Below are 115,343 nucleotides of genomic sequence, written 5' to 3' on the forward strand. Positions count from 1 at the left end.
TTCCCGCCGTTACACTTCCAGTACTTGCACCAAAGCAAATTACATCCGTTTTAGAAGAAGCTGCCAGAGCTAAAGCTGCACTAGGCTGTGTAATCGTAACCGAATTGGATTGTGAAGAACAGTTATCAGAAACCGTTAAAGTATAAGTTCCCGCTGGAAGATTCGAAACAGAAGCCGTAGTTCCAACTGTAGTATTTGAAGCGTTTTTCCAAGTATAAGTTACAGTTCCGAGGGAATTGGTTACAACACCCGCCGTTACACTTCCGGTACTTGCTCCAAAACAAGTTACATCAGTTTTAGAAGAAGCTGCCAAAGCTAAAGCTGCACTCGGCTGTGTAATCGTAACCGAATTAGATTGTGAAGAACAGTTATCAGTAACAGTCAAAGTATAAGTTCCCGCTGGAAGATTCGAAACTGAAGCTGTAGTTCCTACAGTCACATTTGAAGCGTTTTTCCAAGTATAAGTTACTGTTCCAACGGAATTGGTTATCGTTCCCGCAGTTACTGTTCCAGTACTTGCTCCAAAACAAATTACATCAGTTTTAGAAGAAGCTGCTAATGCTAAAGCTGCACTAGGCTGCGTGATCGTAACCGAATTCGTTTGAGAAGAACAGCTGTCAGTAACAGTCAAAGTATAAGTTCCCGCTGGAAGATTCGATACCGAAGCCGTAGTTCCAACAGTCACATTTGAAGCGTTTTTCCAAGTATAAGTTACTGTTCCCACAGAATTGGTTACAATACCCGCTGTTACTGTCCCAGTACTTTTTCCAAAACAAGAAACATCAGTTTTAGAAGAAGCAGCAAGAATCAACGCCGCACTTGGCTGTGTTATTTCAACGGTCAAAATCCCAGTAGCACATCCATTACTATCTGTAGCTGTTACTCTGTAAGTTCCAAAACTTAAATTCGTTAAATCTTTTGTAGTGGCAAAATCGACATTGTTTTTTGTCCATTTATAAGTGTATGGAGCTTGTCCGCCAGTAGGAGTATTTAAAGTAATAGCCCCGTTGTTTCCTCCAAAACAAGTGACATTTGTTTGTGATGCCAGTGTTATAATTGGACAAGGCACATTAGTAGTAGGCGAAGTTATATTTTGAAATGTGGTGACACAGGCAGCATTTTGAAAATCTAGTCTTGATGTACTTACTAATTGATTTCCGCAAGTATTTGGTTTTGGAGTCAATCGGTATTTTAAAGTGATCGTTTCAACATTCAAAAAATCGATATTCCAGTTGATTTGCTGTCCCACAATTGTTACCGTACCTTTTGATGGTGTTACCGTTCCAATTATAAAATTACTGTCAACGGTCTCTTTTTCAAAAGCTGTTGAAGGTATTTGTTTAGCAACCCAGGATAATTGAGTGAAAATCTGGCCATAAATTCCAGTTAAGTCAGCTGCATTTTCTGTAAAAAAAGAACCTCCAGACTGAATCTGATTTAAAGCATATTGTGCATTAGTTTGTTCAGTGCCGGAAATAGCACCGAATAATCCAACAGAAAAAATTTGATTATTATAGCTCGTACCAGAAACAGTTACCGTTTTTACAGCCGTGGCTGCCGTTATAGCACTTTGAATACAAGTTCCCTGCTGGCCATCAGAGCAGCTTGAACCATTCGTTCCTGTCGCGTTGGCAACTCCGTCAGTTAATAAAACAATACTTCTGGCAGTAGCGCAGTCATAAGTAGCGCCGTCTAAAACTGTTTTTGCTTTTACAAGACCATCCTGAATATTGGTGCTTCCATTTGCAGAAAGCCCATTTATAACAGATATTAAATCTGCCTGTCCAGAAGCCAGCGTTAAATTTCTTCGTATTGACGCTGTAGTACTATAAGTTACAATAGCTACTCTGTTTTTGTTGGTTGTATTATTTGCAGGCAAAAACATTTTGTTGATAAAATCAATAGCAGCATCTTGCGCCCGGGACAATGGTTTAGGATTGTTTCCATCTCCCATACTTCCTGATACGTCAATTACTAAAACAACTTCTAAAGGTCTTGCCACCGGGTTTGATCCCTGAATTTTTAGTTCGACATCTAATGCACCGCAGACTCCCGGAGCTACAGTAACAATTTTTGTTGGTGTAATGGTTTGTGCAAAGCCTATTATAGAAAAAAGCAAAAACAACAACAGATAAAATGCTTTGTTAATCTTTTTTGTAAACTTGAAAGAGAGTAAAGTTTTTTTCATTTTATGCAAGTTTAAATTGAAAAACGGCTAAATATTTTTTCAGGATATTTAATTTTCAGAAGGATTGTTTACAATCGTATGTACCACAGTGTTAACTGTGTAGTTAGAGCAGTTTGTAGACACAGCATTTATTTGCGTGCAATTCCATTTATTGAATGACGTACCTTGTGGAACCGTCAGATGAATTGAAAAAAATGTAGTTTGATGTGATGGAACTGTAATAGAAGTTATCAGAGATGAATTGTTATCTAAAAAAGTACTATTTAGGTTAACATTATCAGATGTACCGGTTCCATCGTTATTGGAGCAGGACGAATTTACATTAATGGCATTCAAGTTATAAACATCTGTTGAATTACCTTCATTTGTTAAAACAAGAGTAAAGTAAGCACCATCTTCGCCAGCATTACTATAGTTTCTGTTTTTCTCAACTTCTAAAGTCGTTTTGCATGCACCCGACTGTGCGAATGAGATGGTAGAGATCAGGAAGAGTGTGAATGAAAAAATGCTTTTTTGAAAGATATTTTTAGACAGTAAAAAAATATACTTACAATTGCTCACAAATTTTACGGCCTTTTTAAGAGTAGATTTACTTTTCATAACTTAAAGAATTTAGTTTGTGATATTCTTGAAATTTTAACATAATCAAAATTATATTAGAGTTTTTCTAATTGATTTTTTTTATCTGTAACTAACCTAAAAACTCGTTTAACTACTCTTTTTTTATTAAAAATTGCCTCAAAAAAAGATTTTTTTGATTAGTTCGGTAAAAATTTATTACTGATTTTTCTTTCTTTTTTATCAAAAACTGTGTTACTTGATCGATGTTAAATGGTTAATAATCAATTATTTGGTTAATTTATTGTCAATATCAAAATCTCGACTAAATGCAGTTTTACTAGACGAAGAACATTTTTTTAAGAATAGAAAAATCAAAAAAAGTGGATTGTTAACGTTTTGAGGATTATTTATTCTTGTTAAAATTTCCATTTAATGTTAACAGAAATAAAAAAAAGGGGAGTATTAAAATATCTTTTGTAAATTAGAACTTAAATAAAATCGTAGTCCTTTTTTGCGGTTTTTTAAACCTCCTGTTTATGAAAAATTTAATTTTAATACGTCATGCTAAATCAAGCTGGGAAGCCCCTTTAAAAGATTTTGACAGACCTTTAATGAAGAGAGGGATTTTAGATGCTCATGAAGTTTCGACAAATATTTCAAAATATCTTCCTAAGACTTATATTATATGGAGCAGTACAGCCGCACGTGCTTCAGAAACAGCTTTAATTTTTGCACAAAATATTTCATATCCCATAGAAAGTATCATTTACAAAGACGATCTGTATACTTTTGATGAAAGACAACTCGAAAAAGTTATCAAATCGTGTGATAATAGTTTAGAAAGCGTTATTCTTTTTGGACATAACGAGGCTATTACAAATTTTGTTAATAAATTTGGGGATGTTTTTATCGATAATGTCCCAACTTCAGGCTTTGTTTCATTACAATTTGACTCAGAAAGCTGGGACTCAATCAATAAAGGCAAAACCCATAAAACATTATTCCCCAAAGACCTAAAATAAATCAAGTGTACGAACAGAAATATATCGATAGAGAAAAAAGCTGGTTAGCGTTTAATGCAAGAGTACTTCAGGAAGCCGCAGATAATACGGTTCCGCTTTTAGACAGACTGCGTTTTGTTGGAATTTTTTCAAACAATTTAGATGAATTTTTTAGAGTTCGATACGCCGCAATTCGCAGATTAAGCCTTTCAGGAATTTCCGGCGAAAAATATTTAGGCGGAGTTTCTGCCCATCAATTAATAAAAGATATTACAGAAATCGTAATTCAGCAGCAATCAGAAAGTTTACGTATTCTTGGAAATATTGAAGCAGAACTTGAAGCAGAAAATATATTCATAATAAACGAAGATCAGATTACGCCAAAACAGGAATGTTTTCTAAAGGACTTTTTCATGCAGAAATTAAGTCCTGAATTAGTGACCATTATCTTAAATGATCTTGCTGTATTTCCGGTATTAAAAGATACGTTAGGATATTTAGCCGTTCGCCTCGAATTAAAAAATGATGAGGTTCGTTACGCATTAATAGAAATTCCTAAAACCATAAACAGGTTTGTCGTACTTCCTTCAGAAGATGATAAACAATACGTAATTTTAATTGATGATGTTATTCGTTATAAACTAAAAAACATCTTTAATATATTCGATTACAAAAGTGTTTCGGCACACATGATCAAGATTACGCGTGATGCACAGTTAGATATAGACAGCGATTTGAGCAAAAGTATGCTCGAGAAAATCGCTACATCTGTAAAAGACCGTCGTATAGGAGAACCGGTTCGTTTTATATACGACAGTTTAATTGAAGATGATACGCTGCGATTCTTTTTAGATAAAATGAAAATCGTAGAAACCGATAGTATAATTCCCGGAGGAAGATATCACAACCGACGCGATTATATGGATTTTCCAAACTTAGGGCGTTACGATTTACTTTATAAACCAAACGAACCTTTGCCAGTTCCCGGTTTAAGTCTTGACGGAAGTATTCTGGAAAAAATCAATAAAAAAGATTATCTGATACATACTCCATATCAGTCATTTTCGTATTTGACAAAATTTTTGAGAGAAGCAGCTCTGGATCCAAAAGTAACAAGTATAAAAATTACGTTGTATCGTTTAGCAAAGAACTCACAAATTATCAGTTCATTGATAAACGCCGCAAAAAATGGAAAAAAAGTAGTCGTTCAAATTGAACTTCAGGCACGTTTTGACGAAGCTTCGAATATTTCCTATGCCGAGCAAATGCAGACCGAAGGAATTGAACTTATTTTTGGAATAAAAGGACTAAAAGTACACAGTAAAATATGTGTAATCGAAAGAACCGAAGACGGAAAAAATCGTCGTTACGGATTTATTTCAACAGGAAACTTTAACGAGTCGACCGCTAAAATTTATACCGATGTAACACTTTTTACCTGCCATCAGGGAATTTTAAAAGATGTTTCTAAAATATTCGAATTCTTCGATATCAATTACAGAATTCACAGATACAAGCATTTAATCGTTTCGCCGCATTATACAAGAACAAAATTTATAAAACTGATAGACCGTGAAATTCTCCATGCATTAGCCGGAAGAAAAACATTTATCAAATTAAAAATGAATAGTTTATCTGATTTTAAAATGATCGATAAACTATACGAAGCAAGTAATGCCGGAGTAAAAATTCAATTGAATGTTAGAGGGATTTGCTGCCTGATTCCGGGAATTCCGGGAATGAGTGAAAATATTGAAGCCATAAGTATTGTTGATAATTATTTAGAACATACAAGAGTATACATTTTTGGAAATGCAGGCCTAAACGAAGTATACATTTCGTCTGCCGATTTTATGACCAGAAACCTTGACGGAAGAGTAGAAGTAACCTGCCCGGTATACGATCACGAAATCAAAAAAGAATTAATCGACAATTTCAATATTGCCTGGAAAGGAAACGTAAAAGTAAGATATCATTCCTATAAATTAGATAATAAATATAAGCCTAGAAATCATCATGCCCCATTTAGAGCACAATTTGAAACCTATAAATATTATCAAGACAAGATTGCGGTACTAGAAGAGGTTCCTCAAAAAGTAGACTAAATAATTAAATTCAATTACAAAAATCATAGAGTGAGCATGATTAATATAAGGAAATTTGCAGCAATAGATATCGGTTCAAACGCCATGAGGCTTCTGATATCGAATGTTGTAGAACAAGATGGAAAAGAACCGCAGTTTAATAAAAGTTCGCTTGTTCGTGTGCCAATTCGTTTGGGACAAGACGCCTTTACCGTAGGAGAAATTTCCGAAGAAAATATAGATCGAATGGTGGATGCTATGAAAGCATTTAACCTTTTGATGAAAGTACATAAAGTAGAGCGTTATATGGCATTTGCAACCTCTGCAATGCGCGAAGCTTATAATGCAAAAGAAGTCGTGGCTTTAATCAAGAAAAAAGCCGACATTAAAATCGAAATTATTGATGGTAAAAAAGAAGCTGCAATTATTGCTTCTACAGATTTACATCATTTATTAAAAAGAGACGAAACCTATCTTTTTGTTGATGTTGGAGGTGGAAGTACAGAATTTACTTTGTTCTCTGACGGAAAAATGATTACTTCAAGATCATTCAAAGCCGGAACCGTTCGTTTATTGAATAATATGGTTCATGATGTAGTTTGGGATGAAATCGAAAAATGGATTAAAGCCAATACAGCAGATTACGATGAAGTTACCTTGATTGGTTCTGGAGGAAACATCAATAAGTTGTTTAAAATGTCTGGGAAACAGCAGGAAAAACCGCTTTCATACATTTACATCAATTCACAATATGCCTTTTTAAATTCATTGACTTACGAGCAAAGAATTGCTGAATTAGGTTTGAACTCTGACCGTGCCGACGTTATTATCCACGCCACACGTATTTATTTAAATGCGATGAAATGGAGTGGAGCGCGCCAGATTTATGTTCCAAAAATTGGACTTTCTGACGGAATCGTAAAAGCAATGTATTACGGTAAAATTTAAGATTTTTAAGCCACTAATTACACGAATTTTCACTAATTTTTTTATTCAAAAGTGTAAAAATAATTCATGGAAATTCGTGTAATTCGTGGCAAAACCTTCATAAATGAAATCAATTTTTCAGGCCATACAGGATTTCTCTGCAGAAGAATTATCACTTTTAGATGATTTAATAACTTTTCGTACACTGAAAAAAGGAGAGCTTTTATTGACGGAAGATCAGGTTTGCAACGAAATTGTATTTATAAAGAAAGGAATTTTACGTTCCTTTTTTTTGAATCATAAAGGTGACGAAATCACGAATTGTTTTGCTTTCGAAAATGAATTTATGGCCTCATTTGCCAGTTTTATAACAGAAGAAAAAGCAGAAGAAAGCATTCAGGCTTTAGCCGAAACAGAACTGCAGATTTTAGATCGTAAAGGTCTGGAGAAACTCTATCAATCAAGCATTAACTGGCAGGAAACAGGAAGAAAATTAACAGAATTAGAGTTTGTAAACCTGCATAAAAGAATGGTTTCTTTTCAAAAATTATCCGGAGCCCAGCGTTATGAAGAATTGTATAAGAATCATCAAAAATACATACAGTTAATTCCGTTACAATATTTAGCATCTTATCTAGGCGTTACGCCAAGACATTTAAGCCGAATCAGAAAAGCAATTGTTTAATTTTTTTTGTTTCCCGCAGATTTAGCAGATTCAACAGATTTTTTTAAATATAAATCCGCTTTATCTGCTAAATCTGCGAGAGAAAAAGAGAAATAAATCTGAGTAATTTTCTAGACATTTGTCCAGTAAAATAAATGCCCCGAATAGTATTTTTGAAAAAACATTAATATGAAAAAAATACTGATTATAAATGGACATCCAAATCCTGACAGCTTTAATTTTGCTATTGCCGATGAATATAAAGAAGGAGCACTTGCTTCTGGAGCAGTTGTAGAAACCATAACAATCGCTTCTCTATATTTCAGCCCAAATCTAAAATTCGGTTACCAAAAACGAACCGAATTAGAACCGGATTTATTAGAATCATGGGAAAAAATCAAAAGAGCCGATCATTTGGTTTGGATACATCCCGTTTGGTGGGGCGGACTTCCGGCAATTACAAAAGGATTTATAGATCGATTATTTTTACCCGGAATGGCATTTCAATACAGAGAAAATTCGGTTTGGTGGGATAAATTACTCAAAGGAAAAACAGCGCATATTATAACTACTTTAGATCAGCCAAGCTGGTATTACAGATTATTTTTTGGAAGACCAAGCGTGAATCAATTAAAGAAATCAACGTTAGAATTCTGCGGTGTAAAACCCGTAAAAGTAAGTTACGTTGGAATCATAAAAGGTTCTCACGATCTCCAAAGAGCAAAATGGCTCGATAAAATCTACGATTTCGGTTTGAAAAATAAATAGTTTTTAGCCACGAATTTCACGAATTTCCACGAATTATATTTAAGATGTACACACAAAAAAGAAATTAGTGAAAATTCGTGTAATTGCTTCGCCTGTTCGCTATCGCTCGAGTCGTGGCTTTAAAAAAACTTTAAGAAGGTAATTCCAATCCAAATGTAGAACGTAAAAGTTCAATGTTTGGATTGATTTCATGCAAACGATTGTATCTGTCCTGATCGTTTAAATTTCTTTTAGTTTCAACTTTTTCATTTACAATTACCTCAATAGTAATATCATGATTATGCAGGTGGCCTCTTAAATGACCTAAAAGCGCATTCATCTGACTTTCGAATTCCAGTTTAGAACCTTCGTTAGGAAGTTCGTAAGTAATGTTAGTTCCGTTTAAAACAGGATCATTGATTAATAAGATAGACTCCATGATCTTCAAACCTTTCTGACCTAAACGTTCTGCATATTTATTCCATTGCACTAACATTTCTGTTTCAGTAAACTCTTCAGTAGGCAAAACAGATGAAGATGATGGTTTAACGTAAGATTTACTGCTTAATTCTAATTCTTTTTTCTTGCGAATACTCGCCAAAGAAAATGCAGAAACTTTTGGTTCACCGCCTATTTCAACCCTTGGAGTAGGAGTTTCAACTTTTGGAGTTTCAGTAACAGGTGTTTGCGTTGTAGTATTTACAGCAGAATTCCCATTGTCATTTTGATTGACATTGACTTTTTCTTCAGTTTGACTTTCGACTTTCGACTTTGGACTTTGGACTTCAACAATAGAAAAACTGCCGTTTTTAAAATAAGTAGGCGGAATTATGAATTGCTCAACTTTTTTTTTTCTCCATCAAAGTTGATAGAGGCCAATTGCATCAAACATAATTCGACTAAAAGACGCTGATTTTGACTCAGTTTGTATTTTAAATCGCAGTCGTTTGCAATGTCAATTCCTTTCAGTAAAAAATCCTGAGAACATTTTTGAGACTGAACGCCATACATTTGCTGTGCCTGTTCTCCAACTTCTAATAAAGCAATAGTTGCAGGAGTTTTGCTCACTAACAAATCTCTAAAATGAGAAGCTAATCCGGCAATAAAATGATGTCCGTCAAAACCTTTAGAAAGGATGTCGTTGTATGCAATTAAAAGATCCGGAATTTTATTTTCCAGAATCAAATCTGTAACACTAATGTAAGTTTCGTAATCTAAAACGTTTAGATTTTCAGTTACAGCCTGACGCGTTAAGTTAGTCCCGCAATATGAAACTACACGGTCAAAAATAGATAAAGCATCACGCATGGCACCATCAGCCTTTTGAGCAATAATGTGCAAAGCGTCATCTTCAAAATTGATTCCCTGACTTGTTGCAACTTCTGCTAAATGTTCTTTAGCATCTTTTACCGTAATTCTTTTGAAATCAAATATCTGACAACGAGATAAAATCGTTGGAATAATTTTGTGTTTTTCTGTTGTTGCTAAAATAAAAATAGCATGCTTTGGCGGTTCTTCTAATGTTTTAAGAAAAGCATTAAAAGCAGCCGAAGACAACATATGAACCTCGTCAATAATATATACTTTGTATTGTCCGGTTTGAGGCGGGATTCGAACCTGATCAATAAGGTTACGAATATCATCAACCGAGTTGTTTGAAGCAGCATCTAACTCAAAAACGTTAAAAGCAAAATCTTCAGTTGGATCATCATACCCAGGCTGATTTATTTTACGAGCCAGGATACGCGCGCAGGTAGTTTTTCCAACTCCACGTGGACCGGTGAATAAAAGAGCAGAAGCAAGGTGATTGCTGTCAATAGCATTCAATAACGTGTTGGTAATGGCTTTCTGCCCCACAACATCCTTAAAAGTCTGCGGGCGGTATTTACGTGCCGATACTACAAATTGTTCCATATTCTTTTTTATTCGATAGCAAATATAGAGTATAATTTAATGATTTAAAAATTTAAAAATTGAAAGAATTTTTAAAAGATTGAATAGAAGAAGAATAGATTTTATAAAAATAAATGATATATTCTTTTCGTTTAAATTTGAATTATTAATTTTTCATTTTATTACATAGAAACGATGAAATTATATTGGTTAACATTAGGAATAAAAACGGAAGACTGGTTTGTAATAGCAGAAAATAAAAAAAAAGCGGAAAGATTTTTTGAGTGTGCAGAAGGGTTTGATAAAAATGAAGGTAAAGCAAAACTTATTTGTGATATTTCTAGTACACTTATTGAAAAATATAAACTTATCGAAGAAGATTATCCAACACATGAACTAATTGAAGATTTAGGAGGTAAAATTCATTCAAAAGATGTTCCCAGAATTGTGAATTTTTATGGCGATATTTATATAGAAGGGAATTTAACGCATGAAGCAATTTTTGATGAAATTGAAAATAAAAGTGGAGTTTATATTATAAAATTTCAAAATACTGAAACATATAAAATAGGAATTACCAGAAATCTGAAAAAGAGAATTTCTCAATTCTCAACAGGTTCGCCTTATAATATTATGATTGAATATTTTATAGCAACAGAACATTATAAAAGTTTAGAAAAGCATTTTCATAAAGTTTTTAAAAATAATAGAATGAAAGGTGAATGGTTTAATTTTACTAATGAACAATTTGAAGAGTTCGAATCTCATTTACCAATTTTGCATCAATCTGAATCATTTTTTGTTTACAATGTTAAAGGACTATATAATATGTTACGTTAAAAAGATTTCTTAATAAATGAAATATTTAAATTCAACCATGACTGCTAATCAAACTAATTTCTTGAAAATTACAAACCAATTCTCGGCAGAGAATTTTGAAAAAGTCAAAGAATTTATTTTAGAAAAAGGAAACAGAAAAACCTATCGAAACTTCGATAACAATAATCCGTTTTATGATTTCGGAAAATTTCAAGGTTATTTAGGAGCCGACATTGGACAGCAAAATATTTACAATGACCCTAAAATATCTGATTTTAATGAATTGACCTTAAAAGATAATGATCATTATTATAAAATTTTGATCGTTAGAAAAGGAGATATTCAGGCTTCAAAAAAAGGAATTCAAAATGGAATGCTGGAAAATGAAATATATCTTGTGGATGTTTACCAGACAGGGTCCAGTAAAATTTCAAGTCTTTTTTTAGATTATTTAAAAACTCTTAAAACGATAAATTAATTACTTTTTACTGGAAAAGATATAAAATCAACAAGTACATCCTATAATGTTTTGGTAGTTAATCTGTTTAATTTTAAATAGTTAATTATTAAAATGTAGTGTTATGAAAATTCAGTCAATTTTATTGGGAATGGGATTTGCATTTTCTTTATTTGCTTGTACTCCAAAAGATGCAGATATCGAAAAACAAATCAATGAAAAATTAAGCGATACACCAGGAATACATGTCACAGTGCACGAAGGTGTTGCTACTATAGTTGGGACTTGTGATGATGAAGCTTTTAAGAAAAATATTGAGAAATCTGTTAAATCAGTTCAAGGAGTTAAAACAGTAGTAAACAATTGTCAGATTCCTGAACCAAATGTAGAGCCTGCTGCGGCAGCGGTTATAATTAATTCAGATGCAGATTTAGATGCCTCAGTTGCTAAAGTAGTTAAAGCTTATGATGGAGTAAGTGCTACTGTCGTTGGCGGGGTAGTAACGCTTTCTGGAGAAATTAAAAAAGATCAGCTGCAATCTTTAATTCAAAGAGTGCAGGAATTAAAGCCTAAAAAAGTTGATAACAAATTAACTATTAAATAAGCAGTTATGAGTTTACAAGATAAATACAGAGAAGTAACTGATTTAGCCGGCGAATTACAAATAGATAATTTGCAAGTTAGAGAACAGGATAATGTTTTATATATTGACGGAACAGCAAAATCTGCAGCAGACAAAGAAAAACTTTGGAACGCTTATAATAAAATTGATCCGGATTATAGATCAGCAGATGTGGTGATGAATATTGAAGTCGAAGAAAGTGTTTCAAGAGAATATACGGTTGAAGTAGGAGATTCTCTTTCGAAGATTGGAAAAGCTTACGGAGTTTCATGGCAGGATATATATGAAGCCAATAAAGATATAATTACAAACCCCGACTTAATTCAGCCCGGCTGGAAATTAAAAATACCAAAAGTATAATTTTACTGTTTTGAAAAGCCTGTCTTAATTGATGGGCTTTTTTTTGTTAGTCATTGCGAAGAACGAATCAATTTCAGGAAGAAATTCTCCACATTTTATGTCATTTCGACGAAAGGAGAATCGCACTAGAAATTCCGTACAGTTGATCTTCAATCTTCGTCGAAATGACAAAACTGGATGTAATCATAATTACCTTCCCCTAATACTTAAATCAAATAAAAATTTGGCAGTTTCCTGATCTGAATCGGCGGAAAAACCTGCTACATAAACGCCCTTTTTACCGTTCACGGACTTAATTCCGTATACAACTGCCTCATCGCCAGGGTCAGATTCCCCTTCGTATCGATACACATGAACAATTTCAAATTTCTCAGGATTCTTTTTAATCGCGTCTGCATTTCGATTAAAATCACAAGTAAATCCTTTCTCATTCAATTGATCTAAAGCCTTTGAAACAGTTGCGTAGTGATACATTCTTTTCATAATAGACTTAATTTAAAATTACGGAATTTTAAAGATAACTATTTTAAAATTAAAATTTTACGAAAAAAGAATGAAAATGATTTTAGTAAATCAATGCGCTCAAAAAAATGTATTAATCGCAATATCGAATAGCTCTCTCGCTATTAATAATTATGCTGTTTATTTTGCCAAATGTAAAACTGATAGGTACAGCTCTTACTGCAATAATTGATTTCGAACTTTCGCCTACATTAAAATTATGCAAGTCACTTGTTAATCTTACATACACCATACCGCTATCGACAATTTCTTTTCTTGAAAAACGTGAATGTTTTTCTCTCGAATAGTATTCCTCGCAATCTAAAGTTTTCAGACTGTTATAATCGTAAACAGGTAAATTCAAATAATAATTGAGTGAATATCCATCAGATTTTACAAAACTGAAGAGAATCCTGTGCTTTTTGCTATCAAACGTTCCTTTTTTTAAACCGAAAAAATCATCAACTTTTTCATCTGGAATATTCGGATAGATATTTACAACAGCTTCAGTATCTAGTAAATAGTTTTCATGATAAAATTTATAAACATGTCGGGATATAAAAAGCAGACCTAAAATTATTAAAATGGTGGATAAAAATTTTTTCAACTTGGTTAGAGGTTTTAAAAGGTTAAGTTTTTGAAAGTAAGTATAAGTAACTTTTTCAAAAAACTAAAATACTATAATTTTCGAATTCTTCATTCATAAAGTGTTACTTTTGCACCGCAGACCGCCTTATCGCCGTTCCAATTAGGGAGGGAGGAAAGTCCGGACACCACAGAGAAGCATAGCGGGTAACGCCCGTCGGTTCTCTCGTTTTTTGGAACGAGAGGATTAGGACAAGTGCAGCAGAAAGTATGTACAGGTAATGCTGTAGTGAAACCAGGTAAACTCTATGCGGTGAAATACCAAGTATATCAGCATTTAAGGGCTTCTCGTCCGTTGTTGAAGGGTAGGTAGCTTGAGTTCCGCAGTAATGCGGAATCTAGATAAATGATAAGGCCTTGATTTATCAGGGACAGAATCCGGCTTATAGGTCTGCTTTTTTTATATATTTGTGAAAGACTCTAATCTATCTTCATGAATATAACCACCCCAAATCCTGCTTCAAAAGCTAACAAAAGTCTTTTTAAAACTATAATCACCAATCTGACATTTTGGGTTTTAATAGCCATTATTGCAGGCGTTCTACTCGGACATTTTTCACCGGATAATGGTGTGAAAATGAAAATTGTTGGCGAAAGGTTTGTCGACATTATCAAACTATTTATTGGTCCAATTATATTTTTGACAATTGTTTTAGGAATTTCCGGAATGGGAAACCTAAAAAAAGTCGGCCGAATTGGAGTTAAAGCTTTAGGGTATTTTGAAGTAGTTTCGACCGTTGCATTAGCAATTGGTGTTGCCGTTGCTTATTTATTTCAGCCCGGAAAAATTGACAAATCGGGATTGACTTTGGGCGATGCAAGCCAGTATACAAATTCAAGCGCAAAGGATTTTTCGTGGCTTCAGTTTTTCTTTTCCAATTTTACTTTGCAGGTTTTACTCGCAGCAATTGTCTGCGGAATCGCGTTGAATTTTTATAAAAAAAGAGAACAGACTATTTTAGTTTTAGAACGAATTTCAAAAGTCGTTTTCCTCGGTTTAAAATACGTAATGTACCTCGCTCCAATTGGTGCTTTTGGCGGAATGGCCTACACAATTGGAAAATTTGGATTAGCAACTTTAATTCCGCTGGGAAAATTAATGCTTTGCGTTTACCTCACGATGGCATTGTTTGTTTTCCTAATTTTAGGAACTATTCTGCGCTATTATAAAATAAGTATACTTTCGATTTTAAAATACATTAAAGAAGAACTTTTACTGGTTTTAGGAACTTCATCTTCAGAAGCTGCTCTGCCAAGTATTATGGTTAAACTCGAAAGAATGGGCTGTAGTAAATCGGTTGTGGGATTGGTGATTCCAACAGGATATTCCTTTAATCTCGACGGAACTTCGATTTACTTGTCGATGTCGGTAATATTTTTGGCGCAGTTGTATGATGTGCATTTGAGTTTCTTCGAAATTTTGACAGTTATCGGAATATTGATGATAACGTCAAAAGGCGCAGCAGGCGTAACCGGAAGCGGATTTATTGTTCTAGCGTCAACTCTAACAGCGCTGCATAAAATTCCTGTAGAAGGTTTGGCTTTTTTATTAGGAGTTGATAAATTTATGAGCGAAGCGAGAGCTATTACAAACTTGATTGGAAATACAGTCGCAACGATTATAATTTCGAAAACAGAACACGATTTTACGGAGCTGGATTTGAATCCTGTTTTAGAGGAATAATTTGTTTAGCCGCTAAGACACAAAGGCACTAAGTTTTTGTTTTTCTTTTTGGGCTTAAAATAACTTTGTGACTTAGCGCCTTTGTGGCATTAATTTTTAGCATTAAATTGATTTATTATGAAAAGAATTGGAATTTTAGGACTTGGAGGCGTTGGAGGTTATTTCGGCGGACTTTTGGCGAAAACCTATCACAAATCTGATGATGTTGAAATCATTTTTATCGCACGCGGCGAAACTCAAAAAGCGATTGCCGAAAACGGATTAAAGATTGTAACTGATGATTCTGAAATGATTGTTCATCCGAATTTGGTTTCGAATGATCCGTCAGAAATTGGTGTTTTGGATTATTTAATCTGTACAACAAAAACGTATGATATTGAAGAAAGTTTCACCTCGTTAAAAAGCTGCATTAAAAAAGAAACTATAATTCTTCCGTTATACAATGGCGTTGACGCGCAGGAAAGAATTAAAAAAATACTACCCGATAATGAAGTTTTACAAGGCTGCGTTTACATTGTTTCGATGATTTTTTCACCTGGAACTATCCGTAGAATCGGATTTTATGAAAAGCTGTTTTTTGGATCTAAAACAGCTTCGTTTTCAAAAATGGAAGAATTACAAAACATCCTTCAAAAAGCAAAAGTCGAAAGTTATTTAGTGGAGAATATAGAGGAAACTGTTTGGGAAAAATTCATTTTTATTTCAGCTTTAGCATCTGCAACTTCTTATTTAAACCAGAGTATTGGTGAAATTTTAAGCAATTCAGAATCGAAAGTAACCTACATAGAACTGCTTCATGAAATTGAAGATGTGGCGCAGGCAAAAGGTTTAAAATTACCGCATGATATTGTAGCACAGAGCATTCAAAAATTAGAAAAATCGCCAAAAGAAGCGACTTCGTCTATGCACAGGGATTTACTGGCAGGAAAAAATACCGAAGCGCTGTCACTCACACAATTTGTGGTAAATGAAGGAAAAAAATACGGCGTAAAAACACCTCTTTATGAAAAGATTGCCTCTGTTTTGGTTAAATAGATTTCTTTTAAACACATAGAAATAAAGTTTAATTAAAACTAAAGAGAACTATGTTTCTATGTGTTTAAAAAAAATATTACGCTTCGTCCTTTGTAGTACGAACTAAACTAATTCCTGACATAAAGAAAACAATTCCTAATATGCCATAAATAATTAATGATTTAACATCTCTGGTTTCACCAGAAGTACCTGCAAAAATAACGGCAGTATAAATAAGTCCTACAATTCCGAGGATTGTCAACAACCCTCCGAAAAATCTTTTTAGGTTCATGATTTTAGATTTTAAGTTCCTAACAAATGTATTATCATAACTATTAATTGTTGTTATACAATTGTTTAAGAAACTTATATGATTTGCAGGATTACTTTAGAATCTTAAACTCTAAACCAATATTTCGAACACTTTCGATCCTTATGTTTGGATCTGAATTAAAATATTTTCTAAGCCTGCTAATAAAAACATCCATGCTTCGGCCAGAGAAATAATCATCTTTTTTCCAAACAGACATTAAAATATCATCTCTCTTTAATAACTGATTATGGTTGAGATATAAATATTCAATAAGAGCGGCTTCTTTCTCTGTGAGTTGCTGCACGTGATTTTTATTATTGAGCGTTAAACGTTCGTTGTCAAAAACATACGAACCAATTTCAATACTATTATTTCCGTCAAGACTTCTTTTTTGCTCGATTCTCTTCAGTATATTGTGCAAACGCAAAACCAGTTCATCGACTTCAAAAGGTTTCACGATATAATCGTCTGCACCAAGCTTTAATCCAATGATTTTGTCTTCTTTTAACTTTCTTGCCGTTAAAAAAATGAATGGAGTTTCTGGATTGATTGTAATTATTTTTTCGGCCAATGAAAATCCGTCCAACTTGGGCATCATTACATCAAAAACACAAATATCAAAAGTTTGGTTTTTGAAAAAGTCCAAAGCTATTTCGCCATTTTCTGCCCAGATTACTTCAAATTGATGAAGTTCTAAATATTGTTTTAAAATCGCTGCAAAATCATGATCGTCTTCAGCTAAAAGTAATTTTTTCAAAATAGGGTAATTAAACTTTTAATAAAATAGTAAACTGAGTTCCTTTTCCTAAATCACTAATCACGTTAACAGAACCCTGATGCGCTTTTACGATTTGGGCAACATAATACAATCCTAAACCTAAACCTTTTGTGTTGTGAAGATTTCCGTGTTCTACGCGATAAAATTTCTCAAAAAGAAGCGATTGTTTGTTTTTTGCAATTCCAATTCCGTTGTCTTCAATACTAATCGAAAATTGATTTTCAACTTGTTTCGTTTTTACAATAATCGTGTTCGAACCGTATTTTACAGCATTTTCCAAAACATTTAAAAGAGCCGTTGTTAAATGAAATTTATCCAGAATCAAATTCGTTTTTTGAGTCTGAAAATCAGTTTTAATACCAATTTTAGGATACGTGATTTTAAAATCATTTACAATTGTCTGCAGGAAATCTTCCGTTTCGATTTTCTCTTTTTGAAGTTCAATTTCATTTTCGGCTAATGAATTTGCCATAACCTGATCGATTAAACTTTGAAGACGATTGTTTTGACGTGAAATGGTATTGACAATTGCATTGAAGTTTTCATCGTTTTCACGAATGTTTTTCTGCTCCAGAATTTTGGTCGAAATACCTAAAGTTGCCAAAGGCGTTTTGAGTTCGTGTGTAATATTATTGATAAAATCGGTTTTTACATCGCTTACTTTTTTCTGTTTGATTAAAGCTTTAAGGGCAATTAAAAAAAGAGTAATAAGTGTGAGAATCGAGAATAAAGACAAAACCAGAATAAAAGCCATTCGCCTTAAAATAATCATTTCCCAGTCGATAACCGAAACATACATTGAATCTTCCGTCAATAATTGATATTCCTGATTTTCAAAAATTCCATTGGTTGTTCCAACATAATTTCGGACTAAAAATGCATGATTTAGCGAAGCCAGATTTCCGTATAATTTGTTTTGAATAAAAGGCTTTTCAGAGAAAATTGTGTCGGCTTTTTTGGTGTTTTTGTACAAAATGAATTTGTTGAGAACAATCGCAAAATCAATTTTAAAATTAGGTAAATCTCTTTCGAATTTTCGCTGAATTTGTGCCGTTAATGCACTTCGGTATTCATTTTCTAAAATCCCTTTTTTAATGTCAATTTTGGAATTTTTTCCCTGAATGTATTTCTCGGATAATTGAGTATAAAGTGCTTCTTTTCTGGAAACTAAAACCGAATCAATATCGCTGTAATTATTAGAAATCTGGGCAATTTCATTTTTAATCTGCGTATGAAACTGCGCCACTTTATAATCGTAAGTGGTTTTTACCAAATAGCATTGCACAGTCGACAAAACGATCAACGCCACAACCGAAAATGCTATTAATAAATTGATTCTTTGTTTCATTTTTTTTTGGCCCGCGGATGACACGGATTAAACTGGTTTGCACAGATTTTATTTTTGTTTTTCTCGCAGATTTAAATGATTTAGCTGATTAATTTATCTGCTTAATCTGTAAAATCTGCGGGAGAAATTATAGCACACTAATAACACGGATTAAACAGGTTTGCACAGATTATATTTAAACTAAATCTTAAAAAAATAAACCAGCGTAAACCCGTTTAATCCGTAAAATCCGCGGCCCATTTTCTCCACCCAAAAATAATGCTTTTATGGAACAAAAATGACGTTAACTCCGCATTAACCTTCAATTAACCTACGCAGCGCTTTTTTAGAAGCATTTTTGCATCATCACAAAATCAAAAACTTTTAAAAATGAATATTTATCTGCCGTTAAAACTTCTTCTTGCAATTTTACTTTTTTGTCTTTCATTTGCCGTGAAAGCTCAAAATGAAACGCCGAAAGATTCCATTTCAAATGAACAATTAAAAGAAGTTGTTATCACTCAAAATAAAAAAACATTTACCAATACAAACGGAAACATTAAAGTTGATGTTGCTAATTCTGTTTATAATGCAATTCCAAATACAGTCGATTTACTGTCAAAACTGCCAACCGTTCTGCTAAGTTCAGACAAAGAAAATATTACCGTTGTAGGCAAAGGAAATCCGCTGATTTATATCGATAATCAAAAAGTGGGAATAAACGATTTAAATGCTTTGGCTCCCGCCGATATTAAAACGATAGAAATCATTCAGAATCCATCTGCAAAATATGAAGCCGAAGGGCGTTCGGTAATTTTGATTACTCGAAAATTCAGCAAAAAAGACAGTTTTAGAACTGAAATTTCTGAAGTTGCTTCTTTCAAGAAAAACTATAATAATTATCTCGGTTTGAATACGAGTTTCAAGAAAAACAAATTCGAATGGAAAGCCAATTTTAATTACAACCGACTCAATCCGTGGGAAAGTCATAGTATTGATTATCAAATTCAAAATGCTGATATTGCTTCAAAATATGATGTTATGGCCGAAACAAAACGAAAGCAATATATTTTTGGCGGCGGCTTATTTTATAAAATAAATGACGACGATTATTTTTCGTTTAATGTTAGTTCCAGACTTCGAACAGACACTTTTCCTATAAATACCTTTACGCATAATAAGAATGAAAACGTTGAAAACAATGTTTTGACCTCGAGCGATAATTCGAGTAAAAAGAATTTTGTAAACTCATTTCTGAATTATTCAAAAAAGATTAAAGCAATTAATACACAGCTTTTTGCAGGTTTTCAATATTCGAATTTTCAGCAGAATTTAGCAACGATGGTTGAAAATAATTATAACGATACTGAATTGGCTTTGTCTCAAAACCGAAACCAAAAGTTTAATGTTGATGTTTTTTCGGGAAGAATTGATTTGGAAAAAAAGTTTAAAAACGAATTTAACCTGGAATACGGCGGACTTTATTCTGCAGCAAAATCCAAATCAAATACCACTATTTTTGATTTTGAAGAAAATAAAAATACGGCTTTAGATTATGATTTTAAAGAAGAGAATTCAGCAGCCTATACACAGCTTTCGGGAAAAATTAAAAAAATTATTTTTTCTGCCGGACTTAGAGTTGAAAACACCAATGTAAGCGGCAAATATAGAACGGATGCTTCGGCTTTGATCGATAAAAATTACACGAATCTTTTCCCGAAAGTACAGTTTTCTATGGCAATAGACAGCACTAAAAATATTAGTTTGAATTATGCCAAAAGTATTTCACGTCCCAATTATTCGTCGTTAAGTAATATTGCGACTTATATAAATCCGTATTTTATATACGCGAGTAATATCAATTTAGGGCCAACATTTAATAATGAAATTTCATCGACTTTTCAATACAATGATAAATCGGTTAAAGTGAGTTATTGGCAAAATAAAAATCCGGTTTATAATAGTTTTCTCTATGATAAAAGTCAAAATATAATGACTTTTAAAGATATAAATTTTGATAAAGAAGCAGGTTTAAGCCTCGATTTTGAACTGCCTTTTGCATATAAATTTTGGACAACAACTAATTCATTGGTTTTTATTCTCGAAAAAATAGAAGATCCTTCGGCTGAATTTTTAGACTCAAAACCGTATTTATATTATTACTCTAACAACGAATTTAAGCTCCCAAAAAATTATACTTTCGTTTTAAGTTTTTGGGGATTAACCGAACAGAAGAAAGGTGTTTTTGAAAGAAATCCCAGATTTGTTGTTGATATGGCGCTTTCTAAAACTTTCCTAAAAAAATGGAATTGTACTTTGAGCTGGAATAATGTATTTAAAAATGTAATTGAAACAGAAGAATTTACAATTAACGATACTAGTTCAAAAGCAAGATATATTGTTGATGCTCATGAAATTTCGATTTCGGTTAAATATTCTTTTGGGAAAGTAAAAGAAACCGAATTTAAGGAAAAGAATGTGAATGAAAACGAAAACAGGATTAGATAAAATGAAAAAATCCAAAATTAAAATCCCAAATTCCAATTGAAGCTTGGAATTTGGGATTTTAAAAATTTGTAAATTGATATAGATTACCCTTCGTCTTCTTCAACAATTTTTAATGGAGATTCTCCCGGAAGTTCTTCATCATCATCTGTAGAATTCAATTCGAAGAAACTAAAAAACGAACCGCCGTAACTTTTCTGAAATGAAAAATTACTCAAATGATCCATTTTGGTATATTTTGAATGTTCGATAATCATCATTCCATCTTCAGAAAGTAATTCTTTTTCAAAAACAGTAAGAACAATTTTCTCAAACGCAGCCTGATCTAATCCGTAAGGCGGATCGGCAAAAATTATATCATACGAAGTTTTGCAGTTTTCCAAGAACTTATAAACGTCACTTTTAGTGGCTGCAATGTCAAAATCGTATTCTGATGAAACTTGTTTGATGAATTTAACGCATCCAAAATCACCGTCGATTGAGGTAATGGGTGCGCTTCCGCGTGAAGCGAATTCATAACTGATATTGCCGGTTCCCGAAAATAAATCTAAAACCTTTAAGCCGTCAAAACTAAAATGATTATTCAAAACATTAAACAATGCTTCTTTACTCATATCAGTCGTAGGTCTTACAGGAAGGTTTTTTGGTGGGAATATCCTACGCCCTTTGTATTTTCCTGAAATGATTCTCATGATTGAAATAAGATATAATGTTTTTGATTCTGAGCTGTTGTGTAGTTGTTTTTTTCCTTTAAAGCGCTAACGTCAAGAAAAGAAATATTACGGATGTATTTGTAAGCAATGTCGTAAAACGGATCGTTTTGGTGTATTGTTCCAAGCAGTTCCAATTGAAAAATCTCAGGATTTAAATTTAATTGCTCGGCTGTAAAAAGGATGTAATAAATGAAATCCTCAGGAGTTTGATATTCAAAAGAGTTGAATAACAATAGCTTTTGATTTTGTACCACGATAATTTCAAAATGCTCCGGATTGAAATTTACAACCATTTTTTTCTCGTCATTGTTTTTTGAGCCTTCCAAAATTTTCTCGACCAAAATACTGTTAACATGTTTGTAATCAAAAGAACCAACGTTATCAATTAAAAAATTATTGATATTGATATACGGAATGTAAACCGAATGCATGTCGTAATTGGTGATTTGATCGAAAGTAAAAAAATCAGTTTCAAACACTTTTGTAGTATACTGCAGGTAACTTCCTAAATAATCTTCATCAAACAACGGCGTTGGTACAAAAGTTGAAAGATTGTTATTGTGAATGACTAAAATATCGTCATAAGTTTCTTTTAATTCAGAATAATTTTTAAAAGCTGAAGCGTATAAATCTTCAATTTTATTCTGTTTTTGAGTACTATCAAACTGAACTTCATTAAAAGCAGTAATCGTATTATTTAAGGTATCAAAACAACAAAAAGAGAATCCGTTCAGCGAAACCTGAATCGAAAGTTTTTTGTAATTTTTTGATGTAATATTAGTATTGTGTATTGACATAATTGATTTACAATTCGTTACCTGTTTTGTTTCAATAAAGAATTTAGGTGACCACAAACTTACAAATTTAAAAGCAACTAATATAATTGCAATTTTAAAAAACAATATTACAAGAAGGTTAGCAGAGCATTATCGTTGCGTTATATTTTTAAACCATATAAGTGATATAAGTAATTTAAGCTTACTGGATGTTTGTTTTGATTTTTTTAGGACATATAAGTTATGTGAATTCAAAAAGTTAGAACGCTTAGTTTAAAACTTAAATTTACTTATATCACTTATATGGTTTTATATTATTGACTTTGCCATTTAAAAAGACGAACTTTGTGTTTCAAATTTACCTTATGAATTCAGCATCGTTTTACGGCGTTTTGCAAAAAAGATTTCCTTTTGCACCTACTTATAAACAGGATATTTTTTTTCAAAAAATCGCCATTTTTTTGACCGAACCAGCAAACAACACCATTTTTGTACTAAAAGGATATGCCGGAACCGGAAAAACAACGGTGATTTCGACAATCGTAAACAATCTGGGCGATATTAATAAAAAGTTTGTTCTGCTCGCACCAACCGGACGCGCGGCAAAAGTAATAGCGAATTATTCCAATACATCGGCTTTTACGATTCATAAGAAGATCTATTTTCCTAAAAAATCATCGGGTGGAGGAGTGGCTTTTACCAGACAAGTTAACAAACATAAAAACACGATTTTTATAGTCGATGAGGCTTCGATGATCTCCGACAGTACTTTAGACAGCGGTTCACTTCTGGATGATTTGATTAATTATGTGTATTCTGGAACGAATTGCAAAATGATTCTTTTAGGAGATACAGCGCAGCTTCCTCCGGTAAATTTAGACATTAGCCCGGCTTTAGATACGCATACTTTAGGCGTGCATTATGATAAAGAAATCGAACATATTGAATTGGACGAAGTGATGCGTCAGGAAGAAAGTTCGGGAATTTTATTTAATGCAACTGAATTACGTGAACTTTTGAAAGAAAGTTTTATTACGGAGTTTAAATTCAATGTGAAAAAGTTTAAAGATATTGTTCGGTTAACCGATGGATATGATATTCAGGATGCGATAAATACAGCTTACAGCAATTATAGTATTGAAGATACGGCTTTTATCGTCCGTTCCAATAAAAGGGCAAATCAATACAACGAACAAATTAGAACCCGAATTTTGTTTAAAGAAAGCGAGCTTTCTGTAGGCGATTTTTTAATGGTTGTAAAGAACAATTATTTCTGGCTTAAAGAAACTGATGAAGCCGGGTTTATTGCCAATGGTGATATTATTGAGGTTTTGGAAATGTTCGGGATTAAAGAATTGTACGGTTTTACTTTTGCAAGAGTTAAAATAAGAATGGTCGATTATCCGGATCAAAAACCTTTTGAAACGGTATTGATTTTAGATACAATAAAAAGTGAATCTCCATCATTAACCTACGAAGAATCAAATCGTTTGTATGAAGAAGTAATGAAAGATTATGAAGATGAATCGACAAAATATAAGAAATTTCAAAAGGTAAAAGAAAACGAATATTTTAATGGTTTACAGGTTAAATTCTCGTACGCCATAACGTGTCATAAATCGCAGGGTGGACAATGGAATACGGTTTTTGTAGAACAGCCGTATTTACCAAACGGAATCGATCATGATTATATAAGATGGCTTTACACAGCAATGACGCGTGCCAAAAATAAATTATATTTGATAGGATTTAAAGACGAGAGTTTTGAGGAATAGTTTTTTTGCCACAGATTAAAAAGATTCTCACTGATTTTAAAAGCAAACTTAAAAATCTTTTTAATCCTTTTAATCTGTGGCAAGAAAAAATAATTCGTGCTAATTCGTGAAATTGCTTCGCCTGTTCGCTATCGCTCGGGTCGTGGCGAAAAAAAACTTTAGAAAATGACAACACTAAACGACTTACATTCGATTTCGTCTACGTTTTCGAATACAGATAAAATGCCGGTTTTGTTTTTAGGACACGGCAGCCCAATGAATGCTATTGAAGAAAATCAGTTTGTGGCTGGTTTTCGAAATCTGGCAAAAACATTACCGCAGCCTAATGCGATTTTGTGTATTTCGGCACATTGGTTTACAAAAGGTACAAAAGTAACTTCAATGGAAATGCCGAGAACCATTCACGATTTTGGAGGATTTCCGCAAGCACTTTTTGATGTGCAGTATCCCGCAAAAGGAAGTCCCGAACTGGCATTAGAAACTCAAAAAATATTAGATCCCGTTCAGGTAGATTTAGATGAACATTGGGGTTTAGATCATGGTGCGTGGAGTGTAATTAAACATTTATATCCAGAAGCAAATGTTCCCGTAATTCAGTTAAGTATTGATTATACTAAATCAGGACAATATCATTTTGAACTGGCTCAGAAATTACAATCGCTGCGTCATAAAGGAGTTTTGATTATTGGCAGCGGTAATATTGTGCATAATCTTCGTTTAGTTGATTTCAGAAATTTTGATAAAGATAATTACGGTTACGATTGGGCAATTGAAGCCAGAGAAACCGTAAATAATTATTTATTGGATGGAAATTTTCAGCCGTTAATCGAGTACGAAAAAATGAGTAAAGCAGTTCAAATTGCAATTCCAACTCCAGATCATTATATACCTTTGCTGTATACTTTAGGTTTAAAAGAAAAATCAGAAGAATTGAACTTGTTTAATGATAAATTGTTGGCTGGTTCATTGAGTATGACTTCGGTAAAAATATTATAAAATATAAATTAATAATGAGGATGAGATTGCTTCGTTCCTCGCAATGACATAAAAAATGAAAATAATAGCGGTAATTCCGGCGCGATACGCATCAACACGTTTTCCTGCAAAACTAATGCAGGATTTAGGAGGTAAAACAGTAATTTTAAGAACATACGAAGCTGCGGTTTCAACAAATTTATTCGACGATGTTTTTGTTGTAACCGATTCTGATTTAATTTTTGACGAAATTGTTTCTAACGGCGGAAAAGCCATAATGAGCATCAAAGAACATGAATCCGGAAGTGACCGAATTGCCGAAGCTGTTGCGAATATTGATGTTGATATTGTAGTAAATGTACAAGGCGATGAACCTTTTACAGAAGCAGGGCCTTTAGAACAGGTTTTATCGGTTTTTAAAAATGATGAAGATAAAAAGATTGATTTGGCTTCGTTAATGCGAGAAATCACAAATGAAGACGAAATCAATAATCCGAATAATGTAAAAGTGGTGGTTGATCAATCGCAATTTGCCTTGTATTTTTCAAGATCTGTAATTCCGTATCCGAGAGATGCAGCAGCTGGAGTTCGTTATTTTCAGCACATCGGGATTTATGCTTTTAGAAAACAAGCTTTATTGGATTTTTACAGTCTTCCTATGAAATCTTTGGAAGCTTCTGAGAAATTGGAGCAGTTAAGATATTTAGAGTTCGGAAAACGCATAAAAATGGTTGAAACAACGCATGTTGGAATTGGGATTGATACGGCAGAGGATTTAGAAAGAGCCAGAGCCATGTTGAGAGATATTTAATTAATTTGGTAATTTAAATATCCATAATCTTGTCATTTCGACGAAGGAGAAATCTCCGTAAGTAGCTCGACAAAGATTGATTAAAATTGCGGAGTTTCTCGCGGAGATTTCTCCTTCGTCGAAATGACAAAACAGTGTGGTCAGTTTGGGTAAAAACATAAAAAAAGCTCCAAAATATTGGAGCTTTTTTTATTATCTAAAACATTCTAAATCCTTAGTATAAACTAGGAAATTTAGAAGGATTAACTTCATTCATCATGCTGTAAATTTTCTCGAAAATATCTTCTGCAGAAGGTTTAGAGAAATAATCGCCGTCAGTTCCATAAGCTGGTCTGTGCGCTTTTGCAGCAAGTGTTTGTGGTTTGCTGTCAAGATATTTGTAAGCATCTTGTTCTTCCAGAATCTGTTGTAAAATGTAAGCCGAAGCTCCGCCCGGAACATCTTCGTCAATTACTAAAAGGCGATTTGTTTTAGCGACACTTTTCACAATATCTTTATTAATATCAAACGGAAGTAAAGACTGAATATCAATAATTTCGCAGTCAATTCCTAAAACTAATAATTCCTCAGCGGCTTGTTGAACCAATCTTAAAGTTGATCCGTAAGAAACTAAAGTAATATCGGCACCTTCTTTTAATGTTTCAACAACACCAATTGGCGTTTTAAATTCACCAAAGTTTAAAGGCGTTTTTTCTTTTAAACGGTAACCGTTCAAACATTCAATAACTAAGGCAGGTTCGTCGCACTCTAAAAGAGTATTATAAAATCCTGCAGCCTGAGTCATATCTCTTGGAACCAAAACGTGGATTCCGCGAATTGCATTTATAATCATTCCCATTGGAGAACCAGAATGCCAGATACCTTCTAAACGGTGCCCGCGAGTTCTGATAATTAATGGTGCTTTTTGTTTTCCAACAGTTCTGTATTGTAAAGTAGCTAAATCATCACTCATGATTTGAATCGCATACAATAAATAATCAAGATATTGAATTTCAGCAATAGGGCGTAAACCTCTCAATGCCATTCCAATTCCCTGACCAATAATAGTCGCTTCACGAATCCCGACATCGGCAACACGAAGTTCTCCGTATTTTTCCTGCATGCCTTCAAGACCTTGATTTACGTCGCCAATGTTTCCAACATCTTCTCCAAAAATCAAAGTTTCAGGATATTTGCTGAATAAAGCGTCGAAATTATCACGAAGGATCATTCTTCCGTCTAAATCCGGTTTTGCATTTTCGGCATATTCAGGAAGTACTTTTTCTACAGAAAATACATTTTGTGCCGATTCTGAATGCAGGTTACTGCTGAATTTTCCCTGAGTCTCTCCAATAAAATTTGTAATCCAGTTTGATAGAAGAACTTTACTGTTTGGAACTTCTATAAAACGAAGAATCTTTCTTGCGTAAACCAGAATTTCTTTCTTTAAAGGCGCTTTTATCGCACTTAATTCTGAAATATATTTTCTGATTCTATCTTTATGATTAATGCTTGCTTCTGCAATTTGCTCTAATAAATCCAAAAGATTTTTTTGATCTTCGATAATCGGATTGATAAAATCATTCCACGCTTCTTTTTTAGCTTCAAGAACTTCTTTCTTTAATTCAAAATCAAGTTCTGCTAATTCTTCCGGAGATGCAATATTAATAGCAATCATCCATAAACGCATTTGACGAATACAGTCAAAATCTCTTTCCCAGGCTAATCTTTCGGCATTTTTATAACGTTCGTGAGAACCAGAAGTAGAGTGGCCTTGCGGCTGTGTTAATTCGTTTACGTGAATTAAAACCGGAATATGCTCTTCACGTGCAATTGCACCCGCTCTTTCGTAGGTCGAAACCAACTCTGCATAATCCCATCCTTTTACTCTAAAAATTTCATAACCTTTAGAATCTTCATCTCTTTGATATCCTTTTAGGATTTCAGAAATGTTTTCTTTTGTAGTTTGGTGTTTGGCGTGAACCGAGATTCCGTATTCATCATCCCAAACACTCATTACCATCGGAACTTGTAAAACTCCGGCAGCATTTATAGTTTCAAAAAACAAACCTTCAGACGTACTTGCGTTTCCTATTGTTCCCCAGGCAACTTCATTTCCATCTACAGAAAATTTATCTTTAATGGTGATTCCATTAACGTTTCTGTAAATTTTAGAAGCCTGAGCTAATCCCAATAATCTTGGCATTTGTCCTGCTGTAGGCGATATGTCTGAGCTTGAATTTTTTTGTTTTGTTAAGTCTTTCCACGATCCGTCTTCGTTTAAACTGTGCGTTACAAAGTGCCCGCCCATTTGCCTTCCGGCAGACATTGGATCATGAGCTAAATCAGTATGACCGTATAAGCCTGCGAAAAACTGCTTAGGAGTTAATTCGCCAATCGCCATCATAAAAGTCTGATCGCGATAATAACCAGAGCGGAAATCCCCATTTTTAAAGGCTTTAGCCATTGCAAGCTGCGGTACTTCTTTTCCGTCACCAAATATTCCAAATTTGGCTTTTCCTGTCAATACTTCTTTACGACCTAAAAGACTACACTCACGGCTAGTTACTGCAATTCTGTAGTCGTTCAATACCTCTGTTTTGAAATCTTCAAAAGTTAAAGTAGTATTGCTTTTTTCTGTTATCATAATCTTGTGGGTCATGTTAAGACTGCGAAATTACTTAAAAACAATCAATAATCATAATTCTTTAAAATAAATATAATTTAATTATTTGTATTTAAAAACAGAAAACTACGCACTTTAATTGTGTTATTTTTATGATTTTTATCTTTTTTGTGATAATAATTTATGTTTTTGATTAAAATTTATTTAATTAAAACCATTTTCGGGTAAAAAGAGTGACTAATGCTTTTGGTGACAAAGTAATAACAAATCTGATTTTTTCGTTGTAATTCTTTTGAGAAATTTCCCACCCGTTATTCGAATAGACAGGAAAATAAAGTTCAAAGTAGTCTGGAACAAGATTTAACCGCACTCCGCTGTCATATGCAAAAAAGGCATCTTGATGTTTATTTTTCAAAAGTCCAACATCGCCATAAACTTCAACCCAGTCCCATAAAGCATAACTGGCGTTTAAAGTTGTCATCCATTGATTACCAAATGAAGGATCTATTTTTGATTTAAAACCTCCCTCGGCAATTACATATTGCTGACTGAAAATCCCACTAGTTTCAGATCTTCCCAAAATATTATAGTCAAATAAATAATCTGTAGGCTTATCTAAACCAAAACTAAAATAATCAGTATTTGTTTTATTATACAAGAAACTTCCGGCAAACAATCTTAAATTTATTTTGCGATTATTTTCAAATAACCTTCTGTATTCAACTTCTCCAGAAACTTTTCCAAAGCCTCCGCCAAACTGAATATCAGTCATAAAATTGAAATGATTAACCAGTTCTGTTTTTGTGTTTACATAACGGGCGTCAAAAACAGAATAATTAGGTTTAGAATTGTCTGTAATAAATGCGCTTGCTTCTCTGTTTACAATTACCTGACGAAACAAAATAAGCTGTTTTCTATTGTCCCTAAAATTTTCTTCGCGAATACGCAGCTGCACCATAGGATTTAATCGCAGATAAGTAGCGTCTGGCGCATAATGAAAATAGTTCTGACTTATAGAATAGCGTACATTATATAAAGTACTGTTTCGGTAAAACTGATTCAAAGAAAAAGCAGATGAACCAGAAATTGTTCCCGCTTTTATGGAATAGGCCGGATTAATATCAAAAGTAAAAGGTTTATCTAATATCGTTTTATTATGAAAACGAATTCCTGGTGTTAATCCGTCATAATAATTATATGTCAATGTCGGAATATATAAAATCTGGTTGTAATAAGGATCTTCAAGATCTTTTGCAAAATTAAATTTTATAGGACGATTAGTTATTACCAGACTTTTTAATGATTTCCAGTTGTTTCTCTGGTTGAATTCAGGAACTTCATTATCGTAATTGATAACTAATTTATCAGCATTTTTTCGGTCAAACTGATAAACAGAATCTGCTTTTTTAGGTTCAATCCATTCTTTAAAAACAACTTCATTTTTCTTCAAACCATAAATAGGAATTGGAGCATAAATATCAGTTTTATTTTTTATAGAGAATTGTATACTGTCTGCCGTTTTAGAAACATGCGTAAATTTATAGTCAATAATTTCACGTGAATCGATTATCGTTCTAAAAAACCAGTCGATATTTTTTGGGCTTTTTTCAGTCAGGATTTTTTCAAAATCATAACGATTTGTCTGCTTCGTTTTATTCAGATTATAAAATTCCTGAATACTCTCCAGAACAATATTATGGTTCAAATAATCATCAAGATAACTCAAACTTAAACCCGCGCGGTATTTACTTGCAATTTGTTCATTAAATTTTATCAGCGTATTTTTTGGATCTCCAAGCGGCTGATCCAGATTTTTACGAGCCATCAGCATATAATAATAACTGTACTGCTCATTAAAAGTCAGGTTGGTAATATTGTAACTTTTAAAAAGTTTCATTTTCGAAAGTCTTCCCAGCATTTTTTCATCCAGATGATTTTCTTCCATATACTTCATCATGGCATAAATCTGGATTCCGTCATAGACCCAATTGTCTTTTCGAGGATCAAGACGAAGTGAATTCTTCAAATAATTGTTCAAATAAGTTTTGAAGAATGTTACTTCAAACATAAATTCATCAGAAAACGGACTGATAAAAGAAGGCAGCTGATTTAAGCCATAAAAAGGATTTCGCTCATAATCTGCCTGCGAAACCGTAATTTTTTCATTAGGATATTTACCAAGAAATTCATTTGCAAATGCAGCAACTCTATCAATTATAATCGCTTTTTGAACCTCGCTGATTTTTTTATTTTTTAAATCAGAAAGAACTTCGATTGTTCCATTATCATAACTCTTAAAATTATTTTGTTTCTCAATAAATAAATTAAAGTCAGATCTGTTTTTTCCCGAGAAAGAATAATTGGTAAATGCCGAATTTGAAATATCTTTTGAAACCGAATTTAAATCTGTCGTAATCGAATAATCATTCGGGATTTTTATTTCAACTTCATGATCAACAACCGCATTTGCAATATCGTCAAGATTAAAGTTGTTATATCTTATAAAACGATGATTTTCAAAACGAGCAGGATTTAAAAACCAATTTTTCAAATTCATTCCGTTTTGATTAAATCCATAATGCGTGAATTTGTCACTCGGAATTTTCGAAATATAATTGATATGCAATGTAATTTGTTCACCCGGAAATAATTTTTGGTTTAGTTTAACCACAATAAAATCTGGGTTTTTATCTGTTCTTTCCCATTCAAGCGCCGTAAAACCCGAATCTGTTAGATTTAAAATGGTCGTATTTCCTCTTTCAATGGCTTTTGCCAAATGAAAACCACGATAAAACTCATCAGAAAATCGTCTTGCCAAAGGTGTGTTTTTGTCTGCAAAAGCATTATTCCAATCGTTCAAAACAATTGAAACCAATGTATCATTTGAAGTATTAAAATACGTAATATCCTGTTTTACATTCAGCGTTTTTAGCTCAACATTAACCGCCACTTCCATCTTAGACTGATGTTGTGCATACTGTTTTATTGAACTAAATAAAACAAAAATGAGAATTACAATTTTATATATTGATTTCAAGAATTGGCGTAAAAATTATAAATATATCTAAAATTTCGTGCATAAATTTATTCATGGCTTTATGTAAAAATAGCATAAAAAAAGCTGTTTTAAAAAACAGCTTTCAATTTTTATATCGTTATAGGTGTAAATTTAACCTTATAGGTAAAATAAGTGCAGATTTTTTTAAGAATACTTAATCTTACAAAATTTATTTACCCTACAAATATTTTAGAAATTCGGACTTAAGTCGTATTTCTTGTAGAATTTATCTAAAACATCAACAACTTCATCTTCAGTATCAACGATTTTGAATAAGTTCAAATCTTCAGGACTTACAGTTTGCATTTTTTCTACCAAAACTGTTTTTACCCAATCCAATAAACCAGACCAGAACTCAACTCCAACCAAAATAATTGGGAATTTTCCAATTTTTTTAGTCTGAATCAAAGTGATCGCTTCAAACATTTCGTCAAGCGTTCCAAAACCTCCCGGCATAACCACAAAACCTTGTGAATATTTAACGAACATAACTTTTCTCACAAAGAAATAATCGAAATTCAGGTTTTTATCGTGATCGATATAAGGGTTAAAATGCTGTTCAAAAGGCAGTTCGATGTTTAAACCAACCGAAGTTCCGCCGCCTAAATGCGCACCTTTATTTCCGGCTTCCATAATTCCCGGGCCTCCTCCCGTAATTACACCATAACCAGCTTTACTAATTTTAAAAGCAATTTTTTCTGCAAGTAAATAATATTTGTCATCTGGTTTTGTTCTCGCCGAACCAAAAATAGATACACACGGACCAATACGCCCCATGCTTTCGTAACCATTTACAAATTCGGACATGATTTTAAAAATCGCCCAGCTGTCATTTGTTCTAATTTCATTCCAGGTTTTCTGTTTTAAACTGTCCTGGATTACTTTATCCTCATCATTATCAAAATCTTCTAATCTCATTTTAGGTATTTTAATTATTTATATTTTATTAAGCTGTTTCTTTTATGTCATCCTGAGCGTAGTCGAAGGAAGGAGCTAATCCTGCTGTCCACTATATTTTTTGTGGCGAACCCCGCCACAAAAAGATGCCGTTCCCATCAGGGCTAGGGCATTAGGTTTCAATTAAACAATTGGTTTATTCGAAGAATTCTTTATTAATACGTTTGTTCTTCAATTGATTTTGTAATGTTGCTTTTTACCTTTCCGGTATGTTCTGTAGTTTTAGATTCTATCAGCATTATCAAACATTCTTCTGCCGACGAAACTCTATGATTTACTCCTTTTTTTACCACAAACAAATCACCTTTTTTCATCGTAACTGCTGGTTCATTTTCAATTTCCATTAAAAGTTCGCCATCGACAATATAAAATAATTCATCTTCATTTTCATGATTGTGCCACGGAACTTCCTGACCTTTTATTTTAGCCACTTTAATATATTGATCATTTACTTCGTCAATTATTTTAGGCGAAAAATATTGCTCAACATTACTGAATTTGTCTTTTAGATTCATAGATTATATCTTAGTCTTTTCGTCAAAATGAAAAAGCGTTGACAAAAAGGGCGTACTAAATTAGTGCTTTTTTTAAGAATTGTTATAAAAATGTAGATTTATTAATTGAAATGTAACATTTCTTTGTTAGTTATTTTGCTTGAAGATTAATAATCAAGAGATTAAAAATGATGCGTAAATAGGAATAGTTTTGTTGGAATTGAATTTATGATTGAAATCCGTTGTGTCAAAAAAAACTAACGGATTGAAATCCGTTTCTACAATATGTACCGTTCCTTCGGAACTCTATTGTTGGGACGCGTCCGTATTTTCAACGGATTAAAATCCGTTGCTACCGATATTTGGTTCCTACGGAACTAAATTATAATTCATGGAGATTTCGGTAGATTTAAGTTATTTATGTTTGGATTATTTTCTCTGAAACTTCATCCCAATCTAACATTCTTTTGGGTGAAGCTTTACTAGCTTCAATTCTACTCAGAACTATTTTTTGATGCTCAATAGGAATTTCAATATCATCTTCCATAATTCCTGAAATGATTTTGTTTTTAAGTTTTTTAATAAAAAGTTCCGTAGGAGCGAAATATCGGTAGCAACGGATTTTAATCCGTTGAAAATGTCGATTTGCCCCAACAATAGAGTTCCGAAGGAACGGTACATATTGTAGAAACGGATTTCAATCCGTTAGAGGTTTCAATATAATGGATTTTAATCCGTTAGAGATTTCGATATAATGGATTTTAATCCGTTATTGATTTTACACAACGGATTTTAAATCATCCCATTAATAACAATATGTTTATTCCAGTTCTTTTTTCAAAAACTTAGCCGTATAACTTTTTTTATTTTTCGCTACTTCTTCAGGAGTTCCTTTTGCGATTAATTGTCCGCCGCCTTTTCCGCCTTCAGGACCGATATCAATAATATAATCGGCAAGTTTAATAACGTCCATATTATGTTCGATAACCAAGATTGTATTTCCTTTATCAACCAGTTTATTGATAACATCCATTAAAACGCGAATATCTTCAAAGTGTAATCCAGTTGTAGGTTCGTCTAAAATATAGAAAGTATTACCAGTATCTTTTTTAGATAATTCTCCAGCCAGTTTGATACGCTGCGCTTCACCTCCAGAAAGTGTTGTACTTTGCTGACCAAGCGTAATATAACCTAAACCAACATCCTGAATTGTTTTTACTTTTCTGTGAATTTTCGGAATGTTTTCAAAAAACGGAACCGCTTCATCAACAGTCATGTCCAAAACATCCGAAATTGATTTTCCTTTATATCGAATTTCGAGCGTTTCTCTGTTAAAACGTTTTCCCTGACAAGTTTCGCATTCCACATAAACATCTGGTAAAAAGTTCATTTCGATAGTTCTTACCCCAGAACCTTCGCAGGTTTCGCAGCGTCCGCCTTTTACATTGAAGCTGAAACGTCCGGCTTTATAACCACGGATCATACTTTCAGAAGTCATGGTAAATAAGTTTCTGATTTCAGTAAAAACTTCGGTATAAGTCGCTGGATTTGAACGCGGTGTTCTTCCAATCGGACTTTGATCAATATCAATTACTTTGTCAATATGTTCTAAACCTTCAATCTTTTTATAAGGCTGTGGTTTTTTTACACCATTAAAATAATAAGCGTTCAAAATAGGGTAGAGCGTTTCGTTAATCAATGTTGATTTTCCACTTCCTGAAACTCCTGTAACACAGATTAATTGTCCTAAAGGTAGTTCTATCGAAACATTTTTCAGGTTATTTCCTGTTGCTCCGGTTAATTTTAAAAACTTTCCGTTTCCTTTTCGTCGCTCTTTCGGAATCTCTAATTTCATTTTACCATTCAAATATTGAGCGGTAATTGTGTTCGATTTTAAAGTTTCTGCCGGAGTTCCAATGCTGATGATTTCTCCCCCGTATTTTCCGGCTTTTGGACCAATATCAATTACATAATCAGCGGTTTCAATCATGTCTTTGTCGTGTTCAACCACAATAACCGAGTTTCCAATATCACGTAATTGTTCCAGAGATTTGATCAGCTTTTCATTGTCTCTTTGGTGTAAACCAATACTCGGTTCATCCAAAATATATAAAACACCAACCAGCTGTGAACCAATTTGTGTGGCTAATCGAATTCGCTGCGCTTCACCGCCCGAAAGTGATTTTGAACTTCGGCTTAAAGCCAGATAATTTAAACCAACATTCATTAAAAAGTTCAAACGATCTTTGATTTCTTTTACAACTTCAGAAGCAATTAAAAGCTGTTTCTCAGTTAAATGCTTATTCAAATCCTGAAACCAAGCCGTTAAATCTGAAATATCCATATCACATAATTCGGTGATATTTTTTTCATTAACCCTGAAAAATAAAGCTTCTTTTTTAAGACGTGAACCTTCGCAAACCGGACAGTTAATTTCATCCATGAAATCTTTTGCCCAGCGTTTTATGCTTGTTGTTGCGCTTTCGTCATATTGATTTTTGATGAAGTTTGAAATTCCTTCAAAATCAATTTTATATTCTCTTGTTACGCCAAGATCTTTTGAGTTGATAGCAAATTTATCTTTTCCTCCATACAAAATCATTTGCATAGCTTCTTCCGGAATTTTCTCAATTGGATCTGTAATCTTAAATCCGAATTTTTCTCCAATAGTTTCTAACTGCTTAAAAATCCACGAAGATTTATATTCGCCAAGCGGAGCAAATCCACCGCTTTTAATTGATAATTTCGGATTTGGAATGATCTTTTTTACATTGATTTCGTGAACCGTTCCTAATCCGTTACAATGCGGACAAGCGCCTTTTGGAGAGTTGAAAGAAAATAAATTCGGTTCTGGATTTTGATACGAAATTCCGGTTGTTGGACACATTAAATTTCTACTGAAATAACGAACTTCGTTTGTGTCCTGATCTAAAATCATTAATACGTTTTCGCCATGATGCATGGCTGTATTAATACTTTCAGCCAATCGTTTTTGATTGTCTTCGGTATTTTCAATCAACATTCTGTCGACTACAATTTCAATGTCGTGAGTTTTGTAACGATCCAGTTTCATTCCAGCAACTAAATCCTGAACTTCACCATTTACACGGACTTTCAAAAATCCTTGTTTGGTAATTTGCTGGAATAATTCGGCATAATGACCCTTCCTGGCTTTAATTACCGGAGCCAGAATATTAATGCGTTTACTATTATAATCCTGAATAATCAAATCTTTAATTTGCTCATCAGAATAGGAAACCATTTTTTCTCCGGTGTTGTAACTGTAAGCGTCAGCACCACGAGCATATAAAAGTCGAAGGAAATCGTATATTTCAGTAATAGTTCCCACAGTTGAACGCGGACTTTTACTGGTAGTTTTTTGTTCAATTGCGATAACCGGTGAAAGTCCGTCGATTTTATCAACATCAGGACGTTCTAACCCGCCAAGGAACTGCCTCGCATATGCAGAAAAAGTTTCTACATAACGACGCTGACCTTCAGCATAAATCGTATCAAACGCTAATGATGATTTTCCCGAACCCGAAAGACCTGTTATAACAACAAGTTTTTCACGCGGAATAGAAATATCGATATTTTTTAGATTATGAACTCTTGCGCCAAGAACTTCAATAGTATTGTCTTTATCTAGCATAAATTTGAGCAAAACGCAAAGTTACCACTTTGATTTGTTCTTTTAGTACTAGAGTATAGAAGTTTATGTTAAAAATTGTAACAAAATAACGCTAGCCTAAACTAGCGTTTTCTTTTTCTTGTTGCCATATATTCTTCGATGGCTTCTTTGGTTGTGTACCAATTTCGGCCTTCTTTATAAGCGTCAATTTTACCTGTTCGAGCCAATAAACTTACATATTCCTGACCATAAGTGGCTTCTGGCTCGCTTACAATATTTATGATAGGTTGATAATCATAACTGCTTCCCGGCATTGCGGTTAAATATATATTTAGCGTTCGTTCTAGTGCCTGACACATTAAAAGGGTTAGTTTTTGATAATTGCCATTGTTTGCCTGATTTAGTGCTTCGTAATATTTCTTTCTATCGTTTTTAAGGACAATTGCTGGCGGAAAACCACAGCGCATTAATAACAAATTCATACTTAAACGAACGGTACGCCCGTTTCCATCAAAAAATGGATGTATCCAGACTAATTTATGATGATAAATTGTTGCGAGTTCTATATCGTTTAAACCTAAAGGATTTGTATTGACAAAATCGATTAATTCATCAAGAAGATCTGAAACTTTATTAGCGTTTGGAGGCATAAAATTAGCTCCCGAAATTCGAACGCCGCCATTTCGTAAACGACCTGCAAAATCATCTTCAATAGAACGTAAAACTAAACCATGAATGGAAAGAATATCAATACTTCGAAGTTTGTAAGTATCATCTACAATTGAATATAAATAATCAATTGCTTTATCGTGATTATGTGTTTCAAAATGTTCCCGAAGCGATTTTCCTTTTATGGTGATTCCTTCCTGAATTACCATTTGGGTTTCGCGCAAACTCATTGTGTTTCCTTCAATACTGTTTGAATTGTAGGTCCATTCGAGTGATAGGCTTTCGCGAATTTTGTGTAAAGCGATGTTGGGCAATGGTCTGCTGTTTTGCAAATCAAGCCTTTTTTGGTACAATCGATCAAATGTTGATTGAAATTCTTCTCTGTATGTTAAGTCAATGTTCCACATAATCCTACAAAAGTACTTCTTAATATCGGATACTGCAAATTTTTAACTTATCCGATATTAAGCTTATTCTATTGTCATGGAACGAAGTTTCATTCTATAAGCTTCAAGTGCAATAGACTTTGAAATCATACCGAAATATTTTTCATTTCGTAAAACGGGAAGAAAAGCAGTTTTAGATCTTTCGAATTTGGTCATTACAATCTCCATACTGTCATTTGAAGAAATTGTAGCCGGCGGAGTTTTCATCACATCTTTGATCAAAGTATATTTTACGCGGTACGCATTAAAAATAATTTCTCTGATATCATTAAAATGTACAACACCAACAAGTTCTCTTTCATTATCTACAACAGCAAAAATTACCTGATTGGAGTGCGAAATAAGATCTACTAATTTGCTTAAATGTTCTTCTGGAGAAACCGTTAAATAATCGGTTTGGATTATTGTGTCGATATCTAAAGTCGATAAAATATTAGAATCTTTATTGCTGGTAAAAGCATGTCCTTTTTTAGCCAGATTTTTTACATCAAGCGAATATTTTTCAAAACGTTTTGAAATCGCAAAACTAATTGATGAAACAATCATAAGCGGAATCATCAATCCATAACCTCCGGTAATTTCTGCAATAAGGAAAATCGCGGTAAGCGGCGCATGAAATAATCCGCTCAGGATTCCGGCCATTCCAACCATTGTAAAATTACTTATTGGTAGTTTTGCTAAACCAGTCAGAATGATAAATTTAGAAAAGAAATAACCCAGATAAGAACCTAAAAATAGGGAAGGAGCAAAGTTTCCACCGTTTCCACCACTTCCAATTGTAAGTCCCGAAGCAAATACTTTTATCATCATGGTACAGCCCACAAAAAGCAGTAAAACCCATTGATTGTTTCTCCAGCTGGCAAATAAAGTATTGTCTAATAATTGCCCGGGATCAGTTTCTGATAGGATTTTGATACTTTCGTAACCTTCACCAAACAATGTTGGGAAGATAAAAATAAGAAGTGCCAAAAGCGAAGAACCAATCAGGGCTTTTTTATAAGGACCCATTTTTAGTTCTGAAAAATAATGCTCTACTTTTTGAAAATTTCTAGAGTAATAAACCGCAATTGCGCCTGTTAAAACACCTAAAATTACATAAAAGGGAATATTATGATAATCAAAAGTTTCTTGTTTTTTGAAAGATAAAAGAATGCTTTCGTCTAATACAATTGCCGAGACCAAAGCTCCGGTCGCTGCCGAAATCATAATTGGCGTAAAAGCCGAAATACTAACATCGACCAGAAGAACTTCTATAGCAAAAAGAACTCCGGCAATTGGTGCATTAAAAGCTGCCGAAATTCCAGCCGCAACCCCGCAGCCAATAAGTAAAGTTCTGTCTTTGTAAGCTAATTTATAATTTTGTGCATAGTTGGAACCAAAAGCAGCTCCCGTAATTACAATTGGGCTTTCTAAACCTGCTGATCCTCCTAAACCTACAGTCAAAGAGCTTGTGACAATCTGCGCATACATTTGCTTTTTCGGAATTATACTTGCCTTTTTGGCAACAGCATATAATATTTGTGAAGTCCCTTTTTGGATAGTTCCGTTTAAAACTTTTTTCACTACTAAAACAGTTAGTACAATACCAATTATAGGAAGGATACTATTAATGAAACCTAATTTTAAAATTCCGCTTAGGTAAGTTGCAAATGAAAAAACGCTATGTGCAAATGTTTTTAAAATGATTACTGCAAACGCGCACGAAATTCCGACCAAAACACTGGATAAAAAAATGAATTGCTTTGGTGTCAAAATAGATTGAGCCAAAGCAATAATGCTTTCTAATCTTCGGAAAAGTTTTTTTATCATTGTATTTTTAAAAAAGTTACGGAGAATGCAAATTTAGCTTTAAACATTCGATTTTGTCAAATTTTTCTACTAAAATCTTTTTGCTTTAAAATCCCGCAGCTTTGTCATCACCTCGAAAATCAGCACCTCCTTCAAGAGTATTATCCGGCAGAACCAAAATAGCATCTACTTTACCAATTACAGGTGTCGTTTTTTCGTTGATCAAATATCCTTTTGCTTTTAAACTTTCAATGGTATTATAATTGAACGTATTTGGCTCAAATGTAATAAGATCCGGAAGCCATTGATGATGAAAGCGTGGTGCATTTACTGCTGCCTGCATACTTAAATTATATTCGTAAACATTCAAAATAGTCTGCAATACAGATGTTATAATTGTAGAACCTCCGGGAGAACCTACAACCATGAATAATTTCCCGTTTTTCTCTACAATTGTCGGCGTCATAGAGCTTAGCATTCTTTTTTGAGGAGCAATGCTGTTTGCTTCGTTTCCAACTAATCCAAACATATTTGGTGATCCCGGTTTTGCACTAAAATCATCCATTTCGTTGTTTAAGAAAAAGCCTAATTCATCACAATAATATTTAGATCCAAAACCGTCATTTATTGTTGTAGTTGCAGAAACGGCGTTTCCAAATTGATCTACAATAGAATAATGCGTTGTTTCAGTACTTTCGTTATACGTAATTTTTCCTTCTTTTATTTCTGATGATAATGAAGCTTTTTCAGAATCAAAATTTGACATTCTTTCTTTTAAATAAGAATCTGATAAAAGACCTTTAATTGGAATTTTTACAAAATCAGGATCTCCTAAAAATTGGCTTCTATCGGCGTAAGCTCTTCTTTCTGCTTCCACAATTACCTGAATGGATTGCTCTGAATTGTGTCCCATTTTTGATAAATAAAACGGAGAAATCATTTTTAGAATCTGTGCCAGACAAATACCGCCGCTGCTAGGAGGAGCCATCGAAGTAATTTTTAAATCTTTATAATCAAACTGCAATGGATTTCTCCACTTTGCTTCATAAGATGCTAAATCTTTAAGCGTAATAATACCGCCTTTTTTCTTCAGATAATCAACTAAAACTTGGGCAGTTTTGCCTTTGTAGAATTCATCTTTACCGCCTTTTAAAATTCGTTTAAGAGTGCTGGCAAGCGCAGGATATTTGATTGTATCGCCTTCTTTGAATTTTCCGGCCATTAAGGTCGTTGGCCCATTTGCTTTTACAATGGCATCATGATAATTCTCAAGCTGCTTTTGTTGTTTTAGGGTTACAACGACACCTTTTTCTGCAAGTGCTATAACTGGTTTCAGAATTTCTGATATTGGCAGAGAACCAAATTTTTTATGAACGGCAAAAACTCCGGCGATAGTTCCGGGAACACCAATTGCTAAAGGAGTTTCGGTACTTTTTCCGGGAATTACATTTCCGTCTTTGTCCAGAAACATATTTTTTGTTGCGGCAAGCGGTGCTTTTTCACGATAATCTAAACTTCCAACTTCTCCGTTTGCTTTTCTGTACACCATAAATCCGCCGCCGCCAAGATTTCCGGCATATGGATAGGCAACTGCAAGGGCCAGTTCGGTTGCGGCCATGGCGTCAAATGCATTACCGCCTTTTTTCATTATTTCTACGCCAATTTTTGAAGCTTCAGCACGAGCCGAAACGACCATTGCTTTTGAAGATGTTAAACCAGTTGGTGAGGCTGTGTGTTGTGCAAAATTGTAAAAGGATATAAAATAAATAAGAAGTGAAATTTTTTTCATAACAAGAACATATTTTATAAAATGGTTAGGTTTATAAGGAAAGTAATTTTTGTTTGGCTTGTTGTTGAATGTCCTCAAAAAAAAGAGTGAATTCCTGTTCAAATTCTGTATAAAATTCTTTTAATTCTTCACTGGCAAACTGCATTTTAGAAACATTTCTCGAACGTCTGTCCATCTGGGTTAAAATTTGATGAATTCCTTCGACTGTTCTGTAGCTTAAAAGCCAGTTTCTTTCTATCATATAAGGCATTAAACCTTGGGTTTTTTCGGTTAAAACAGCATAGTTTTCGTGCAGTGAATTGTAAAAACGATTGATGAAGTCTTCTAATTTTTCATCGGAATAATTCGACCAGTTTTTGGCTAAAAAGTGATCGTAAACAATATCTATAATTACTCCGGAATAATGGTGGTATTTTTCGTGAAGACGTCTGGTGCTTTGTCTAAAAATATCGTGAGAGTCTGTATAAGTGTCTATAAAGCGATGTAAAAGAATTCCTTTTTGAACATCTTGCGGAAAATGCTCAAACTTTTTTCCGCGAATGCCATCAGCCATAAAATTGCCAATTTTGATTAAATCGTTATCACCGGAAAGATATATATGGGCTAAGAAATTCATTTTTTTTAAAGTTGCTAAGGTTCTGAGTTACTCAGTCACTAAGTTATTTTAGTAAATGTATAAAAACTTTTTTAAATCATTTTGTTATAAAATAGTCACTATTTTACTTAAATATTTAAGGTATTAAAAAAACATTAGCATCTTATCATCTAAGAGCCTTGATAATTATGATAAAATAATCAGAGATTTTACCTGAATATTTAAAGTAGAAAAAAAACTTAGCCTCGTAGAACCTCATAAGCTTAGTAACTTTTTTATATTTGTAATAAAATAACCATAACTCACAAAGATGACTTTAATAAAATCGATTTCAGGAATACGAGGAACAATCGGTGGAAAAGTGGGAGATAACCTGACTCCTGTTGACGCTGTAAAATTTGCATCGGCATACGGAACTTTTCTTAAAAATAATACTTCAAAAGAAAAACTAACAGTTGTAATAGGCCGCGATGCTAGAATTTCGGGACCTATGATTCATAATCTTGTTGTAAATACTTTAATAGGTTTAGGAATTAATGTAATTGATTTGGGACTTTCTACAACGCCTACAGTTGAAGTTGCGGTTCCTCTTGAAAAAGCAGATGGAGGAATTATTTTAACGGCATCTCATAATCCAAAACAATGGAATGCTTTGAAATTATTGAATGAAAAAGGAGAATTTTTAAGCGGAGATGATGGTGCTAAAATTCTTGAAATTGCCGAAGCTGAAGCTTTTGATTTCTCTGATGTTGATAATCTTGGAGAAATTACACTGAATGATGCTTATATGGATATTCATATTGATGAAGTATTGAATTTGCCTTTAGTTGATGTTCAGGCTGTAAAAGATGCTAAGTTTAAAGTTGTTGTTGATGGAGTGAATTCTTCTGGCGGAATTATTATTCCAAACTTATTAGAACAAATGGGCGTTGAAGTGGTAAAATTATACTGCGAACCAAATGGACATTTTCCGCACAATCCAGAACCTTTAAAAGAGCATTTAACCGATATTTCTGAATTAGTTGTAAAAGAAAAAGCGCATTTAGGAATTGTTGTTGATCCAGATGTTGATCGTTTGGCTTTTATCAGTGAAGATGGTGAAATGTTTGGTGAAGAATATACATTAGTTGCCTGTGCAGATTATGTTTTGAGTAAAACTCCGGGAAATACAGTTTCGAATATGTCTTCGTCACGTGCATTGCGTGACGTTACAAATGGACATAACGGAAAATATGAAGCAAGTGCAGTAGGAGAGGTGAATGTTGTTGAATTAATGAAAAAGAATAATGCAATTATTGGCGGTGAAGGTAACGGCGGAATTATTTATCCTGAATTGCATTACGGACGTGACAGTTTGGTGGGAGTTGCTTTATTTTTAACGCATTTAGCAAATAAAAAAATAGCAGTTTCGGCATTGAGAGCTTCATATCCGGAATATTATATGAGCAAAAATAAAATCGAATTAACTCCTCAAATTGATGTTGATGCCATTTTAACGGCTATGACAGAGAAATATAAAAACGAAGATATTTCGACAATTGACGGCGTTAAAATTGATTTTGCTAATGAATGGGTTCATTTAAGAAAATCGAATACGGAACCAATTATTCGAATTTATACAGAAGCGCCTTCGCAAAAAGAAGCGGATACTTTAGCACTTCGTATTATTGATGAAATAAAAGAAATTGCAGGAATATAAATTTTGCAATGAGAAATAAAAAAGCGCCTTTCATTTATTTGAAAGGCGCTTTTTTATAGTTAAATTTAGTTCTTTATAATTTTCATTGATTTGTTAATTGAACCATAAGAAACATTTACAATATAAACTCCAGTGGCTAATTTATCGCCAATCTTAATATCTTGGTTTGTAGAATAATCATTAGAAGAGAAACACACACTTCCTTTCATATCCACTATTTTTAGAGATATAGGTTCTGTTGTAAAAGATTTTATATGAAGTGTAGACTCAACTTTAATAGGATTTGGATAAATCGTAAAAGAATCATTATCTGCTTTTGGATCATTTACGCCTAAGTTTCCTGAAGCTACATCAATATAATTAAAATTCATATCATTTGATTTGAACTTAATTTTTAAATAAACCTCACCTTTTGGCAATGTAACTCCGTTTACAACTTTATCTGCATATGTTTGATATCCACCAGTTACAGGAAACGTTTCATCTGTTTTTACTACAACATCATTAACTAAAATGTCAAATTTCCCCGGAATAGTTGGCGAAGCAACTCTAAACGTTAAGTTATAAGTTCCTGCATTGGCAACATTAAGCATAAATTCGTTCCAGTCGCCGCTGTCTATAAAACATACATTTTGTCCGGTTCCGGAATCTGTTGTGTTTTGTAGCCCTGTTCCTTTTCTTCTGTAATGTTTATTAGCAGTAATTCTTCCCGGAACTGTCATTTTTTTTGCTGTAAAACTTTCATTGATATAAGCAGTTCCGATTGGTTTTAAAACACCGCTTGCAGGGCTTAATAATTGTCCTTCCTGCATATCAGTCCAATCAGCCGGAACGCGGCCTGTAAACCATGAATATCTGTAAATATCAGGATCGTTTTCAAAACTGTTTACGATTTGCTTCATAAAAGAAATTTTATCTGCTTCAGACTGAATTACTCTGTTTGCAAATTCAGTTACCCAAACTGGACGGTTGTAGTTTTTTAAAAGTCCGGTTACGCCTATCACGGCGCCAGCAGAACTGTCATAAGTATGAAAAGCAATATAATCGACTTTACAATCAGGGCACAAAAGAAAAAATTGATCGTGCCATGCAGTAGGACTGCTGTAACCGCCATAATTATCAGGCCCATTAAAAGCCGGTGATGCGCTTACGATTTCTAAGTTTTTTGCAGCAGCAACTTTTTCTACGTTTACCCATGCATTTACAGCTTCCTGAGGAGTTAAACGAGCGCCATCATTAAAGTTAGGTTCGTTAAAAGCTAATAAATATTTAGCACCTGGTTTAATTTTATTTATAAAATTTTGTACTTCAGCATCGCTTAATTTTCCCCAAATCATTGGGACATATTCAACTCCAAGTGTTGCATAATTGGCATTAACGTCATTTTCAGGAAGTGATCCCCAATTGTACCACCAGGAAATTCCCGGTTTAAGTGCTAATAAATCAGCCGTTGAATTATTTCCATAAGCAATTCCGCGTTTCGGACTCTGGGCAAATGCTGTAATCGAAACGGTTATTAACAAAAATGTAAAAAGTAACTTTTTAATCATGATTAAAATTTTGGTAAGGTTTTTTATTCGATTTAGTTAACTTCAAATTTATGTGGTTTGTGTAGTTTTTAAGTCAAAAAAAAATATTACAAAAACCCATCAAAATGTATTTTAAAGTCTTTAAAAACCTTGTGATGAAGATTTGCAGGTTTCATTAAAAAAGAAAATCCAAAAAGCGATAGATACTTTTTGGATTTTCTTTTGTATATTATTTGTCCACGCGATGTTTCCATCTTTTATGTGTCCATAGATAAAATTCAGGAGCTTCAAGAATTTGTTTTTCTACTTCTTTCAGGTATTTCTCTGTAATGTCAAAATTTTTATAATCATGCGGATTATCAGCAATGGATAAAAATGTGGCTTCATAATATCCTCTTGAAACCTTTTTTACTTTTACCATTATTACACTTAAATCATATTTTTTTGCCAGCATTTCGGCTCCTGTATGTACAGGAACTTCAATACCCATAAATTTCATCGAATGAAAAATTCTGTCCAGTTTAGGCGATTGATCACTTGCTAGTCCGTACATGCTTAGTTTTCCGTCACGCTGGTTTTGGGCCATTGTTGGAATCGCTTTTCTTGTTTCAACTAATTCGGTATTGTATTTGGAACGAATTTTTCTAATCAATTTATCAAAATAAGGATTAGCAATTTTTTTATATACTGCAATTCCCTGAAAACCCAGTTTTGGATTAATGGTTAAAAGCCATTCGTAACTTGCATAATGTGAAGCAACAAGAATTACACTTTTACCTCGTCTTGCATAATCCTGAACTAATTCAATATTAGTAACATGGAATCGCTTTTCCATTTCTTCGGGTGTAATGCTCAATGTTTTTACCATCTCTAAAAACATATCACACATATGGTGATAAAATTTTTTCTCAATGACTTTTCTTTCAGCTTTGCTTAAATGAGGAAAAGTAAGTGCCAGGTTTTCGCGTACTACACTTTTACGATATCTAATAACTCTGTAAACTAAAAAGTATACAAAATCTGAAAACAAATAAAATAAGCGAAATGGGAGTATAGAGATTAGCCAAAGTAAAGGGAAGGCTATTATATAAACAATAAATTGCATCTAAAATTTTTTTCTACAAATATAATGTAAAAATGAATAAGCTCGATATTTTGGATTCTCATCAACTTATGTTTGATATTGTTTATCTTTACCCTTCACATTAAATATTATTTATGAATACCATTTTAATTGGAATTATAGTGGCCAATGTACTGATTAGTTATAAAGGTTTTAACGATCTTTATTTTTTTAGAAAATACGAATTTCATGTTGGGAGCATACGTGCAGGAGAACAAATCAGAATGCTTTCGTCTGGTTTTTTGCATGTAGATATTATACATTTGGTTTTTAATATGTATACACTTTGGATGTTTGCACCAGTGGTTATAGACTGGATGGGAACTTTTTCTTTTGTTCTGGTTTATTTTGGAAGTTTAATTTTCGGAAGTCTTCTTACCATGATCTTTCATAAAAATGATTACAGCTATCGTGCTGTTGGAGCTTCAGGAGCCGTGACCGGGGTTTTATACTCTTCAATTTTACTTCATCCTGATATGACACTTGGAATTTTTGGTATAATTCCAATTCCCGCTTATCTTTTCGGAATTTTATATTTATTATATTCTATTTATGGAATGAAAGCTAAAAATGATAATATTGGACATACAGCGCATTTTGGAGGCGCAATTGGCGGATACTTAATTACTTTGATAAAAGAGCCTTTATTAGTTTATGATAATACTTTCATCGTTGTTTTACTTTTAGTCCCAATTTTGATTCTTTTCGGCATGGCTAAATTGGGAAAATTATAATGCTGGCATAACTTTTGAAATGCTTTAATCAATAACTTAAAATATCACAGAAATGAGAAAACTAGTATTATTTTTAACAATCATGTTTATGACTATGTCTTACGGCCAGGAAACCAAACAAATTCCTCAAATTAATGTAAATGGGGAAGGAAAAGTAAAAGTAGCACCTGATCAGGTTTGTATTTCAGCTACGGTTGAAACAAAAGGGAATAATGCTAAAGATGTCAAAAAGCAAAATGACGAAAAAATGGATGCGGTTTTAAAATTCATCAAAAAAATGAATCTTCCAACTGCAGATTTCAAAACAAAACAAGTTGCACTTAATCCGCAATACGATTACGAGAAAAAGAAAACAAGCTACAATGCGACACAAACTGTAGAAATCGTTTTAAAAGATTTATCTAAATATGATGAATTGATGGAAGGTTTGGTTCAACAAGGAATTAATCGTATTGACAGAGTTTCTTTTGAATCTTCTAAATTAACATCATTACAGTCTGAAGCCAGAAAATTAGCGATGAAAGATGCTAAAGCAAAAGCAGAAGATTACGTTTCAGTTTTAGGTCAAAAAGTAGGTAAAGCTTATATTATTTCAGATAACTCACAAATTTACCACCCGCAGCCAATGTACGCAGCTATGAAGTCAATGGCTGCTGATAATGCAGGAGCTGAAAACGAAACATTAGCAGTTGGTGAAATCGAAATTACAGCAAATGTTAGTGTAAGTTTTATTTTGGACTAAATAGTTTAAATTCCAAATAATAAAAAATCCAAATTCCAATTTTACGATTGGGATTTGGATTTTTTTTTTGATCAATGATGATTAATCTTTCTAACTTTGATAAAGTTAAAATATACTGAAAATGCTAAAAGAAGATTGTAATAATATGCTGGAGCAGTTTTGTAATCATTTAGATCTTTTTCATGAAATTTCTTTAGAAGATAAAAATAGTATTGCGCAATATTTAGAATATAGATCTGTAAAAGAAGGAGAGATTTTAATCGAAGAAAATAAAATTGCCAATGAAATCTTTTTTGTCTGTAATGGTGTATTGAAAATTGCGAGTATTAGTGATAAAGGAAATGATGTTATCCATTTCTTTTTTGGTGAAAATCACTTTTGCACTATTTTGAAAAGTTTTACCGAAAATATAGCAACTCAAGATATCGTTCAGGCTGCTTGTGACTCAGAAATAATTGTTTTGGAAAGAAGTAAATTAGAATCTTTGATTAAAGATTTGCCTTATTTTAAACCAATGCTTGATACTATTTTTCAACAAGCGCTGCTTAATAAAGTAGAACTGCGCAATTTTTATCTTGGTACAGATGCAACATCACGTTATCAAAAATTTATAGAGCGACAACCTAATATTGCCTCCAGAGTATCCCAAACTGATATTGCTTCTTATCTCGGCATTACCAAACAATCCTTAAGCAGAATTAAAAAGAATGCGTTCTAAATTTCCTTTTTAACATTTGTTAAATCCATTCCGTAAGTGACTTTCTACTTTTGTTCGACTAAAAAATAGTGAATAATAGTAAACAAGAAACAATGGAAAATCTAAAAGGCAAAAAAGTAGTTATAATAGGAGGAAGTGCCGGAATTGGTTTGGCTACAGCAAAATCAATCGTACAAAAAGGAGCAAATGTAATAATTGCGTCCAGTAATCAACAGCGTATAAACAAAGCTTTGCAGGAAATAAAAGTTCAGGCATCTGGGCAAGTTATTGATGTGACCGATGAATTGCAAGTCAAAAGTTTTTTTGAAAAAATTGGCCCGTTTGATCATTTGATTTTTACTGCGGGTGAAAATATTATGCTTTCAAATGTGGAAGATACTGCTTTAGAAACAGCTAAAAATTATTTTAATATTCGTTATTGGGGCGCTTTTACAGCCGTAAAATATGCAGCGCCATTTATCAATTCTACAGGTTCAATTGTACTAACCAGCGGAATTGCAAGCAACAGACCTAATAAAGGCTGGGCATTGGGTGCCAGTATTTGTGCAGCTATGGAAGGTTTTTCAAGAGCATTAGCAATGGAATTAGCACCAATAAGAGTTAATATTGTTTCGCCTGGAGTAGTAAAAACAGAACTTTGGGGCGGTATGTCTGAAAATGAAAGAAATGAAATGTATACCAATATTGGAAACGCTTTGCCTGTAAAAAGAGTAGGCGAGGCCGAAGATATTGCTAAAACATTTGTCTATTTATTGGAGCAGGAATATGGCACAGGACAGACTTTAATTATTGATGGAGGAACTTCATTAGTATAAAATCAATCCAATTAAATTATAAGATAAAGGAGCTAATGAATATTTTCAAAGGCTCCTTTACCAATATTTATGCATCCACTTTCAGCTTTGCATTAAAAAAGTTTCAGGTTCAGAATCATCTTCATTCTCCAGTTCTTCCCAGTCATTTTCGTCGTATTCAGATTCCATATCATCATCAAGGAATTCATCTTCAAGATCATCCAGTTCAAGATTGAAATGTTTATGCGATGTTAATGTGTTCGAAAGATTTCCTTGCAGATAATCATCATAATTTAAAAGTAGCTGCTCTTCGTAAGAAGTCATGTCGCCTGTAGATTCTTCTGGTATATAATAGTAATCGTCAAAAATCATAATAGAGAGGTTTAAATTTATAGTTTAAGCTTTATCTAACTTTTCAATTAGCATAACTTAAAATTAAATTTTTTTACTGCTATTTATTTTATACAATTTTGAGAATGAGTTACTAAATTCTCATCTTACTATTTTGTAAATTAATTTATTACTCTTTCCATGGAGAATGCAAAATACAGTCGCAAAAGTTTTTGCGATGAAAATTTGGAATCATGTAAGCACAGACATCGGCTTTTATGTTTCCAAAAGTAGCTTCTGTTTTGTGTTCAAATCCGCTGAAAAAAGTTGGAATAATTTTGTTCTTAAAATCATCACGAGGAAAAGCGTCCAGAATTTCAATTCTGTTTTGATCGCTTAAATGTTCATAGCCTTCACCCATAACATCCAGACCAACTCCAGAATACATAAGGGCGACTTCTGGTTCTTTATGTTCTGCAATACCAATTGTGGTATGTAGAGCAATGGTATCCCAAACCAATTGAAGTGACTCTTTTGGTAAATTATGGCTTTTGAGGAAATCTCTCGCCGCATTGGCACCGTCTACTTCAAAACGTAAATCTGTACTGCTGTAATGTTTCGTTAAACCCAAATCGTGAAAAACGGAAGCCACATACAATAATTCTTCATCATATTTAAGTTGTCTTCTTTTTCCGTTTAAAGAAGAAAATAAAAATACACGCAAAGAATGGTTGTAGATAAATTCTGTGCCGTGTTCTAATAAAAGTTCTGTAGCCTGCTGTGCAATAGAACTGTCCGGAATAATTATTCCTGCAACTGTTTTTAGTTTGTTTACTGACATGATAATTTGTTTTTTTCAAAGGTATCGTGAGAAACTTGTTTGAGGAATGTCAAATTACGTTAAGCGCATGTCAAAAACTACACGAGTTTTGTTAAGGATTTAATTTCCAATATTTAAAAAAAGTAATCTGTATTCATGAGGAGAAACCTGAGCATTCTTTTTAAAGAAATGGCTGAATTGCTCTGCGGTCGTAAAATTGAGCTGAAAAGCAATTTCTTTTACTGGGTTAGAAGTAAACTGCAACGCTCTTTTGGCTTCGGCAAGAATTTGTCCGTTTATTAATTCTTTTGCGCCTCTGTTACTGCAGCGTTTGCATAAATCTGTTAGCTTTCGTGCCGAAATTCCTAAAAGATCTGCATAATCTGCCACTTCTCTAGACGTTTTATAGTTCTTGCTGATTAATTCTAAAAACTGTGCATAGATTTGATTTTCGTAGCTGTCAAAGCCTTTTGAGAGGGAATGATTTACGTTTGCAATCTTAATCATTATAATTTTTAGATATGCAGCCAAAGCATCTAATTGATTGATGTATTCCTCTTTTTGGTATTCATACCATAAAGATTTAAAAATTGAAATAAGTTCAATATTGTCCTGATGATTTAACGGAATGGTTTGATTGGCAGAAGCATTATTAAACAAAACAGCTTTACAGTTGTTGGCGCTGGAAGGCGTTCTTTCCCAAAAACAATCGCCAAAACTAAGTTCGTATCCAGTAAATTTTGTTTCAGCATTAAAACTTATAAATTGTCCTTTTGCGATTAAAAATAGTTGTGAAGATGAAATTTGAAAAATCTGGTCGTCAATAATTATTTCTCCTTCGCCGGATTCAATTAGTAAGATTCGGTTATAAACAAGTCTGTACGTTGATTTTTGCTTGTATTTCTTGTCTTCAAGAAAGCGTATCGAGAATGAATTTTTAATCTCTTCTTCTACAACCAAATTTGATATAGAAAGCATAATTTTTGACAGAATTGTTTATGAAAGTGATAACAAAGGTCAAAGGTAGTTAGAATTTTTTTGAACAACGGTATTTGAATTGTATCAAATGTAAAGATTAAAATAAGGTTCTATGGAAATTTTCATAATAAATATCAATTAACAATTCGGCACCATTTGCAGACGCTAAATCAGTTAAACTTATTTCACAAAGTGAATCTATTCTGCACATTTGATCTTTAGTTGATTTTACCTTGCCCGCAGTTTTATCAAAAATGGCAATGTTTTCAATAGCATTTTTTATTATGGTAATCAATTGCTTAAAATCCTCCGGAGATAATTTACTTTCTTTTACATAATTTTCTAATCGGGCACCTTCTCTGTAATGTGGATAATTTTCTAATCCCATAAAAGTCAGCATCCAGACTTTATTATAATTCCATATGGTTTTAATAATTCCTATATAATCCGCGATAAGTTCATCATGCAGGTTATTGGTGGCTTGTCCGTATTTTTTGAGTGTATATAAATGTGTTAATTCATGTTCTTTTCGAATAGAAATAGAATATGAAATCCATAGATCTTCTTCTAAACCTAATTGACTTGCCGGTACATTGCTGTAAGGTTTTGTACTTAAAATGATCAATTTATCTTTATACAAAGATTTGTTGGGCATAATGTTGTTTGTAAACTCGGTATTCCAGTCTCCAAAAGGATTATTTTGCAGCCAGTTTTTTTTAATAATATTAAACCGTTTCGAATTATTAAGACCATTTAATAACACAGCTCCCATTGATGCAGGAATGGGTAAGGGATTGTTTTTGTGTATTATGGACTGTAGTATTTTTACAAAATCTTCTTTATTAGGGATGGTTAAAACCGGGATTTTGCCTGCAATACTTTGGTGAAGTTCTAAACTGATATTTTTTGTGTCTTCTAATTTTATGTAAGAAGTTAATTTTATATCGTTTGTTGTACCTTTTAAAAGTATGTTGTTATACAATTCGGCTTTATCAATTTCTTTATCAATTAGAAAATTTAATGACGGATAACATTCTTTTAGTGCATTAAAAATGTCCTTTCCATTTGAAAAATCCATTAAAAAATCTTCCCAGAATTGAATTTCCGGGCCTTCGGTAAAAGTAGAAACGCTGCAGTCATCATTTAAAGGAAACTTATTAAAAAGATAGGCTTTAAGTTTGTCTGATAAATCAATTGATGCAACCTGATCAATTGGTTCGGGGAGGAATGAATTATTCATGATCATTACGAAATTTGGCGTTTAGCCAGTTGTGTAAATATGCCATCTTGCTGCATTAACTCTTCATAAGTGCCACATTCTTTGATTTCTCCCTGATTCAGAACATAAATGCGATCTGCGTTTTTTATGGTGCTTAATCTATGTGCGATCACAATACGTGTAGCCTGAAGCTTGTCTAAACTTTCGGCTACAATATTTTGGGTTCTGTTATCGAGTGCACTTGTGGCTTCATCCATAAACAGTAATCTTGGTTTATGCACAATAGCTCTTGCAATCATAAGTCGTTGTCTTTGTCCTCCGGAAAATGTTCCAGCGCCTTCGCTAACAAGAGTATGCATTTCCATTGGCATATTCTTGATATCTTCTTCCATTCCTGCCATACGCGCGGCATCCCATGCATCATCTAAGGTCAATTCAGAATTCCCGACAATATTTTGATAAATGCTGCCGGCCATCAATGCTCCATTTTGCAGTACAACGCCTATTTGTCTTCTAACAAGTTCTTTGTTCATGGTGTCAAAAGTATTTCCATCATAATATATAGAGCCCATTTCAGCATGTTCGAATCCTAAAAGCAGTCTCATAATAGTTGATTTTCCGGAACCCGAGGGTCCAACAAAAGCAACCATTTCGCCCGGCTTAATTTTGAAGGTAATATTTTTTAAAATCAATGGCTGATTTTCGTTGTATCTAAACGAAACGGAATTCATTTCGATATCGCCAGCCAATTCGCCCGGATCAATACTCTGATCCATGGATTCTGCTTCTTCTTCTAAAATTGGTTTTACCCTTTCATAAAGCGGAATAACATTTAAAGAGGTTATAAAAGCCATACTTAACCTTAAACTATCGCCCAAAAATTTATTAAAAGCGGTAATAAATGCCATAAAGGAACCTACAGAGATCATGTTTGCTCCCGGAGCAGCAGGATTAAGGACGCTGTAATAGATGAAAGAGAAAAAGAAAATACTTGTAAACAGGGGATAGGAGCTATTGAAGATTTCGACAAAATTTTGATAACTACCGGAACTAAATCCTAATTGTTTTAGTTTTGAAAATTTCTCTGCCCATAATGTAAAAACTCTTCGTTCTCCGCCTGTTATTCTTATTTTGCTTATACCGGATAAAAATTCAAAAAGAAAACCCTGAATTTCTCCCTGATATTTAGAAACTTCCCGATCATATTTTAATTTTAAACAGCCCATAGTTATCATAAAAACAACAGCGATTACAGCTAATGCAACGCCAATCCAGGCCAAACTAGAGTCGTAGTAAAAAAGAAGTATCAGATTTACAAAAGAGAAGGCTCCACTTAATACAGCCGTCATTAAGGTGCTTGAAAGTATTTGTCGTATCGAATTGATACTTAAAACCCTATTGGTAAGATCTCCTGCGGTATATTTTTTATAAAAAGTTACCGGAAGTCTCAATATATAATCCATTACACCTGCCTGAAGGTTAATACTGGATTTTGATTCTACTCGCATTTGCAATACGCCTTGGGCAAGCTGAAGTCCTGCTGTTACCAAAGCGATTATGATCATGATACTAAATATTTCTAAATGTATAGATCTGTCTGCGGTAGGGATAACATCATCAAAAATAACTCCTGACAAAATAGGAACTAATAGTCCAATTAAGCTTCCTGCTAATGAAGCCAGAATTAATAGTTTGGCATCTTTTTTAACGCCATTCATGGCAAAATTTAATACCTTTTTCATGGAATTCATCTTCACATCGAATCCAGAAAAAAACATATAACCAATTGGTTCTAAAGACGCTGCTATTTCGTGGTTCACAATTGACTCAGAACCGTCGGATAAATTTTTTATTAAATAAGAACTGGACGTTTTTTGTATAAGTGCAACGGGTTCGTTTTTTTGTTTGGTAAAGGCGAGTAAATGTCCGTTTTCTTCTTTCCACCAGGCATCTCTTAAAATAATTTTGCGGACTCTTATTTTAGAACTTTTTGCTATGGCATACAGCAGGTTTTTTGCACTGGTTTCGTTTGCATCAATATGTTTGGGTTCTTCAAATTTAAATTGGCTGTGATCTGCAATAACCTGACAGGTTGAATAAAGTACACTTTGCTTATTTAATTTTGAAGCTGTTACATGCGGTACACTTTTTTTACTGCCTGTTACAATAGATTTTATTTTTTCGAGTGTGTTTTTTAACTCATCTTCTTCGCTGATCAGTTTAGCTTTAAAATGTTCATTTTCAAAAACACTATTATTTTCTATTGTTTTGCCAAGCTGGGTATAAAAATAAGATTGTATTTTTTCTAAAGAAATCAAAAGATTAACTTCTTCCTCGATAACTTCTCTGGTGCTTAATATTTTAATTTCTGTTTGATCGGATAAGGATTTTATCCATAACTTATTTGATACCGGAATTGGAAAATTAGAGACATCATCAAAATTAACAGCGATATCAGATGAAAAAACAGAAAGACTTCCGCCGTTTAAACTTACCCAGTTTATGCCGTGCGAAGGATATGCAACGGTATTTTCTTTTAAATTTATGGTATTAAAATCATCAAGCGCAGTATAAACTCTTGGTGCGTTTTGAAAATTTAATTCAGAAGATGTTTTGGATATCCATTTATTGATCAAATTTTTCAAAAAGAAAGGGTCAATATTCAAAAGGTCGCTTTTTTGAATTGCCAGTAATTTAGCTTCATTCGAATAAACGATTAATCTAATATTTTGGGTGCAATGCTGAGTTAGTAAACTAAATAGTAATTCGCCTTGTTTTGCAGAATACAAAAACTTTAAAGGACATAAATATGCTCCGTCTTCATCAATTTTAGTATGAAACACATTTACTTCTCCCGAAATAACCATCCAGAAACTATCTGTACTATTTAGAATCAATGGATTTTCAACGCCTATATGTATTTTCTCTTTCACTGACATGGTATTAAATTTATTTTGATTCGATCAAATGTGCATAAACCCCATTTTGTTTTAGCAATTCCTGATGAGAACCCCGTTCTACTATTTTTCCCAGTTCCATTACTATTATTTCGTCGCAATCAATAATAGTGCTTAACCTGTGCGCTACAATCAGGCAGGTACAGCCTCTTTTCTTGATATTATCCATTACCGTTTTTTCAGTAGTTGGGTCAAGGGCACTGGTGGCTTCATCCATAACTAAAATAGTCGGGTTACCGGATAAGGCTCTGGCAATTTCAATACGCTGGCGCTGTCCGCCGCTAAAATTGGTTCCGCCTTCCATTACATGACTATCATAACCGTCGCTTCTGGCCGAAATAACATCGTGAATCGCCGCATCTCTTGCAGAATTTATAATGTGTTTTTCTGAAATCATAGAATCCCAAAAAGAGATATTTTCTTTAATTGTTCCATTAAATACAATAACATCCTGATCTACTACGGCTAATGAACTTGTAATGATATTTCTTGCAATGGTTTCTCTGTTTTTTCCATCTAATAAAACTTCGCCCTTCCACGGATCATAAAGTCCCGAAGCAATTTTGGCTACTGTTGATTTTCCACTTCCTGAACCTCCTACCAAGGCAACTCTGCTTCCGGGTTTTAATTTTAAATTGAAATTTTCTATTAATGCCGGCATTGTAGTGTTATAGCCAAATGTGACATCTTTCATTTCAAAATAACCAATGAGTTTGTTTTTAGGAACTTCGTTATGATCTGGCTGTGAGTTTTGGCTGGATTCTTTTTCTCTAAACTGATTGTCAATTTCATAATTCAATACATCATCAATTCGACTCATATCACTTTCTGTTTCGTGCAGCGTGTTACCTACAGTTACCAATTGATTAACGGGTGTAATAAAATTGTTCATCAAATAAGTAAAGGCTACTAAAGCCCCCAGGGTCATTTCGCCGTCCATAATTCGTAAAGCCCCAATTCCCAGAATTAAGAAATTTGTTAATGAGGTGATTAAATTTGGAAGAACATTTAATCGAATAGTTAACCAGCCCAGTTCTTGTTGTGCATTCATCACTTTGGCCAAATATCCTATCCAGTTGGTAAAAAAATCATTTTCTCTTCCGGATGCTTTTAAGGTTTCAATCATACTAATTCCTGAAGTAGTTGTACCTAGCAATTTTCCGGTTTCATTACTCAATCTGCGGCTTCCGTCTTTTCTGGCTGTAGCCACGCATTTTAAGATGATGATATTTAATGCCGCCATAAAAATCCCGATTAAGGTGAGCGTAACATCATAAGAAAACATTAGAATTGCATAAAAAATAACCACTATAACATTTAAGGCTGCGTTAGCTAAATCGCCGCTTAATAATTTGGCAACTTTATCGTTTAAGGAAACCCTGTTGCCAACTTCTCCGCTATAACGCTGTGTGAAAAAAGCAATTGGTAAATGAAAAACGTGCCATAAAAATTTACTGGAAGTAACTAAGGCTAACTTTGTTTCGAGCTTAAGTAAAAAGTATTGCTGTAGATATACTAAAACTGAATTAATAATTAAGATTCCGCCCATTATCAACAATAAAGGCATTACAAAACCAGAAAAATTGTTGACTAAATATTTATCTATAAAAACGGTAAGAAACGAAGGAATTATTAAACCCGGAATTACTAAAAATAAACTGGCAATAATGATATAAGTAATGCTTAATCTAGAACTGGCTACTCTTGAAAGCAAAGATCCTATAAGTCCTTTTTTCTCATTTCCTTTTTCAAAACTTTCGTTAGTATCAAAAGTCAGTACAACTCCGGTATAAGCATCATCAAATTCCTGATGGCTTACAGAATATCTTCCTTGTGCGGGATCGCTCAAGTATACCTTTTTTTTGGTAAAACCTTCTAGCACTAAGAAATGATTAAAATTCCAAAAAATAATGGCAGGCGTTTTAATCTGCATTAGCTTTTCAATAGATTTGGCATATCCTTTTGCATCTAATCCAAACTCTTTAGCGGCCTTTATGATATTAGTTGCTTTAAGCCCATCTCTGGAAACACCGCAAGCTATTCTTAATTTTTCTAAAGGAACGAATTTACCAAAATGACCTAAAATAATACTTAAAGCTGCCGCGCCACATTCAACGCTTTCCATCTGTAATACAGTTGGAACCTTAACTGGCCGGGCTTGTTTTTCTATAACAAAATTTGCAATATCTCCCATTTGTATTTATTAATATAAATCAAAAAATTTCTTGAATGCGGGAACTACTATCGTCACGGGAGGTTCTTGTTTTATGGTCACTTTTCCCATGCATGAAGTACCTTCTTTTATAAAAATCTCCGGTCCTTTTGCCGATGTCCATTTAAAGCCACTGTATGATTTTGGATCTTTTTCAAAATCAACATGAACTTCAAATAATGGACCTTGTGCCAAAAGTCCTTTTGCCAGCTGATCGTTTTTAACAGAAGTCAGCATACCTTGCTGCGTTACAGGAAAATCAGAAACATAGGTTACTTTTCCTTTTATAAATCCATATTCCTGCGGCTGAACGGTTGATGGAACTACTAAGGCTTCCATACCTTTTCGTATTTTTTTTCCATCTTGTGACGGAATATATAGAATGCCTTTTAGTTCGCTTAATTTGGTTTCGTCAAGGTTTTTGAGTTTGAATAAAGGCGTTCCAGAGGCAACAACAATTCCGGCATCGGTTAAAACTTCAACCACTTCACCGTCATAAGGGCTTTTTATATTTTTTTGCTGATCATATCTTTCGGTCAGGAAATGTAAGTTTCTTTCCGCTTCTGCAATTCTTTGGTTTTGCAATGTTACTTTTTGCTGCATATCAAAACCTAAATTATGCTGCTGGTTTAAGGTTTCTACTTTTTGACCTTTTAGTCGTTCAATCGTATTTTTTGAAGCTTCTATTTGCTGTTTGGTATTGGCTACTTCAGATTTTGTTATTAAACCTTTGCTTATTAAACTATTTTCAGATTCTAATTGATTGTTTAAAAACGCCAGTTTCTTTTTTTCAGATTCAATTTCGCCCTGAATACTTACACGCGTCTGCTTAATCATTTCACCTTGTAATTGTGTTCCCTGATTTCCGTAAGAGGCTAATTTTCCCATTTCAAACTTTCGGTCAGAGACTACTGCTTTTGCATCTTCTATTTGCTGAAGCAGTTCCGGCTGTTTTATCGTGGCAATAATGTCTCCTTTTTTAACATTGTCACCAATTGCTACTTTTAGCTCTACTAACTGCCCTTGTGAAGTAGCTACTACTTCATGCACATCGCCGCCTTGTACCACACCAACTACATCTAATTTTGTTTTTACGGTACCCGCAAAAGACCATAAAACTGCCGTAAATAATATTACCGCAACTGTAGTCAAAGCTATCCAGGCTTTAGGACCTGTAACCTTAATTAATTGATCTAACTTTTCTGGTGTAGAAAGCTTTTCTAAAGCTGATTTTCTGAAAAAACTTGCTGACATAGTTTCTAAATTTTTATTAATTTTCTATAGTTGGAACAGTATAAAATACATTTTGATCTACTTTAAAACTGGACTTTTCTTTAGATAAAAGTGTTCCTGTTTCGTGTCTGAGGCTTACAATTGCATTTGAAAACTGCTGCTCTGCATTTAGATATTCTAATTCTGAATAGGTGAATCTTTCCTGAAACAACATTAAATTCAAAAGTGTGGTTAAACCCATTTGAAATTTTATTTTTTCGTTGTCAAAAGCTTCTTTGTGAAATCCCATAGATTCTTTTGCTTTTTCAAGAATCAGGACACTATTGTTTAGGTTGTTAAGTGCCATATTTACGTTTAAGTCAACGTTTCGATTGGTATTATCGCTTATTACGGCCTGATCTTTTACTGCAATTTTATTAATCGCATAATTTCCTTTTGCCAGGTTATTATTTAAGGCAAATGAAAAAGTCAGTTTTGCGCCCACACCAACATCTTGTCCCTGATTGTTTACAAACGAAGAAAATGTTTTGTCGACTCCATTTCCTACACTTGTACTGCCATAATAGGCAAAACCGGTTAAATCGAGCTGAGGTTTTAAATTGTTTTCGGCTAGTTGGTATTGAAGTTCTACGGCTTCGGTAACTTTTTGTATGGCTTTTAAATCTCCTCGATTGTCTTTGGCACTTTTAATAAGCGCACTTTTATTGATATTTTGCTTGTAACCGCTTTCTGCAACTGCAGGAAAATCATTTACCGGATCGCCCAGTTCCTGACTTTCTTCATCAGATAAACCTATTGCTCTTCCCAGATTTAATCTTGCATTGTATAAATTTTGCTGAGCAACAAAAGTCAATCTTTCCTGATTCGTTAAATCGGCATTTACCTGAGCCATATCACTCTCCGGTTTTTTGTCGGCTTTTATTAATTCTCGGGTCATTTCCAGAACGTTTCTTACTCGGCTTTCGTTTTGTATATAAACATCGAGGCTTTTAAATGCGGTATAATAATTCCAATAGGCAATACCAATTTGCAGGATTTCGTATGAATTTGTAAACTCAGAATCGAATTTGTTTTTATCAATATAAAGACTTGCAACCTGCTCTCCGGTTGTTGCTACTTTTTTTCCTCTTCCTCTTAAAAGCGGCTGGGTTAAGGAGAAATTAAGTACTCCCGTATGAGTTCCATAAAAAGCCCCTACAAACTCATTGAAGGTATTAAGCGGAAAATTACTGTCGTTATAGAGATATCTTAAACTTACTTCGGCAATTTGTGATGTTCTAAATCTTTTTTGCAGTCCGGCAGAAAAATCTACTAAATTTGACTTGAGTGATCTCTCGATATATTGATTTCTTGGATCTGCATCGTAGAGATTCAGTCTGCTGTTTTTGTATGAAAGTCCAGAATTCAAATTAAAATCAAATGTGCTCCATTGTACCTGAAGTTCCCCTTCGGCATTTTCTATTGCATAAAAAGTCCTTTTAATATTTGGGCTTTTGTCAAATGCTATGGTTGAAATTTCAATTAAATCACATTTAATTTTAGACTGGCTTTGTAAATTAGTAACAGCGACAATCCATATTGCAAAAAAGGAATAGTATAATCTCATTTAAATTTTGGTCTTAAAATTTATATTTTATTATGCCTCCGAAAATCGATGCAAGATCTGCCCAAAACGTGAGCCTGCCTGTGCAACACCATCTAAAATTCTTGTATCAATTAAATCTTCTTCTTCCGCAGTTCCATAACCTAATTGATCTGTTGTTTTTCTTAATCTGTTAGACAGGAATAAGGCTAAACCATAATAGAAATTAGCTTTGAAATCCGGGTTTGTTGTAAGTCGCAGTTCGATCACCTCGCGGGATATTTTATAAACTACAGATGTTTTTCTGGCGATTACAGAAACGGATGGCGGTCTTGTTTCTAAAAAAGACATTTCGCCAACAACTTCTCCAGATCCTAATGTTGCAATGTCTTGTTTGTCGCCATTCTCTGCACATACAGATAATTGACCTGATAACACGATGTATAGACTATCAATAAAATTCCCTTTTTGGATAAGTTTTTCGCCGTTTCCTAATTCTATTTTCTGCCCATTGTTAATGAACCATTCTACATCTCTGTTATTAAACTGACCTAAGAAAAAAAGTGCTCTTTTCATAATTTTATTTTTTTTAAGGTTATACTAATTTATTTGTAATTCGTTTGTTGATTAAGACAAAGAATCTGTGATTTCTGACACCTGAAAATTCTATTTAATATATATTCCCTAAAGAATCATATAAACCTTCATAGTCAGTAGTAGTACTAGTCCGGTTAGAAGTTCCGCCGCTTAATTTGTCTAGTTTTTTTTCATCTAATTCCTGATCCTTTTGCTGCATCTTTATAGGAATATTGATGTACAGATATTCGGGATCAGACTGATCTGTCACTTTGATCTTTTTACCGATTGGTAATTTTCTACCAAAAAACTTTTCTAATGTTTCTTCGGGGTTTGTAATTAATGATTTTTTAAAATCATCGTTTACCCAGGCTTCTGTAATTATCCTAAAAAAAACATCCTGACCCTTTTTTTGTTCTTCTGTTAAAATCATTTTATTTAGTCTTAAATTTATATTTTGTTTGGAGTTTATGATGCTGATAAATAATGCTTTACCGTAAAGAATTTATGAGTTCTTTAGGTGAAATGTCATATTGGTACGAAAACAACTTTGAGAAATAATGTACATCGTTGTACCCAACAGAATAGGCGATTTGCGAAATTGAGTTTTGTATATAATTATCGATCATATATTTAGCTCTATGAAGTTTCAATATTCGGATGTACTTATTGGGTGTGAGGTAAACTAAATTTGCAATTTTTCTATGCAGTTGTCTTTCGCTTACTGCCATTTTATAGGACAGTTCATAAAGGTTCATATCATTTTGGCTGATAGAACTGTAAATTTCTTTTTCTAAATTCAGTAACCAGTCTTGATCCAGTTTTGTCACTTTTTGTGGATTAATTTTGTTTATACACAATTCCTGAACATTTTTATTGGATTCATAAATGTCAAAAATTTCCGGACGTCCCTGAACAGTAAGGCTTACAGATTTAGATTTGATGCCGTCTAAAATTTCTTCAATCAGATCATTAATTTGTTTGCTGCTCGAAAAAATAATTTCAGTTTGTGTTTTATTATTTGTTATACTGGGCTTGCTGGCCTCAATAATGTTTTCTAAAGGGTTTTTAATATTCTGAACTATCTGGTTCAAAATATCTGGGGAAGACCAATCTATTGTGGTATTTTTTATCATTTCATTCATGATTGTAATAGAATTAACGGTTAATCAATAATCTGAAAAATCTTAATTGGGTCTTGTAATGGGGAGTATTTTGGGGTATAGGGTTTTGGCTTATATTTAATTTATTTTGAAGGAAGAATTAACATGCTTGGGAGTGATACTTTTTCTTTTTAATGGTTTTATGGGATATTTTATCGATAGAGAAGGAGGTTACAAAATTTTTATTGTTATTATAAAATTCCCTTAAGCCTTCATAATTCAATGCTATTGGTATAGTTTCAGAACCCAGATAGTGTACAGAGTCCCCTATAACCTGGGCTTTTATTCCCAGCAGCTTCATAATTCTTAATAGTTTGCTGTCGCACTCTGCAAAGGCAACACCATTTTTTTGTTCACAAATAGGAGAAATGGCACAAACCATTAATCTTTTGAAAAGAGTTTTGTCCTCGATATTTTTTTTAGTTGCAAATCGGCCAATATGCCAAACAGATGAAAACTTATCAGAATAACCGAAGACACTTAATGGATCGATATTAAAAATTTTCTGAAGCGGAAGTTTCGTTTTATAATCCCATTTAATTACTCTAATAGATCCCTGAATATTTCCTGAAAAATCTTTTGCAACGAAAATTTCAGAATCTTTAAAATAATTTAATTCTTCATCATACACTTCCTGAGTGTCTGTTACAAGTTCATTACTATTTACATCTTCACAATGATGACTGAAGTTCTCTTCGACTACAAACTTGGCTAATTCACTCAGCTGGTCCAGTTCTAGTCTTTCTAGGTAATTTTGAGTTATAATCATGAGTTCTTTGGTTCGTTGGTTTGTTTGTAACAAAGCTAATTTTCATATAGCGTTGTTCTGCTACACTAAATGGTAGTATTTATCTGTAAATCAATAAACTACTCTAAAGTGTAGCCACTTCTTTTAAATTAAAATTGTTAAAATTGAAAGAAGTTCGCTGATAATAGAAAACCCGGTTTTTTGTAAGGCGTGTATTTACGGGGCTTTAAGTAAAATCTGACAAGGGTTTTAACATAAATACCATGTCTAACAATTTGAGAATCAATAAGTATTATTATTCTTATTTTTACAAGAACAATGTAATTCTTTTCATACATTACAAAAAAGGATTACATTTGATTAAAATTATGAATGATGATAGACCAGGATCCGAATTCGTTTTTTGATTCCAGAAACACAATTTACGGCTTGACAGATGAAGAAAGGGCTCAAAAATTTGATTATTTAGAACCTATTAAGGCATTTGCAAGAGCAACATATACGAGTATCTATGTTATAGATTATTTGGAACAAGGTTTTGAGTTTGTTTCGGATAATCCATTGTTTCTGTGCGGCAATACGGCAGAGCAGGTTTTGGAAATGGGATATGCTTTTTATTTTAAACATGTTCCTCCTGTAGACTTAGATTTGCTATTGAAAATTAATTCTGTTGGATTTGATTTTTATGAAAAAATACCACAAGATGAGAGGATTCTCTATACGATTTCTTATGATTTTCATTTAAAAAACCAGGAAGGGAAATTAATCTTAATCAATCAAAAACTTACTCCGGTTTTTTTAACCAATACCGGAAAAATATGGAAAGCGATTTGTATTATTTCCTTATCATCTGAACGTAAGGCAGGAAACATCAAAATATATAAAAACGGCGAAAATAAAGTTCATAACTATAATTTGGATAAAGACCATTGGGAAGAATCTAAAAAAGTTGCTTTATCTAAAAGAGAAAAAGAAATTTTGCAGCTTTCTACCAGAGGTTTTACGATAAACGAAATTGCCGATGAAATATTTGTTTCTCCGGATACTGTAAAATTTCACCGCAGAAAATTGTTTGAAAGGCTAGAGGTAACCAGCATTACCGAAGCGATTGCGTATGCTACAAATAATAAGCTGATTTAGTAACGTTTTACGGCTATGTTGTTTTCTTAATTTCTGATATTAATCCAGCGATTAATAAATTCCAATTGTTCTTTTTTATGTTCAGGAGAAATGGCATCAATTCTTCTGTTTATATTTTCGATACAATTGAATTCGAATATTTTTGATGATGCATTACAATCAAGTACATTATCCAGACTATTTAGGCTAAATATTGGAATATCTCCGTTAAGCATTTGCTGTAATTCAAAATCAAATATAAACTTATACGTTTCCATATTTTGTCCCAGGTAAGCTTTAGACAATAACTCTGCTAATTTTGCATTATAAACTTCAAAACTAGACATAAGAGCGGAGGTACGCATAAATTTTAATATCTTGAAATATATAAAAGTAGGCCGCCAAACATATCTGACTTCTTGATTTTTGAAAACCTCAATAGGAGAATTAAGAGATTTTAATTCTTCTTTATTATTGGAAAACAAATCATATACTATAGAAAATCCTTCCAGAAAACTGTTGCTGTAATTGGTTGGAAATATGTAATGGTCTTTAAATTTTGGAATATTATTTTCTGCAATCTGTGTGAATAAAAAGCGTGTTACCCTTTTACAATTTATGGTATTTGGGTTTACAATTCTTTTTTCTAACTCTGTTACTTGTAAGTTATTGCGAACGCCATAACCTGCAAAATGTATTGGAACCCCAGTATCGTCATTAACAATTAAAGCGTTTTCCAGAACCGATAAATTGGGTATTTTACATTCGTTATCCCAGGAATTATTAATTAGACCATTTGATAAAAAAGGCTGAATAATGGTTTCATGATCTATAATAACGGGATTTTTTCCGGAGGCAATAACATTTTCGCGATGGCAGTCTTTGCTTCCTAAAAGATAGGCAGTAGCCAGTAAAGCCCCTGCTTTATGATAATATTCTTCCAAATCATTTTCAGAAATTATTTCTTCGTTATTTACGAATTCCAGCCATCCGTATTCGCCGCAGTCAAGTGCCTGAAATGTTTTTAAATCTAATTTTAATTTTTGGTTGATCCAATTGATCAGCACATTATAAGAATTGGTTAAATTGACATTTCTGGGTTTGTAGATCAGTTTGGTTTCATTCGAAAAATGAATTAAAGCGGTGCCTTCGCCGTTATGGCCGTCACCAAGACTTGCATCAATATCTGTTATTTTTACCTCATCTAGTTTAAATACGGCTTTTATCTTTTCATAATCATTATGAAAACGATCTAAGATTTTGGAAATATGACGAGAAAAATTGGCGGCTTTTTGTTTCATCATATGGTCTAAAACCGGAAAATCTACAGCTAACGACTGATTCATTTTTGCTGTAAAAATTTCTATCTCCGTATTGCCTTCAAGAACGAAAGAGTCTAATGACTGTTGTAAAATAATTTCTGAGAAAGCGCTCAGCTGTTTTAACAGTTCCAAATGCAGTTTTTCTTTAGCATTATCCGGTAATTCAAATTTTAAGCTCTCCAGAAAAGATTCTGTGTATGGAAGAATGATTCCGACAAAAGGAATTGTTTCAAAACTTTTGCTAATAAAAGAGGTAGATTGATTATTCATTTTCTGAGGATTTAGTGTAAAAAGAATGCTGAATGATAAAAGAAGTAATGCTGTTTTTTATTGGCTAAAAAAAAGCTGAGGAATGTTTAAAAATTAAAAACACCCTTCGCTTTCACACAGGGTGTATTCAATAATTGATCGAATGTTTACGATTTCTTATTCTTATTTAGCTGAATTACGCTGTAAAACAGTACTATAATGGCTAAAATAAAACTGGCTGTTCCCAGAAAATTATATTTAAAGCTTACTAATACTGATCCTGAAATTACTAAAAAGATTCCTGCGAATAATGATATCTGTCCTTGCTTTTCCATCTTTTTTAAATTTTAGAGAAAACCCCTGAACCTTATTTCAAAATTTTAATAAACTTCGAATTGTTCAAGGGTTTTTATTTTACTATTTTATTTTTCATTTCTTAGTGAAGATAGTCCCATAAAGCTGCAGCTCCAAAGCCGCCGGCTACAGTACCAACCACAACAACTAAAGTTAAAGGAGTAAGACCACCGGCAACGATTTCTAATTGCTCAGAAGATAATTCTAACTCGTCTAATTTTGGTTCAGCTGGAATATTGAAGTAAATGATAGAATCACTGCTTTGATCTTCAACTACAACTCTTTTGTTGCTTGATGATTTTTTACCAGTAACCGCTTCAATAGCTGCTTGAGGGTTAGTTAATAATTGATTTTTAAAGTCAGGGCTTTGCCATGCTTTTTCGACTAGAGTTTTTAATAATTCTTGTCCTTGTATTTGAGCGTCTTGTGAAATTTTCATGTCTGTAAGATTTTAAATTATTGATTATAAAGTTGTACTCCTGCTGCAAATGCTGCTACACCTAATGCATAAAGTCCTATGACAACTGCTGGTGTAAGTCCGCCTGCAACTAATTCTAACTGCTCTTCAGTTAATTCTAAACCGTCCAGGTTTGGCTCTGCAGGAATATTAAAATAAATTACAGATTCGTTGGTTTGATCTTCAACTACAATAGTTTGATTTTCTGGCAATACAAAGCTTTTGTTAGTAAACTCCTGAATTGTTGCTAGAGGATTTTTGACTAATTGATCTTTAAAAGCAGCACTTTCCCATGCTTTTTCTACAAGACCTTTCATTAATTCTGCTCCTTTTTCCTGATGTTCTTTAGTATATTTCATCTTTATATTTTTTATATTGTTAATAGAATAGTGGGTTGATTAGATTGTTTCGATTGGAATAGTTGGAAAAGTTGGTGAAGGAAACCAAGGTGGTATTATTCCAATTGGAGGCCATATAGCGATACCACCAGCAACAGACTCTAACTGTTCTTCGCTTAATTGTGCATCTGCTGATTGTTTTACCGCAGCCGGAATGTTGATGTAAATAACAGAATCATCTGTTTGATCTCTCACCACAATTGTTTTACCAGCAGGTAAATCCAATTTTTTTCCTGCAAATTTTTCAATTGCAGCAACAGGATTAGCAATTAATTCTTTTTTAAAATCAGCATTTTCCCATGCTTTTTGTACCAGCTCTGCATAAAGCTTTTGTTCTTGTGTAAATTCCATGATATAATATTTTAGATTGGTTAATTTATTTAGAAAAGAATAATGTCTTTTGGGAATGTTGGAGTTGGGTGCCATATTCCACCTGGAAAATCTGGTGGGAAACATCCTCCTTCAATAACACCGCCGGCAGCAGCTTCTAGTTGATCATCAGTTAATTCTGTATCTGCATATTTTGTAGAAACAGGAATGTTGATATAAATTGTAGATTCGCTGGTTTGGTCTTTTACTACTAAAGTTTTACCTGCAGGCAGATTCAATTTTTTACCAGTAAATTTTTCGATTGCAGCTACTGGGTTTGATACTAATTCATTTTTAAATGCAGCATCTTCCCATGCTTTTTGCACAATATCTGCGTAAATCTTTTGTTCTTGAGTTAATTCCATGATACTTAAGTTTATATAGGTTAGTGTTTTGTTAGCTTAACAACCATTTAGCAAGTGGAATACCGATATATTCTATTGCTAGTTCAGCAGGAGTTGTATAACCTCCGGCAACAATTTCTAATTCTTTTTCACTTAATTCTACATCATCTAAATTTGCTTTAGCAGGCAGATTAATGTAAATTGTAGAATCATCAGTCTGATCTCTTACTACTAATGTTTTTCCTTCTGGTAAAGTCATTTTTTTACCAATTACTTTTTCAATTGCAGCTAATGGGTTTGCTACTAATTCTTTTTTAAATTCTGCATCTTCCCATGCTCTTTGTACGATCTGTGCGTACAATTTTTGTTCTTGTGTAAATTCCATGATAATAAATTTTTAAAGTTGATTAATAGTAATCGTTGATTTAAAGTATGTAAGAGGGCTGGTTTAGAAATTAAACAGGGTTACTATTTAATTTGCCCTTTTATTTTAAACTATGATGTAATCTTTTAAGGCAGGAAATAAATTATTGACTAAATCAATCCATACTGTTTGTCCGCCTCCCGCAATAATCTCTAACTGTTCTTCTGTTAGTTCAATATCTTCTATGTTGGGTTCACTTGGAATATTCATGTAAACTTTAGACTTATCTGTTTGATCGTTTACTACAAGTGTTTTTCCTTCGGGTAATACAATTTTAGCTCCGGTTAGATTTTCGATTGCTTTTACAGGATCTGCAATTAAGCTTTTTCTAAAATTAGAATCTTCCCAGGCTTTAGAAATTACCAATCGTAAAACCTCTTCTTCTTTTTTCTGTTCCATGATTTATTTCCTTTTGTATAATGTAAAATTAGTCCTTCAAAATATTATAAAAATGCCAAAAAAACTGACAAAACATTATTTATATATAACTGTGATCTAATACTATAGGAGTATTTACCAGTGAAACAGCGCTTTTCTCGACAAAATACATTTTGATCTCTCCTTTTCCTTTTGCATAAATTTTACCGCGGTATTCAAATACAAAAGATTCTTCGTCCTTGATTAAATTATACAAGGATTCGCTTATGTTTACTTTTTCTACCATTCCGTTGCTTTCAATTCGGCTTGCTGTATTTACTGTGTCGCCCCAAACATCGTATTGGAATTTTTTTACCCCCACGATTCCTGCTACAATAGGTCCGGCGTGAATACCCAGACGCATCTCAAAAGCCGGAATATTGGCAGCTATATTGATTGTTTTTCTCTGAATCATAAATTCCTGCATTTCTAATGCGGCAGAAACAATGTTTTTTAATGAATTTTTATCTGGGTTAGGAATACCGCCGGCAGCCATGTAAGAATCTCCAATGGTTTTGATTTTTTCAATGTTGTATTTATCAGATATAAAGTCAAATGCCTTGAAGCATACATTTATTTCTTCAACAAGATTTTGCGGTGTCATTGTTTCTGCAGTCTGTGTAAAAGATTTAAAATCAGTAAATAGAATAGAAACCAGATTAAAATCACGGGCATTTACAAAGCCTTTTTCTTTTAGTTCTTCGGCTATTTCTTCTGGCAGAATGTTGAGCAGTAATTTTTCTGAACGGTCTTTTTCTATCGTTAATGCTTTTCTGGATCTTCTAACATAATTTAATCTGTTCCATAAAGCGATCGTAATCAATATGATAAAACCAAGAGAGATTATGATTAAGTTTCGCTGTTTTTCTTTCTTCTGAACTTCTTCTTTATGTTTAAGATCAATTTTATGCACTTTTGTAACATAGGCAATACTATCAATAAGCATTGCTTTTTGAAACTCCATATTCAAGATCTTATTTGAGGTTTCTTCAGATTGTAAACTGTCTTTATAATCATTTGATTTTTCGTAGTAATTAAGTGCCAGATTATTGTTGCCTATTGCTTTATAAGTTTCGTAAAGACATTTGCAGGCATCTTTTTTAACAGATAATGCTCCCAGACTTTCTGCAATATCGAGCCCTGTTTTGCATTTTTTGAGTGCTTTATCACTCTTACCAAGTTTATTTAATATGTTGCCAATAGCTACTTGTGTAATGCTTATATATTGTAAACTGTTTATTTTTTGAGAAGAGGCTAAACAAAGATTATAATACGACAGGGATTTGGGAAGATCACCTTGAGTATGAAAGAGTTCCCCCAAATTATAAAGTACTTCTATTGTTTTTTGTTTGTCGTCTATTTTATTAGCAATAGCCAAAGCCTGATTGAAAAAATCATTAGCTTTTGCATATTCTTTTTGCATCATATAAATTTTGCCTGCTCCATTTAGGTTGTGAGAAATTCCTATGGAATCTTTTAATTCTCTGTAAATGGCATTGGCTTTTTGAGAATAAATCATCGCATTAGAGTAATCTCTAATATCAACATATATTCCTCCTATATTTTGTGTGGCGGCGGCAATGACTTTTTTGTCGCCTATTTTTTTCTGAATCTTAATTACCTGACTGTAAAAGTCCAATGCCTTTGGATAATTCCCTAAGTAATAATAAACAGCACCCATATTATTTAATGCTGCGGCAACTCCTTTATGAAAATTCGCTTTTTCATAAGTTTTCTTGCATTTTGTGAAGTAAGAAAGGGCTTTTAAATAATCTCCCTGATAATAGTAGTTTGTTGCTATTTTATTGTAGCTGTCTCCAATACCTTTTTGATTTTTTGATTTTTGATAGATCTTCAAACCTTTTTCGAACAAAGCCATTGCTTCTAAAAATTTTCCGGCGTTTTGTTGTTTTTCTCCAACGTTTAATAGACTATCAGCCGTTTGTTTATTTTCAGGAATATGTTTTGCGACTGGTTTAGATAACACTTTTGTTTGTGCATCTAAACCTGTTCCGTTTACCAGAAATAAAAAAAACAATAAATATGTAAACAAGATTTTCACAATAATAGTTTTAAATTAAAAAACGCATATGTTCATAATGAGCACACACGTTTTTATTCCACGTTAATTATCCTGCAGTATTTGTTTTAACCCAAAATACCTGGGGTATAATTACTTGCACTCACAATAATAGGCGGCGTATGATCTGTCTCGGCTCCGCCTGAAATTATATCCAGTTGGTCTTCATTCAATTCCATATCCTCAAAGTCCGGTTCGGCAGGAATATTGATAAAAATTGTTGAAGAATTGGACTGATCTACAAAGGCTATCGTTTTACCTTCTGGTAAATGGATTGGATGTCCTAAGAAATTTTCTATTGTCTCAACAGGACCCTTTATTAAATTGTCCTTAAACACCGGATCGCTCCATGCTTTTTTTACAATAGATTCTAAAACCTTTTGTTCGTTAGTTAATTCCATTTTTTTGTGATTTATAATTAGACCTAATTGTTCTGCTATTGTAAAATTATTTGCATTAGGTGATATAGAATTGCCAAATAGACTGACAAAAAGGTTGCATTTTTAACCTCATTTTTTACAATAGTTATTTAAAAAGCGGAAAGAAAATCGAAATTTGAACTCAAAATCCCAATAAAAAAGCTGCTTCAAAATAATTATTTGAAGCAGCTTTTAAGAAAAATCTTTTATAGGAGAGAAAATAAACTATAAAAATAGATTTGTAAGTTTTCTATTTGATCGTCGTCAAATAAAACTCCGGAAATGTTTTTACCGGTTTATTAGTAACAATATCAAATGCAATATTGGTACAAATTCCGGCAACTAGCGAGGATGCAATGGAGAGTTGGGGAGGAGAAAGATTTTTACCTTCATTTTTATATTGCTCCAGGATTTCTTCAAGCCATCGCTGAGGCTTTTCCCAAAATCTCATGTAATCTAAAACATAATCAACTACATTAATTTCGGTAAATTTTTCATTTGGTTTTCTTAAGGATTCCAGTCCTTCATCATCAGAAATAACTAATACCAATGCTCCCCATCCCAAATTATACGGATGTAAAACGGGTATTTTTTTCTTCTGACAGATGGAATCAAATATAAGAGGAACATCTGAAGTAAAATCCAAAGCGTTAATCGCAATTTTATAATCTGATATGTATTCTTCAACATTTTCTGGCTTTAAAAAACAATTATGAATCGTAATTTTTGCGCTGCTGTTAATAGAAAGTAATCTTTCCTTAAGAGCTTTTACTTTTGGTTCTGAGATATTTTTTTCAGTATAATTTTGTCTGTTTAAATTTGATAATTCGACAATATCGCCATCGATTATTGTGAGGGTTTCAAAACCTAATCTTAGTAAGCATTCTGCAATAACACTTCCAATACCTGCACCGCCAAGTAATATTGGTGTATTTTTTATGATTTCCTGCTCTTCAGGAGTAATGTAAAGTCTATTTCTTATATGCCGTTGATCCATGTTTGTTTTTTTTACAATAATTAAAACTTATCTTTTTTGAGTAGAAATAGGGAAGAACAAAAATACCTGAATTTTATAAGATCTGTTATTTTTTGTAGTTATTTACCAACAAAAAAATTAAACGTTTTATAAATATTGAAAAGTGATTTAGATAAAAAAAACCTGCAAATCTTGAATTTGCAGGTTTCTCCTTTTTTATTTATTCCGGCTAAAATGTTTTAAACCGTATAAGTATTATAGAGCATCCCAAGATGCACTTGGATAATAAATAGAACTTGTTACCGGAGCTTTCCAATATTCCTGACTACCACCACGGAAAGTGTGTAAACTTACTGCATTAACATTTCGTTTTGCATCGTTAGTCACCCAGCGAATAGTTTGATTCAATATCTCTGTACCATTTACATAATATTTTACGTATCCGTTTGTACTTGATCCAGTATTTAGCTTAACAGATATTTGACAGTTATATGTAACGTTTTCTTGAATGTAATATTTTTTTCCAAAATCATTACCAAATTGTCCCGGCTGATCTTTGTAATAAACGTATGGCTGCAAATAAGCTCCGCTTCCTTTAGCAGAATTTGATCCATTTGGGCAATACCACATAAATCTGGCACTTCCGCCATTACCATCCCATCCCGGATCTCCGCCAGTATTCTGGTCACCAATTAGGATACCATATCCGCATTTTCCGCCTCGGCTCCAATAAAATCCGGAATTAAATCTCATCTGGAACCAAACGGTATAAACGCCCGTTGACCAAACACCATACGATGTACATAAACCACCCGGACACGATAGCGTATTGGTTTGTAATGTAATCGTTCTGGCTCCGGCGCTGCCTGCTAATGCTTCAGCAAGAGGATCTGCCGCTGCAGTGCTTGAAGAAACTTCTTTGTTATTGCTTTGCTGTACGTCTTTGTTCACGCTTTGCGGTTCATTTAAATCTTGTTCCTTGTCGCAGGAATTAAATACTAATACTGTAATAAATAGGAAGCTTGTTAATTTTAGGAATTTTTTCATTTTTAAATAATTAAAGGTTAGTAATAATTAATTTAATGGTTAGTAAAAATTGATAGTTAAATAGCATTGGCTGCTGAAACAAAAACTTTTACAGTTCGTGAAATCGGCATCAATGTATACGTAAGTAAAAATGTTTTTATTTGCGTATGGGTCATGCAATTTGTCTAGACATTGCCTTACATTCAAATCACATTTGTGGTGGTTACACAATTAGTAATTTGATAATGTAAAGTTGATTAAAAACAATTCGAAAGGGGAGTAATAAAGTACGTAATTGGGTACAAAAAAATCTTATGTATGTATTTTGTGTATTTTTTTCAGGTTAAAAAAGCAATATCAATAAAAAAAGTATGAAAAAAATTGACAAAGTTTAAACAATTAAGGATTTAATATTTTTTGTCTTTTGAAAAATATTCATCTAATTGATTTGTAGAAGTTTAATCTTAATTCAGGAAATGTTTTTAGGTTTATAATTATTTCAAAATAAAAACATTCATTTTTGACCAAAGAATTACAGTGAACTTGATTATTAAATTCTACTTGGGAAAATAGAGAAACAAAATCTCTGCTGAAATAAAAAAAGCGAGTTAAATATATTAACTCGCTTTTACTTTAGCTTTTTGAATAAAGCTATTTATAATCTATTCTTTTCTAATATCATTAATTTAAGATAAATAAAAGAGGTTTAAATTTTGCTTTCGTCTTCAACAGCATCCTGCCATTTATCCCAGACTTTAACTCCTGCATTGTAACCATCATAACCAAAGTTCTGACTTAACTGACCTTTGATATTAGGTTCTATAGCAAGTCTAAATGGAATTGGCCAGTAATTATTACGCTTGTCCATAGTATAAAACTTTACACCTGGTTTAAGAGAAATACCAGCTGGGTATTTGTTGTAAAGCGTATAATGTACAATACGCTGATACCAATAACTTCCTCCGGCTGCATCTGTCCCGGATTGTTTATCCCAATTTGTTAAACTGTAAGTATGGCCCCATTCATCTGGTTTACCGCTCATTGCTAAACAGTGCGAAATACGTTTTAATTCAACATTTCGCCATTCTTCCATATAAAGTTCTCTTCCTCTTTCTGCACAAATATCGCCAATAGTTACTGTTGAATACATTTGCGAAGCTTTTGCTCTTGCTCTTACAGCATTAACATCCTGAGCTGCTCCGGAAACATTACCTTGATAAAAACGAGCTTCTGCACGCAATAAATAAGTTTCTGCTAAACGGTATATGTACATATGCGCACTTGATCCGGCAGTAGCTCCCTGAAAATCATTTGCTGCAGGGTTAGCTTCGGCTACAACATCATGATAATAGATTTTATAATGCGGGAAATCAAACCAGTCACGAATAGAATCTTGTGCTAACAATTTGCCGGCTTCTCTCATTCTGAAATTCTGCCCAGCCCATGTTGCACTTCCACCAGCTCCGGGAGCATATTTAAGGTCTTCCATATTTACCCAGTTTCCTACGGTGCTGTTGTGTCTAAGATCCTGTTTGTCTTCGATATTGTTTACAACCCACATAGGATGCTGTGAATAATAAGAACCACTAATAGTACCAATACCGCGTCCTATTGCTCTTTGATAATCATATTTTGCATTATAATTTGTTTTATCAGTCAATGGAAAACGCGGTGCAGCTGTTTTACCATCTGGAGTAATTAAATTGGCATCATTCCAGTTAGGTCCAAAAATTCTCATCGAAGCAAATGCTAAAAATGATTGTGCTCCTCCATTTGGTGCAACTAAGATAGCTTCGGTATTAGCAGAAATAACCTTGTTCTCTGGTCTGTGTAAATCCCAGATTACGTTTCTTGTAATAGGCCATGCGGTAGGGTTTCCTCCCGGATCAAAAATTCCTAAATTGTTTTGTACCAAAGAGTAAACTGATTGACCAATTAAAATATTAGCCTGTGCTTCGGCCTCAGCAAATCTTCCAGATGCTAAATAACATTTAATTAATAACTGACGGCAAGCTCCTTTGCTAACCATACCTACATATCCTATTTTTGACTGCTCTGGCACATATTGTACAGCTTTCTCCATATCTGCTGTAATCATTTCAATGATGGCTTCTTTTTTAGTAGAATAATAGCTTTGCTTTGGAACAGACAAAATTTTAGTTATCAACGGTATATCTCCAAATTGGTACACCAGATTTAGATAACGGTATGATCTGTGAAAGTAAGCCTGCCCGATATATTTATTTTTAACCTCTTCAGATAAACTTGTCACATTCCCAATATAGGTTAATACAGTATTAGCATTCTTAATACCTGTATAAGCTTCAGTCCACATAAACCCAAGATAAATAGATTCTCCGCTTGGATCTCTTCGAAAATCTCCGGTAGGAACAATAGTATTGGCATAATCAGCAATATTACTTCCTGTGTCTGTTTTTCCATATTGAGCCATGTCCGAGAAAAGATATTCTGTACCAATAGGCACACTCACTCCAGAAAAACCATAGTGAATATAATTATTACGCAGCTGTTTATCGCACAGTGCTAAAGTTGCTTGTAATCCGGCTTCTGTAGAAAACGTATTTTCAGGTTCGTAAAATGAAAGCGGATCTGAGTCGAGAAAATCCTTTGAACAAGAACTGGACAGTGCAGCCAATAGAATAAAGGGCACTAGTCTTGTAACTTTATTTTTTATATATTTTTTCATTGTTGAATAATTATTAAAGTTGGAAATTAAAACCTAAATTAAACTGTCGCGTAGCTAATCCTCCTGTTTCCGGATCTCCAAAATATTTCCATTCTTTAGAAGCAGACCATGTTGCTACGTTTTGAACTGAAGCATAAATTTTTATATTTTTAATATGCGCACGATCTAAAAGATCTCTAGGAAGTGTATAGGCTAACGAAATGTTGTCTAAACGAATAAAACTACGATCATACAATCTTCCTGGTGCAACCGGAGTTCCTGCAGGCCCTTTAGCATCAAGACGTGCCCAGTCATTGGTTGGGTTGTCAAGTGTCCAATACGGATTTACATATGGATTGAAGTTGAATTTATACAAACTGGCATCGTTGAAAGTGTTCATATAAATTGAACTAAGTGATTTACCTCCCACATTTGAATACATACTGATAGCTAAATCCCAATTTTTATAAATCTTAAAATCATTGCGCATCGACCATTGTACAGGAGAGTTTGAATTCCCTAAAAACTGTTTGTCTTTTTCATTATAAACTGCTTTTTTATAAGGAACACCATCTGGATCTACCGCATCTACATCATCTGCTGTATAGCTGTTTGCAACTTTTGGGTCTCCTGGACGCTGTCCATATCTTCGAGCTTCTTTCCACTCATCTTTTTGCCAGATTCCAGTTACTCTGTAATCCCAAATTTGAGTGATTGGTCTGCCTATAAACCATCCATTAGCAGAATCATTACCTTCTTGCGTTCCAATAACGTTACCATTTTCATCTTTAATATCTACCATATTGCCATATAATGACACAATTTTATTTTCATTATAAGAGATTCCAAATGAAGTGCGCCATTCAAAGTTTGTATTTTTCATATTAAGACTGTTGATACTCAATTCCAGACCTTGATTTTGAACCTCTCCAAGATTGGTTGCGATTGATGAAAAACCAGTAAAACCAGGAAGGGACTGACTCATAATCATATCATGAGTAGATGCCCTGTAAAGGTCTAAAGTAGCAGTAATGCGATCATTTAAGAAACCTAAGTCAAGACCAATATTTGTTGAGGTTGTTTTTTCCCATTCCAAATTTGGATTTGCCAAACGATCTAGTGCTAAATATTTGATCTCAAGTGCTTTTCCAGAAGGATCTAAATATCCCATTGTTCCTGTGTTTACTAAGTTTGCTAAAGAAACGTATGGATCAGCAAGCGACCTGTTTCCGTTTTTACCCCAAGACAAACGTAATTTACCTGTGCTCATCGCATCCCATGGAAACCAGTTTTCGTTTTTAAAGTTCCACGCAACCCCAAAAGAAGGGAAAACGGCGTAAGGATTTGAAGCTCCAAATGCTGAATATCCATCACGACGAATTGTCGCTGTAAGCATATAACGATTATCAAACGAATAGAAAAGTCTTGCCATCAATCCATCTGCTGTTTCATGCGTATCGTTTGATCTGATTGCACTATTTGCCATTGTTGCCGTATTTACAAGGTGAAACCCTAAAGCATCTGAAGGCTGAATATTATAGGCATCCATTCCATCTGACCAATAACGACGTTCTTCGGCTTCCTGTACAAAAGTTGCAACGATGTGATGTTTTTCAGCAAATGTATAATCCCACGTTATGGTATTGTTCAGGTTGTAATCAAATCTTATAGCGCTGTTTCTATTTGCTCCTGTGGTAGCTGCAGGCCAGTTTGGATTTTGTGTTGACCTGAAATAACGATCATGGAAAAATTGATAACGAGGAGCGATGTTAAATGAATATGTAATACCTAAAGGTAAAGTTACCTTTGTATTGAAAATAGAATTCAATGTTGTATAACCTGTTTCCTTATCAATAAATTGGCGCTCGTAATAATAGTTATAATTCTGTCCTGAAACATTTTTTCCCATTGGCTGTCTCTCATAGTTGCCATTTGCATCTCTAAAAGTTCCAAATGGGCTGGTTCTCATCATATTGTTATCCCCGGCATTTGTACCTAATGAAGGTGTAATATCTCCATCTGATCGGTCCTGAAAATTAATGTTTGCTCCAAAGTCAAGCCAGTCTGTAATTTTAGCATCAACTTTCATATTAGAGCGAGCTGATTTATAGTCATTGCCCACAATAGCTCCTTCTGAAGTTAAATAACCAAAAGACATATAATAATTAACTCTTTCGCCTGCACCGGAAATACTCAAATTATTGTCGCGATTAATACCCGTTCTAAAAGAACTGTCGCTCCAATCGTGTGTTTTATCGTCCAGGAAATTAGCCATTAGCGAAGGATCAAAATTCAATCCCAAGCGTGCTCCCCATACTTCTTTTGAACTTTTTCCATTTGTTTGAGCAGCTGGTTGATACGCTAACCATTGCGCTTCTGTAATTCCCCATTTACTTAAATCATTAGGATTTGAAAAATACCCGGGTTTACCATTAGCAACTGTTCCTGCTATCCATGCTTCATATTGCCCGGTTGCTGTATTAATACCATAAGTTTGGGCAGTTTCCCAATCTTCACGATATTTTAAATATCCCTCTGGAGAATACACACCACGATAAGCGCTCTTACTGCTAATTGTCGTGTTTGTAGTAAAACTAATCATTGGTTTACCCGATTTCCCTTTTTTAGTTGAAATAAGGATAACCCCTGCTGCCGCTCTTGATCCATATACAGATGCCGCCGATGCATCTTTTAAAATATCAAGCTGGGCAATATCATCAGGATTGATTTCTGAAAGTTCACCATAAAACTGCATTCCGTCTAAAATAATAAGCGGTGAATTATGAGGTCCTCCTGTTTTTTGATCATTACCTGTATACACAGAAGTCTGTCCACGAATTTGGATATTTCCGCCTCCTTTTGCAGATGGGTCATAACCTACTCTTAAACCCGGAGTACCTCTTAATATATCCTGAACAGTCTGCGGATTTTGGTTTGCCAGTTTATCAGGTGTTATCTGAACAATTGCCCCCGTTAAATCCTTTTTCTTCATTTTACCGTATCCTACAACCACAACTTCATCTAGTGATGTTGTCGCTTTTTGAAGTTTTACAGTAATGGAAGTTTCTCCTTTTAAAGCAATCTCTTTGGTTGTATAACCTAAATAAGATATTACTAATACAGCATTATCATTATCTGTTTTTAAAGTAAATTTTCCATCAAAATCTGTCAAAGTAGAATTTTTACTTCCCTTTTCTAAAATAGTAACTCCCGGCAGCGGCATACCATTTTCATCATTAACTTGGCCTTTGATGTTTTTTTGTTCCAGTACATTTTTTAGGTGTGTTGTACTTTTTGAACTAATTGCGTAGCTATGAACCTGGGATAAAGAAAATAACACACAGAGCATCATCATTTTCTTCTTCAAATTAAACACAGATTCGCAATCAGGACTTTTTTTGATCCTAATAAAATTTGTCATTTTTGGTTTTCATTTTTGGTTAATAATTAGTTAGTATGAAAATCACTATGGTTTGGGTTAAGTGGATAAGTGATTAACTGTGCAAAAATGAATAATAATGGGTTTTGTGAGGAGTAATAAAATACGAATTAGGGTATTCAAAAGTGTTGTGAAATCATTTTTGATATTTTTTTAAGCTTAAAAATTTATTATTGTAAGAAAAAGTATTAAAAAAATATTGAATGCATAAAAATATGTGGTTTTGATCCAACTTGTAAAGGCTATTAAGCTTTTTATAAACTATTAAATGTGTTTATCGCTGTAAAATCAGCATCCTGCAAAATCATCACATTTATTATATTGCTTATAACAATATTTATGCAATAACCGTTTTTTGAGGTTTTTTAAGCTGTTCTTTTTTTGAGTTTAAAAAAACTTTGATTTTGAAATAGAAGTAAAGTATATATCTTTGATTTGAATATCAAAACGTATTAGTGGAGTATAGTAAATTGAACGTAAAAACAATCAAATTATATTAGAATAATTCCTTTTTTATATGCCCATCAATTCAAAATTTACTTTTGTACAAGTTTTATTCTTACTAATTTCAAGTGCTTTTTTTAGTGCTCATGCCCAATCTATTTTAGATACCAATATGTCTATAGATGCAGATAAAAAGCCATTAGGCAATATTCTGGATTTAATGGAACAAAAAGGAAATTTTAGATTTGCTTATTACAGTAAATTAGTTGTAAAAGATAGTGCCGTTACCATTCATTCTAAGGAATCTACAATAAAAGATGTTTTAGACCAATTACTAGGCAATAAGTACGAATATAAAGAATCAAAAGGATTTATTATTCTGCGTTATGCGCCTTTAGAGCTCGCACTTGTGTTAGAAAAAAACAATGTTGTGAATGATTATCAGGTTGTAAGCGGTTACATTATGGATGTAAAAACCAACAAGCGAATTGAAAACGCGAGTGTTTACGAAAAAAATGCATTGCAATCTACTTTAACAGATAAGGAAGGTTTTTTTGAATTGAAGCTTAAAAATGTACCCGAAACTATTGAACTGACGGTTGTAAAAGAAAATTACAAAACGATTACCACCATTTTTTTATCAGAAGTAAAAATCCAAATGGGTTCCAGAAAATCAAACTCAGATTATGTTGATGGCGATTTCTCTGCCGTTGAACGAACAGGAATTGGACGTTTCTTTATTTCTTCCAAACAAAAAATACAATCACTAAATTTAGGAGGGTTTATTTCTGAAGTTCCGGTACAAGCTTCCATAATTCCGAGTTTGAGTACACGCGGTATGATGAATTCACAATTAAACAGCAGTTTCTCTTTAAACTTATTAGGAGGATATACGGGCGGAGTTCGCGGTTTAGAAATGGCTGGTCTTTACAATATTACGCGTATGAATGTCAATGCTCTACAAATGGCTGGGATATTCAATACCGTAGGAGGCTCTGTAAATGGAGTTCAATTAGCCGGAATTTATAACAATGTTTTTGGCGACCTAAATGGACTGCAAATGAGCGGAATTCATAACAGTATAAAAGGCTCGCTACATGGTTTGCAGCTTACGGGTATTTACAACAGTGTACAAAAGGATTCTAAAGGAATGCAAATGTCTGCTATTTATAATACGGTAAAGGGCACTCAAAACGGATTGCAGATTTCGGGTATTTATAATTCAGGAAGCGGAATTGTTCGCGGTGCCCAAATAGCAGGAGTTTTAAATTATGCCAAAGAATTAGACGGATTCCAGTTTGGATTAATCAATATTACCGACTCGCCATCAGGTTATAGTATGGGATTATTGAATTTTAAAAAGAATGGTTACAAAAAAATAAGTATTACCAGTAATGAAATTTCCGATATAAATGTTGCAGTAAAAACGGGAGATAATAAACTCTATACTATTTTGATGGCAGGAAGAAGCGAACGTAGCGATGAAGAAAAACTAACGTCTTTTGGAATAGGTTTTGGAGCAAATGTCCTTTTAGGAAAACGCTTTACTTATAATCCTGAAATTAGTTCGCAATATCTTTATTTAGGAAATTGGGATCGCTACAACTCTTTATCTAAATTCGATTCGCCTTTTACTTTTCGTATTTTCAAAGGTTTAGCCATATCTGCCGGACCATCTTTCAATATTTACACTTCTGAAAAAAGAGATAAAAATGCTCCGGATAACAATACTTCAACTTTTGTTCAGGATCGAACCAAACGTTATAATGTTATAAAAGATAATAACAAAGGCATAAGTGGTTGGGTTGGCTGGAGTTTTGGTGTTACGCTGTTTTAATTATATTTAAAGTGTATCATAAATATTTTTTTTCTGCGTTTAAATACTGCAAAGCAATTTAAATAAAACATGAAAAAAAATCTCATATTATTAATTTCTATTTTTTCGCTCCTATTATCATGTCAGAAAGATGATATTCATGATTCAGATAAAACAGATAATGATACAGAATATAAAGAAGAAATGCGGAAATTTGTAATAGGGATAAGCCAATATGCAAAATCTATAAACCCTGCATTCAACATCATTCCTCAAAACGGTATCGAGCTGGTTTCAAATAATGGAGACGTATCTGGAAGTCCTCATCTGGCTTATCTTAATGCTATTGATGCCAATGGTCAGGAAGATTTATTTTTCGGATATGACCAGGATAATGTTGCTACAGACAATAAGGATAACACTTATCTGCGAGAATTACTGAATATATCCAAAAAAGCAGGAAATGTGATCTTGGTAACAGATTATTGTTCAGATCCGTCTAAGATGGAGAGTTCCTATCTTCAAAATCGAAATGCCGGTTACGTTTCGTTTGCTGCTAATGAAAGAGAACTAAATAATATTCCGGTTTTTCCAAATCCAATTTATCAGGAAAATTCAAATGCTGTCACTGAGATTTCTCAGGCAAAAAACTTTCTTTATCTCATCAATCCATCTAAATTCAATAGTAAGAGTGAATTTATCAATGCTGTGACTTCGACAAACTATGACCTTTTGATTATGGATTTGTTTTTTACAAACGGAACGTCTTTTTCTAAAACGGAAATAAATCAGTTAAAAAACAAAGCTAATGGAGGTAAAAGACTAGTGATTTCTTATATGTCTATTGGTGAAGCAGAGAATTACAGGTATTACTGGAAAGATAGCTGGAGCAGCAGCCGTCCTGAATGGCTGGATGCTGAAAATCCGGACTGGGCAGGGAATTTCAAAGTTAAATATTGGAATGCTGATTGGCAAAAAATCATATATGGTAATGAGAATTCATATCTGAAGAAAATAATCGATGCGAATTTTGATGGTGTTTATTTAGATATAATAGATGCTTTTGAGTATTATGAAAAATAAATTAGTTTTGGTTTTTCGAAAATTCTCCTATGCGATTATTTTGCCACAAAACTTAGAATGATGAATCTTTTACAATGGGTAGCCAATTTCCCAAATATGTCCAAAAGGATCTTTTAGCTTTCCGATTCTCCAGTCTTCTTCTGTTATTATAGGACAAATTTCTGCAGCGCCGTATTTTAATGCATTTTCAAATATTTGATCTGCATTTTCAGTCTCTAAAATTATTCTTATTGGCGTATTAAATGAGTGAGCAATTTGATTGCCATCACAAGGTTCTTCGTCGCTTAGATAAAATTCAGCACCTTCAATTGTGATAACTGATGATATTTTATTGTTTTCAAGCGAATATCTTTTTGACTCAACTGCTCCAAAAGCATTGATGTAAAAATCAACTGCTTTAATGGCATTGTTTACTGTAAGAAAAGGTTTGATTGTGGTTTTAATTCTTATCATCTTAATGAAATTAAATGATTCAATATTATTTATAGATTATAAAAATAAAAAATTAGAGTGATTTTATAGTTTTTAAAACCGTTATATGCTAATTAAAAGCAATTTAAAACAAAAAACCTGCAAATCGAAAGATTTGCAGGTTTACACTTTTTATTTGAAGAGCAGAATTCTAATCTATACTATTAGATTGGTCTTTTGTAAACCGTTACATCATCTACCCACATCATTGCAGTTGAAAATAAGTTAATTTTATTAGGGTCAATAAAATTAGAATCTTTTGATCCAACATTCAGATTAAATATAATAGAGTGTGGTCCAAAATTATTTAAGTTAAGGTTGCCTGCACTACTGTTTGTATAAGTTGAAACCGTAACGTTATCAACTTTTATAGTCACTGTTACGACATTGTTTTGCATTTTCCAAAATGATTCATACAAATGCCATCCGCCATTTCCGTTAATATCGAAATTACCCGGATAGTTTCTTTCTGCAGCGTTTCCTAATAAATTTGCTCCGGAAGAAGTTCCATAAAAAAGATTTGAAGTAAAACGACTTGCATTTGGTGCAAAAGAATAACCTTCCATGATATCTATTTCTCCTTTGGTTGGCCAGGCATTTTGCTGCACAGACCAAAAGGCAGGCCATGCACCGTAAGTTTCCGTGAAAGACTTGTAAGTTCCGCCATCCATTGCTATTAATTTAATATTGGCAGAAAGCATATACTCTGTATTGTTTTCAGGCTTATATTGATAATTAGAAGAAATGAACCCCGATTGATATTTGTATGTGCTCAATTTTGTAGTCTTGATTTCCAAACATTGTTTTCCATCTCTCCATTGTGTTGTAGGTACTGAACTATAATAGTCGCAATACCAGGAGTTATAATCTGCACGCTGCTCTTTTGTCCATTGTGACAAATTTGAACCTACATCAAATGTATCTTCAAATTGTTTAACCCAAGGTGCGCCCGCTACTTTGCTTGTACTGTTTTTTATACTTGCACTTGCTGATTGATCTTTTGCAGCTGAACTTGCATCATCTGCGCAGGACGTAAAACCTAAACTTAATACACATGTCACTGTTAACGCTAACAAATTTAATTTTTTCATAATTTAATTTTTTGGTTTATTAATAGTTGAAGTAAAGTATTATAGTTTTAAAAAGATTTAATCTAAACCTTCAAGGAATCCGGTGTGTGAACTTTTGATTGCAAAATTCGAATCGTACAATAAAGGCCAGTCATTTCCTGGGTGATTCAGTTCAGCGTTAAACGGAATCCAAGATTCATTATCCTTCATTCCCCAAATAGTTAAGGCGTATTTATTTGCTGCCGGAAGCGCATTATAAATTTTCACCATTTCTTTGTATTTCTCTTTTTGAGCTAATCTTCTTTCGTTTGTAAAACTAGAGATATCATTAGCTTGGTTTACTTGAATATCTAATTCAGAAACGTGAATTTTTAATCCTTTTGATACCGCTTTGTTAAGATCAGTTTCTATTTGAACTTTTGTTGGGCTTAAATACGTATTGTGCATTTGGAAACCAACACCATCAATCACATTAGCGGTTTTTAAATCATCTACAATACTAAAAACTTTATTTTGTTTTGCAGTATTGGCTGAGGTTGCATAATCATTATAGAATAATAATAAAGATGTATCACCAGCGGCAGTTGCAGCTTCTCTTGCCCATTGAAAACAATCTTTTACATAATTAGGTCCCATTCGCTGCAAGAAAATAGTATTTCTCATAACACCGCCATTATCATCTACAGCTTCGTTAACGACATCCCATGATTTTACTTTTCCCGCATAATGAGTAACAACAGCCGTGATGTATTTTTTTACTTCTGCAGCAAATTCAGCATCAGTACCTGAGAAATCTTTTAACCATTGCGGTACAGAATTATGCCAAACTAAAGCATGACCGTGAACATTGATATTATTAGCATTTCCGTAAGCCACGATTTTATCAGCTATAGTCCAGTTGTACACACCGCTTGCCGTGGAAATTTGATCCATTTTCATTTCGTATTCGGCAGAAATACTGCTGAATTCATTTCTCAAAATAATATCATAAGGACTTCCATTTGTTAATTGTGAAGCTTTTATCGCCATACCCACAAAAAACGGATTAGCTAATTTATTTGCTTTTACTTTTAAGAAAGTTGGATCTTCAGGAATACCGCTTGAACCTGTTGTTACAACACTAATCACATTTGAATAACCTGAAATTTCTGTTTCATTTTTAGCCCTCACTCGGTAATAATATTGAGTTCCTCCAGTTAAACCTACTACAACTTCGTTTAAATCAGTAACTTCTTTTGCATTGTAATTTGGGACAAAACTGGCAAAATTTTCGGTTGTTGAAACGTCTAAAAGATAGCTTTTTGAATAGGAAACATAATTCCATTTTGCTTTAAAACCATTGTCATTTACATCTTTTGGAGCGTTTGCAACTGGCGTTTCTAAAGTTTCAGCAACTTCATTGTCGTCTTTTGAGCAGGCATTTAAAAAGAAGACGACGCTGGTCAGCATTAATAAAAATTTAATTTTCATACTGTTTTTTATTATAGAATATTCTTTGTTGTTAAGATGAATACTCTGATTTATAGTTTCTGTATTTTATTATATAACACGTTGGGATCATTAAAAAACTTAAACACATAGAAACATAGATTCCGAAGCCTTAAAAAAGGCGTTTCACTTATTTTAAAAAAAATATAGAGTGCTATGTGTTAGAAACATGTTTCTTTTTATACTCTTTTTTAAGAAGTAAAATCTATGTTTCTATGTGTTAAAATAATTATACCCAACGAGGTTATATAGTTTACTTTTAAAAGAGGCTGTTTCAAATACAGCCTCTTTTTTAGTTAAAGACCAATCAATTATTGGTAACGAATTTTAATATTATCAAATTTAATAGCACTTGGATTCGGCGAATCTCCCTGAGCAACTCCAACCTTAATCTCATTAATTTTAGAAACATTAAGTGCAGCAGCGGTGTTTGAGCCAAAACCGTAATTGTCTTTAAAATCAGCTATTGATATGGTTTTTGTTGTCCAGTTAACATCGGTGATTTTAAAATTATAACCATAGTTTACACCGTCGATAGTATTTAACTGAATGGCAAAATTTGCCCCAACCACATTGGCACTTACATCAATATCAATAAAAGTTTTTGTAGCATCTGTATTAGAAGTACTTAAGAAACTAGCTCCACCGCCGGCGCTGCTTCCGTTATAACCATTTGCATTTGAACCACCCCAAACTAATGTGGTGTAATTTCCTGTTGGTCCGCCCGGAGTACTCGCATTAAAACTCTCGATATCACCATAAGAAGTCCATTCGGTTCTTACGCCATTTCCGTCAAAATCAGATACCAAAACGATTGTAGCAAAATTGATTATTTGTTTGGCAGAACCTCCCGGTGTAGTAATCACCAGTTCAGATCCTGAAACGGCATTAACAGGTAAACCAATAATAACAGAAGAAGACGATTTTACTGTATAGCTCAACGCTTTTCCTCCTAAGGTTATGGATGAAATATTATAAAACCATGTTCCTTCAATTTTTAACGGAAATCCCGGAGTTGCTACAGCCGGAATTGTTTTTGTAATGGTTGGAACTGGCTGTAAAATTTCAATCTCTTTAGTTAAAGACCCCGTTCCGGTTATAAATGTAATGGGCTGTTTTCCAAATCGGCTTCCTAGTTTTTCATCAAAAGGGATAGTGAAAATAAACGATTTATCTGAATTGTAATTCGGATTGAAACTGATGTCAATTTTATTGTCCAGCGTAATCTTTTTTAATCCTTCTAAACCTTTACCTTCAACTCTCACTTTGTTTAATGGAAAAGCCTGATTAAGTAAATCCCCCGGTTCTGCAACCATTGCGTCTACGTTTGCAGTCACGGCATCGTCGTTATCGCAAGCTGTAAAAGCAGTCAATGCGAAAAGAATTAGAATTGTATATTTTATTTTATTGATCATAATAAGTTAGTTAAAGTTAAAAGGAACTGGAGGCTCTAATAATGATGGGTTAGTATCAATAGCAGACTGCGGTAATGGCAGTTCAAAATAGTTGCTTCCCGGAGTTATCTTTCTCGAAATCAAATCGGTTCTGGCATCATCAGAATAAAAACCAACTTCCTGCTGCGAAATGATTGCTGTAGCTTCAGAAAGTCCGCGGCGTTTTAAATCGAAGAAATATTGTCCTTCAAGTGCAAATTCAATTCTTCTTTCATTAAAAAGTTCGTCTCTTGTTAATACCGTTTTAGCTGGTAATCCGGCTCTTGCTCTTACTTCGTTAAAAGAACTTAAAGCAGCTGCAGAAGTAGTAGAAGGCGCTCCGGCCAAAATAGCTTCAGAATTCATCAATAAAATATCAGAATATCTTAGTATGATAGTGTTTTGAGAAGTTCTCATAAAAAACACATCGTTTCTTTCGGCTGCAGAACCTACAATGTATTTTCTGAAATTAGCTGCCGTAGAAGAGTATATTTTTTTATACGTAAAACCACCTTGATTTTTTAATAATTCAGGGTAAAAGTCACCATCTGTCATAATTGTACTTTTCTTTCTGGTATCTTTTGGTTCAAATCCATTTTGTAAAGAGATAGAAGGAAGGTAAACTCCCCATCCGTCACCGCCGCCTGTAATTCCTGTACCTCCCGGAACAATATAAGCCTGATTGGTATTTTGCGTTCCCCATTCTGTAGCAATTGCTTTCCATTGTAGGGCGAACATACTTTCGGCACTGTTATTATTCTCCGGACTGCTGAACAAGTTTCCGTACTCCTGAATTAAAGTATATTGGTTTCCGATAATTTTTTGGGTTAAAGCGGCACATTCCCCATATTCATTTAAAGTCAAATGCACTTTTGCCAAAATTCCCATCGCAGCATATTTCGTAACGTATCCCTTTTTTGCGCCTCTTTCAGGTAAATTTGCGACAGCATATTCTAAATCCTGTTTGATGAATTTATAAACGTCAGCAACAAGATTTCTTTTTGGTTGCGCTGCAGAACCTGCTTTATTAATAATTGGCACAGCTCCAAAAGTTCTCACCAAATAGAAATAAGCATTTGCTCTCATGAAACGTGATATTGCAATTGCATTTTTATAAGACGCTTCCGGAAGTTCACTTTTTCTGTCTTCGACTAAACTCATTAAATTATTCGATTGATCGATAACCGAAAACAACGAAACATATCCTTCTGTCAAAATTGGGTTTTGTGACGTTACCTGTGCATCTTTAAACTGCGCATATGCACCGTCAAAAGTAAAAGCGTTTCCGGCGTACATATCTCCAACAGCAATTAGGAATTTGTCATTAAAAGTAAACCACGGTTTAAAGTACAAACTCTCAGCAATTCCGTCAAAAGCGGTAACTCCTTCGGGTAAATCGGCTGGTGTTAATTGATTTTCAGATGGTGCATCCAAAAAGTCATCTGAACAAGAAAATAAAGACAGCAATGGTATCAGCATTCCCATCATAAAAAGTTTAAAAAGTTTTTTCATAACTATATTTTTATGTTAATGAGTATGAATTATTAAGTTAAATGTGTTTTTTTATCAATCTTAGAATTCTAAATTCACTCCAACAGAAGTCGTTCTTGGCACAGGATAACGTCCTAAATCAATTCCGCTTAAGGTTATATTCTGATCTAAATTTCCAAGAGCAGGGTCAAAGCCCGTATATTTTGTAAACGTGTATAAATTTTGAACGTTTACATACAATCTTACTTTAGAGATAAAAGAGTTATCGAATATTTTATTTGGTAAATCGTAGCTTAACGAAACATTCTGAATTCTTAAATACGAACCATCTTCCACAAATCGGTTCGAAATTCTTCCGTTACCATTTGGGTCGTTAAGTGTAATTCTTGGCACATCTGTATTTTCGTTTACGCCCGGTTCAAAAGCGCGCATGGCCTGAGTGCTTACGTTTCCGAATCTATCGCCAAATCCCGGATAAATTCCATCCGTATAATGACGTGTAAAGTTGTAAATCTGGTTGCCTTGACTTCCGGTTAAAACAACAGATAAACTAAGGTTTTTGTATTTAAAATTATTGGTAAATGCATAAGTAAAATCAGGAATTGCACTTCCTATAGCTGTTTGATCTTTACTGTCAATTTTTCCATCGCCGTTAAGATCCTTAAAACGAATATCTCCAATTCCAGTTCCGGTTTCCTGAGTTGGCCCTGCAGCTAATTCAGCAGCATTTTTAAACAAACCATCCGTTACATATCCGTAAAATTGTCCAACTGGTTCACCTTCTGTAGTTCTGGTAACGGTATATAAATCAAATTGTACTTTTCCTAATAAAGATTTTCCTTCGCCTTGAAAGCTGGTCAGTTCGTTATTGTATTTTGAAAAGATAACCGTACTGTCCCAAGTAAAATTTTCTGTAGAAATATTTCTTGTATTCAGCGTAAGCTCGATTCCTTTTGTTACAATTTCACCTGTATTCAGGTAATAATTAAGGGCACTTTGATTGGATTCATCGTTGATTTGTTTGGTTAAGAAATCAGATGAATTTTTAATATAATAATCAAAATCTAATTTTACTCTGTTGTTCAGCATTGCCAATTCAAAACCAGCATTGAACGATTTAAGAGATTCCCATTTAATATCCGGATTTCCTAAATTGTCAATGGTTGGCGAAACGCCTCCAAAAGGAGAAGAAAGCAATGTTAGAATAGTCTGGTATCTGTTTGCCGGAATATTTTGATTTCCTACCAAACCGTAACCTGCTCTAAATTTTAAGTAATTAATACTGTTTGATAAAGGCTCAAAGAATTTTTCGTTACTAACTGTCCATCCTCCCGAAAATGAAGGGAAATAACCCCATTTATTATTTGGGCCAAAATTTGACGAAGCATCTGCTCTTAAAGAAGCAGAGAAAGAATATCTATCAGAAAAGCTGTAGTTCAATCTCGAAATATAAGATGACATAGACCATCTTCCAGAACCATTTCCGTTCAGTGCCGTATCAATATCACCAATGTTTAAGTTGGTAAAATCTTTATTTAAAAACTCTCCGGTTCTGTAACCGCTGATATATTCATATCGGCTTTCCTGCGCTTCCTGACCTAATAAGAAAGTAAAGTTATGTTTCTCGTTTAATGTTTTATTATAGGTTAAATAATTTTTGATGTTCCAATAATAACTTTGATCTTGTTGTTTGAATGATTTATTTAAAAGCTCAGACACATTTCCTAAAGTATACTTTGGGGCAAAAGTGGCACTTTTTGAAAAGTTTAAATCGTATCCTAACTCTGTTCTAAAAACCAATCCTTTGATCAGTGTAAAATCAGCAAATAAATTACCGTTGATTTTAAATCTTTCTGTAGTTGAATTATTGTATTCAGACAAAGCAATTGGGTTTGTTGCCTCATTTGCCGAAGATCCTAAACCTGTTGTTGGTCCTGCATAAGAACCATCTGGAGTTCTAACCGGTAATTCTGGGGATTGTCTTAAAGCGTTCATTACTAAACCGCCTCGGTCATCGTTTCGAACTACTTGCTGAGACGATTTACTTACAGATAAGCTGTTACCAATTTTTAACCATGATTTTACATTAGAATCAACATTTAAACGCATCGATAATCTGTTGAAATCTGAATTTAAAACAATTCCTTCCTGATCAAAATAGTTCAAAGAAGTATAAAAACGCGTTCCTTCTTTTTCTCCCGAAAATGACAATTGGTGATTGTACATGGTAGCCGTTCTAAAAAGTTCGTCCTGCCAGTTGGTTCCGTTTCCTAATAAATCTGGTTTTTGATATTGAAAAGGAACTGGTTCACCATTTAATTTGTAAATTTTTGCCTGATATTTAGCATATTGAGGTAAGTTTAAAACATCAACCGTGTTGGTTATTTCCTGAGTTCCTAAATAGGTTTCGTAGGCAAATTTTGATTTTCCTTTCTTTCCTTTTTTAGTTGTAATTAAAACCACACCGTTTGCACCATTTGCACCATAAATTGCCGTTGCCGATGCATCTTTTAAAATGTCGATAGTTTCGATATCTGAAATATTCAAACCAGACAAAGCCGAGTTTTTAGTTTGTCCGTTTCCACCGCCCAATGCGCTGAATGAAAAAGTTTCGTTGTTTTTATCTGCAAAAACCGGAGTTCCGTCAATAACATACAAAGGTTCATTTCCGTTAATAGAAGTAATTCCTCTAATCTGCACCGAAATTCCACCTCCCGGCGTTCCTGAATTTTGAGTAACGTTTACCCCCGCAGCTTTACCTACAAGCGCCTGATCAATAGAGACAAAAGGCTTGTCCTGAATTTCAGAAGCTTTGATAGAAGAAACGGCTCCATTAATATCTTTTCGTTTTGAAGTTCCGTATCCAATTACGACTACTTCATTTAATTTCTCCAGATCGTTTACCATCGTGATCTGCATAATTGCTTTTGTATCTGCCGGAATTGACAAATTTTTATATCCTACATAACTAAAAAGCAGCAACGCTTTTGGTTCTACATTGTTTAAAACGAAGCTTCCGTCAAAATCGGTAACCGTTCCGTTTTTTGTTCCTTGTACTATTACACTAACACCCGGAAGGTTGGCTCCGCCAGATGTTACTTTACCTTTAACAGTTTGTGCGTAGAAAAAATTTCCCCACATACATACTATTAAACACAATAGTTTTTTTAATGTTCTTTTCTGCATAAAATTTGGTTGTTAGTTTAATTGAAATAATTAGTTAATCGTTAAGTTTTAGAAAAACATTTAAAATTTTGATCTTCTGCTGGTTGATTGTTTTGAGTTTTGGCAGGAAGATTTTTTTCTTAAATATTTCTTAACGAAAGTAAATTGTAGAGGTGTTGTATTGTAGAACAGATGTTGCATATTGTGCAACAGATGATGCAAAAAAAGCATCTGAACCCTTATTATAAGCCAAATAAGCTGTTTATGCAGAAAAACAAGTGCTGAGGTATTGCTAAAAATTTTACTTAAAAAATAGTGTTTGTTTAAAAAAGAACAGGAATATTTTTGATATGTTGATTTTTATTGGAAGTCAAAAGCTACGGTTTTTGAAAAAATTGACTGACAAAAAAAGAGCTTCAGTTTTTATACCGAAGCTCTTTAGTAATTAGTTTTTGTATAGTTTTATTCTTTTGTCTTTTTTTCCTGATTGGGTAAATGACCGTATTTAACTTTATAACATTTTGCAAAATAGGAGGGAGAAGTAAACCCAACTTTATAACTTATTTCATTAATATTATTATTGCCTTGTTCAATCAATTGTTTTGCTTTTTCTAAACGTACATTTCGAATAAATTCGTTAACAGAAACGCCTGTCAATGTTTTAATTTTTCGATACAGCTGACTTCTGCTTAAGTAAATTTTTGAAGATAAAAGTTCAACAGTCAATTCTGGTTCGCTGATATTTTCATTGATGAAATGCAGAATTTTTTGAATGAAATCATTGTCCAGCGATGTTGTTTTATCTTTTCCTTGTTTGGTGATTCCGCTGTAAAATTTCTTAAACATAATTTGTCTGCTTGTAATAAGCTGTGCCAGACTTGATTTTAAAATATCCAGTTCAAATGGTTTGCTCAAATACATATCTGCACCAGAATCGATTCCTTCTAATCTATCTTTTACCATTGCTTTTGCCGAAAGCATTAATAACGGAATATGACTTGTTTTTAAATCTCCTTTTATGTTTTTACACAACTGCAGTCCGTCCATAACGGGCATAATAACATCGGTAATAATTAAATCCGGTAATTTCTGCACCGCAAGTTCATAGCCTTTTTTACCGTTTTCGGCTGTAATCACTTTGTATGATTTGCTTAATTCTTCTTTTAAATAATTACGCAATTCAGGATTATCCTCCACAATCAAAACTGTATATGATTTTGCCTTTTCTTCTTCAGCATTGTCAATGATTTCAGTCGTAAAATCATCTTCATCTGTTTGATTATTAACAGGCTCAAATAAAAATTGGTTTTTGTTTTTTTCTATTTTGAAAACCTCATTAACGATTTCATTTTTCTTATAAAGAGAATTTCCTAAAGGAAATGTTACTTTAAATTTTGTGCCTTCGCCAACTTCACTTTCCACTTCAATTTTTCCTTTATGAAGTTCAATAAATTGTTTTACAACTTCTAAACCAATTCCGGTGCTGCCGTAATAATCTTTGTTGACATTATTAACCTGATAAAATCGGTCAAAAATTCTATTCAAATCTTTTTTGCGAATTCCAGATCCTGTGTCTGTAATAGTTATAGAGAATGAAGGAACTTTTTCTCCATAAATGATCAAAGCATTTTCTGTTTCAGATGTATCTATAGCAATAGTTATTGAACCATTATCCGGCGTAAATTTGAATGCATTTGAAATAATATTAAAGAGTATTTTTTCCAGCATTTTAGGATCGAGCCAGTCTTCGAGTTCATCCTGCGATGATTCAAAATTTACTTTAATGTTTCGGGCAGCTGCTTCTTCATTAAAATAACCAATAATTCCTTCTGTAAAAGCTACGACTTCAATTTTCTTCGCCTGAAGCGAAATTTTATTGAATTCTAATTTATTAAAATCCATAAGCTCATTAATCAATCTGGAAAGTCTGTCAGAGCTTTTGTGTACGATTTTTAATTTGTTATGTATTTCAGGAGATATTTTTTTACTTTTTAAAATGTCTTCCAGAGGATTAATAATCAGCGTTAAAGGTGTTCTGAATTCATGCGAGATATTGGTAAAAAACTGTAATTTTTTATTGTTTAATTTCTCTAACTGAATGGTTTTTTCTTTTTCTAAAATGATAGCCTGTTTCGCTTTAAAACGATTTTGATAAATCTTATTAAGATATATAATCAGGAAAATTAGAATAGAAGCATAGATTAAATAAGCCCAGATTGTTTTCCACCACGGCGGCAGGATTTTTATTTTTAATTCTAATTGGTTATCGCTCCAGGAACCATCTGCATTGGCCGATTTTACTTTAAAAGTATAATTGCCCGGCGCAAGATTTGTATAGGTTGCCGTTCTGTTATTTCCGGCATAATTCCAGTCTTTTTCAAAACCTTCAAGATAATAAGCGTATTGATTTTTTTTAGAATAATTGTAGTTAATGCCCACATATTCAATCGTAAAAACCGATTGTGTGTAGTTAAGCGTAATTTCTTTAGTCTGCGAAATTACTTTGGTCAACGGCGAAGCCTCTTCATTTGGTTTTACAGATCGATTGAATAATTTAAAATCACTGAAATACAATCTTGGTGCTTTTTCGGCCTTTTTAATTTCGTTTGGATTAAAATAATTTACGCCTTCATAGCCGCCAAAATAGAGTTCTCCATTTCCATCTTTAAAAACGGCATTATTATTAAAATCATTATCAATAAGACCATCGTCTTTATTAAAATTGGTGCTTTTTTTATTTTTAAAATCGAGTTTTGTTAAACCAGATCCCCCGCTTACCCATAAAGAACCGTTATTGTCTGAAATTATCGCACGAACAGATTTCTCTTTAAAACCCGGAAAATCATCATAATTAGAAAATGTCTTATTTTTTTTATTGTAACTAAACAATCCCTGACCGTCAGTTCCTAACCAAATTGTTTTATCGTTAGATTCATAAATGGATAAAATAGTCTGAATGCTGTTATGCTTATTAATGCCGCTGAACATGGCGTCACGCATTTTTGTGACTTTAAAATTCGATTCGTCTTTTAAATTTACCTGATACAATCCTAAAATTGTTCCAACCCAAAGCACATTATCTGAATCAACAAAAACTTTACGAATAAAAGCATTGTCTAAAGCATTTTCGGCAAATGGTTTAGAATCGCAATGTACAAATGTGCTGGTTTTATTGTCAAAATAATGCAGTCCTTTTATAAAAGTTCCAATCCAGATTCGGCCTTTTGAATCTTCCGAAAAGCTGAAAATTCGATTGGATGTTAATCTAGATGTATTGGCTGTATTGTAATTGATGAATCTGGTTGTTCCATTTTTTAAAAAATAGATACCGCGATCCCAGCTTCCAATCCAGATATTTTGTTTACTGTCTATAAATATCGTTTGAATGTCAATCGCATCTAAACCAGAGTAATAGCTTTGATTGTTTTGATTGACGTGAATATAACTTTTATCGGTAAGATTATAAATATCAAGTCCGCCGCCTTCATTGCTTATTAATAAATTTCCTTTTTTATCTTTTATAACCGAAGTTACAAAGCTGGTCTGTAAAGAATTATCATTATTGACAAGTGATTCAAGCGAATTAAATTTATTATTCGGTTTATCAAAAACACCAAGTCCTTTATTGAAATATCCTAACCAAAGGCGTTTTTCTTTGTCTTCGTATAACGACCACACAGAATTAGATTGTAAACTGAAACTATTGTATTTACTATGCAGGTATTTTTTAAGCACTTGCCCTTTATAATTTACAACCAGTAATCCGTCATTTTCAGTACCGCAAACAATGTAATCCAGACTGCTTTTTACAATCGATAAGATTTTGTTTTTGGTAATGGCGTACTTTTCAAATTGATAATTATCGGTTTCAGGTTTAATTTTTATCAGACCATTTTCTGTCGTTCCCAACCAGATATAGCCAAATTGATCTACAACAAGACTTTCTATATCGTCCAGCAAAGGTTCTCTTTTAAATTTATCTTTATAAACCTGTTTTACTTTTCCGTTTAAATCAATTTCTAAAAGACCGTAACTGGTTCCTAAATAAATAATACCCTGCTTATTTTTTACCGAAGATTTTATTAGAAAATTAGGTTTTTCCAAAACTTTTGACTGAACTAAAGTTACTTTTAAAGTCTTAGTATTCAATTTGAATAACCCGAAACCATACGCGCCTAAGAACAAATTGCCGTTATTATCTTCAATAATTGTTTTTACGGTAATAGGTTCGCTGTATCCTTTTCGTATTACATCTTCAATATTGATTTTGGTAAAATTATCTAAATCCCTGTTGTATAAACATAAACCTTCATCTGTGCCCACCCAAAGATTATTTTTAGAATCTATAAAAGTGGTGTAAATAAAGTTACTGTTTACAGAGCCGGGTTTTTTATCATACTTATATCCAAAATAATTTACGCCGTCATATCGGTATAAACCAGCGCCGTTTGTGCCTATCCAGATAAAACCGTTATTATCCTGAATGATAGAAGAAACAGCTCTTTTTGAAGTAGTTTCCTGTATGCTTCTAAATTGATAGCTGTCAAATTTGCCTTGTGAAAACAGGCAGTTTGTAAGCAAAAAGAAGCATACAAGAATATATTGGATATTTTTCATTTGCATTTTTAATGTGGTTATTGGTCAATTTTAAAATAAAATAAAATTTGCAATTGATTTTATTTTAAGCATATACGAAACAATATTAATAAAACTAAATTGAACCTTTACTTTTTTATAGAAATTTAGCCTGTCACCAAAAAAACCTGAGCCGATTAATAACCTTAAAAAGGTATTATCGTACTCAGGTTATTAGGTTGTTTGCTTAAGAATAAATCCAGATGCTTCGGACAATGGCATTGGCTTAAGCTTTTAAAAAATAAAATTATTGTTAATTAAATCCGTTTTTATCTGCGTCTTTACGAAGTAAATCTGTTTTATCCGCGTCAAAATTAGACGCTGATTTTACTGATTCGCTAAAGCGAAAACGCTGATAAAAACAGATTTTTCTAATTATTTTAGTTCAAACTTAGTCGTAAGTCCTTCATTTGAATTCCAGCCCACCATAACATTAAACAATCCCGGTTCTACTAAAAATTTACCATCGTTGTCATAAAAACCAAGTTCCTTATCAGTTAAGGTAAAATGAATTGTTTTGGTTTCTCCTTTTTTTAATTCAATAAGTTCAAAACCTTTTAATTCTTTTACAGGCCTAACAATACTGGCAACAGGATCATTTAGGTACAATTGAACAACTTCTTTTCCGTCAAAATTTCCGGTATTGGTAACATCAACAGAAACCTCGATTTTTTCTCCTTTTTGGAAAGAAGCTTTTGCAATTTTTAGATTTTTATAAGCGAAAGAAGTATAACTTAATCCGTAGCCAAAAGGATATAAAGGTGTTTTTTCCACATCTGAATAATGCGACCAAAAAACATTTTGATCTTTATCTGTAGGTCTTCCGGTATTGTATAAATTATAATAAATAGGGCATTGGCCTACATTTCTTGGGAAAGACATTGGCAGTTTTCCACTTGGATTATAATCTCCGTATAAAACCTGTGCAACTGCATTTCCGGTTTGAGTTCCTAAATGCCACGCTTCAACAATAGCAGGAATATGCTCTGCAGCCCACGGAATACTCAACGGACGTCCGTTATTTAAAACCAAAACAATATTTGGATTCACTTTATAAACTTCTTCTAATAATTGCTGCTGATTTCCAGGTAAACCTAATTCAGTTCTGCTTCGTCCTTCACCACTTTGAAAACCAATTTCACCCAAAACCATTACGACAACATCGGCATTTTTTGCAGCTGTTTTTGCAGCTTCAAATCCAGAAAAATCAGTAGTATTCAATTTTACTTCGTCTAAAAAGGATTGCTTATTTACAGCGACATCTGTTCCTTTTTCATACACTAACGAGTTGTCTTTATATTGCTGCATTCCTTCTAAAACAGAAACGGCTGTATTATCATCAGCAGCAATTCTCCAGCTTCCTAACGGACTGTTTTTATCATTTGCCAAAGCACCAATTAAAGCGATTTTAGCTCCTGATTTTTTTAAAGGCAAAAGGTTTTTATCATTCTTCAATAAAACAATTGATTTTTTTGCCATGTCCAAAACGCCGTCATTATTAGATTTGCTGCCAATGTTTGCTTTTTCACGGTCTTCATCACAATATTTATACGGATTGTCAAATAAACCTAATTCGAATTTTACACGAAGTATTCTGCGTACAGCATCGTCAATCACACTTTCTTTAACCGATCCGTTTTTTACCAGTTTAGCCAATTCTGAGACATAAACATTAGATTCCATATCCATATCAGAACCTGCAATGGCTGCTTTTTTAGCCGCATCGGCAGCATCTGCAGCGTAACCGTGTGTAATCATTTCGCCTATAGAAGCCCAGTCAGAAACTACAAAACCTTTAAATCCCCAGGCACCTTTTAAAATATCTCTTTGTAAAAAGACGTTTCCGGTTGCAGGAACTCCATTTAATGTATTAAAGGAATTCATAAAAGTTCGGATTCCTGCATCGACAGTTGCTTTAAAAGGCGGTAATACGGTATTATAAAGCTTTGAATTACTCATATCAACGCTGTTGTATTCTCGTCCGGCTTCTACAAAACCATAAGCGGCAAAATGCTTTGCGCAAGCTATAATGGAGTTATTATCGAATTTTTCGCCTTGAAAACCTTTTACTCTTGCCGTAGCAATTTTACTTCCTAAATAAGGATCTTCACCAGCGCCTTCCATAACGCGTCCCCAGCGTGCATCATTGGCTACATCAACATTTGGTGCAAAAGTCCAGTTTAATCCGGAAGCCGAAGCTTCAAGCGCAGCCACACGAGCCGAATTTTTAATGGCTTCTAAATCCCAGCTTGCAGATTCTGCGAGCGGAATAGGGCTTAGGGTTTTATAACCATGAATTACATCAAAACCAAATAGTAACGGAATCCCAAGACGGGTTTCTTCAACGGCAATTTTTTGTACGGCTCGAACTTCTTTAACACCTCGAACGGTTAACATAGAACCAACCCATCCTTTTTTTATATTGTTGTATTTTTCTTCATTAGATCCAGATTCTGGTTTTGGTCCGGTAACATCCCATGAACCGTTGTATTGATTCATTTGTCCAACTTTTTCTTCTAATGTCATTTCTTTCATCAAAAGTGTAATGCGGTCTTCAATAGGTTTATTAGCATCCATATGTTTTTTGGTTTGAGCGTAACTGTTTCCATAAACGATTAGCACTAAAAATGCATATCTTTTAATTTGTTTTTTCATCATTGTGTTTTTGGTTTTATATTAGATAGTTTGAATACAAGGTTGTAAATGTAGTTTTTGCAGTATTAATTAGAATAATAGATTTGAAGCATTATATGATAGAAATGATGTATTTGTATTCTTTTCTGATCAAATAAGCAGTAAAGAGAGCTGTATCAATAACAGATTCTAAAAGTATCACGAGCCATCTTCGATTAAAATATCGATGTCCCATATTGTCAAGACATTAGGCCATATATCCATTTTTTCAGATTTTTTATTTCTTGAAATTTGCCAGCGTTACCACCAATACATTATACGATACTGTTATGAAGACCAGATCGAGAAGAATATTTATAAAACAAACAGGGCTTGCGCTGGGTGCAGTAATGCTGCCTTTGAGTTTGGTTTCGTTTAAAAAACAATATACTATGAAGGATGTTTCTTTTTTTGATGTTATTATTATCGGGGGAAGTTATGCCGGACTATCTGCAGGGATGGCTTTGGGCAGGGCACTCAAAAAGGTTTTAATTATTGACAGCGGTTATCCCTGTAATATACAGACGCCGCATTCACATAATTTCCTGACTCAGGATGGTATAGCACCAAAAGAGATTGCAGCTCTTGGTAAAGATGAAGTCTTAAAATACGAAACTGTGCAGTTTCATGAGGGAGAGGCTGTGATGGCCAGCAAGGTGAGCGGCGGATTTGAAGTCTGTATGCTCTCAGGAATTATATTTAAAGCCAAGAAGCTTATTTTTGCCAGCGGGATTAGGGATATTCAGCCTCAATTGAATGGTTTTTCAGCCTGTTGGGGTAAATCTATAATTCATTGCCCTTTCTGTCATGGATACGAGGTTAAAAACAGACCCACAGGAATTCTTGGAAATGGGGATGCGGGATTTGAATTCGCCAAAATGATTTCGAACTGGACACAGGATCTGATTTTGTTTACCAATGGTCCTTCTACGCTTACACCAATTCAGATGCAAAAAATACAATCATATAATATTAGCATTATTGAAAAGCCAATTGCTTATTTTGAACATAAAGAAGGTTATCTGGAGCATATTGTGTTTTCGGATTTAACAGACTATCCTTTGAAGGTTTTATATGCCAAACTGCCTTTTGTACAGAAAAGCGTACTGCCTTTAGCTCTTGGTTGTGATTTCACGGCTCAGGGACTTATAAAAGTTAATGAATTTCAGAAAACATCTGTATATGGTATATCTGCATGTGGTGACAGTGCAAATCCGCTGCGATCTGTTTCCAATGCTGTTGCGTCTGGCACGGTAGCAGGAGCTATGATAAATAAGGAACTTACAGATGATACTTTTTAATTAATATCGACTACGATTATGCCAAGTAAAGGTCAGAAACTTGAGAATCCTCACACGGGTGATACTTACGAATTTTTAGAAACGGCTGCCGATACCAATGGAAATTATATCAAGGTGATGGTTACTTTGAAATCAAAAGGAGTCAGGATGCCAGATCATATCCATACCATACAGGATGAGTTTTTTGAGGTACTGTCCGGTAAATTGACGGTTATAGACAGGGGAGAGAAAATAATTATTTATCCGGGCGGAGAACGTTTTTTCCCAAAAGACCGTCCGCACAATCATTATAACAATCATCTGGGCAAAGTGATTTTTATCCAGACTGTTTCTCCGGCGCTGGACTTTGATTATTTGCTGGAAACCCTGCACGGACTCAGCTGTGATGGTAAAATTAGAAAAGGAAAAATTGGTTTTCTCCAGCAGATGGTACTGCTCAAATATATAGAGAGTAAAAGGGTGCTGGCCGATGTTCCCCTGGGACTTCAGAACGCTCTGGTGAATGCGCTTGCACCCCTTGGGCGTATTTTAGGGTATAGAGCGGTCTACAAAAAGTATTCCGGAATAGAGAAATAAAACCGGCGCCTTTACTTATTGCTGCTTCCTGAAATCAGAAGGTTTCAGGCTAGTGGCATTTTTAAAAAATCGGCTGAAATGCCCTGCATCGCGAAAACCCAGTTCATAAGCTATTTCTTTAATTGAAAGCGTTGTATAGGTAAAAAGCCGTTTGGCTTCCATTATAATGCGGTCCTGAATAATGACCGAAGGGGAGCTGTAATTAAATCCATTAAAAATTCGGGTAAGCGTTTTGGGTGTTTTGTGAAGCTGCCCTGCGTAATAGCGTACCTGATGCTGGTTTTTAAATTCTTTATCGACCAGAATATTAAACTGTCTTATAAGATCAAATTTTTCTTCCTCATAAATTTTCCCCGCCAGATACTGTTCTTTGGCGAGCCGGGTAGTTAAAATGATAAGTCTTTTGAGGAGCATCTGCAGCATATCGGTCTGAATGGTGTCGATGGTTTGAAATTCTTCAATAAAGAGCTGCTTTAATGCATTAAATTTTTCCCGGCAGTCTTCTTTCAGACTTAAGAACTGATTTCCTCTAAAACCAAAAAACAGCACGCCAAAACAGCTGATTTCAAAATTGCTGTCCACATTGCAGTAAAAATCTCTTGAATACTGCCAGGCCGTGATCTGCTCCGGTTTTTCAAAACTGTAATCCTGAGCAGAAACCAGCGGTATAATACTATAAGGAGGAAACTCATGAAGTTCCCCATTAATGACAATTTGCTGGGACTGTTCCCCATTAAGGGCAATGGTGAGCAATAAGTCTTCATTGAGTCCATTTTTATTGAAATAAGATGGCGTGGATTCCTGATGTGTAAAAATCAGTTTGGCTTTGGTCTTTGGACAATGGTGTATAAGCTGCATATATCAATGGATTATTGGTGCTGCGGCTGCAAAACTATTGATAATCTGTTCAAAAAAATGAAATTGGGAAAATTCGTCAAGTCTTTGAGAAATATGTCCCACTCTTTTTGCAGAATCCCTATTTAGATTTGCATGCATTAAAAGTTAAACCCTAAATTATTACTAATGAAAACACTGCCATTTTCCTTTATCAGGACTTCTTTTTTTGTCCGGCCTGTGATGATAAAAATTCCATTGGGACCACCGCCCCTTGATGATCTGCTGCCGAAGTTTTTTGTAAACCCAAAAGGCCCTTAAAATTACAATGAAAAATTCAGAATTTATCTTTAAAAAATCTAAAAAAATACCTGTATGAAAACAACCTTTAAAATCTCTTTATTTTCTTTTCGTTTTTTAGCCGCAGCCTTTGTCAGTGTTTTGTTTGCTGTGGCCTGCAGCAGTGAACCTTCTGATGTCGAAACGGATCCAAAGGAAGAAGTTACAACCCCGGCCGAGCCAGTAAACAATCCAGCTGCTGATCCGCTGGCGTGCAGAAAGAAGCCAAGCCAGATTATCTACGGTCTTCATAAAATCGATGTGAAGTACAATGATAAGGATCAGGTGGTTGAATTTACAACCAATATGGTCAATGACAGAAAACTTTCTGATCCGCCGATTAAGACAGTTTATACTGTTAGCTATAATGCACAGGGCAAGCCCGAGAAAGTAAACAAGTCAACTGCAGACAAGGCTGATGGCTATTATGTTTTGGAATACAATACTAAGGATCAGTTAAGCAAACAATCAGAGTATGATGCAGAGGGTAAACTGGTGTATTACACCAACGCGGAGTATGACGCCGCTGGTCTACTAAGCAAGATTACCACTTTTAAACAAGGCAATGATAATGGTATGGATTTGAGTAATACTTATGAATTCAATGATGGCAATCTGATTAAAAAGACAACCAAGAATTTGTTTGACAATGATTCCAAGGAATACTACAACGCAGATTACAAGTATACCTATGAGGATAAAGAAATTAAAGTAAAGCCAATTTTTGACGGCCCTTTAGGACTGCGTATTTTGGCCAATATTGCGCAGAGCCCTACGCTGCAGTACCAGTCTGTGGATTACATTGCACAGTATTTTCAGGTGCATGAAGCAAGTGCCAGCAAAAATATGCTTAAAAATATTGAAATTATTGCCCACCGTTACGGAACACGTGATACAACGAACATTGATTATTCTTACGAGTATGACGCCGATGGGTTTCCTACGTTTGAAAAAGCAGTATTAAAAAACATTACAAGACGGAAGTCCAATGGTTTGTTTGGTGCTGAGATCATTACCACAACACCTCATAACCAAACTGTGAAATTAAGTATTGAATACAAATGTAAGTAAGTAAACCATCTTCCAAGTAAAAGCTCCTGCTGTGTCAGGAGCTTTTTTTTGTCTTTTTTTTATGGGTTTGGAAAGTTATTTTATGCTTTAAAGACTTTTCAAAGATTATTGTAAAATAGATAATTTACCTCTATCTTATATTTTAAATGTGTTTTACTTCGTTTTTCAAAAAAGTAATATTTTTTTAATGTTTTATTCTTTTCTTAAAATTTATAGCAAATCATTTTACATTTAATAATCATCTTACTTCTTACAAATACTTTTTTTAAATAAAACTTAGTATTGTGGCCATAAAATTTAATTAATATTTTTTTTACAGCTATTTTTTTTGATATTATCAATATAAATATTACACAACCGATTGTGTTGTATTTGTTTTTTGTTATATTTGTTTCAAATACACTTATTGAATAAGTTGATATTTGACTTCATTTAAATCAATTTTAGGATTAACATTTTATCATAAATCGCTGAAGAGCGGTTATTAAAATTCGGGCATTATTTAAACTTATACAACAAATTTAATTATAGTAATGAGTGTTAATCTTACAGTTACCTTATACTGGTTTTAGGTTTGTTAGTTGAAGCCGGGAGGCATTCTCCCGGCTTTTAATATTTTCTAATAAATAAAGAGTATATAAAATGATTAAAAGGAATATCTTTTTTTTGACAGCAATAATAGGTTTGTGTTTTTTTGAAGGAACAGCTCAAAGTGCGAATCCGAAAAAAATGCAGTCTAAAAAAACCGCTGTTTTTTCTAATGTTAGTTATGTTGGTGACGATCAGGTTTATAATGACAACCCATTAAAACCGGATGAATTTTATACGCCAATTTTACAAGGCTGTTATCCTGATCCTGCCATTACAAAAAAAAGCGATGATTATTATATGGTCTGTTCTTCTTTTGCCATGTTTCCTGGTGTACCCATTTTTCACTCTAAAGATTTAGTAAACTGGACAGATTTGGGTGGTGTTTTAAATAATGTTGCAGAGTTTAATCCGCATAATACGGGAATCAGCGAAGGCGTTTATGCTCCCGGAATTACTTATAATCCGCATAATGATACCTTCTATATGATTGTGACCGCATTTTCCGGCGGACTGGGAAATATTATTGTGAAGACAAAAGATCCTGTGAAAGGCTGGGGAAGTCCTATAAAATTAGACTTTGGCGGTATCGATCCTTCCATCTTTTTTGATGATAACGGCAAAGGTTATATTGTTCATAATGATGCGCCGGATAAAGGAAAAGAATTGTATGAAGGACATCGTGTTATAAAAGTTTGGGAGTACGACCTTAATACAGATAAAGTAATTCCCGGAACTGATAAAATTATTGTAGACGGAGGAGTAGATCTTTCTAAAAAACCAATCTGGATTGAAGCGCCGCATTTATACAAAAAGAACGGAAAATATTATTTAATGTGTGCCGAAGGAGGAACAGGAGACAACCACAGCGAAGTTATTTTTATAAGTGATACTCCGAAAGGGCCTTTCAAACCGTCATCAAATAATCCGATACTTACGCAGCGTTATTTTCCAAATGACAGAACTAATCAAGTAGACTGGACGGGTCATGCTGATTTAATTCAAGGTCCGAATAATAAATATTACGGTGTTTTTTTAGGCATTCGCCCAAATAATCAGAATAGGGTGAATACAGGGAGAGAAACTTTTATACTGCCTGTAGACTGGTCTGGTGATTTTCCTGTTTTTGAAAACGGATTAATTCCAATGCAGCCAAAATTAAAAATGCCAGCGGGAATTACAAATAAAACAGGAAAAGATGGATTTTTTCAGAACGGAAATTTCACGTTTACCGAAAATTTTACCTCAAAAAAATTAGACTATAGATGGATTGGATTAAGAGGCCCGCGCGAAAACTTTATTTCACAGACTAAAAAAGGCTTAGAAATAACACCTTTTGAAGTAAACATTAAAGAAGTTAAACCCACTTCTACACTTTTTTACAGACAGCAGCACAACACATTTTCATTTACTGCCACAGTTGATTACAAACCAGAGTCAGAAAAGGATTTAGCCGGTATTGTTTGTCTTCAGAATGAGCGTTCTAATTATGTATTTGGAATCACAAAAAAAGGAAATGATACTTTTATTTTATTAGAAAGAACAGAAAAAGGACAATCAAAAATTATAGCAAGTGCTAAAATCAAAATAACAAATTCATTACGTCTGCAGGTAAAAGCCAAAGGAGACCGCTATGAATTTAGTTATGCTGCCAACGGCGTTGATTTTGAAAACTTAGGCGGAGCAGTTTCGGGAGATATTCTTTCAACCAATATCGCCGGAGGTTTTACGGGAGCATTGATCGGTTTATATGCTACGGCTGTCAATGATGCGCATCCGGAATAGTTGTTCATTTTTAAATCTTCAAACCAAAAACAAATTTGTAAATAATGAAATCAATAAGCAGGTTTTTAAAATTCGTAATTCTTTTTTTAATAGTCCAAAAAGGATATTCTCAAGATTCAGATTTTCATATTTATTTGAGTTTAGGACAATCCAATATGGAAGGTTACGCTAAAATTGAACCGCAGGATAAAGTTAATGTTAATCCGCGTTTTCAGGTTTTAGCTACAGTCGACTGTCCTGAAATGGAACGTGAAATGGGAAAATGGTATACAGCAGTTCCGCCTTTGTGCAGATGTACAACCGGACTTACTCCAATAGACTATTTTGGAAGAACGATGATATCTAATCTTCCTGAGAAAATAAAAGTTGGCGTTATAAATGTTGCTGTTGGAGGCTGTAAAATAGAACTTTTTGATAAAGATAATTTTGAAACGTATGTTGCAGGTTCTCCGGATTGGCTAAAAAACATTGTAAAAGAATACGACGGAAATCCATATGCAAGATTAGTAGCAATGGCAAAAATTGCGCAGAAAACTGGTGTTATAAAAGGTATTTTACTGCATCAGGGAGAGTCGAATACAGGTGATACGCTTTGGCCCAAAAAAGTAAAAATTGTATATGATAATTTAATAAAAGACTTAAATCTCGATCCTAAAAAAGTACCGTTACTTTCTGGAGAAACCGTAAATGAAGATCAGAACGGTAAATGCGGCAGTATGAATACCATAATTGCAAAACTGCCTCAGGTTATACCAAATTCCTATGTTATTTCTTCAAAAGGATGCAAGGCTGAACCTGATTTTTTACATTTTAATGCGGATGGTTACAGAGAATTAGGCAAACGTTATGCGGAGAAAATGTTGTCATTATCCGGTTATGTATTATCTAACGGAAAAGAACCTTTTATAGTTCAGGCTCCACTTGGATTTGATGTGGCTGACCCAAATGCAAAACAAGGAAAAATCGAGACCGTAACTTACGAATCTAAAACGGTAGGTTCAATTAGAAAAGCGACTGTTTATACACCGCCGGGATTCAACAAAAAGAAAAAATATCCTGTTTTATACCTTTTACATGGAATAGGAGGCGATGAAAAAGAATGGCTGAACGGAGGAAATCCGCAGGTTATATTAGATAATCTTTATGCCGAAGGAAAAATTGAACCTATGATTGTCGTGATGCCAAATGGAAGGGCAATGAAAGATGACAGCGCTACAGGAAATATAATGGATCCGGAAAAGGTAAAAGCTTTCAGCGTTTTTGAACAGGATCTTTTAAAGGATTTAATTCCATTTATTGAAAAAAAATATCCGGTTTTAAAAGACAGGGAACACCGCGCCATTGCCGGTTTATCGATGGGAGGCGGACAATCTTTGAATTTCGGATTAGGAAATTTAGATAAGTTTGCCTGGGTAGGAGCATTTTCGGCCGCACCAAATACAAAGCTGCCACAAGAATTACTGCCTAACCCCGAAGAAGCAAAAAAGAAACTCAAACTGCTTTGGATTTCATGCGGCGATAAGGACTGGCTTATAGAAAACAGCTCACGTACACACGATTACTTATTCAAAAATAATGTGCCTCATATTTACTATATCGAACCGGGTGTGCATGATTTTAAAGTATGGAAAAATGGTTTATACATGTTTTCACAGTTTTTATTTAAACCAGTCGATCAGTCAAAATTTGCAGCATATACCATTTTAGGCAATCCTGCCCAGACTAATATCCGTAAAGCTGAATATCCTCAAATATTACCGGATAACAGGGTTATTTTTAAAATCAAAGCCCCGGAAGCCTCAAGATTACAAATTGATTTAGGCAAAAAATACGATATGGTAAGGGATTCAGAAGGATTTTGGACTGTAACAACTAATGTCATAAATCCGGGATTTAATTACTATTCGTTACTTATTGATGGTGTCGCTGTGGCTGATCCGGCAAGTCAATCATTTTATGGTATGGGACGTATGGCAAGCGGTATTGAAATTCCCAATAAAGAAGGGGATTTTTATACCTTAAAAAATGTTCTGCATGGAGAGGTAAGAATCAAACAGTACTTTTCAAAAGTAACCAATTCGTGGCGTGAGATGTATGTTTACACACCGCCCGGTTATGAAAATGCCAGCGAAAAATATCCGGTTTTATATTTATTGCACGGAGGAGGTGAAGATCAGACAGGATGGGCTTCTCAAGGTAAAGCGAATTTAATTTTAGACAATTTAATAGCCGAAAATAAAGCAAAACCAATGCTGATTGTAATGCTTGACGGAAATGTAGCAGGAAGTGCAGGCTTCAATGAAAATGCACTTAAAGCTTTTGAAAATGAATTAAAAACAGAGGCAATACCTTTTGTAGAAAGTAATTTTAAAGCAGCAAAAGATCCTAAAAACAGAGCGCTGGCCGGTTTATCGATGGGAGGATTGCAGACACTTTATGCAGGGATTAAAAATTCAGATATGTTTTCCAGTATTGGTGTGTTTAGTTCAGGATGGTGGGCCAATAATACAGCTTTATCAGAACCTCAATATGAATTTATGAAAAACAATGCAGCAACAATTAATTCAAATATTAGAGAATTATGGATTTCAATGGGCGGTAAAGAAGATATCGCTTATGAAAATTGTAAAATAATGATGAAGAAATTCGACGAGATGGGAGTTAAATATAAATACAGTGAATATCCGGGCGGGCATACCTGGCCGGTATGGAGACACGATTTATTTCAGTTTGCCCCATTGTTATTCAATTGAAATCTTTTTTTTAAGATAACCAGCGTCCGAAAGTAATAGGAAAGTGTAAAGGTTTTTAATTCAGTTAGAAAGAAGATGAAAAAATATTTAAGTGTCATATTACTGTTTTTTGGAATTTCATTAGCTGCACAAAAAGCACAGAACCCTGTAATTTTTGCAGATGTTCCTGATTTGTCCATCATTAGAATTGGCAGTGATTATTTTATGAGCAGTACGACGATGCACATGAGCCCGGGCGTTCCAATTATGAAATCAAAAGATTTAATTAACTGGAAAATAATAAATTATGCTTCTAATACTTTAGGAAATACAGACGAACTAAATCTGGATAATGACAAAAACAACTATGGTCGAGGCTCTTGGGCAAGTAATATTAGATTTCACAACAATACATTTTATGTAACCACTTTTGCCCAGACTACCGGAAAGACTTATATATACACGACAAAAGATATCGAAAAAGGACCTTGGAAAGAAATTAGTTTTAGTCCGGCATATCACGATCACAGTATTTTGTTTGATGATGATGCCAGCGTTTATATGGTCTATGGAAATGGTAAACTTTTTATCAAAGAACTAAAGTCAGATTTATCAGGAATAAAAGAAAACGGGTTAAATCAGGTTTTAATCGAAAATGCCAGCAGTCCGGCAGGAAATGCTATTATGCTTGGCGCAGAAGGTTCTCAATTGTATAAAATAAAAGGTAAATATTATCTATTTAATATTGTCTGGCCAAAAAACGGAATGCGCACAGTGCTTATTCACAGAGCCGATAAAATTACGGGGCCATGGGAAGGGAAGATTGGCTTGCAGGATTTAGGAGTCGCACAAGGAGGTTTAATTGATACTCCAGACGGAAAATGGTTTTCGTACTTATTTAGAGACTACGGAGGCGTAGGACGTATTCCGTATTTTATTCCGGTTAAATGGGAAGACGGCTGGCCAGTTTTGGGCGAAAACAACAAAGTGCCCCAATATTTAGATTTACCTGAAAGTAAAGGATTAATTCCGGGAATTGTGAATTCAGATGATTTTAATCGAAAAAAAGGAGACAACGATTTGCCCTTAGTCTGGCAATGGAACCACAATCCAGATAATTCATTTTGGTCAGTTAAAGAAAGAAAAGGTTATTTAAGATTAAAAACAGCTTCGATAACAAACACTTTTACCCAGGCTAAAAATACGCTCACACAAAGAACGTTTGGGCCAGAATGTTCAGGAATAACTCTGCTGGAAGTTTTTAAAATGAAAGAAGGTGATTTTGCAGGGCTTTCTTTACTTCAAAAAGATTTTGGTCTGGTTGGCATAAAAGCCGAAAATGGATCAAAAAGAATTGTCATGGTTGAAACCATAGATGGCATTTCAAAAGAAATTCAAAGCGTTCCCTTCACCGGAAATAAAATCTATTTTAAAGCAGCATGCAATTTTAAAGACAAAGCAGATTTGGGCCGGTTTTACTATAGTCTGGATGGAAAAGAATGGATTGGTATAGGAAACGTAATAAAACTGCCCTATACGCTTCCTCATTTTATGGGCTATCGATTTGGTCTTTTTAATTATGCAGAGAAAGATTTAGGAGGTTATGTTGATTTTGATTATTTCCATCTTGACAATAAAAATTAAATGATAAACGAAGAGTAAAATCTTTAATCAAAAGAAAAAACATGAAAAATAATTATCTATATCTTTTAAGTTTACTATGCTTTTTCAATTTAAACGCACAGCAGTATCCCTATAAAGATCCGTCGCTTAGTTCTAAAAAGCGTGCAGAAGATTTAATTTCCCGATTAACGCTCGAAGAAAAAGCAGCATTAATGTGTGATCAGAGCGATGCTATACCAAGACTGGGAATCAAAAAGTTTAACTGGTGGAGTGAAGCTTTGCACGGTTATGCTAATAACGACAATGTCACTGTTTTTCCAGAACCTATAGGAATGGCGGCTTCATTTGACGATCAGTTGGTTTTTCGTGTATTTGATGCAGTTTCAGATGAAGGCCGTGCAAAATACAATCAATGGATACAAAACGGAAATGAAAACAAACGCTTTTTAAGTCTTTCCGTCTGGACACCAAATGTCAATATTTTTAGAGACCCACGCTGGGGACGCGGACAGGAAACGTATGGAGAAGATCCTTATCTTACTTCAAGAATGGGAGTGTCGGTTGTAAAAGGACTTCAGGGACCAGCAGATGCAAAATACCGTAAGCTTTTGGCTTGTGCCAAACATTTTGCCGTTCATTCCGGCCCAGAATGGAGCAGACATGAATTGAATTTGAATAATGTAAATCCGCGCGAATTATACGAAACGTATCTTCCGGCTTTTAAAGCTTTGGTTCAGGAAGCAGATGTTCGGCAGGTAATGTGTGCGTATCAGCGTTTAGATGATGAACCTTGCTGCAGTAATACAAGACTTTTACAGCAAATTCTTCGCGACGATTGGGGATTTCAATATCTGGTAGTTTCAGACTGCGGCGCGGTTACTGATTTTTATACCACCCATAAAGTTTCATCAGATGATGTGCATGCCGCATCAAAAGCCGTATTGGCAGGAACTGATGTTGAATGTGTTTGGGATAAATACTCTTTTAAAAAATTATCCGAAGCCGTTGAAAAAGATTTAATTAAAGAAGAAGAAATCAATAAAAGCCTGCTTCGTGTTTTAATCGGTCGTTTTGATTTGGGCGAAATGGATGATGACTCGATTGTGCCCTGGACTAAAATTCCGGCAACGGTGCTTAACAGTAAAGAACATCAGCAGTTAGCTTTAGAAATGGCGCAAAAGTCAATGACGCTTTTACAAAATAAAAACAATATTCTTCCTTTAAATAAAGCCATAAATAAAGTGGCCGTTATTGGCCCAAATGCAGATAATGAACCTATGTTGTGGGGAAATTATAACGGAACACCCAATAAAACTATTACGATTAAAAACGGAATTGAAACAAAACTCACTGCAAACAAAGTCCTATACGATAAATCTTGTGATTTAGTCGAGGATAAAGTAACAGATACTTATTTTGATCAATTTTCTTTTGAAGGAAAAAAAGGAATGAAAGCCACTTATTGGAATAATCCGAATAGAGAAGGGAATAGTGTTGTTTCGCAGCAAATTTTAAATCCTATAAAAATGACCACAGCAGGTCAGCATGAATTTGCTTCGGGAGTTAAACTAGAAGGATTTTCGGCAAAATACGAAACCGAATTTACAGCTAAAGAAACTGAAAATCTTGTTTTTAAAACCGGAGCAACAGGAGCTTTTGAATTATTTGTTGATGGAAAATCGATAGCAAAATATACAAACTGGCGAACTGTTCCAGGCAAAATTCCGTTTGCAGTTGAAGCGGGAAAAAAATATAAAATCGAAATTCTTTTTGCCCAGTCAAACGATTGGCAGGCTAATTTAGAATTTGATTTTGGAAAAGAGTTTGATATCGATTTTCAAGGTTTAATTCAAAAACTAAAAGGTATTGATACCGTGATTTTTGCAGGCGGACTTTCGACTTTACTGGAAGGAGAAGAAATGCCTGTTTCTTTTCCCGGTTTTAAAGGCGGCGACCGAACTAATATCGAACTTCCTGCCGTACAGAGAAAATGTTTAAAAGAACTGAAAGCGGCTGGTAAAAAAGTAATTTTTGTAAACTGTTCAGGATCTGCGATTGCTTTAACACCTGAGACAGAAAGCTGTGATGCAATTCTACAGGCTTGGTATCCGGGAGAATCCGGAGGTCAGGCTGTAGCCGATGTTCTTTTTGGAGATTATAATCCAGCGGGAAAACTGCCCGTTTCGTTTTATAAAAACTCAGATAAATTAGGCGACTTCGAAAACTATTCTCTTAAAGGGCGTACGTATCGTTATACGACAGATGTTTTGTTTCCGTTTGGTTTTGGCTTAAGCTATTCTAAATTCGATATACAGGCAGGAAATCTAAGTAAGAACAAGATAAAATCTAATGAAGAAACGCAGCTAAAATTTTCAATAAAAAACACCAGTAAACGTGACGGAACAGAAATTGTTCAGGTTTATGTTCGAAAATTAAATGACGCAGACGGACCGTTAAAAACATTAAAAGCTTTTAAACGAATGGAGTTAAAAGCAGGCGAAAAGCAAAATGTAACGATCAATTTACCGGCTTCTTCATTTGAGTTTTATGATACTAAAACCAGAGCAATGAATATCGCTGCTGGAGAATACGAGGTATATTATGGCAAGAGTTCTGATGCTAAAGATTTAAAAATGACAAAATTAGCTATTCAATAAACTAAATATTGCCTCTCAAATTTATTTACCAATAAAAAAAGTAATTAATATACCCGTTGGGTGTAATTAATTTTAACACATAGAAACATAGATTCTGGCTTCTTAAAAAAGGCGTTTCACTTAGTTAAAATACACAGAGCTTGACTATGTGAAAGAAATGTGTTTCTTTTTGTATTCTTTTTTAGCTATAAAATCTATGTTTCTATGTGTTTAAAAAAAATATTTAGTATTACACCCAATGGGTTAATTAATCTACAGCGAATTATGAGTTTTAAATATGTTATATGTTTATGTCTGTTTAGTTTTTTAAACTTAAATGCACAATCGGTCGTAAAAAGCCCCGACGGAAAGCTTAAAGTTTCTCTTTTTGTTTCTAACGGTCAGCCATTTTACAGCCTTTCTTATAATGAAAAGACGTTTTTAGAAAAGTCACCGCTTGGTTTAAAAACTAATGTTGGGGATTTTACAACAGGATTAGTTTTAAAAACAGATCCAGTTCAAAATAAAATTGACGAAAAATACCAGCTTCCCAATATCAAAAACAGTAATGTGCATTATGAAGCGAATGAAGCTGTTTTTTCTTTTACTAAAGAAAATAAAGCAACGATCGATATTGTATTTAGGGTGAGCAATAACAATGCAGCTTTTAAATATAAGATATATCCGCAAAATGAAAGTCGTTCCTGCGTCATACAGGAAGAAGCTTCAGGTTTTCTTCTGCCGGAAGGCACAACAACATTTCTTTGTCCGCAAAGTAAACCAATGACCGGATTTGCCAGAACGATGCCTAGTTATGAAATGTCATATGCATTAGATGATTCTACGGGAAAAAACGGAATTGGCGAAGGCTACACATTTCCATGTCTTTTCAAAGTAAACAATAACGGCTGGATTTTACTATCAGAAACAGGCGTTGACAGCGGATATTGCGCCAGCAGATTAATAGGGCACGAAAAAGGATTATACAGCATTGGTTTTCCAATGACGGGAGAAAATAACGGAAACGGAACAACTTCGCCAGGCATACCGCTTGTGGGTGAAACGCCGTGGAGAACTATTACAGTTGGCGAAACTCTGGGCCCGATTGTAGAAACAACAATCCCTTTTGATTTGGTTAAACCAAAATACGAAGCCTCAAAAGAGTACCGATATACCAAAGGTTCATGGAGCTGGATTATGAAAATGGATGATAACACTACTTTTCCGGTACAAAAAGAATATATCGATTTTAGTGCAGTAATGGGATATCAGACTATTTTAGTTGATGCGCTTTGGTACACTCAAATCGGAAAAGATAAAATTGCAGAACTGTCGAGATATGGTGCTGAAAAAGGTGTTGGTTTATACTTATGGTACAATTCAAATGGGTATTGGAACGATGCGCCGCAAGGACCAAGAGGAATGATGGACAATAGTATTATTCGTCGTAAGGAAATGGCGTGGTTAAAAAGCATCGATGTAAAAGGCATTAAAGTAGATTTCTTTGGAGGAGACAAACAAGTCACCATGAAGTTATACGAAGATATTTTAAAAGATGCTAATGATTTTGGTTTGATGGTTATTTTTCACGGCTGTACCTTACCGAGAGGCTGGGAACGGATGTATCCCAATTATGCCTCAAGCGAAGCAGTCTTAGCGAGCGAAAACCTGCATTTTGGACAAACAAGCTGTGACAATGAAGCGATTAATGCCGCTACACATACTTTTATTCGAAATACAGTAGCAAGTATGGATTTTGGAGGAAGTGCCTTAAACAAATTTTACAATAGTGAAAACACGCCCAACAAAGGATCAAAACGAATAACTTCAGATGTATTTGCTTTAGCGACGGCTGTACTTTTTCAAAGTGGCGTACAGCATTTTGCATTGGCACCAAACAATTTAAATGATGCTCCGGTCTGGGCCGTAAATTTTATGAAAGAAGTTCCCACGACTTGGGATGAAGTTCGTTTTTTAGAAGGATATCCGGGCAAATATGTAATCCTGGCCCGACGAAAAGGAACGAAGTGGTACATAGCAGGAGTAAACGCTCAAAAAGAAACATTGAGTTTAAAATTGAAACTTCCAATGATTGGTACCAATGCATCATTAACCTGTTATTTTGATGATGAAAAATTAAACGGAAAAGTAAAAACAATCAAATATAAAAGCAATCAGGAAGTTGAAATAAAGATTCCTTTTAATGGAGGAATGCTGCTGGTGAACTAATAAAAAACAAGCAGTCTTTTGCCTTTTAATCTTAAAAAGAAATAGTCTCAAAATTGTGTTTTATTAAACAATATACATTGAATTTTAATTTAATAATCATTTTATAATGTCTTCAAAAAAATGTTTTAGAACCATTGCTATTTTGTTTTTTATAATCAACAGCTTGTTTTCTCAAAATACATTTGAAAACTATCAATTTCGTCTGGTAGATAGTGAGACTTCAAAAAGCGGTATTTATACTATTGCACAAGATCAATTTGGCGTTATGTGGATGGGAACAAATGGAGCAGGTTTATATAAATATGATGGAATAAATTATGTGGGTTACGAGCAGGACTCAAAACGCAGCAATTCTATTAACAGCAATTTAATTTATACGGTTTATGTAGATACGCAAAACCGCTTGTGGGCAGGAACAGATGAAGGATTGTGTCTTTACAACAGGAATTTGG

90 protein-coding genes and 1 other RNA gene (1 of these 91 running past the window's edge) are annotated in these 115,343 nt (G+C 33.8%); 33 read left to right on the forward strand and 58 right to left on the reverse strand.

The window, feature by feature from the left end; all coding sequences use genetic code 11:
- Both ACODSB_RS09450 and ACODSB_RS09455 read right to left on the reverse strand, forming a co-directional pair.
- Positions 1-2,188, reverse strand: a 2,188-nt coding sequence (locus ACODSB_RS09450; RefSeq protein WP_488936843.1) for a VWA domain-containing protein, incomplete at its 3' end; no start/stop codon positions are given.
- Positions 2,189-2,236: 48 nt separating this feature from the next.
- A complete protein-coding gene (locus ACODSB_RS09455) occupies positions 2,237-2,788 on the reverse strand; it encodes a hypothetical protein (RefSeq protein WP_488936844.1) in 552 nt (183 codons plus the stop codon).
- 497 nt (positions 2,789-3,285) lie between these two features.
- Here ACODSB_RS09455 and ACODSB_RS09460 point away from each other — a divergent pair, with 497 nt between their 5' ends.
- The 5 genes from ACODSB_RS09460 to ACODSB_RS09480 all read left to right on the forward strand — a co-directional run bounded on the left by ACODSB_RS09460 (position 3,286) and on the right by ACODSB_RS09480 (position 8,193).
- Positions 3,286-3,771: a SixA phosphatase family protein gene (locus tag ACODSB_RS09460; protein WP_053470648.1), complete on the forward strand. Its 486-nt coding sequence runs from the start codon at positions 3,286-3,288 to the stop codon at positions 3,769-3,771.
- Positions 3,772-3,776: 5 nt separating this feature from the next.
- Positions 3,777-5,855 (forward strand): polyphosphate kinase 1, encoded by a 2,079-nt coding sequence (ppk1, locus tag ACODSB_RS09465; RefSeq protein ID WP_256635405.1) that lies wholly within the window; start codon positions 3,777-3,779, stop codon positions 5,853-5,855.
- Between the two features lie 36 nt (positions 5,856-5,891).
- A complete protein-coding gene (locus ACODSB_RS09470) occupies positions 5,892-6,782 on the forward strand; it encodes a Ppx/GppA phosphatase family protein (protein WP_053470650.1) in 891 nt (296 codons plus the stop codon).
- Positions 6,783-6,885: 103 nt separating this feature from the next.
- Positions 6,886-7,446: a Crp/Fnr family transcriptional regulator gene (locus ACODSB_RS09475; protein ID WP_488936845.1), complete on the forward strand. Its 561-nt coding sequence runs from the start codon at positions 6,886-6,888 to the stop codon at positions 7,444-7,446.
- Positions 7,447-7,614: 168 nt separating this feature from the next.
- Positions 7,615-8,193 carry an NAD(P)H-dependent oxidoreductase gene (locus tag ACODSB_RS09480; RefSeq protein WP_053470652.1) on the forward strand — a complete coding sequence of 193 codons (579 nt, stop codon included), beginning with the start codon at positions 7,615-7,617 and terminating at the stop codon, positions 8,191-8,193.
- Between the two features lie 130 nt (positions 8,194-8,323).
- On the opposite strand, the gene ACODSB_RS09485 is transcribed toward ACODSB_RS09480, so the two are convergent.
- Both ACODSB_RS09485 and dnaX read right to left on the reverse strand, forming a co-directional pair.
- Complete coding sequence (locus ACODSB_RS09485) at positions 8,324-8,773, reverse strand: hypothetical protein (RefSeq protein ID WP_053470653.1); 450 nt, start codon at positions 8,771-8,773, stop codon at positions 8,324-8,326.
- A 227-nt stretch (positions 8,774-9,000) separates the two neighbouring features.
- Positions 9,001-10,086 (reverse strand): DNA polymerase III subunit gamma/tau, encoded by a 1,086-nt coding sequence (gene dnaX, locus ACODSB_RS09490; RefSeq protein ID WP_053470654.1) that lies wholly within the window; start codon positions 10,084-10,086, stop codon positions 9,001-9,003.
- A gap of 174 nt (positions 10,087-10,260) precedes the next feature.
- On the opposite strand from dnaX, the gene ACODSB_RS09495 reads away from it, so the two are divergent.
- The 4 genes from ACODSB_RS09495 (at position 10,261) to ACODSB_RS09510 (ending at position 12,323) form a co-directional block, all read left to right on the forward strand.
- Complete coding sequence (locus tag ACODSB_RS09495; protein ID WP_488936846.1) at positions 10,261-10,905, forward strand: GIY-YIG nuclease family protein; 645 nt, start codon at positions 10,261-10,263, stop codon at positions 10,903-10,905.
- A 16-nt stretch (positions 10,906-10,921) separates the two neighbouring features.
- Positions 10,922-11,362: a hypothetical protein gene (locus ACODSB_RS09500; protein ID WP_488936847.1), complete on the forward strand. Its 441-nt coding sequence runs from the start codon at positions 10,922-10,924 to the stop codon at positions 11,360-11,362.
- 103 nt (positions 11,363-11,465) lie between these two features.
- Positions 11,466-11,945 carry a BON domain-containing protein gene (locus ACODSB_RS09505; RefSeq protein ID WP_488936848.1) on the forward strand — a complete coding sequence of 160 codons (480 nt, stop codon included), beginning with the start codon at positions 11,466-11,468 and terminating at the stop codon, positions 11,943-11,945.
- Between the two features lie 6 nt (positions 11,946-11,951).
- The gene (locus ACODSB_RS09510) at positions 11,952-12,323 is read left to right on the forward strand and encodes a LysM peptidoglycan-binding domain-containing protein (RefSeq protein WP_488936849.1); all 372 of its coding nucleotides are present in this window, start codon (positions 11,952-11,954) and stop codon (positions 12,321-12,323) included.
- Between the two features lie 189 nt (positions 12,324-12,512).
- On the opposite strand, the gene ACODSB_RS09515 is transcribed toward ACODSB_RS09510, so the two are convergent.
- Together ACODSB_RS09515 and ACODSB_RS09520 are read right to left on the reverse strand one after the other, a co-directional pair.
- Positions 12,513-12,806 (reverse strand): SH3 domain-containing protein, encoded by a 294-nt coding sequence (locus ACODSB_RS09515; protein ID WP_053470661.1) that lies wholly within the window; start codon positions 12,804-12,806, stop codon positions 12,513-12,515.
- A gap of 112 nt (positions 12,807-12,918) precedes the next feature.
- Positions 12,919-13,431, reverse strand: a complete 513-nt coding sequence (locus tag ACODSB_RS09520) for a hypothetical protein (RefSeq protein WP_488936850.1) — start codon at positions 13,429-13,431, stop codon at positions 12,919-12,921.
- Between the two features lie 113 nt (positions 13,432-13,544).
- Here ACODSB_RS09520 and rnpB point away from each other — a divergent pair.
- The 3 genes from rnpB (at position 13,545) to ACODSB_RS09535 (ending at position 16,188) form a co-directional block, all read left to right on the forward strand.
- Positions 13,545-13,871, forward strand: an RNA gene (gene rnpB / locus ACODSB_RS09525) — RNase P RNA component class A.
- 31 nt (positions 13,872-13,902) lie between these two features.
- Positions 13,903-15,153, forward strand: a complete 1,251-nt coding sequence (locus ACODSB_RS09530) for a cation:dicarboxylate symporter family transporter (protein WP_488936851.1) — start codon at positions 13,903-13,905, stop codon at positions 15,151-15,153.
- 117 nt (positions 15,154-15,270) lie between these two features.
- Complete coding sequence (locus ACODSB_RS09535; RefSeq protein WP_488936852.1) at positions 15,271-16,188, forward strand: ketopantoate reductase family protein; 918 nt, start codon at positions 15,271-15,273, stop codon at positions 16,186-16,188.
- A 76-nt stretch (positions 16,189-16,264) separates the two neighbouring features.
- Here the strand turns inward: ACODSB_RS09535 and ACODSB_RS09540 are convergent, their stop codons facing one another.
- The 3 genes from ACODSB_RS09540 to ACODSB_RS09550 form a co-directional block, all read right to left on the reverse strand.
- Complete coding sequence (locus ACODSB_RS09540; RefSeq protein WP_053470664.1) at positions 16,265-16,459, reverse strand: hypothetical protein; 195 nt, start codon at positions 16,457-16,459, stop codon at positions 16,265-16,267.
- A gap of 91 nt (positions 16,460-16,550) precedes the next feature.
- Positions 16,551-17,237 (reverse strand): response regulator transcription factor, encoded by a 687-nt coding sequence (locus ACODSB_RS09545; protein WP_488936853.1) that lies wholly within the window; start codon positions 17,235-17,237, stop codon positions 16,551-16,553.
- A gap of 10 nt (positions 17,238-17,247) precedes the next feature.
- Positions 17,248-18,606, reverse strand: coding sequence for a sensor histidine kinase (locus tag ACODSB_RS09550; protein WP_488936854.1), 1,359 nt, complete (start codon positions 18,604-18,606; stop codon positions 17,248-17,250).
- A gap of 369 nt (positions 18,607-18,975) precedes the next feature.
- Here ACODSB_RS09550 and ACODSB_RS09555 point away from each other — a divergent pair, with 369 nt between their 5' ends.
- Positions 18,976-21,093: a TonB-dependent receptor domain-containing protein gene (locus ACODSB_RS09555; protein WP_488936855.1), complete on the forward strand. Its 2,118-nt coding sequence runs from the start codon at positions 18,976-18,978 to the stop codon at positions 21,091-21,093.
- Positions 21,094-21,176: 83 nt separating this feature from the next.
- Here the strand turns inward: ACODSB_RS09555 and ACODSB_RS09560 are convergent, their stop codons facing one another.
- Positions 21,177-21,782: an RsmD family RNA methyltransferase gene (locus ACODSB_RS09560; protein WP_053470668.1), complete on the reverse strand. Its 606-nt coding sequence runs from the start codon at positions 21,780-21,782 to the stop codon at positions 21,177-21,179.
- Positions 21,779-22,600, reverse strand: a complete 822-nt coding sequence (locus ACODSB_RS09565; RefSeq protein ID WP_053470930.1) for a DUF3822 family protein — start codon at positions 22,598-22,600, stop codon at positions 21,779-21,781. The genes ACODSB_RS09560 and ACODSB_RS09565 overlap by 4 nt, the downstream gene beginning before the upstream one ends.
- A gap of 344 nt (positions 22,601-22,944) precedes the next feature.
- Between ACODSB_RS09565 and ACODSB_RS09570 the strand changes: the two genes are divergently transcribed.
- The 3 genes from ACODSB_RS09570 (at position 22,945) to kdsB (ending at position 26,140) form a co-directional block, all read left to right on the forward strand.
- Positions 22,945-24,354: an ATP-dependent DNA helicase gene (locus ACODSB_RS09570; RefSeq protein ID WP_180858851.1), complete on the forward strand. Its 1,410-nt coding sequence runs from the start codon at positions 22,945-22,947 to the stop codon at positions 24,352-24,354.
- 165 nt (positions 24,355-24,519) lie between these two features.
- The gene (gene ygiD / locus ACODSB_RS09575; protein ID WP_488936856.1) at positions 24,520-25,350 is read left to right on the forward strand and encodes a 4,5-DOPA-extradiol-dioxygenase; all 831 of its coding nucleotides are present in this window, start codon (positions 24,520-24,522) and stop codon (positions 25,348-25,350) included.
- 55 nt (positions 25,351-25,405) lie between these two features.
- Positions 25,406-26,140 (forward strand): 3-deoxy-manno-octulosonate cytidylyltransferase, encoded by a 735-nt coding sequence (gene kdsB, locus ACODSB_RS09580; protein WP_488936857.1) that lies wholly within the window; start codon positions 25,406-25,408, stop codon positions 26,138-26,140.
- Positions 26,141-26,354: 214 nt separating this feature from the next.
- Here kdsB and ACODSB_RS09585 read toward each other — a convergent pair whose 3' ends face one another.
- The 10 genes from ACODSB_RS09585 to ACODSB_RS09630 form a co-directional block, all read right to left on the reverse strand.
- On the reverse strand, positions 26,355-28,766 hold the full coding sequence (locus ACODSB_RS09585) for an alpha-ketoacid dehydrogenase subunit alpha/beta (protein ID WP_488936858.1): 2,412 nt from the start codon (positions 28,764-28,766) through the stop codon (positions 26,355-26,357).
- A gap of 187 nt (positions 28,767-28,953) precedes the next feature.
- Positions 28,954-31,701: a gluzincin family metallopeptidase gene (locus ACODSB_RS09590; RefSeq protein WP_488936859.1), complete on the reverse strand. Its 2,748-nt coding sequence runs from the start codon at positions 31,699-31,701 to the stop codon at positions 28,954-28,956.
- A 291-nt stretch (positions 31,702-31,992) separates the two neighbouring features.
- The gene (locus tag ACODSB_RS09595; RefSeq protein WP_053470674.1) at positions 31,993-32,721 is read right to left on the reverse strand and encodes an LOG family protein; all 729 of its coding nucleotides are present in this window, start codon (positions 32,719-32,721) and stop codon (positions 31,993-31,995) included.
- A gap of 194 nt (positions 32,722-32,915) precedes the next feature.
- On the reverse strand, positions 32,916-33,275 hold the full coding sequence (locus ACODSB_RS09600; RefSeq protein WP_488936860.1) for a cupin domain-containing protein: 360 nt from the start codon (positions 33,273-33,275) through the stop codon (positions 32,916-32,918).
- A 397-nt stretch (positions 33,276-33,672) separates the two neighbouring features.
- Positions 33,673-33,801, reverse strand: coding sequence for a hypothetical protein (locus tag ACODSB_RS09605; RefSeq protein ID WP_488936861.1), 129 nt, complete (start codon positions 33,799-33,801; stop codon positions 33,673-33,675).
- A gap of 273 nt (positions 33,802-34,074) precedes the next feature.
- Positions 34,075-36,906 (reverse strand): excinuclease ABC subunit UvrA, encoded by a 2,832-nt coding sequence (gene uvrA / locus ACODSB_RS09610; protein ID WP_488936862.1) that lies wholly within the window; start codon positions 36,904-36,906, stop codon positions 34,075-34,077.
- A 101-nt stretch (positions 36,907-37,007) separates the two neighbouring features.
- Complete coding sequence (locus tag ACODSB_RS09615; RefSeq protein WP_488936863.1) at positions 37,008-37,961, reverse strand: Fic family protein; 954 nt, start codon at positions 37,959-37,961, stop codon at positions 37,008-37,010.
- A gap of 63 nt (positions 37,962-38,024) precedes the next feature.
- On the reverse strand, positions 38,025-39,809 hold the full coding sequence (locus ACODSB_RS09620) for a chloride channel protein (RefSeq protein WP_488936864.1): 1,785 nt from the start codon (positions 39,807-39,809) through the stop codon (positions 38,025-38,027).
- An 85-nt stretch (positions 39,810-39,894) separates the two neighbouring features.
- Positions 39,895-41,577 carry a gamma-glutamyltransferase gene (gene ggt / locus ACODSB_RS09625; RefSeq protein ID WP_488936865.1) on the reverse strand — a complete coding sequence of 561 codons (1,683 nt, stop codon included), beginning with the start codon at positions 41,575-41,577 and terminating at the stop codon, positions 39,895-39,897.
- 31 nt (positions 41,578-41,608) lie between these two features.
- Positions 41,609-42,193 (reverse strand): acyl carrier protein phosphodiesterase, encoded by a 585-nt coding sequence (locus ACODSB_RS09630; RefSeq protein ID WP_053470680.1) that lies wholly within the window; start codon positions 42,191-42,193, stop codon positions 41,609-41,611.
- 289 nt (positions 42,194-42,482) lie between these two features.
- On the opposite strand from ACODSB_RS09630, the gene glmM reads away from it, so the two are divergent.
- Positions 42,483-43,871 carry a phosphoglucosamine mutase gene (gene glmM / locus ACODSB_RS09635; RefSeq protein ID WP_488936866.1) on the forward strand — a complete coding sequence of 463 codons (1,389 nt, stop codon included), beginning with the start codon at positions 42,483-42,485 and terminating at the stop codon, positions 43,869-43,871.
- A gap of 65 nt (positions 43,872-43,936) precedes the next feature.
- On the opposite strand, the gene ACODSB_RS09640 is transcribed toward glmM, so the two are convergent.
- Positions 43,937-45,421, reverse strand: coding sequence for a glycosyl hydrolase (locus ACODSB_RS09640; protein ID WP_488936867.1), 1,485 nt, complete (start codon positions 45,419-45,421; stop codon positions 43,937-43,939).
- A 208-nt stretch (positions 45,422-45,629) separates the two neighbouring features.
- Complete coding sequence (locus ACODSB_RS09645) at positions 45,630-46,505, reverse strand: lysophospholipid acyltransferase family protein (RefSeq protein ID WP_488936868.1); 876 nt, start codon at positions 46,503-46,505, stop codon at positions 45,630-45,632.
- 113 nt (positions 46,506-46,618) lie between these two features.
- Between ACODSB_RS09645 and ACODSB_RS09650 the strand changes: the two genes are divergently transcribed.
- The 4 genes from ACODSB_RS09650 (at position 46,619) to ACODSB_RS09665 (ending at position 49,532) form a co-directional block, all read left to right on the forward strand.
- Positions 46,619-47,257, forward strand: a complete 639-nt coding sequence (locus ACODSB_RS09650) for a rhomboid family intramembrane serine protease (protein ID WP_488936869.1) — start codon at positions 46,619-46,621, stop codon at positions 47,255-47,257.
- A gap of 52 nt (positions 47,258-47,309) precedes the next feature.
- Positions 47,310-47,999 (forward strand): SIMPL domain-containing protein, encoded by a 690-nt coding sequence (locus ACODSB_RS09655; protein ID WP_488936870.1) that lies wholly within the window; start codon positions 47,310-47,312, stop codon positions 47,997-47,999.
- Between the two features lie 121 nt (positions 48,000-48,120).
- Entirely contained in the window at positions 48,121-48,717 is a 597-nt protein-coding gene (locus ACODSB_RS09660) for a Crp/Fnr family transcriptional regulator (protein ID WP_488936871.1), read from the forward strand.
- Positions 48,718-48,809: 92 nt separating this feature from the next.
- The gene (locus ACODSB_RS09665; protein WP_488936872.1) at positions 48,810-49,532 is read left to right on the forward strand and encodes an SDR family oxidoreductase; all 723 of its coding nucleotides are present in this window, start codon (positions 48,810-48,812) and stop codon (positions 49,530-49,532) included.
- Between the two features lie 81 nt (positions 49,533-49,613).
- On the opposite strand, the gene ACODSB_RS09670 is transcribed toward ACODSB_RS09665, so the two are convergent.
- The 12 genes from ACODSB_RS09670 to ACODSB_RS09725 all read right to left on the reverse strand — a co-directional run bounded on the left by ACODSB_RS09670 (position 49,614) and on the right by ACODSB_RS09725 (position 63,350).
- Complete coding sequence (locus ACODSB_RS09670) at positions 49,614-49,883, reverse strand: hypothetical protein (protein ID WP_180858867.1); 270 nt, start codon at positions 49,881-49,883, stop codon at positions 49,614-49,616.
- Positions 49,884-50,031: 148 nt separating this feature from the next.
- A complete protein-coding gene (locus tag ACODSB_RS09675) occupies positions 50,032-50,682 on the reverse strand; it encodes an HD domain-containing protein (RefSeq protein ID WP_488936873.1) in 651 nt (216 codons plus the stop codon).
- A gap of 99 nt (positions 50,683-50,781) precedes the next feature.
- Positions 50,782-51,639: a helix-turn-helix domain-containing protein gene (locus tag ACODSB_RS09680; RefSeq protein ID WP_488936874.1), complete on the reverse strand. Its 858-nt coding sequence runs from the start codon at positions 51,637-51,639 to the stop codon at positions 50,782-50,784.
- Positions 51,640-51,736: 97 nt separating this feature from the next.
- The gene (locus tag ACODSB_RS09685; RefSeq protein WP_488936875.1) at positions 51,737-52,879 is read right to left on the reverse strand and encodes a DUF7005 family protein; all 1,143 of its coding nucleotides are present in this window, start codon (positions 52,877-52,879) and stop codon (positions 51,737-51,739) included.
- A gap of 5 nt (positions 52,880-52,884) precedes the next feature.
- Positions 52,885-55,797: an NHLP bacteriocin export ABC transporter permease/ATPase subunit gene (locus ACODSB_RS09690; protein WP_488936876.1), complete on the reverse strand. Its 2,913-nt coding sequence runs from the start codon at positions 55,795-55,797 to the stop codon at positions 52,885-52,887.
- A gap of 10 nt (positions 55,798-55,807) precedes the next feature.
- Positions 55,808-58,009 (reverse strand): NHLP family bacteriocin export ABC transporter peptidase/permease/ATPase subunit, encoded by a 2,202-nt coding sequence (locus tag ACODSB_RS09695; RefSeq protein ID WP_053470692.1) that lies wholly within the window; start codon positions 58,007-58,009, stop codon positions 55,808-55,810.
- 9 nt (positions 58,010-58,018) lie between these two features.
- On the reverse strand, positions 58,019-59,281 hold the full coding sequence (locus ACODSB_RS09700; protein ID WP_488936877.1) for an NHLP bacteriocin system secretion protein: 1,263 nt from the start codon (positions 59,279-59,281) through the stop codon (positions 58,019-58,021).
- A 16-nt stretch (positions 59,282-59,297) separates the two neighbouring features.
- Positions 59,298-60,866 carry a TolC family protein gene (locus ACODSB_RS09705; protein WP_488936878.1) on the reverse strand — a complete coding sequence of 523 codons (1,569 nt, stop codon included), beginning with the start codon at positions 60,864-60,866 and terminating at the stop codon, positions 59,298-59,300.
- 30 nt (positions 60,867-60,896) lie between these two features.
- Complete coding sequence (locus ACODSB_RS09710) at positions 60,897-61,418, reverse strand: cyclic nucleotide-binding domain-containing protein (protein WP_053470694.1); 522 nt, start codon at positions 61,416-61,418, stop codon at positions 60,897-60,899.
- Positions 61,419-61,512: 94 nt separating this feature from the next.
- Positions 61,513-61,851 (reverse strand): NHLP leader peptide family RiPP precursor, encoded by a 339-nt coding sequence (locus tag ACODSB_RS09715; protein WP_053470695.1) that lies wholly within the window; start codon positions 61,849-61,851, stop codon positions 61,513-61,515.
- A gap of 58 nt (positions 61,852-61,909) precedes the next feature.
- Positions 61,910-62,554, reverse strand: coding sequence for a helix-turn-helix transcriptional regulator (locus ACODSB_RS09720; protein WP_488936879.1), 645 nt, complete (start codon positions 62,552-62,554; stop codon positions 61,910-61,912).
- 127 nt (positions 62,555-62,681) lie between these two features.
- A complete protein-coding gene (locus ACODSB_RS09725) occupies positions 62,682-63,350 on the reverse strand; it encodes a hypothetical protein (protein WP_053470697.1) in 669 nt (222 codons plus the stop codon).
- Between the two features lie 351 nt (positions 63,351-63,701).
- On the opposite strand from ACODSB_RS09725, the gene ACODSB_RS09730 reads away from it, so the two are divergent.
- The gene (locus ACODSB_RS09730; protein WP_488936880.1) at positions 63,702-64,469 is read left to right on the forward strand and encodes a response regulator transcription factor; all 768 of its coding nucleotides are present in this window, start codon (positions 63,702-63,704) and stop codon (positions 64,467-64,469) included.
- Between the two features lie 26 nt (positions 64,470-64,495).
- On the opposite strand, the gene ACODSB_RS09735 is transcribed toward ACODSB_RS09730, so the two are convergent.
- The 14 genes from ACODSB_RS09735 to ACODSB_RS09800 form a co-directional block, all read right to left on the reverse strand.
- Positions 64,496-66,040: a type 2 lanthipeptide synthetase LanM gene (locus ACODSB_RS09735; protein WP_488936881.1), complete on the reverse strand. Its 1,545-nt coding sequence runs from the start codon at positions 66,038-66,040 to the stop codon at positions 64,496-64,498.
- A gap of 146 nt (positions 66,041-66,186) precedes the next feature.
- Entirely contained in the window at positions 66,187-66,354 is a 168-nt protein-coding gene (locus ACODSB_RS09740) for a hypothetical protein (protein ID WP_165590674.1), read from the reverse strand.
- Between the two features lie 101 nt (positions 66,355-66,455).
- Positions 66,456-66,812 carry an NHLP leader peptide family RiPP precursor gene (locus tag ACODSB_RS09745; RefSeq protein ID WP_053470700.1) on the reverse strand — a complete coding sequence of 119 codons (357 nt, stop codon included), beginning with the start codon at positions 66,810-66,812 and terminating at the stop codon, positions 66,456-66,458.
- A 17-nt stretch (positions 66,813-66,829) separates the two neighbouring features.
- Complete coding sequence (locus ACODSB_RS09750; protein ID WP_053470701.1) at positions 66,830-67,189, reverse strand: class IIb bacteriocin, lactobin A/cerein 7B family; 360 nt, start codon at positions 67,187-67,189, stop codon at positions 66,830-66,832.
- Between the two features lie 39 nt (positions 67,190-67,228).
- Positions 67,229-67,579, reverse strand: coding sequence for an NHLP leader peptide family RiPP precursor (locus ACODSB_RS09755; protein WP_053470702.1), 351 nt, complete (start codon positions 67,577-67,579; stop codon positions 67,229-67,231).
- A gap of 29 nt (positions 67,580-67,608) precedes the next feature.
- Complete coding sequence (locus ACODSB_RS09760) at positions 67,609-67,962, reverse strand: NHLP leader peptide family RiPP precursor (protein WP_053470703.1); 354 nt, start codon at positions 67,960-67,962, stop codon at positions 67,609-67,611.
- Between the two features lie 31 nt (positions 67,963-67,993).
- The gene (locus tag ACODSB_RS09765; protein WP_082356376.1) at positions 67,994-68,326 is read right to left on the reverse strand and encodes an NHLP leader peptide family RiPP precursor; all 333 of its coding nucleotides are present in this window, start codon (positions 68,324-68,326) and stop codon (positions 67,994-67,996) included.
- A 105-nt stretch (positions 68,327-68,431) separates the two neighbouring features.
- Positions 68,432-68,764, reverse strand: coding sequence for an NHLP leader peptide family RiPP precursor (locus tag ACODSB_RS09770; protein WP_488936882.1), 333 nt, complete (start codon positions 68,762-68,764; stop codon positions 68,432-68,434).
- 79 nt (positions 68,765-68,843) lie between these two features.
- Positions 68,844-70,844, reverse strand: coding sequence for an adenylate/guanylate cyclase domain-containing protein (locus tag ACODSB_RS09775; protein ID WP_488936883.1), 2,001 nt, complete (start codon positions 70,842-70,844; stop codon positions 68,844-68,846).
- A gap of 86 nt (positions 70,845-70,930) precedes the next feature.
- Positions 70,931-71,263 (reverse strand): hypothetical protein, encoded by a 333-nt coding sequence (locus ACODSB_RS09780; RefSeq protein ID WP_053470706.1) that lies wholly within the window; start codon positions 71,261-71,263, stop codon positions 70,931-70,933.
- 268 nt (positions 71,264-71,531) lie between these two features.
- Complete coding sequence (locus ACODSB_RS09785) at positions 71,532-72,278, reverse strand: HesA/MoeB/ThiF family protein (RefSeq protein WP_488936884.1); 747 nt, start codon at positions 72,276-72,278, stop codon at positions 71,532-71,534.
- A gap of 234 nt (positions 72,279-72,512) precedes the next feature.
- The gene (locus ACODSB_RS09790; protein WP_488936885.1) at positions 72,513-73,304 is read right to left on the reverse strand and encodes a polysaccharide lyase; all 792 of its coding nucleotides are present in this window, start codon (positions 73,302-73,304) and stop codon (positions 72,513-72,515) included.
- 685 nt (positions 73,305-73,989) lie between these two features.
- On the reverse strand, positions 73,990-75,990 hold the full coding sequence (locus tag ACODSB_RS09795; protein ID WP_488936886.1) for a RagB/SusD family nutrient uptake outer membrane protein: 2,001 nt from the start codon (positions 75,988-75,990) through the stop codon (positions 73,990-73,992).
- Between the two features lie 13 nt (positions 75,991-76,003).
- Complete coding sequence (locus ACODSB_RS09800; protein WP_488936887.1) at positions 76,004-79,390, reverse strand: SusC/RagA family TonB-linked outer membrane protein; 3,387 nt, start codon at positions 79,388-79,390, stop codon at positions 76,004-76,006.
- 535 nt (positions 79,391-79,925) lie between these two features.
- Between ACODSB_RS09800 and ACODSB_RS09805 the strand changes: the two genes are divergently transcribed.
- On the forward strand, positions 79,926-81,689 hold the full coding sequence (locus tag ACODSB_RS09805; RefSeq protein ID WP_488936888.1) for a peptidase associated/transthyretin-like domain-containing protein: 1,764 nt from the start codon (positions 79,926-79,928) through the stop codon (positions 81,687-81,689).
- Between the two features lie 69 nt (positions 81,690-81,758).
- A complete protein-coding gene (locus ACODSB_RS09810; protein WP_488936889.1) occupies positions 81,759-82,751 on the forward strand; it encodes an endo alpha-1,4 polygalactosaminidase in 993 nt (330 codons plus the stop codon).
- 69 nt (positions 82,752-82,820) lie between these two features.
- On the opposite strand, the gene ACODSB_RS09815 is transcribed toward ACODSB_RS09810, so the two are convergent.
- From ACODSB_RS09815 to bglX, 8 genes are all read right to left on the reverse strand, one after another.
- Positions 82,821-83,204 carry a VOC family protein gene (locus ACODSB_RS09815; protein ID WP_053470715.1) on the reverse strand — a complete coding sequence of 128 codons (384 nt, stop codon included), beginning with the start codon at positions 83,202-83,204 and terminating at the stop codon, positions 82,821-82,823.
- A 182-nt stretch (positions 83,205-83,386) separates the two neighbouring features.
- Positions 83,387-84,313 (reverse strand): glycoside hydrolase family 16 protein, encoded by a 927-nt coding sequence (locus ACODSB_RS09820; RefSeq protein ID WP_488936890.1) that lies wholly within the window; start codon positions 84,311-84,313, stop codon positions 83,387-83,389.
- Between the two features lie 57 nt (positions 84,314-84,370).
- On the reverse strand, positions 84,371-85,762 hold the full coding sequence (locus ACODSB_RS09825; protein ID WP_488936891.1) for an endo-1,4-beta-xylanase: 1,392 nt from the start codon (positions 85,760-85,762) through the stop codon (positions 84,371-84,373).
- A gap of 329 nt (positions 85,763-86,091) precedes the next feature.
- Complete coding sequence (locus ACODSB_RS09830) at positions 86,092-87,195, reverse strand: hypothetical protein (protein WP_488936892.1); 1,104 nt, start codon at positions 87,193-87,195, stop codon at positions 86,092-86,094.
- Positions 87,196-87,201: 6 nt separating this feature from the next.
- On the reverse strand, positions 87,202-88,725 hold the full coding sequence (locus tag ACODSB_RS09835) for a RagB/SusD family nutrient uptake outer membrane protein (RefSeq protein ID WP_488936893.1): 1,524 nt from the start codon (positions 88,723-88,725) through the stop codon (positions 87,202-87,204).
- 60 nt (positions 88,726-88,785) lie between these two features.
- Positions 88,786-91,890 carry a SusC/RagA family TonB-linked outer membrane protein gene (locus ACODSB_RS09840; protein ID WP_488936894.1) on the reverse strand — a complete coding sequence of 1,035 codons (3,105 nt, stop codon included), beginning with the start codon at positions 91,888-91,890 and terminating at the stop codon, positions 88,786-88,788.
- 441 nt (positions 91,891-92,331) lie between these two features.
- Positions 92,332-96,486: a hybrid sensor histidine kinase/response regulator gene (locus ACODSB_RS09845; RefSeq protein WP_488936895.1), complete on the reverse strand. Its 4,155-nt coding sequence runs from the start codon at positions 96,484-96,486 to the stop codon at positions 92,332-92,334.
- A gap of 393 nt (positions 96,487-96,879) precedes the next feature.
- A complete protein-coding gene (gene bglX / locus ACODSB_RS09850) occupies positions 96,880-99,159 on the reverse strand; it encodes a beta-glucosidase BglX (protein WP_488936912.1) in 2,280 nt (759 codons plus the stop codon).
- A gap of 308 nt (positions 99,160-99,467) precedes the next feature.
- Between bglX and ACODSB_RS09855 the strand changes: the two genes are divergently transcribed.
- Both ACODSB_RS09855 and ACODSB_RS09860 read left to right on the forward strand, forming a co-directional pair.
- Entirely contained in the window at positions 99,468-100,478 is a 1,011-nt protein-coding gene (locus ACODSB_RS09855) for an NAD(P)/FAD-dependent oxidoreductase (protein WP_488936896.1), read from the forward strand.
- An 18-nt stretch (positions 100,479-100,496) separates the two neighbouring features.
- Positions 100,497-101,054, forward strand: a complete 558-nt coding sequence (locus ACODSB_RS09860) for a cupin domain-containing protein (RefSeq protein ID WP_488936897.1) — start codon at positions 100,497-100,499, stop codon at positions 101,052-101,054.
- 15 nt (positions 101,055-101,069) lie between these two features.
- Here the strand turns inward: ACODSB_RS09860 and ACODSB_RS09865 are convergent, their stop codons facing one another.
- Complete coding sequence (locus ACODSB_RS09865) at positions 101,070-101,912, reverse strand: helix-turn-helix domain-containing protein (protein ID WP_488936898.1); 843 nt, start codon at positions 101,910-101,912, stop codon at positions 101,070-101,072.
- Between the two features lie 351 nt (positions 101,913-102,263).
- Between ACODSB_RS09865 and ACODSB_RS09870 the strand changes: the two genes are divergently transcribed.
- The 7 genes from ACODSB_RS09870 to ACODSB_RS09900 form a co-directional block, all read left to right on the forward strand.
- A complete protein-coding gene (locus ACODSB_RS09870) occupies positions 102,264-103,298 on the forward strand; it encodes a hypothetical protein (RefSeq protein WP_488936899.1) in 1,035 nt (344 codons plus the stop codon).
- 642 nt (positions 103,299-103,940) lie between these two features.
- Entirely contained in the window at positions 103,941-105,671 is a 1,731-nt protein-coding gene (locus ACODSB_RS09875) for a glycoside hydrolase family 43 protein (protein ID WP_488936900.1), read from the forward strand.
- A 44-nt stretch (positions 105,672-105,715) separates the two neighbouring features.
- Complete coding sequence (locus ACODSB_RS09880) at positions 105,716-108,424, forward strand: alpha/beta hydrolase-fold protein (RefSeq protein WP_488936901.1); 2,709 nt, start codon at positions 105,716-105,718, stop codon at positions 108,422-108,424.
- A gap of 75 nt (positions 108,425-108,499) precedes the next feature.
- Complete coding sequence (locus ACODSB_RS09885; RefSeq protein WP_488936902.1) at positions 108,500-110,047, forward strand: glycoside hydrolase family 43 protein; 1,548 nt, start codon at positions 108,500-108,502, stop codon at positions 110,045-110,047.
- A gap of 41 nt (positions 110,048-110,088) precedes the next feature.
- The gene (gene xyl3A / locus ACODSB_RS09890; RefSeq protein WP_488936903.1) at positions 110,089-112,683 is read left to right on the forward strand and encodes a xylan 1,4-beta-xylosidase; all 2,595 of its coding nucleotides are present in this window, start codon (positions 110,089-110,091) and stop codon (positions 112,681-112,683) included.
- A gap of 264 nt (positions 112,684-112,947) precedes the next feature.
- Complete coding sequence (locus tag ACODSB_RS09895) at positions 112,948-114,891, forward strand: glycoside hydrolase family 97 protein (RefSeq protein WP_488936904.1); 1,944 nt, start codon at positions 112,948-112,950, stop codon at positions 114,889-114,891.
- Positions 114,892-114,997: 106 nt separating this feature from the next.
- Positions 114,998-115,343 carry the beginning of a hybrid sensor histidine kinase/response regulator gene (locus ACODSB_RS09900; protein WP_488936905.1) on the forward strand. 3,785 nt of this gene lie beyond the right edge of the window, so the window shows 346 of its 4,131 coding nt (coding positions 1-346); the start codon lies at positions 114,998-115,000; its stop codon lies beyond the right edge, outside the window.

It is taken from the genome of Flavobacterium sp. FG68 (assembly GCF_057808895.1).

Bases quoted from the DNA above. Each gene is read 5' to 3' on its own strand.
- ACODSB_RS09675 (WP_488936873.1), bottom strand. From the start codon at position 50,682: ATGTCAGTAAACAAACTAAAAACAGTTGCAGGAATAATTATTCCGGAC.
- ACODSB_RS09680 (WP_488936874.1), bottom strand. From the start codon at position 51,639: ATGCTTTCTATATCAAATTTGGTTGTAGAAGAAGAGATTAAAAATTCA.
- ACODSB_RS09505 (WP_488936848.1), top strand. From the start codon at position 11,466: ATGAAAATTCAGTCAATTTTATTGGGAATGGGATTTGCATTTTCTTTA.
- ACODSB_RS09845 (WP_488936895.1), bottom strand. From the start codon at position 96,486: ATGAAAAATATCCAATATATTCTTGTATGCTTCTTTTTGCTTACAAAC.
- ACODSB_RS09565 (WP_053470930.1), bottom strand. From the start codon at position 22,600: ATGTCAATACACAATACTAATATTACATCAAAAAATTACAAAAAACTT.
- ACODSB_RS09830 (WP_488936892.1), bottom strand. From the start codon at position 87,195: ATGATCAATAAAATAAAATATACAATTCTAATTCTTTTCGCATTGACT.
- ACODSB_RS09800 (WP_488936887.1), bottom strand. From the start codon at position 79,390: ATGACAAATTTTATTAGGATCAAAAAAAGTCCTGATTGCGAATCTGTG.
- ACODSB_RS09825 (WP_488936891.1), bottom strand. From the start codon at position 85,762: ATGAAAATTAAATTTTTATTAATGCTGACCAGCGTCGTCTTCTTTTTA.
- ACODSB_RS09620 (WP_488936864.1), bottom strand. From the start codon at position 39,809: ATGATAAAAAAACTTTTCCGAAGATTAGAAAGCATTATTGCTTTGGCT.
- ACODSB_RS09570 (WP_180858851.1), top strand. From the start codon at position 22,945: ATGAATTCAGCATCGTTTTACGGCGTTTTGCAAAAAAGATTTCCTTTT.
- ACODSB_RS09560 (WP_053470668.1), bottom strand. From the start codon at position 21,782: ATGAGAATCATTTCAGGAAAATACAAAGGGCGTAGGATATTCCCACCA.
- dnaX (WP_053470654.1), bottom strand. From the start codon at position 10,086: ATGGAACAATTTGTAGTATCGGCACGTAAATACCGCCCGCAGACTTTT.
- ACODSB_RS09815 (WP_053470715.1), bottom strand. From the start codon at position 83,204: ATGATAAGAATTAAAACCACAATCAAACCTTTTCTTACAGTAAACAAT.
- ACODSB_RS09645 (WP_488936868.1), bottom strand. From the start codon at position 46,505: ATGCAATTTATTGTTTATATAATAGCCTTCCCTTTACTTTGGCTAATC.
- ACODSB_RS09585 (WP_488936858.1), bottom strand. From the start codon at position 28,766: ATGATAACAGAAAAAAGCAATACTACTTTAACTTTTGAAGATTTCAAA.
- ACODSB_RS09755 (WP_053470702.1), bottom strand. From the start codon at position 67,579: ATGGAATTTACACAAGAACAAAAGCTTTATGCAGAGCTGGTACAAAAA.
- ACODSB_RS09510 (WP_488936849.1), top strand. From the start codon at position 11,952: ATGAGTTTACAAGATAAATACAGAGAAGTAACTGATTTAGCCGGCGAA.
- ACODSB_RS09835 (WP_488936893.1), bottom strand. From the start codon at position 88,725: ATGAAAAAACTTTTTAAACTTTTTATGATGGGAATGCTGATACCATTG.
- ACODSB_RS09630 (WP_053470680.1), bottom strand. From the start codon at position 42,193: ATGAATTTCTTAGCCCATATATATCTTTCCGGTGATAACGATTTAATC.
- ACODSB_RS09895 (WP_488936904.1), top strand. From the start codon at position 112,948: ATGAGTTTTAAATATGTTATATGTTTATGTCTGTTTAGTTTTTTAAAC.
- ACODSB_RS09700 (WP_488936877.1), bottom strand. From the start codon at position 59,281: ATGTCAGCAAGTTTTTTCAGAAAATCAGCTTTAGAAAAGCTTTCTACA.
- ACODSB_RS09885 (WP_488936902.1), top strand. From the start codon at position 108,500: ATGAAAAAATATTTAAGTGTCATATTACTGTTTTTTGGAATTTCATTA.
- ggt (WP_488936865.1), bottom strand. From the start codon at position 41,577: ATGAAAAAAATTTCACTTCTTATTTATTTTATATCCTTTTACAATTTT.
- ACODSB_RS09745 (WP_053470700.1), bottom strand. From the start codon at position 66,812: ATGAAAATTTCACAAGACGCTCAAATACAAGGACAAGAATTATTAAAA.
- ACODSB_RS09460 (WP_053470648.1), top strand. From the start codon at position 3,286: ATGAAAAATTTAATTTTAATACGTCATGCTAAATCAAGCTGGGAAGCC.
- ACODSB_RS09880 (WP_488936901.1), top strand. From the start codon at position 105,716: ATGAAATCAATAAGCAGGTTTTTAAAATTCGTAATTCTTTTTTTAATA.
- ACODSB_RS09695 (WP_053470692.1), bottom strand. From the start codon at position 58,009: ATGGGAGATATTGCAAATTTTGTTATAGAAAAACAAGCCCGGCCAGTT.
- ACODSB_RS09660 (WP_488936871.1), top strand. From the start codon at position 48,121: ATGCTAAAAGAAGATTGTAATAATATGCTGGAGCAGTTTTGTAATCAT.
- ACODSB_RS09725 (WP_053470697.1), bottom strand. From the start codon at position 63,350: ATGATTATAACTCAAAATTACCTAGAAAGACTAGAACTGGACCAGCTG.
- ACODSB_RS09780 (WP_053470706.1), bottom strand. From the start codon at position 71,263: ATGGAATTAACTAACGAACAAAAGGTTTTAGAATCTATTGTAAAAAAA.
- glmM (WP_488936866.1), top strand. From the start codon at position 42,483: ATGACTTTAATAAAATCGATTTCAGGAATACGAGGAACAATCGGTGGA.
- ACODSB_RS09670 (WP_180858867.1), bottom strand. From the start codon at position 49,883: ATGATTTTTGACGATTACTATTATATACCAGAAGAATCTACAGGCGAC.
- ACODSB_RS09840 (WP_488936894.1), bottom strand. From the start codon at position 91,890: ATGCAGAAAAGAACATTAAAAAAACTATTGTGTTTAATAGTATGTATG.
- ACODSB_RS09555 (WP_488936855.1), top strand. From the start codon at position 18,976: ATGAATATTTATCTGCCGTTAAAACTTCTTCTTGCAATTTTACTTTTT.
- ACODSB_RS09530 (WP_488936851.1), top strand. From the start codon at position 13,903: ATGAATATAACCACCCCAAATCCTGCTTCAAAAGCTAACAAAAGTCTT.
- ACODSB_RS09770 (WP_488936882.1), bottom strand. From the start codon at position 68,764: ATGGAACAGAAAAAAGAAGAAGAGGTTTTACGATTGGTAATTTCTAAA.
- ACODSB_RS09715 (WP_053470695.1), bottom strand. From the start codon at position 61,851: ATGATTTTAACAGAAGAACAAAAAAAGGGTCAGGATGTTTTTTTTAGG.
- ACODSB_RS09500 (WP_488936847.1), top strand. From the start codon at position 10,922: ATGAAATATTTAAATTCAACCATGACTGCTAATCAAACTAATTTCTTG.
- ACODSB_RS09795 (WP_488936886.1), bottom strand. From the start codon at position 75,990: ATGAAAAAATATATAAAAAATAAAGTTACAAGACTAGTGCCCTTTATT.
- ACODSB_RS09720 (WP_488936879.1), bottom strand. From the start codon at position 62,554: ATGATAAAAAATACCACAATAGATTGGTCTTCCCCAGATATTTTGAAC.
- kdsB (WP_488936857.1), top strand. From the start codon at position 25,406: ATGAAAATAATAGCGGTAATTCCGGCGCGATACGCATCAACACGTTTT.
- ACODSB_RS09690 (WP_488936876.1), bottom strand. From the start codon at position 55,797: ATGTCAGTGAAAGAGAAAATACATATAGGCGTTGAAAATCCATTGATT.
- ACODSB_RS09740 (WP_165590674.1), bottom strand. From the start codon at position 66,354: ATGGAAAAGCAAGGACAGATATCATTATTCGCAGGAATCTTTTTAGTA.
- ACODSB_RS09470 (WP_053470650.1), top strand. From the start codon at position 5,892: ATGATTAATATAAGGAAATTTGCAGCAATAGATATCGGTTCAAACGCC.
- ACODSB_RS09810 (WP_488936889.1), top strand. From the start codon at position 81,759: ATGAAAAAAAATCTCATATTATTAATTTCTATTTTTTCGCTCCTATTA.
- ACODSB_RS09855 (WP_488936896.1), top strand. From the start codon at position 99,468: ATGAAGACCAGATCGAGAAGAATATTTATAAAACAAACAGGGCTTGCG.
- ACODSB_RS09550 (WP_488936854.1), bottom strand. From the start codon at position 18,606: ATGAAACAAAGAATCAATTTATTAATAGCATTTTCGGTTGTGGCGTTG.
- ACODSB_RS09820 (WP_488936890.1), bottom strand. From the start codon at position 84,313: ATGAAAAAATTAAATTTGTTAGCGTTAACAGTGACATGTGTATTAAGT.
- ACODSB_RS09865 (WP_488936898.1), bottom strand. From the start codon at position 101,912: ATGCAGCTTATACACCATTGTCCAAAGACCAAAGCCAAACTGATTTTT.
- ACODSB_RS09655 (WP_488936870.1), top strand. From the start codon at position 47,310: ATGAGAAAACTAGTATTATTTTTAACAATCATGTTTATGACTATGTCT.
- xyl3A (WP_488936903.1), top strand. From the start codon at position 110,089: ATGAAAAATAATTATCTATATCTTTTAAGTTTACTATGCTTTTTCAAT.
- ACODSB_RS09785 (WP_488936884.1), bottom strand. From the start codon at position 72,278: ATGGATCAACGGCATATAAGAAATAGACTTTACATTACTCCTGAAGAG.
- uvrA (WP_488936862.1), bottom strand. From the start codon at position 36,906: ATGCTAGATAAAGACAATACTATTGAAGTTCTTGGCGCAAGAGTTCAT.
- ACODSB_RS09860 (WP_488936897.1), top strand. From the start codon at position 100,497: ATGCCAAGTAAAGGTCAGAAACTTGAGAATCCTCACACGGGTGATACT.
- ACODSB_RS09750 (WP_053470701.1), bottom strand. From the start codon at position 67,189: ATGAAATATACTAAAGAACATCAGGAAAAAGGAGCAGAATTAATGAAA.
- ACODSB_RS09480 (WP_053470652.1), top strand. From the start codon at position 7,615: ATGAAAAAAATACTGATTATAAATGGACATCCAAATCCTGACAGCTTT.
- ACODSB_RS09650 (WP_488936869.1), top strand. From the start codon at position 46,619: ATGAATACCATTTTAATTGGAATTATAGTGGCCAATGTACTGATTAGT.
- ACODSB_RS09790 (WP_488936885.1), bottom strand. From the start codon at position 73,304: ATGAAAAAATTCCTAAAATTAACAAGCTTCCTATTTATTACAGTATTA.
- ACODSB_RS09535 (WP_488936852.1), top strand. From the start codon at position 15,271: ATGAAAAGAATTGGAATTTTAGGACTTGGAGGCGTTGGAGGTTATTTC.
- ACODSB_RS09730 (WP_488936880.1), top strand. From the start codon at position 63,702: ATGATGATAGACCAGGATCCGAATTCGTTTTTTGATTCCAGAAACACA.
- ACODSB_RS09475 (WP_488936845.1), top strand. From the start codon at position 6,886: ATGAAATCAATTTTTCAGGCCATACAGGATTTCTCTGCAGAAGAATTA.
- ACODSB_RS09710 (WP_053470694.1), bottom strand. From the start codon at position 61,418: ATGAAAAGAGCACTTTTTTTCTTAGGTCAGTTTAATAACAGAGATGTA.
- ACODSB_RS09455 (WP_488936844.1), bottom strand. From the start codon at position 2,788: ATGAAAAGTAAATCTACTCTTAAAAAGGCCGTAAAATTTGTGAGCAAT.
- ACODSB_RS09495 (WP_488936846.1), top strand. From the start codon at position 10,261: ATGAAATTATATTGGTTAACATTAGGAATAAAAACGGAAGACTGGTTT.
- ACODSB_RS09590 (WP_488936859.1), bottom strand. From the start codon at position 31,701: ATGGAAGTGGCGGTTAATGTTGAGCTAAAAACGCTGAATGTAAAACAG.
- ACODSB_RS09685 (WP_488936875.1), bottom strand. From the start codon at position 52,879: ATGAATAATTCATTCCTCCCCGAACCAATTGATCAGGTTGCATCAATT.
- ACODSB_RS09760 (WP_053470703.1), bottom strand. From the start codon at position 67,962: ATGGAATTAACTCAAGAACAAAAGATTTACGCAGATATTGTGCAAAAA.
- ACODSB_RS09640 (WP_488936867.1), bottom strand. From the start codon at position 45,421: ATGATTAAAAAGTTACTTTTTACATTTTTGTTAATAACCGTTTCGATT.
- bglX (WP_488936912.1), bottom strand. From the start codon at position 99,159: ATGAAAAAACAAATTAAAAGATATGCATTTTTAGTGCTAATCGTTTAT.
- ACODSB_RS09615 (WP_488936863.1), bottom strand. From the start codon at position 37,961: ATGTGGAACATTGACTTAACATACAGAGAAGAATTTCAATCAACATTT.
- ACODSB_RS09540 (WP_053470664.1), bottom strand. From the start codon at position 16,459: ATGAACCTAAAAAGATTTTTCGGAGGGTTGTTGACAATCCTCGGAATT.
- ACODSB_RS09805 (WP_488936888.1), top strand. From the start codon at position 79,926: ATGCCCATCAATTCAAAATTTACTTTTGTACAAGTTTTATTCTTACTA.
- ACODSB_RS09515 (WP_053470661.1), bottom strand. From the start codon at position 12,806: ATGAAAAGAATGTATCACTACGCAACTGTTTCAAAGGCTTTAGATCAA.
- ACODSB_RS09600 (WP_488936860.1), bottom strand. From the start codon at position 33,275: ATGAATCTAAAAGACAAATTCAGTAATGTTGAGCAATATTTTTCGCCT.
- ACODSB_RS09870 (WP_488936899.1), top strand. From the start codon at position 102,264: ATGAAAACAACCTTTAAAATCTCTTTATTTTCTTTTCGTTTTTTAGCC.
- ACODSB_RS09765 (WP_082356376.1), bottom strand. From the start codon at position 68,326: ATGGAATTTACACAAGAACAAAAATTGTACGCACAGATCGTACAAAGA.
- ACODSB_RS09735 (WP_488936881.1), bottom strand. From the start codon at position 66,040: ATGAATAATCAATCTACCTCTTTTATTAGCAAAAGTTTTGAAACAATT.
- ACODSB_RS09875 (WP_488936900.1), top strand. From the start codon at position 103,941: ATGATTAAAAGGAATATCTTTTTTTTGACAGCAATAATAGGTTTGTGT.
- ygiD (WP_488936856.1), top strand. From the start codon at position 24,520: ATGACAACACTAAACGACTTACATTCGATTTCGTCTACGTTTTCGAAT.
- ACODSB_RS09605 (WP_488936861.1), bottom strand. From the start codon at position 33,801: ATGGAAGATGATATTGAAATTCCTATTGAGCATCAAAAAATAGTTCTG.
- ACODSB_RS09705 (WP_488936878.1), bottom strand. From the start codon at position 60,866: ATGAGATTATACTATTCCTTTTTTGCAATATGGATTGTCGCTGTTACT.
- ACODSB_RS09665 (WP_488936872.1), top strand. From the start codon at position 48,810: ATGGAAAATCTAAAAGGCAAAAAAGTAGTTATAATAGGAGGAAGTGCC.
- ACODSB_RS09595 (WP_053470674.1), bottom strand. From the start codon at position 32,721: ATGAGATTAGAAGATTTTGATAATGATGAGGATAAAGTAATCCAGGAC.